Annotated in this window: 110 protein-coding genes and 1 pseudogene (2 of these 111 running past the window's edge); 44 read left to right on the top strand and 67 right to left on the bottom strand. The window is 66.7% G+C overall.

The features are described from left to right. The 6 genes from WHH00_RS19490 to WHH00_RS19465 all read left to right on the top strand — a co-directional run. Positions 1-302, top strand: partial view of an aldo/keto reductase family protein gene (locus WHH00_RS19490; RefSeq protein ID WP_231457168.1) — the end only. It extends 703 nt beyond the left edge of the window; 302 of the gene's 1005 nt are visible here — the last part of the coding sequence; its start codon lies off the left edge, out of view; it ends in the stop codon at positions 300-302. A 7-nt stretch (positions 303-309) separates the two neighbouring features. After that, positions 310-1182 (top strand): SDR family oxidoreductase, encoded by an 873-nt coding sequence (locus tag WHH00_RS19485; protein ID WP_406635394.1) that lies wholly within the window; start codon positions 310-312, stop codon positions 1180-1182. Between the two features lie 87 nt (positions 1183-1269). After that, complete coding sequence (locus WHH00_RS19480) at positions 1270-2454, top strand: IS30 family transposase (RefSeq protein ID WP_374152828.1); 1185 nt, start codon at positions 1270-1272, stop codon at positions 2452-2454. A 157-nt stretch (positions 2455-2611) separates the two neighbouring features. Further along, positions 2612-3739 carry a sulfite oxidase gene (locus tag WHH00_RS19475; RefSeq protein ID WP_406635392.1) on the top strand — a complete coding sequence of 376 codons (1128 nt, stop codon included), beginning with the start codon at positions 2612-2614 and terminating at the stop codon, positions 3737-3739. A 65-nt stretch (positions 3740-3804) separates the two neighbouring features. Beyond that, a complete protein-coding gene (locus WHH00_RS19470) occupies positions 3805-4188 on the top strand; it encodes an RNA-binding S4 domain-containing protein (protein ID WP_231457165.1) in 384 nt (127 codons plus the stop codon). A gap of 26 nt (positions 4189-4214) precedes the next feature. Further along, positions 4215-5648, top strand: coding sequence for an amidohydrolase family protein (locus WHH00_RS19465; RefSeq protein WP_406638705.1), 1434 nt, complete (start codon positions 4215-4217; stop codon positions 5646-5648). 7 nt (positions 5649-5655) lie between these two features. On the opposite strand, the gene WHH00_RS19460 is transcribed toward WHH00_RS19465, so the two are convergent. Continuing rightward, positions 5656-6162 (bottom strand): hypothetical protein, encoded by a 507-nt coding sequence (locus WHH00_RS19460; protein WP_406635390.1) that lies wholly within the window; start codon positions 6160-6162, stop codon positions 5656-5658. 143 nt (positions 6163-6305) lie between these two features. On the opposite strand from WHH00_RS19460, the gene WHH00_RS19455 reads away from it, so the two are divergent. Together WHH00_RS19455 and WHH00_RS19450 are read left to right on the top strand one after the other, a co-directional pair. Then, positions 6306-6923, top strand: coding sequence for a uracil-DNA glycosylase (locus WHH00_RS19455; protein ID WP_350003647.1), 618 nt, complete (start codon positions 6306-6308; stop codon positions 6921-6923). Positions 6924-6938: 15 nt separating this feature from the next. Further along, complete coding sequence (locus tag WHH00_RS19450) at positions 6939-7868, top strand: hypothetical protein (protein ID WP_406635388.1); 930 nt, start codon at positions 6939-6941, stop codon at positions 7866-7868. A gap of 24 nt (positions 7869-7892) precedes the next feature. Here the strand turns inward: WHH00_RS19450 and WHH00_RS19445 are convergent, their stop codons facing one another. The 3 genes from WHH00_RS19445 to WHH00_RS19435 form a co-directional block, all read right to left on the bottom strand. Next, entirely contained in the window at positions 7893-9143 is a 1251-nt protein-coding gene (locus WHH00_RS19445) for a type II toxin-antitoxin system HipA family toxin (protein ID WP_406635386.1), read from the bottom strand. Further along, positions 9140-9406, bottom strand: coding sequence for a helix-turn-helix transcriptional regulator (locus WHH00_RS19440; RefSeq protein ID WP_406635384.1), 267 nt, complete (start codon positions 9404-9406; stop codon positions 9140-9142). Before WHH00_RS19440 ends, WHH00_RS19445 begins: the two co-directional genes overlap by 4 nt. 186 nt (positions 9407-9592) lie before the next feature. Next, complete coding sequence (locus tag WHH00_RS19435; protein WP_406635382.1) at positions 9593-10186, bottom strand: class I SAM-dependent methyltransferase; 594 nt, start codon at positions 10184-10186, stop codon at positions 9593-9595. Between the two features lie 84 nt (positions 10187-10270). Here WHH00_RS19435 and WHH00_RS19430 point away from each other — a divergent pair, with 84 nt between their 5' ends. From WHH00_RS19430 to WHH00_RS19415, 4 genes are read left to right on the top strand one after another with little or no spacing between them, the layout of a single operon-like run. After that, positions 10271-10972: a FadR/GntR family transcriptional regulator gene (locus WHH00_RS19430; protein ID WP_350003642.1), complete on the top strand. Its 702-nt coding sequence runs from the start codon at positions 10271-10273 to the stop codon at positions 10970-10972. 22 nt (positions 10973-10994) lie between these two features. After that, the gene (locus WHH00_RS19425; RefSeq protein ID WP_406635380.1) at positions 10995-12035 is read left to right on the top strand and encodes an asparaginase; all 1041 of its coding nucleotides are present in this window, start codon (positions 10995-10997) and stop codon (positions 12033-12035) included. Between the two features lie 6 nt (positions 12036-12041). Beyond that, positions 12042-13475: an aspartate ammonia-lyase gene (locus WHH00_RS19420; RefSeq protein WP_406635378.1), complete on the top strand. Its 1434-nt coding sequence runs from the start codon at positions 12042-12044 to the stop codon at positions 13473-13475. A 32-nt stretch (positions 13476-13507) separates the two neighbouring features. Next, a complete protein-coding gene (locus WHH00_RS19415) occupies positions 13508-15022 on the top strand; it encodes an amino acid permease (RefSeq protein ID WP_406635376.1) in 1515 nt (504 codons plus the stop codon). Positions 15023-15112: 90 nt separating this feature from the next. On the opposite strand, the gene ggt is transcribed toward WHH00_RS19415, so the two are convergent. Beyond that, a complete protein-coding gene (gene ggt, locus WHH00_RS19410) occupies positions 15113-16969 on the bottom strand; it encodes a gamma-glutamyltransferase (RefSeq protein WP_406635374.1) in 1857 nt (618 codons plus the stop codon). Positions 16970-17134: 165 nt separating this feature from the next. On the opposite strand from ggt, the gene WHH00_RS19405 reads away from it, so the two are divergent. The 3 genes from WHH00_RS19405 (at position 17135) to WHH00_RS19395 (ending at position 20843) form a co-directional block, all read left to right on the top strand. Then, on the top strand, positions 17135-18082 hold the full coding sequence (locus tag WHH00_RS19405) for an L-lactate dehydrogenase (RefSeq protein WP_350003638.1): 948 nt from the start codon (positions 17135-17137) through the stop codon (positions 18080-18082). Between the two features lie 139 nt (positions 18083-18221). Then, complete coding sequence (locus tag WHH00_RS19400; protein ID WP_406635372.1) at positions 18222-19538, top strand: ATP-binding protein; 1317 nt, start codon at positions 18222-18224, stop codon at positions 19536-19538. A 45-nt stretch (positions 19539-19583) separates the two neighbouring features. After that, positions 19584-20843, top strand: a complete 1260-nt coding sequence (locus WHH00_RS19395; protein ID WP_406635370.1) for a low temperature requirement protein A — start codon at positions 19584-19586, stop codon at positions 20841-20843. Here the strand turns inward: WHH00_RS19395 and WHH00_RS19390 are convergent. Both WHH00_RS19390 and gluQRS read right to left on the bottom strand, forming a co-directional pair. After that, entirely contained in the window at positions 20821-21498 is a 678-nt protein-coding gene (locus tag WHH00_RS19390; protein WP_406635368.1) for an HD domain-containing protein, read from the bottom strand. The two genes, WHH00_RS19395 and WHH00_RS19390, sit on opposite strands and share 23 nt — an antisense overlap. A 9-nt stretch (positions 21499-21507) precedes the next feature. Further along, a complete protein-coding gene (gluQRS, locus tag WHH00_RS19385) occupies positions 21508-22389 on the bottom strand; it encodes a tRNA glutamyl-Q(34) synthetase GluQRS (RefSeq protein WP_406635366.1) in 882 nt (293 codons plus the stop codon). A 340-nt stretch (positions 22390-22729) separates the two neighbouring features. Here gluQRS and WHH00_RS19380 point away from each other — a divergent pair, with 340 nt between their 5' ends. Then, positions 22730-23188 (top strand): Lrp/AsnC family transcriptional regulator, encoded by a 459-nt coding sequence (locus WHH00_RS19380; RefSeq protein WP_406638703.1) that lies wholly within the window; start codon positions 22730-22732, stop codon positions 23186-23188. A gap of 3 nt (positions 23189-23191) precedes the next feature. Here WHH00_RS19380 and WHH00_RS19375 read toward each other — a convergent pair whose 3' ends face one another. After that, positions 23192-23647, bottom strand: a complete 456-nt coding sequence (locus tag WHH00_RS19375; RefSeq protein WP_231456079.1) for an Lrp/AsnC family transcriptional regulator — start codon at positions 23645-23647, stop codon at positions 23192-23194. 105 nt (positions 23648-23752) lie between these two features. On the opposite strand from WHH00_RS19375, the gene WHH00_RS19370 reads away from it, so the two are divergent. Further along, the gene (locus tag WHH00_RS19370; protein ID WP_231456080.1) at positions 23753-24406 is read left to right on the top strand and encodes a LysE family translocator; all 654 of its coding nucleotides are present in this window, start codon (positions 23753-23755) and stop codon (positions 24404-24406) included. A gap of 6 nt (positions 24407-24412) precedes the next feature. On the opposite strand, the gene WHH00_RS19365 is transcribed toward WHH00_RS19370, so the two are convergent. From WHH00_RS19365 to WHH00_RS19340, 6 genes are all read right to left on the bottom strand, one after another. Continuing rightward, entirely contained in the window at positions 24413-25390 is a 978-nt protein-coding gene (locus tag WHH00_RS19365; RefSeq protein ID WP_406635364.1) for a hypothetical protein, read from the bottom strand. A 71-nt stretch (positions 25391-25461) separates the two neighbouring features. Next, on the bottom strand, positions 25462-25836 hold the full coding sequence (locus WHH00_RS19360; RefSeq protein WP_406635362.1) for a nuclear transport factor 2 family protein: 375 nt from the start codon (positions 25834-25836) through the stop codon (positions 25462-25464). 42 nt (positions 25837-25878) lie between these two features. Further along, positions 25879-26382, bottom strand: a complete 504-nt coding sequence (locus WHH00_RS19355) for a DUF456 domain-containing protein (protein WP_406635360.1) — start codon at positions 26380-26382, stop codon at positions 25879-25881. Between the two features lie 99 nt (positions 26383-26481). Beyond that, positions 26482-27681 carry an NADP-dependent malic enzyme gene (locus WHH00_RS19350; protein WP_406635358.1) on the bottom strand — a complete coding sequence of 400 codons (1200 nt, stop codon included), beginning with the start codon at positions 27679-27681 and terminating at the stop codon, positions 26482-26484. A 279-nt stretch (positions 27682-27960) separates the two neighbouring features. After that, the gene (locus tag WHH00_RS19345; RefSeq protein WP_406635356.1) at positions 27961-28569 is read right to left on the bottom strand and encodes a TetR/AcrR family transcriptional regulator; all 609 of its coding nucleotides are present in this window, start codon (positions 28567-28569) and stop codon (positions 27961-27963) included. A 139-nt stretch (positions 28570-28708) separates the two neighbouring features. Continuing rightward, positions 28709-30013: an MFS transporter gene (locus WHH00_RS19340; RefSeq protein WP_406635353.1), complete on the bottom strand. Its 1305-nt coding sequence runs from the start codon at positions 30011-30013 to the stop codon at positions 28709-28711. A 122-nt stretch (positions 30014-30135) separates the two neighbouring features. Here WHH00_RS19340 and rraA point away from each other — a divergent pair, with 122 nt between their 5' ends. The 3 genes from rraA (at position 30136) to WHH00_RS19325 (ending at position 34045) form a co-directional block, all read left to right on the top strand. Next, positions 30136-30636 carry a ribonuclease E activity regulator RraA gene (gene rraA / locus WHH00_RS19335; protein ID WP_406635351.1) on the top strand — a complete coding sequence of 167 codons (501 nt, stop codon included), beginning with the start codon at positions 30136-30138 and terminating at the stop codon, positions 30634-30636. Between the two features lie 106 nt (positions 30637-30742). Continuing rightward, positions 30743-32395 carry an MDR family MFS transporter gene (locus WHH00_RS19330; protein WP_406635349.1) on the top strand — a complete coding sequence of 551 codons (1653 nt, stop codon included), beginning with the start codon at positions 30743-30745 and terminating at the stop codon, positions 32393-32395. Positions 32396-32608: 213 nt separating this feature from the next. Beyond that, positions 32609-34045, top strand: coding sequence for a sugar porter family MFS transporter (locus tag WHH00_RS19325; protein WP_406635347.1), 1437 nt, complete (start codon positions 32609-32611; stop codon positions 34043-34045). A 135-nt stretch (positions 34046-34180) separates the two neighbouring features. On the opposite strand, the gene WHH00_RS19320 is transcribed toward WHH00_RS19325, so the two are convergent. Further along, entirely contained in the window at positions 34181-34672 is a 492-nt protein-coding gene (locus WHH00_RS19320) for an N-acetyltransferase family protein (RefSeq protein ID WP_406638701.1), read from the bottom strand. A gap of 153 nt (positions 34673-34825) precedes the next feature. On the opposite strand from WHH00_RS19320, the gene WHH00_RS19315 reads away from it, so the two are divergent. After that, positions 34826-35110: a hypothetical protein gene (locus WHH00_RS19315; RefSeq protein WP_406635345.1), complete on the top strand. Its 285-nt coding sequence runs from the start codon at positions 34826-34828 to the stop codon at positions 35108-35110. Here WHH00_RS19315 and WHH00_RS19310 read toward each other — a convergent pair. The 4 genes from WHH00_RS19310 to WHH00_RS19295 all read right to left on the bottom strand — a co-directional run bounded on the left by WHH00_RS19310 (position 35098) and on the right by WHH00_RS19295 (position 39510). Then, a complete protein-coding gene (locus WHH00_RS19310) occupies positions 35098-35280 on the bottom strand; it encodes a hypothetical protein (RefSeq protein WP_406635343.1) in 183 nt (60 codons plus the stop codon). The genes WHH00_RS19315 and WHH00_RS19310 overlap by 13 nt on opposite strands. Positions 35281-35413: 133 nt before the next feature. Then, positions 35414-36577: a mannitol-1-phosphate 5-dehydrogenase gene (locus WHH00_RS19305; RefSeq protein ID WP_406635341.1), complete on the bottom strand. Its 1164-nt coding sequence runs from the start codon at positions 36575-36577 to the stop codon at positions 35414-35416. Continuing rightward, entirely contained in the window at positions 36577-38703 is a 2127-nt protein-coding gene (locus WHH00_RS19300) for a PTS mannitol transporter subunit IICBA (RefSeq protein WP_406635339.1), read from the bottom strand. Before WHH00_RS19300 ends, WHH00_RS19305 begins: the two co-directional genes overlap by 1 nt. A 78-nt stretch (positions 38704-38781) precedes the next feature. Continuing rightward, complete coding sequence (locus tag WHH00_RS19295; RefSeq protein ID WP_406635337.1) at positions 38782-39510, bottom strand: TetR/AcrR family transcriptional regulator; 729 nt, start codon at positions 39508-39510, stop codon at positions 38782-38784. A gap of 161 nt (positions 39511-39671) precedes the next feature. Between WHH00_RS19295 and ptsP the strand changes: the two genes are divergently transcribed. Beyond that, complete coding sequence (gene ptsP, locus WHH00_RS19290) at positions 39672-41357, top strand: phosphoenolpyruvate--protein phosphotransferase (protein ID WP_231456098.1); 1686 nt, start codon at positions 39672-39674, stop codon at positions 41355-41357. A 33-nt stretch (positions 41358-41390) separates the two neighbouring features. Here the strand turns inward: ptsP and WHH00_RS19285 are convergent, their stop codons facing one another. Next, positions 41391-42173, bottom strand: coding sequence for an alpha/beta fold hydrolase (locus WHH00_RS19285; RefSeq protein ID WP_406635335.1), 783 nt, complete (start codon positions 42171-42173; stop codon positions 41391-41393). A gap of 49 nt (positions 42174-42222) precedes the next feature. Between WHH00_RS19285 and WHH00_RS19280 the strand changes: the two genes are divergently transcribed. Then, positions 42223-42630, top strand: a complete 408-nt coding sequence (locus WHH00_RS19280; RefSeq protein ID WP_406635333.1) for a helix-turn-helix domain-containing protein — start codon at positions 42223-42225, stop codon at positions 42628-42630. 10 nt (positions 42631-42640) lie between these two features. On the opposite strand, the gene WHH00_RS19275 is transcribed toward WHH00_RS19280, so the two are convergent. Continuing rightward, positions 42641-43861, bottom strand: coding sequence for a PucR family transcriptional regulator (locus tag WHH00_RS19275; RefSeq protein WP_406635331.1), 1221 nt, complete (start codon positions 43859-43861; stop codon positions 42641-42643). 233 nt (positions 43862-44094) lie between these two features. On the opposite strand from WHH00_RS19275, the gene ald reads away from it, so the two are divergent. Further along, positions 44095-45213, top strand: a complete 1119-nt coding sequence (ald, locus tag WHH00_RS19270) for an alanine dehydrogenase (RefSeq protein ID WP_406638699.1) — start codon at positions 44095-44097, stop codon at positions 45211-45213. Between the two features lie 104 nt (positions 45214-45317). On the opposite strand, the gene WHH00_RS19265 is transcribed toward ald, so the two are convergent. The 6 genes and pseudogenes from WHH00_RS19265 to WHH00_RS19240 form a co-directional block, all read right to left on the bottom strand. Next, positions 45318-46391, bottom strand: coding sequence for a Gfo/Idh/MocA family oxidoreductase (locus tag WHH00_RS19265; RefSeq protein WP_406635329.1), 1074 nt, complete (start codon positions 46389-46391; stop codon positions 45318-45320). Between the two features lie 198 nt (positions 46392-46589). After that, positions 46590-48293 carry an ABC transporter family substrate-binding protein gene (locus tag WHH00_RS19260; protein WP_406635327.1) on the bottom strand — a complete coding sequence of 568 codons (1704 nt, stop codon included), beginning with the start codon at positions 48291-48293 and terminating at the stop codon, positions 46590-46592. A 52-nt stretch (positions 48294-48345) separates the two neighbouring features. Further along, complete coding sequence (locus WHH00_RS19255; protein WP_406635325.1) at positions 48346-50583, bottom strand: dipeptide ABC transporter ATP-binding protein; 2238 nt, start codon at positions 50581-50583, stop codon at positions 48346-48348. Then, positions 50580-51566 carry an ABC transporter permease gene (locus tag WHH00_RS19250; RefSeq protein ID WP_406635323.1) on the bottom strand — a complete coding sequence of 329 codons (987 nt, stop codon included), beginning with the start codon at positions 51564-51566 and terminating at the stop codon, positions 50580-50582. The genes WHH00_RS19255 and WHH00_RS19250 overlap by 4 nt, the downstream gene beginning before the upstream one ends. Positions 51567-51568: 2 nt before the next feature. Then, positions 51569-52552, bottom strand: coding sequence for an ABC transporter permease (locus WHH00_RS19245; protein WP_190612978.1), 984 nt, complete (start codon positions 52550-52552; stop codon positions 51569-51571). 360 nt (positions 52553-52912) lie between these two features. Next, a pseudogene (locus WHH00_RS19240) lies at positions 52913-53521 on the bottom strand (TetR/AcrR family transcriptional regulator). Between the two features lie 126 nt (positions 53522-53647). Between WHH00_RS19240 and WHH00_RS19235 the strand changes: the two are divergent. The 6 genes from WHH00_RS19235 (at position 53648) to WHH00_RS19210 (ending at position 58935) form a co-directional block, all read left to right on the top strand. Beyond that, positions 53648-54205 (top strand): NAD(P)H-dependent oxidoreductase, encoded by a 558-nt coding sequence (locus WHH00_RS19235; RefSeq protein ID WP_231456108.1) that lies wholly within the window; start codon positions 53648-53650, stop codon positions 54203-54205. A gap of 134 nt (positions 54206-54339) precedes the next feature. Beyond that, a complete protein-coding gene (gene ligD, locus WHH00_RS19230) occupies positions 54340-55584 on the top strand; it encodes a non-homologous end-joining DNA ligase (protein WP_406635320.1) in 1245 nt (414 codons plus the stop codon). Between the two features lie 150 nt (positions 55585-55734). Next, entirely contained in the window at positions 55735-56592 is an 858-nt protein-coding gene (locus WHH00_RS19225; protein ID WP_406635318.1) for a hypothetical protein, read from the top strand. A gap of 91 nt (positions 56593-56683) precedes the next feature. Continuing rightward, positions 56684-57976, top strand: coding sequence for a PLP-dependent aminotransferase family protein (locus WHH00_RS19220; RefSeq protein ID WP_406635316.1), 1293 nt, complete (start codon positions 56684-56686; stop codon positions 57974-57976). A 44-nt stretch (positions 57977-58020) separates the two neighbouring features. Continuing rightward, positions 58021-58449, top strand: coding sequence for a universal stress protein (locus tag WHH00_RS19215; protein ID WP_406635314.1), 429 nt, complete (start codon positions 58021-58023; stop codon positions 58447-58449). Between the two features lie 150 nt (positions 58450-58599). Continuing rightward, positions 58600-58935 (top strand): hypothetical protein, encoded by a 336-nt coding sequence (locus tag WHH00_RS19210; RefSeq protein WP_406635312.1) that lies wholly within the window; start codon positions 58600-58602, stop codon positions 58933-58935. 6 nt (positions 58936-58941) lie between these two features. Here the strand turns inward: WHH00_RS19210 and WHH00_RS19205 are convergent, their stop codons facing one another. From WHH00_RS19205 to WHH00_RS19175, 7 genes are all read right to left on the bottom strand, one after another. Next, on the bottom strand, positions 58942-59559 hold the full coding sequence (locus WHH00_RS19205; RefSeq protein WP_406638697.1) for a phosphatase PAP2 family protein: 618 nt from the start codon (positions 59557-59559) through the stop codon (positions 58942-58944). 9 nt (positions 59560-59568) lie between these two features. Continuing rightward, positions 59569-61056: a 2-oxo acid dehydrogenase subunit E2 gene (locus tag WHH00_RS19200; RefSeq protein ID WP_406635310.1), complete on the bottom strand. Its 1488-nt coding sequence runs from the start codon at positions 61054-61056 to the stop codon at positions 59569-59571. A gap of 21 nt (positions 61057-61077) precedes the next feature. Continuing rightward, on the bottom strand, positions 61078-62058 hold the full coding sequence (locus WHH00_RS19195) for an alpha-ketoacid dehydrogenase subunit beta (RefSeq protein ID WP_406635308.1): 981 nt from the start codon (positions 62056-62058) through the stop codon (positions 61078-61080). Further along, complete coding sequence (pdhA, locus tag WHH00_RS19190; RefSeq protein WP_406635306.1) at positions 62058-63287, bottom strand: pyruvate dehydrogenase (acetyl-transferring) E1 component subunit alpha; 1230 nt, start codon at positions 63285-63287, stop codon at positions 62058-62060. The genes WHH00_RS19195 and pdhA overlap by 1 nt, the downstream gene beginning before the upstream one ends. A 150-nt stretch (positions 63288-63437) precedes the next feature. Continuing rightward, entirely contained in the window at positions 63438-64556 is a 1119-nt protein-coding gene (locus WHH00_RS19185) for a histidinol-phosphate transaminase (RefSeq protein ID WP_406635304.1), read from the bottom strand. Positions 64557-64610: 54 nt separating this feature from the next. Next, complete coding sequence (locus WHH00_RS19180) at positions 64611-66503, bottom strand: pectinesterase family protein (RefSeq protein ID WP_406635302.1); 1893 nt, start codon at positions 66501-66503, stop codon at positions 64611-64613. Continuing rightward, the gene (locus WHH00_RS19175; protein ID WP_406635300.1) at positions 66503-67876 is read right to left on the bottom strand and encodes a polysaccharide lyase family 1 protein; all 1374 of its coding nucleotides are present in this window, start codon (positions 67874-67876) and stop codon (positions 66503-66505) included. The genes WHH00_RS19180 and WHH00_RS19175 overlap by 1 nt, the downstream gene beginning before the upstream one ends. Positions 67877-68133: 257 nt before the next feature. Here WHH00_RS19175 and WHH00_RS19170 point away from each other — a divergent pair, with 257 nt between their 5' ends. Next, the gene (locus tag WHH00_RS19170; protein ID WP_406635298.1) at positions 68134-68559 is read left to right on the top strand and encodes a phage holin family protein; all 426 of its coding nucleotides are present in this window, start codon (positions 68134-68136) and stop codon (positions 68557-68559) included. A gap of 8 nt (positions 68560-68567) precedes the next feature. On the opposite strand, the gene WHH00_RS19165 is transcribed toward WHH00_RS19170, so the two are convergent. Together WHH00_RS19165 and WHH00_RS19160 are read right to left on the bottom strand one after the other, a co-directional pair. After that, positions 68568-69938 (bottom strand): hypothetical protein, encoded by a 1371-nt coding sequence (locus tag WHH00_RS19165; RefSeq protein ID WP_406635296.1) that lies wholly within the window; start codon positions 69936-69938, stop codon positions 68568-68570. Between the two features lie 2 nt (positions 69939-69940). Next, positions 69941-70243, bottom strand: a complete 303-nt coding sequence (locus WHH00_RS19160) for a hypothetical protein (protein WP_406635294.1) — start codon at positions 70241-70243, stop codon at positions 69941-69943. 245 nt (positions 70244-70488) lie between these two features. Between WHH00_RS19160 and purB the strand changes: the two genes are divergently transcribed. Both purB and WHH00_RS19150 read left to right on the top strand, forming a co-directional pair. Next, complete coding sequence (purB, locus tag WHH00_RS19155; RefSeq protein ID WP_406635292.1) at positions 70489-71931, top strand: adenylosuccinate lyase; 1443 nt, start codon at positions 70489-70491, stop codon at positions 71929-71931. 140 nt (positions 71932-72071) lie between these two features. Further along, entirely contained in the window at positions 72072-72749 is a 678-nt protein-coding gene (locus WHH00_RS19150) for a histidine phosphatase family protein (RefSeq protein ID WP_406635290.1), read from the top strand. Here the strand turns inward: WHH00_RS19150 and WHH00_RS19145 are convergent. The 3 genes from WHH00_RS19145 to WHH00_RS19135 all read right to left on the bottom strand — a co-directional run bounded on the left by WHH00_RS19145 (position 72746) and on the right by WHH00_RS19135 (position 74574). Then, on the bottom strand, positions 72746-73672 hold the full coding sequence (locus tag WHH00_RS19145; protein ID WP_406635288.1) for a serine/threonine-protein kinase: 927 nt from the start codon (positions 73670-73672) through the stop codon (positions 72746-72748). The genes WHH00_RS19150 and WHH00_RS19145 overlap by 4 nt on opposite strands. Continuing rightward, a complete protein-coding gene (locus tag WHH00_RS19140) occupies positions 73669-73992 on the bottom strand; it encodes a hypothetical protein (RefSeq protein ID WP_406635286.1) in 324 nt (107 codons plus the stop codon). The genes WHH00_RS19145 and WHH00_RS19140 overlap by 4 nt, the downstream gene beginning before the upstream one ends. Positions 73993-74061: 69 nt before the next feature. Further along, on the bottom strand, positions 74062-74574 hold the full coding sequence (locus WHH00_RS19135; RefSeq protein ID WP_400516631.1) for a MarR family winged helix-turn-helix transcriptional regulator: 513 nt from the start codon (positions 74572-74574) through the stop codon (positions 74062-74064). Between the two features lie 155 nt (positions 74575-74729). Here WHH00_RS19135 and WHH00_RS19130 point away from each other — a divergent pair, with 155 nt between their 5' ends. From WHH00_RS19130 to WHH00_RS19110, 5 genes are all read left to right on the top strand, one after another. Then, the gene (locus tag WHH00_RS19130) at positions 74730-75233 is read left to right on the top strand and encodes a GNAT family N-acetyltransferase (RefSeq protein ID WP_406635283.1); all 504 of its coding nucleotides are present in this window, start codon (positions 74730-74732) and stop codon (positions 75231-75233) included. 69 nt (positions 75234-75302) lie between these two features. Further along, positions 75303-75740 carry an acyl-CoA thioesterase gene (locus WHH00_RS19125; RefSeq protein WP_400516634.1) on the top strand — a complete coding sequence of 146 codons (438 nt, stop codon included), beginning with the start codon at positions 75303-75305 and terminating at the stop codon, positions 75738-75740. A gap of 192 nt (positions 75741-75932) precedes the next feature. Further along, entirely contained in the window at positions 75933-77009 is a 1077-nt protein-coding gene (locus WHH00_RS19120; RefSeq protein ID WP_406635281.1) for an extracellular solute-binding protein, read from the top strand. 56 nt (positions 77010-77065) lie between these two features. Next, a complete protein-coding gene (locus tag WHH00_RS19115; RefSeq protein ID WP_406635279.1) occupies positions 77066-78133 on the top strand; it encodes an ABC transporter ATP-binding protein in 1068 nt (355 codons plus the stop codon). Further along, entirely contained in the window at positions 78130-79950 is a 1821-nt protein-coding gene (locus WHH00_RS19110; protein ID WP_406635276.1) for an ABC transporter permease, read from the top strand. Before WHH00_RS19115 ends, WHH00_RS19110 begins: the two co-directional genes overlap by 4 nt. Here WHH00_RS19110 and WHH00_RS19105 read toward each other — a convergent pair whose 3' ends face one another. Beyond that, positions 79951-81006, bottom strand: coding sequence for an FAD-dependent monooxygenase (locus tag WHH00_RS19105; RefSeq protein WP_406635274.1), 1056 nt, complete (start codon positions 81004-81006; stop codon positions 79951-79953). A gap of 56 nt (positions 81007-81062) precedes the next feature. Here WHH00_RS19105 and WHH00_RS19100 point away from each other — a divergent pair, with 56 nt between their 5' ends. Continuing rightward, entirely contained in the window at positions 81063-81602 is a 540-nt protein-coding gene (locus WHH00_RS19100) for a TetR/AcrR family transcriptional regulator (RefSeq protein ID WP_406635272.1), read from the top strand. A gap of 94 nt (positions 81603-81696) precedes the next feature. Here WHH00_RS19100 and WHH00_RS19095 read toward each other — a convergent pair whose 3' ends face one another. The 3 genes from WHH00_RS19095 to WHH00_RS19085 all read right to left on the bottom strand — a co-directional run bounded on the left by WHH00_RS19095 (position 81697) and on the right by WHH00_RS19085 (position 84887). Further along, positions 81697-82884, bottom strand: a complete 1188-nt coding sequence (locus WHH00_RS19095) for a 4-hydroxybenzoate 3-monooxygenase (protein WP_406635270.1) — start codon at positions 82882-82884, stop codon at positions 81697-81699. A gap of 123 nt (positions 82885-83007) precedes the next feature. Next, entirely contained in the window at positions 83008-83751 is a 744-nt protein-coding gene (locus WHH00_RS19090) for an IclR family transcriptional regulator (protein WP_406635268.1), read from the bottom strand. A 56-nt stretch (positions 83752-83807) separates the two neighbouring features. Next, the gene (locus WHH00_RS19085) at positions 83808-84887 is read right to left on the bottom strand and encodes an FUSC family protein (protein ID WP_406638695.1); all 1080 of its coding nucleotides are present in this window, start codon (positions 84885-84887) and stop codon (positions 83808-83810) included. A gap of 164 nt (positions 84888-85051) precedes the next feature. On the opposite strand from WHH00_RS19085, the gene WHH00_RS19080 reads away from it, so the two are divergent. Next, complete coding sequence (locus WHH00_RS19080) at positions 85052-85891, top strand: amino acid-binding protein (RefSeq protein WP_406635266.1); 840 nt, start codon at positions 85052-85054, stop codon at positions 85889-85891. A 59-nt stretch (positions 85892-85950) separates the two neighbouring features. Here the strand turns inward: WHH00_RS19080 and WHH00_RS19075 are convergent, their stop codons facing one another. From WHH00_RS19075 to WHH00_RS18995, 17 genes are all read right to left on the bottom strand, one after another. Further along, on the bottom strand, positions 85951-86871 hold the full coding sequence (locus tag WHH00_RS19075) for a diacylglycerol/lipid kinase family protein (protein ID WP_406635264.1): 921 nt from the start codon (positions 86869-86871) through the stop codon (positions 85951-85953). A 105-nt stretch (positions 86872-86976) separates the two neighbouring features. Next, positions 86977-88350, bottom strand: coding sequence for an NAD(P)(+) transhydrogenase (Re/Si-specific) subunit beta (locus WHH00_RS19070; protein WP_406635262.1), 1374 nt, complete (start codon positions 88348-88350; stop codon positions 86977-86979). Further along, positions 88347-88664 carry an NAD(P) transhydrogenase subunit alpha gene (locus WHH00_RS19065; RefSeq protein ID WP_231457821.1) on the bottom strand — a complete coding sequence of 106 codons (318 nt, stop codon included), beginning with the start codon at positions 88662-88664 and terminating at the stop codon, positions 88347-88349. The genes WHH00_RS19070 and WHH00_RS19065 overlap by 4 nt, the downstream gene beginning before the upstream one ends. Beyond that, positions 88664-89833, bottom strand: coding sequence for a Re/Si-specific NAD(P)(+) transhydrogenase subunit alpha (locus WHH00_RS19060; RefSeq protein ID WP_406635260.1), 1170 nt, complete (start codon positions 89831-89833; stop codon positions 88664-88666). Before WHH00_RS19060 ends, WHH00_RS19065 begins: the two co-directional genes overlap by 1 nt. 175 nt (positions 89834-90008) lie before the next feature. After that, a complete protein-coding gene (locus tag WHH00_RS19055; RefSeq protein ID WP_406635258.1) occupies positions 90009-90341 on the bottom strand; it encodes an MmcQ/YjbR family DNA-binding protein in 333 nt (110 codons plus the stop codon). 125 nt (positions 90342-90466) lie between these two features. Next, positions 90467-91270 (bottom strand): IclR family transcriptional regulator C-terminal domain-containing protein, encoded by an 804-nt coding sequence (locus WHH00_RS19050; RefSeq protein ID WP_406635256.1) that lies wholly within the window; start codon positions 91268-91270, stop codon positions 90467-90469. Between the two features lie 22 nt (positions 91271-91292). Continuing rightward, positions 91293-91970 (bottom strand): 3-oxoacid CoA-transferase subunit B, encoded by a 678-nt coding sequence (locus tag WHH00_RS19045; RefSeq protein WP_406635254.1) that lies wholly within the window; start codon positions 91968-91970, stop codon positions 91293-91295. A gap of 1 nt (position 91971) precedes the next feature. Beyond that, the gene (locus WHH00_RS19040; RefSeq protein WP_406635252.1) at positions 91972-92661 is read right to left on the bottom strand and encodes a 3-oxoacid CoA-transferase subunit A; all 690 of its coding nucleotides are present in this window, start codon (positions 92659-92661) and stop codon (positions 91972-91974) included. Between the two features lie 3 nt (positions 92662-92664). Beyond that, a complete protein-coding gene (locus WHH00_RS19035) occupies positions 92665-93864 on the bottom strand; it encodes a thiolase family protein (RefSeq protein ID WP_406635250.1) in 1200 nt (399 codons plus the stop codon). 86 nt (positions 93865-93950) lie between these two features. Continuing rightward, positions 93951-94421, bottom strand: a complete 471-nt coding sequence (gene pcaC / locus WHH00_RS19030) for a 4-carboxymuconolactone decarboxylase (RefSeq protein ID WP_406635248.1) — start codon at positions 94419-94421, stop codon at positions 93951-93953. Next, complete coding sequence (locus WHH00_RS19025) at positions 94418-95236, bottom strand: alpha/beta fold hydrolase (protein ID WP_406635246.1); 819 nt, start codon at positions 95234-95236, stop codon at positions 94418-94420. Before WHH00_RS19025 ends, pcaC begins: the two co-directional genes overlap by 4 nt. After that, positions 95229-96719 (bottom strand): lyase family protein, encoded by a 1491-nt coding sequence (locus tag WHH00_RS19020; protein WP_406635244.1) that lies wholly within the window; start codon positions 96717-96719, stop codon positions 95229-95231. Before WHH00_RS19020 ends, WHH00_RS19025 begins: the two co-directional genes overlap by 8 nt. Beyond that, positions 96716-97288 carry a protocatechuate 3,4-dioxygenase subunit alpha gene (gene pcaG / locus WHH00_RS19015; protein WP_406635242.1) on the bottom strand — a complete coding sequence of 191 codons (573 nt, stop codon included), beginning with the start codon at positions 97286-97288 and terminating at the stop codon, positions 96716-96718. Before pcaG ends, WHH00_RS19020 begins: the two co-directional genes overlap by 4 nt. Before the next feature lie 4 nt (positions 97289-97292). Then, positions 97293-98180 (bottom strand): protocatechuate 3,4-dioxygenase subunit beta, encoded by an 888-nt coding sequence (gene pcaH, locus WHH00_RS19010; protein ID WP_406635240.1) that lies wholly within the window; start codon positions 98178-98180, stop codon positions 97293-97295. A gap of 53 nt (positions 98181-98233) precedes the next feature. Next, a complete protein-coding gene (locus tag WHH00_RS19005; protein WP_406635238.1) occupies positions 98234-100147 on the bottom strand; it encodes a bifunctional sugar phosphate isomerase/epimerase/4-hydroxyphenylpyruvate dioxygenase family protein in 1914 nt (637 codons plus the stop codon). After that, a complete protein-coding gene (locus WHH00_RS19000) occupies positions 100147-101028 on the bottom strand; it encodes a shikimate dehydrogenase (protein WP_406635236.1) in 882 nt (293 codons plus the stop codon). The genes WHH00_RS19005 and WHH00_RS19000 overlap by 1 nt, the downstream gene beginning before the upstream one ends. Positions 101029-101162: 134 nt before the next feature. Continuing rightward, positions 101163-101987: an IclR family transcriptional regulator gene (locus WHH00_RS18995; protein ID WP_406635234.1), complete on the bottom strand. Its 825-nt coding sequence runs from the start codon at positions 101985-101987 to the stop codon at positions 101163-101165. A gap of 231 nt (positions 101988-102218) precedes the next feature. Between WHH00_RS18995 and WHH00_RS18990 the strand changes: the two genes are divergently transcribed. Next, positions 102219-103538 (top strand): MFS transporter, encoded by a 1320-nt coding sequence (locus WHH00_RS18990; RefSeq protein ID WP_406635232.1) that lies wholly within the window; start codon positions 102219-102221, stop codon positions 103536-103538. Between the two features lie 121 nt (positions 103539-103659). On the opposite strand, the gene WHH00_RS18985 is transcribed toward WHH00_RS18990, so the two are convergent. Both WHH00_RS18985 and WHH00_RS18980 read right to left on the bottom strand, forming a co-directional pair. Further along, positions 103660-104736: an ATP-dependent DNA ligase gene (locus WHH00_RS18985; protein WP_406635230.1), complete on the bottom strand. Its 1077-nt coding sequence runs from the start codon at positions 104734-104736 to the stop codon at positions 103660-103662. Positions 104737-104791: 55 nt separating this feature from the next. Further along, a complete protein-coding gene (locus WHH00_RS18980; RefSeq protein WP_406635228.1) occupies positions 104792-105721 on the bottom strand; it encodes an AEC family transporter in 930 nt (309 codons plus the stop codon). A 140-nt stretch (positions 105722-105861) separates the two neighbouring features. Between WHH00_RS18980 and WHH00_RS18975 the strand changes: the two genes are divergently transcribed. Together WHH00_RS18975 and WHH00_RS18970 are read left to right on the top strand one after the other, a co-directional pair. After that, on the top strand, positions 105862-106854 hold the full coding sequence (locus WHH00_RS18975; protein ID WP_406635226.1) for a TIGR03885 family FMN-dependent LLM class oxidoreductase: 993 nt from the start codon (positions 105862-105864) through the stop codon (positions 106852-106854). Further along, positions 106851-108545 carry an alpha-amylase family protein gene (locus WHH00_RS18970; protein ID WP_406635225.1) on the top strand — a complete coding sequence of 565 codons (1695 nt, stop codon included), beginning with the start codon at positions 106851-106853 and terminating at the stop codon, positions 108543-108545. Before WHH00_RS18975 ends, WHH00_RS18970 begins: the two co-directional genes overlap by 4 nt. A gap of 32 nt (positions 108546-108577) precedes the next feature. On the opposite strand, the gene WHH00_RS18965 is transcribed toward WHH00_RS18970, so the two are convergent. Then, positions 108578-109093 carry a flavin reductase family protein gene (locus WHH00_RS18965; protein WP_406635223.1) on the bottom strand — a complete coding sequence of 172 codons (516 nt, stop codon included), beginning with the start codon at positions 109091-109093 and terminating at the stop codon, positions 108578-108580. A 254-nt stretch (positions 109094-109347) separates the two neighbouring features. Here WHH00_RS18965 and WHH00_RS18960 point away from each other — a divergent pair, with 254 nt between their 5' ends. After that, positions 109348-109848: an SRPBCC family protein gene (locus WHH00_RS18960; RefSeq protein WP_406635221.1), complete on the top strand. Its 501-nt coding sequence runs from the start codon at positions 109348-109350 to the stop codon at positions 109846-109848. Positions 109849-109978: 130 nt separating this feature from the next. Here WHH00_RS18960 and WHH00_RS18955 read toward each other — a convergent pair whose 3' ends face one another. The 4 genes in view from WHH00_RS18955 to WHH00_RS18940 are tightly spaced (at most 44 nt apart) and all read right to left on the bottom strand, a layout consistent with a single transcriptional unit that may run on beyond the window. Beyond that, positions 109979-111331 (bottom strand): LLM class flavin-dependent oxidoreductase, encoded by a 1353-nt coding sequence (locus tag WHH00_RS18955; RefSeq protein WP_406635219.1) that lies wholly within the window; start codon positions 111329-111331, stop codon positions 109979-109981. Then, the gene (locus tag WHH00_RS18950) at positions 111328-112296 is read right to left on the bottom strand and encodes a TauD/TfdA dioxygenase family protein (RefSeq protein ID WP_406635217.1); all 969 of its coding nucleotides are present in this window, start codon (positions 112294-112296) and stop codon (positions 111328-111330) included. Before WHH00_RS18950 ends, WHH00_RS18955 begins: the two co-directional genes overlap by 4 nt. A 44-nt stretch (positions 112297-112340) precedes the next feature. Beyond that, a complete protein-coding gene (locus WHH00_RS18945; protein ID WP_066272539.1) occupies positions 112341-113222 on the bottom strand; it encodes an ABC transporter permease in 882 nt (293 codons plus the stop codon). Continuing rightward, positions 113222-113242, bottom strand: the 3' portion of a protein-coding gene (locus WHH00_RS18940; protein WP_406635215.1) for an ABC transporter ATP-binding protein. The gene runs 864 nt beyond the window's last position; 21 of the gene's 885 nt are visible here — the last part of the coding sequence; its start codon lies off the right edge, out of view; its stop codon occupies positions 113222-113224. The genes WHH00_RS18945 and WHH00_RS18940 overlap by 1 nt, the downstream gene beginning before the upstream one ends.

The raw sequence follows: 113242 nt of genomic DNA, 5'->3' as shown, positions 1-113242 counted from the left end.
GCGCGAAGATGATCGAGCGCTGGATGCGTGACGACGTCCTGGCCGGCGTGCAGGAACTCAAGCCCGTCGCCGAGGAAGCCGGCCTGTCCATGCCGCAGCTGGCCGTGGCCTGGGTGCTGCAGAACCCGAACGTTGCCTCGGCCATCGTCGGCGCCTCGCGGCCTGAGCAGATCGCGGACAGCGTGGCGGCGGCAGGGGTGAAGCTTGAACCGGAGGTCCTGAAGAAGATCGACGACGCCATCGGATCGCTGGCTGAGCGGGACCCCGCCCAGACCAAGTCACCGGCCGCGCGGGAAGCATAGGGCGGCCGTGACTTCCGCAGCGGAACTGCCTGCTGACGTCCTTGCCCTCGGCGTCACGGGTTCCACCGGCGGGCTGGGCGGGATGGTGGCGCGGCAACTCGCTGAACTGGGTTCCGCCCAGCGGCTGCTGGTCCGCGATCCTGCCCGCGCGCCCGTGCTGGACGGCGCCACGCCGGCCGTGTGCAGCTACGAGGATTCCGCGGCTGCCCGGCAGGCGCTGGACGGCGTGAAAGTACTGTTCATGGTGTCCGCCTCGGAAACGCAGGACCGGGTGCAGCAGCATACGGCCTTCGTTGATGCTGCGGCAGGCGCCGGGGTGCAGCACGTGGTGTACACGTCCTTATACGGCGCGGCGCCCGATGCCACCTTCACCCTGGCCCGGGACCATTACGCCACCGAGGAGCACATCCGGGCGTCCGGCATGGACTTCACGTTCCTGCGGGACAACTTCTACCTGGATTTCCTGCCGCTCCTGGCCGGGGAGGACGGCGTGATCCGCGGACCGGCCGGCGATGGCATCTTCTCAGGGGTGGCACGCGAGGACATCGCCCGCTGTGCGGTGGCCGTCCTGCGGGACCCCGCCATCCACAAGGGCGCTACCTACAGCCTGACCGGCCCGGAGGAGCTAACCCTGGCGCAGGCCGCGGGCATCATCACCGAGAGCACCGGCCGCACCATCACGTACCAGCCGGAGACGGTGGAGGAGGCGTACGCTTCGCGGGCCTCCTACGGCGCCCCGCCCTGGCAGGTGGACGCGTGGGTCAGCACGTATACAGCCATCGCGTCCGGTGAGATGGCGGGGATATCGCCGGATGTCCACGGGCTCACCGGCGAGGACCCCATCAGCCTGCGCGAGTTCCTCTCCCGCCCGGTCCTGTAGATCCCCAGAGTTTTTGTCCAGATATGCCGACTTCCGGGGCGGCAGATTCATATGGTGGTTGCAACGCTCTGATTGATGGAGCGTTTGATGCCGAAGTTGTTTCCTGTCCATGTTCGTGATGATTTTCTTGATTTGGTGTGCTCCGGCGCGTCCGTCAGTGAGGCTGCACGGCGTGTCGGAGCCTCGCGCGGGACCGGGAAGAAGTGGTGGGCCGAGTCTGGTCAGATGACGCTGAGCATCTCGGCCCATGGCGGCCTGGCAGATCCTGCCCCGTCCGTGGAGGTCTCCTGCGGGCGGGCACTAAGCGAAGCCGAGAGGGGGATGATTCAGATGGGCCGGCAAGCCGGGATGAGCTACGCGAAGATCGGTGCGGCCATCGGACGGGACAAGTCCGTCATCTGGCGGGAGGTCAACCGCAACTGTGACGCCGAGGGCAGGTACAACGCTAAAGTCGCGCACACCAGAGCCCATCAGGCACGCCGCCGGCCCAAGCCCTTCAAGCTCATCGAGGACGAGGATTTGTGCCGGCTGATCGCGGTGTGGATGGACGATGGGTGGAGCCCTAAGCTGATCTCGTCGATGCTGGCGTTTTACTTTGCCGGTGACCAGACTATGCAGGTGAGCCACGAGACGATCTACCAGGCCCTATACGTCCAAACCCGCGGAAGCCTGCGGAAAGACCTGGCCGAAAACCTCAGCCTGAAACGTAAACAACGCATCCCCCACACCGCCGACCGGCTCAAGAGCAGCCCCTACAAGGAGGCGTTCAAGATCAGCGAACGCCCCGCCGAGGTCCAGGACCGGGCAGTCCCCGGGCACTGGGAAGGTGACTTGATCATCGGTTCTGACGGGACCGCGATCGGCACTCTCGTGGAGCGCTCAACCCGGTTCACGATCCTGCTGCACCTGCCCGGGGACCACACCGCCGAAACCGTCGCCGCCGCGATGATCCGGGAAATGGCGAACCTCCCGGAGCACCTGCGCCGCTCGATCACCTGGGACCGCGGCACAGAACTCGCCGGCTACGCGAAGATCCAGACCGCGCTGGAAACCACGCTCTATTTCTGCGACCCGCACTCGCCCTGGCAGCGCGGCACCAATGAAAACACCAACCGGCTCCTGCGGTTCTGGTTCGAAAAAGGCTCCGACCTCTCGGCCCATACCCCTGAGGACCTCAACCGCATCGCGGCAAAGCTCAACCGCCGCCCCCGACCGACCCTCAACCTCGACACCCCAGCCAACCGGCTAAACCAGCTGCTGCAAGCGGCCTAACCACCCCGCGTTGCTCCCACCACTTGACATTGCCGGCCTCCAAGTGCGCATATCTGGACAAAAACTCCAATTGGGTGGGGCGTTGACGGGGCTTCGGGGCTGGCGTAGACCTGTGGAAAGGGAACGTCCCAGCCGTCCAAGCAGGAGTGGCACCACCATGAAACAGACCTTCACCAGCCAGCAGTCCACCGGTCCGGCCGCAGCGGCGAACATTCCGGCTCCGCCCGCGGCCGGGCCCACCACCGGCCCGATCACCCGGGAGGAACTCCAACTGGGGGCCCGCAACCACTCCATGCCGCTGGAGGCCCTCCGCCGGGACATCACTCCCCCGGGGCTGCATTACGTCCTGACCCACTTCGACATCCCGGACATTGACGAGTCCTCCTGGCACCTGCGGATCAGCGGCGCGGTGGACATGGCCATGGAGCTGACCATGGCCGCCCTGCACAAGGACCCCGTCATCACAGTTCCCGTCACCCTGGAGTGTGCCGGGAATGGACGGTCGCTCCTGGACCCGCGGCCGGTCAGCCAGCCGTGGCTCCTGGAAGGCGTGGGCACCGCCCACTGGACAGGCGTCCCACTGGCCTACCTCCTGGGCAAGGCGGGCGTCCACCCGCACGCCGTTGAAGTGGTGTTCACCGGGGTGGACGAGGGCGTCCAGGGCGGCGTCCCCCACCGCTACGCACGCAGCCTGCCGATCCATGAGGCGCTGCGTCCCGACGTCGTCCTTGCCTACGCCATGAACGGCAGCGAACTGCCGCCCCAGCATGGCTTCCCGCTGCGGCTGGTGGTGCCAGGCTGGTACGGCATGGCCAGCGTGAAATGGCTGGAATCCATCGAGGTGGTCACCACGCCGTTCAAGGGCTTCCAGCAGGAGGTTGCCTACCGCTACCAGGCTTCAGAGGACGACGCCGGCACTCCGGTATCGCGGATCAGGGTGCGTTCGCTGATGGTTCCGCCGGGCATCCCGGACTTCCTTACCCGCCAGCGGATGCTGAAACCGGGTCCGGTGCTGCTGCAGGGCAGGGCCTGGTCCGGCGAAGGGGCGGTCACGTCCGTGGAGGTAGGCATTGATGGTGCCTGGCTGCCTGCCCAGCTCGAAAAGCCCGCCGGCGGATACGCGTGGCGGAAGTGGACCATGCCCTGGGTGGCGGATCCGGGCGAGCATGTGCTGTCCTGCCGGGCCACGGACGCAACCGGAGCCACCCAGCCCCTGGAACAGAACTGGAACTACCAGGGGATGGGCAACAACGTGGCGCAGCGGGTGAGCGTGACGGTCGGGTAGCTGAGCTGAGCTGGCTGGAACGCAGCCCGGTCCGGGTAAAGGCCGGGCTATACTCGGTGCCAGCCATGACCAGCCTTCCTTCCTCCCCCGCCAGTGTCCGCATCGACGCATGGCTGTGGGCCGTCCGTGCCTACAAGACCCGCTCCGCGGCGACGGCCGCCTGCCGTGCGGGCCACATCCGGCTTAACGGCAGCCCGGCCAAGGCGTCAGCCACGCTGGTCACCGGCGATACCGTAACCGTCCGGATGTCCGGTTACGAACGCATCCTGGAAGTGCGCCGGCTGATCAACAAGCGCGTGGGGGCTGAGCCGGCCTCGCACTGTTTCACCGACCACACGCCGCCGCGCCCGGTTGCCCCAGCGCTCGGCCTGCCGCAGCGCGACCGGGGAGCCGGCCGGCCCACCAAGAAGGACCGCCGCGAGATGGAACGGCTGCGCGGTCCGGCGTGACAGACCTGGTCCTCGCAGACGTGCGGATGCCGGGGGACGCCGCACTGTCCAGCGTGCACATCAGCGCCGGGCGCGTAAGCCGGCTCGCGGCGGGTGTTGGGTCCCCGGGTGCCGCGCGCGTCCTCGACGCCGGCGGGCGCTGGCTGATTCCCGGGCTGTGGGACGAGCACGTGCACATGACCCAGTGGGCGCTGCATGCGAACCGCATTGATCTCTCCGGCGCCGTCAGCGCCCAGGACGCTGCCGCCGTCGTACGTTCCTCAATGTCCGGCGCCGATCCTGCGGTGACCGCCGTTGGCGTCGGGTTCCGTGACGCGCTGTGGGCGGATACGCCCTCCTTAGCGCTGCTGGATTCCGCAACCGGCAGCCAGCCCGCCGCGCTGGTCAGCCACGACTTGCACAGCGTGTGGCTCAACTCCGCTGCGGCCCGGCGTTATGAGGTGCGGGTGGACGCCTCCGGGCTGCTGCGCGAGGACCCGGCCTTTGCCCTGACCCGGGAGCTGGGCCGCCTGCCGGACGCCGTCGTGGATACCTGGGTGGCCGGGGCAGCCACGGCGGCTGCTGCCCGCGGGGTGGTGGGCGTGGTGGATTTCGAGATGACCTGGAACCGCGACCCGTGGCTTCGGCGCATTGCCGGTGGTTTCGATGCCCTCCGCGTGGACGCCGGCGTCTACCCTGCCGACCTTGAGCGCGCCGTGGCGGCTGGCATGCGGACGGAGCAGGTGGTCGACGGCGCCAAGGGACTGCTGCGGGTGGGACCCCTTAAGGTGCTCATTGATGGGGCGTTGAATACACGCACCGCCTATTGCGTGGATCCCTACCCCTTTGGCGGGCATGGGCTCCTGACCGTGGAGCCGGAGGAGCTGCTGGCGCTGCTGGAAAGGGCAAGGGATACCGGATTTCTCCCCGCCGTCCACGCGATTGGGGACGCGGCAAACCAGGTGGCCCTTGACGCTTTTGAGCGCGCGGGTATTGGCGGGCGGATCGAGCACGCCCAGTTTGTGCGCCGTGAGGATTTGGCGCGTTTTGGCTCGTTGGGCGTGCTGGCCAGTGTCCAGCCTGTCCATGCGCTGGATGACCGTGATGCGGCAGAAACCAACTGGCCCGGACGGACTGACCGCGCTTTCCCGCTGCGCTCCCTGCTCGACGCGGGGGCCTCGCTGCTGCTGGGCTCGGATGCCCCGGTGGCGCCGCTCAATCCTTGGGCTGCCATGGCGGCGGCCACCGTCCGGGCGCGCAATGACGGGCGCGGGCCGTGGCATCCCAAGGAAGCCATCACGCGCGGGCAGGCACTCCTGGCCTCAACCCGGGGGCGTATGCGGGTCCGGGAGGGGGATCCTGCTGACCTGGTTCTCCTGGACGCCGATCCTTTGGCTGCGCCGGACGGGGTGTTTGCTGCGATGCCGGTGGCCGCAACGCTGGTTGCTGGGCGTTTTACGTACGACGCCGGCTTGGCCTAGGCCTGGCTCACCCCTTGGTGCGCGCCCTCACGAGATTGGCGAAGGGGAGCTTACCGTGTTCTTCAACGAAGGCTGTGTGGTAGTCAGCTTCCGCCTTGCCGAGGTGTTCGGCGGGCAGTTCCTTCCAGGCGATGAGTAGCTTTTCGGCGTCGGCGAGCTGCCAGACCAGGCGGCCGTCCCAGTGTCCCGGCGGCTTCCCCTGTCCGAAGTCCTGGAACTCCTGGACCTGCCGGCGGAGGCCGCGGTTGCCTTTGCTGCCCGGGCCTGCCTTGCCCAGGTAGAGGACGACGGCGGTGTCCACCCATTCGGCGGCGAGGGCGGGTTCGGGCAGCGACGGGTCCTTCTTCTTGAAGACGCCGGCGGTGCTTTTCCTGAGGAAGCGGGGCTGGAAACCTTCCGGCGCCAGGACGGCGAAGACACCGGTTCCCTGCGGAACCCGCATGACCTCAAGCGAGCCGATGGGACGGAAGCCGGCGAAACCATCGGCTTTCAGGCCCTTTTTGGTGAACTGCATTCCCTTATTCAACAGCACGCGTGACAGCTCAAGCCGGGTCCATCAGAAGGGAGAGAGAACTTCACCTGCCCACCCATTAGCGCGGAAGCGTAGAGTGGCCTAAGACGCCTGATTCTGGACGCCTTGCTGCTGAGGGAGAAATCGTGACGATTGATTGGGACGAGAAAAAGGCCCTGCTACAGGAACCGAACATTGCGAAGGTAACCCAGCTTTGCGATGAACTGATGGAAAAGAAGCCAGGGTCTGTCGTCCCTTACATCGACCCTGTGCACGACGAGGACGAGTGCCGGATCGTCAGCCTGCAGGTCAGCCCCGGCAAGGGCACCGAATCCGGCTTTGTCTCGCACAACAACGACGATGAGGCCGCCCGCCGGGCCACCCAGATTTACGAGTTGGCAGAACTTGATCCCCGCTACGTCATGCCCTGGCACGCCTATCCCTGGGTCCGCGACGCGGATATGCCCTCAGCCCTGAATGTGCAGGAGAAAACCGACGGCCTCCGCCCGTTCCGGCAGTTCCTGAAGATCAACTCGAGGGTCTCGGCCGTCATCGCCCACGGCACCGACGCCTCCACTTTCCTCACCCTTTTCGAGAAGACCTATCACCAGTCCCTGAAGAACAGCGGCATCAAGGTCTACAAAGCCACAGCGCTGGGAGGGCGCGCCTTCGCCGTCTCGGAAGCAAAGCAGGAAGAGCTCCTGGCCAAAAACGTGGACATCTACAAGGACGCCATGCAACGGGCAGGGATCCAGCACCTCTAATATTCCCCTCAAGGCATGGATGTCTCCGCCTGGCTGCTCGAGTCCGATCCGGCCCTCCGCTGGCAGGTCCTGCGAGACCTCGTCGGAGCGCCGCCTGAACAAGTGCGTGCCGAACGGGAACTCGTTGCCACCCACGGCTGGGGCACCCGCCTGCTTGCGCTGCAAGGAGCAGACGGACAATGGGACGGCGGCACCTACTGGCCTGACCACGACGACGACCCCCACGGCCAGCCATGGACCGCAACCACCTACACCCTTCTGCTCCTGCGTGATTTCGGCTTGAACCCCGCCAGCCGGGAAGCTCGACGGGCGGTCAGCCTGGTCAGGGAGAAGAGCCGTTGGGAGGAGGGCAACCAGCCCTTCTTCGAGGGCGAAACCGAGCCCTGCATCAACGGCATGGTGGTGGGGCTTGGCGCCTACTTCGGGGAGAACGTCGACACCGTGGTGGAGCGGCTGGTCAGTGAACAGCTTCCCGACGGCGGATGGAACTGCGAAGCAGGGCACGGATCCACGCGCTCTTCATTCCACACCACTATCTGCGTGCTGGAAGGGCTGCTTCAGCACGAACACGCCACCGGCGGGACCGGCGCGTCCCGGGCGGCCCGGCACCGCGGCGAGGAATACCTGCTTGATCGAAGGCTGCACCGGCGCAAAAGCACAGGCTCCGAGGTGGATCCCCGATGGCTGCAGTTCTCCTACCCAACCCGCTGGTTCTACGACGTGCTCCGGGGGCTGGACTACTTCCGTGCCGCCGGAGGCACACCGGATGAACGGCTGGGAGAAGCCGCAGAGGTGGTCCGCTCCAGGCAGCAGCCGGACGGCGCGTGGCTGCTGGAGAACACCCACCCCGGCAAGGTGCACTTCACGCTGGAGGACGGCGACGGGCAACCCAGCCGGTGGAACACCCTCCGCGCACTGCGGGCGCTGAGGTGGTACGAGGGGTGATTGACGGGGCGTGCAGCACCAGGCCTACCCCTCAAGCAGCCGCCGTCGATGCTTGAGTTCTTTGACCCAGGCCCTGGTGACCATATCCGGAAACGGGGAGCCGCCGTCGTCGAAGTTCTGTGCCGGGTGTCCGTTCAGTCCCCGGAAGGCGGACCCGGACTCCAGGTCCGCAAGCAGCGGGCCGGCCGCTTTCAGGGCAATCTCCACCACCTGGGCTGCGGCACGCACCGTCAACCCGAGCCCGGTGGCCCAGCCGAGGAAGTGACGGCGCGAGACACCGGTGCGCTTGCCGTTGATGGACAAGGCAAGGGTCTTGTCCCCGTAGACCACCGTGGAGGGGAGGTCGTAGACCGGTGCAATGGTCCACTCGCCCGAAGGCTGCTGGACCATTGAGACGTTCTTGGCGTGCAGGTCCCCGTTGCCGGCCAGCCATGCATAGGCGCACTGGATGGCCAGGTTCCTCAGGGCAGGAAGGGGCGCAGCGCAGTGGTCTGCCAGCGCATGGCAGACCTGGCCGTAGCCCACGTTGTACTTGTCCGCCGGATAGAGCTTCAGCACCTGCGCCCCGTCCTCGACCGCCAGCCGCTGCACACCGCCCGGCTGGCCCGCCGGTCCGGGGACCCGGTCGAAGCGCTCAACCAGCAACCCTGGCCTTCCGGCGACGTCCCGGATCAACCTGACTTTGCTTAGGGGGATCCTTAACTTGGAGGCGTAACGGAACATCACCAGCTCGTTCTCCACCACATGCGGAAATTCGGGCGCGTTGAGTTTGAGGATGAACTGCCGCCCGGTACCGGTCACCGGAACCGAGATCATGCCGGCGGACAGCTTGTCCTGCACGCCTGCCAAGGCTACGGGGTCGATCAGGTCGGGGTCCCCCAGCAGCTGGTCGAAGTCCACCGGCTTCTTCGGATCGAGCCGGACCGCATGGTCATCCGGGTCCAACGGCTCCCCGTGGCCCACGATCTGCACGTCGCCCACGGGATTCGCACCGGCTGCGATGAGCAGGGACAGGTCGTCATCAGCGCTGGTCTTGATGGAGCGCCGCAGCGCATTCAGGCGGCGGCCCTCAGGCAGGAGACCGGTGAAATAGGGCGGGGCGGCACCGGCCGCGGACAGCACCGGTTCGCTGCTGAGCGGCAGGGAAGTCGCGACGGCGGGCGCGCCAGTTTGGAGGTAGGCGGGCAGGTAGCTGAAGCGGGTACCGCCGTCATGCCTTTCCAGCCGCGCTGCAAGGACACCCGCCTTATAGATGTCCGCAATGCGGTGCCTCATTGTTCAGCGCTGTTTTCAGCCGGCGGCCCGGCCAGCGCGCGGGCAGCCGGGCTGGTCCGGGCGGCGATCTTCAGTTCCAGGCCCAGGGTTTCAAGGACGGCGACCAGGGAATCCAGCTGGACGCTCGGCTTTCCCTGCTCGACGAAGCGGACAAAGCGCTCGGAGACGCCGGCAAGCTGGGCGAGGTCGTGCTGTGTCAGCCGGAGGACTGCGCGGCGGGAGCGCACTTCTCCCGCCAGCATCGCTGCAAAGCTGTGGGTCATGGCACTCCGATAGGTACGATCGTTCCGTTCTAGCCGATACCGCAAGCTTATAGCCTGTTGTGATCAACTACCAGAGGAAGATCGGTACGAACATGCCGATCAGGGGATCGATCTTCCCATGGACGCAAAGCCATATCGAACGGGCCTTAGGGCACCCATGCGCGCCCAAAGGGGCGAAGCGCTTTGCTAGGCCGTACTGACAACAACATAGCGCTCGTCCGTGATCTCGCGGCCCCACAATGCGGGGTCCGTCAGCATTGCCAGGGTGGCATTCTTATGGTGGGAGCGGACCAGTTCGAGGCAGCGGTCCGCGGGAATTCCCGCGCCGGTTCCCCACAGCCCTTCCACCAGAATCATGGTGCCCGACGCCCGCAGCAGTCGGGTCCACCGGGCCAGCGCGGCGTCAGGATCCGGGAGGGCCCACAACACATGGCGGGCAAGGACAACGTCAACCGAGCCATGCGCACGCGGTGGCGCCGACGCATCGCCCACCACGAAGTCAGCGGACACGCCCGCATCCGCCAGCTTGGTCCGCGCCCTGGCCACCATCTGCTCGGACAGGTCCACACCCCAGACCTGATGCCCGGCCTCGCCCAGCAGAAGAGAAAGGCTGCCGGTCCCACAGCCAAGATCCGCCACGTCGCATCCCGGCACAGGCATCAGCGGCAGCAGCAAGTCCTCCCATGCCTGCCGGACGGCAGGGTCAGCTAAACCGTGGTCCGCTTCAACATCGAAGTTCCCAGCCTGGCTGTCCCAGTATCTGCGCACGGCATCAGTCATGCCGCACAGTCTGGCACACCGCTTTCCGCACTTCCGGAAGCGGCCGATGTTGACACCACGTGTGACCCCTGCCATATTTAAAGCGTGAACCTGTCAGACAGCCGGACAGCAGGACAGCCTGCACCCCTTGCCCGGCTCAGCGCTGCCGAAGCAGTTTTCAACGCGATCCGGCAGGACATCGAGTCCGGAGCTGTTCCGGTAGGCAGCAAGCTCAGCTCCGAGGCCACCCTCTCCCAGCAGTACGGTGTAAGCCGCTCGGTGATTCGTGAGGCCCTCCGCTCCTGCACGGCCCTGGGCCTGACCGTGACCAAAACGGGCAAAGGCACCTTCGTCATGGCGGACAAGGTGGCCAACGACCTCACCCTCGGCCAGTACTCAGCGCGGGACCTCACGGAAGCCCGGCCGCACATCGAGGTGCCCGCTGCCGGCCTGGCCGCGGAGCGGCGCAGCGACGAAGAACTGGAAACACTCCGCCACCTCGTGGCCGCCATGCGCACCGAAACCGACCCCGAGTCCTGGGTTGCCCTGGACTCCAGCTTCCACGCAGCCATCGCCCGCGCCAGCGGGAACAGGGTGTTCGCCAGCGTTGTGGCAGACATCCGTGATGCCCTGGCCCACCAGTCCGAAACCCTGAACATGGTGGCGGACAGGCAGCACGCCTCGGATGCCGAACACCAGGACATCCTGGCAGCCATCGAGGCAGGCTCCGCCGGGGACGCACGCGCCGCGATGGCCCACCACCTGCATGCCGTGGGCCTGGCCCTCGAATCCATTCTTAGTAAATAGCCCAACCCCAGCCAAGGAATCCATGCTGTCCCCTGCCCTTTCACCTGCCCTCAGTGCTGCCGCCCTCCCGCAGCACACCCCCCTGGTCGCCGCCACCCGCGACGGACTGGTGGAAAGCGTCCACTACGGGTCAGCCATCGCGCTGGAAGCTGACGGCACCACAGCGGCAGCGGCGGGCGATCCGCTTGCACCGTTCTACCCCCGGTCCTCGCTCAAGCCGCTGCAGGCCGTCGCCATGGTCCGCGCCGGACTCGAACTTCCCGCGGACCTCCTTGCCCTGGCTGCCGCAAGCCACTCCGGCAGCGCAAAGCACCGCCAGGGAGCCCTGCGGATCCTCGAGCAGCACGGCCTCAGTGTCAGCGATTTCGGCAACAGCAGGGACCTCCCCTACGGCCCGGCCGAGCGGGAGGAGTGGCTGCGGAACGGGGGCCGCGCCACCCAGCTCACGCAGAACTGCTCCGGCAAGCACGCCGCCATGGCCGCCACCTGCACCATCAACGGCTGGCCGGTCAAGGGCTACCTGGACCCTTCGCACCCGCTGCAGCGGCTCGTGGCCGCCACCGTCACCGAACTCACCGGCGAGGAACCCCGCGCCCTCAGCACAGACGGCTGCGGAACGCCCCTGTACGCCCTGACCCTGCCGGGCATGGCCCGCGCCTTCGGAACTATTGCCCGCGCCGCCGCGGACGACGACGGCAGTGCGGAAGCCGCCGTCGGCCTCGCCATGCAGCAGCACCCGGACATGGTGGCCGGGGCAGGCCGCGACGTCACCGAGCTGATGCGCCTGCTTCCGGGCGCGGTGGCGAAGGACGGCTTTGAAGGCGTCCAGCTGGTGGGCCTGGCGGACGGCCGCTCGGCAGCCGTAAAGATTTCCGACGGCGGCGACCGCGCCCGCATGCCTGCCACCCTCAAGCTGCTGGAGGCGCTGGGCCTGGACACCACCGGGCTCGCCGCCCTCGGAACCGCCCCCGTGGTGGGGGGCGGCCTCCAGGTGGGCCTCCTGCAGGCCACCGATTTCCTGAGCCAACCTTCCCTGTCCCCACCCGTCAACGAAGCCCCGTAAGGACACATGACCATCATCGATACCCCCGCCTCCGCGAACGCACCTTCGCACACCCGCTCCGAGCACGACCTGCTCGGGGACCGCGACGTCCCCGCCGGCGCCTACTGGGGCGTGCACACGCTCCGGGCCGTGGAGAACTTCCCCATCACCGGCCAGAAGCTCTCGTCCAACATGCACCTGGTGCGCGGCCTCGCTGCGGTCAAACTGGCTGCCGCCCGCACCAACCGCGAACTGGGCCTGCTGGATGCCGAGCGCTCGGACGCCATTGAGCAGGCCTGCCAGGACGTGCTCGACGGCAAGCTGGCCGACCAGTTCGTGGTGGACGTCATCCAGGGCGGTGCCGGGACGTCGTCGAATATGAACGCCAACGAGGTCATTGCCAACCGCGCCCTCGAAATCCTGGGCCACCCCAAGGGCGACTACGCCCGCCTGCACCCCAACGACCATGTGAACCTCAGCCAGTCCACCAACGACGTCTACCCCACCGCGGTGAAGCTCGGCACCATTTTCGCCGCGCGGGAACTGCTGGACGCACTGGCTGAACTGGAAGAGGCCTGCGCCTCCAAGGCGCTGGAATTCCGCACGGTAGTGAAGATGGGCCGCACCCAGCTGCAGGACGCGGTGCCCATGACCCTGGGCCAGGAGTTCGGCAGCTATGCCATCACCATCGGCGAGGACCGGCTGCGCCTGGCCGAAGCCGAACTTCTCATCCACGAAATCAACCTCGGCGCCACCGCCATCGGTACCGGCCTGAATGCACCCGCGGGCTACGCAGAAGCTGCCTGCCGGCACCTCGCCGAAGTGACCGGCCTGCCGCTGGTGACCGCGCCGGACCTGATCGAAGCCACCCAGGACGTCGGGGCTTTCGTGCACCTGTCAGGCGTGCTCAAGCGCGTGGCCGTTAAGCTCTCCAAGATCTGCAACGACCTCCGCCTGCTCTCGTCCGGGCCGCGCGCCGGCTTCGGCGAGATCAACCTGCCGGCCGTCCAGTCCGGCTCATCCATCATGCCCGGCAAGATCAACCCGGTGATCCCGGAAGTGGTCAGCCAGGTGGCCTACGAGGTCATCGGCAACGACGTCACCATCACCATGGCCGCCGAAGCCGGACAGCTGCAGCTGAACGCGTTCGAGCCGGTCATCGTCCACAGCCTCCACAAGAGCATCTCCCACCTGGAAGCCGCCTGCCGCACCCTTACGGCGCGCTGCATCCGGGGCATCACCGCGAACACCGAGCACCTTCGCCGCACGGTGGAGCAGTCAATCGGCCTGGTCACAGCCCTCAATCCCCATTTGGGCTACGCCACCGCCACCGCCATCGCCAAGGAAGCCCTGGCAACCGGCAAGGGTGTGGCCGAACTCGTCCTGGAACACGGACTCCTCACCAACACCCAGCTTCAGGAACTCCTCAGCCCTGAGCGCCTCGCCAACCTGAGCAAGTAATCCCCATGCCAACGGATACCCCAAGGACCCCCATGTCGAATTCCCCGCTCCCGGACCACGTTATTGATGGTGGTCATGCCCATGCTTCTGAATCGGCGCTGCATGCCGAGGACAAGGGCTACCACAAGAATTTGAAGCCCCGGCAGATCCAGATGATCGCGATCGGCGGCGCGATCGGTACCGGCCTGTTCCTGGGCGCCGGCGGCCGCCTCAACGCAGCGGGCCCGTCCCTGGTCATCGCCTACGCCGTGTGCGGGTTCTTCGCCTTCCTCATCCTCCGGGCCCTGGGCGAACTGGTCCTCCACCGGCCCTCCTCGGGCTCGTTCGTCTCCTACGCCCGCGAATTCTTCGGCGAAAAAGCCGCGTTCGTCTCCGGCTGGTTCTACTGGATCAACTGGGCCACCACCACCATCGTGGACATCACCGCCGCCGCCCTCTACATGAACTTCTTCGGCAACTACATCCCCTGGATGGCGGCGGTCCCGCAATGGGCCTGGGCCCTGACCGCACTCGTCGTCGTCCTGGCGCTGAACCTGGTCTCGGTGAAGGTCTTCGGCGAAATGGAATTCTGGTTCGCCCTGATCAAAGTCGCAGCCCTGGTCATCTTCCTCATCGTGGGCACCTACTTCGTCATCTTCGGCACCCCCGTGGACGGCCAGCAGGTCGGCCTGAGCCTGCTCGCGGACAACGGCGGGATCTTCCCGAACGGCCTGCTGCCCATGATCATCCTCATGCAGGGCGTCCTGTTCGCCTACGCCTCCATCGAACTCGTCGGCACCGCCGCCGGCGAAACCGAAAACCCCGAAAAAATCATGCCCAAGGCCATCAACTCCGTGGTCTTCCGCATCGCCGTGTTCTACGTCGGCTCCGTCATCCTCCTGGCCCTGCTGCTGCCCTACACCTCCTACGAAAAAGGCGTCAGCCCCTTCGTGACCTTCTTCGGCTCCATCGGCATCCAGGGCGTGGACGTCATCATGAACCTCGTCGTCCTCACCGCAGCCCTGTCCTCCCTTAACGCCGGGCTCTACTCCACCGGCCGGATCCTGCGGTCCATGTCCGTCAACGGTTCCGCCCCCAAGTTCGCCTCCCGCATGAACAAAGCCGGCGTCCCCTACGGCGGGATCGCCATCACCGCCGGCGTCTCACTCCTCGGCGTCCCCCTGAACTACCTCGTCCCGGCCCAAGCCTTCGAGATTGTCCTGAACGTCGCCTCCGTCGGCATCATCATGACCTGGGCAACCATCGTCCTGTGCCAAATCCAACTCCACCGCTGGGCCAACAAAGGCTGGCTCGAACGCCCCTCCTTCCGCATGATCGGCGCCCCCTACACCGGCTACCTCTCCCTCCTCTTCCTCGCCGGCGTCCTGATCATGGTCTTCATCGAATCCCCCCTCACCATGCTCGTCACCGCCATCGCCTCAATCCTGATGGTGTTCGGCTGGTACGCCTGCCGGGCCCGCATCCGCGAAATCGCCGAGGCCCGCGAAGGCTTCACCGGAATCTCCCCGGTGGTGGCCAACCCACCCGCGGCCACCTTCAAGAAGTAACCACTCCTTAACGCCCGACGGCGGCACCCCAGGTTCCTGAATCATGGAACCTGCGGTGCCGCCGTCGTGGTTTACGCCGGGTTTACCGTGTCACTCGCGTGGCTCATGTGAGGGTTTGACCACGATCGCCGAGCCCCCGCCGCGGCGCGTCGGCTCGGCCACGGCGGTGGCTTTCTTTCCGTCGTCGCTGAACTCGATGGCCGTCGCTGCACCGATCTCCGCCGCAGAGGTGAACGCGTCACCCGCCGGCACGAGCTTGTGGCCGTACTGCGTGTCCAGGGTGGGGAAGGCCTCGATAAACGCCGGCTCAGCGGTTACGTTCGCGGTGTTCCGCTGGGACGCGCGCGGGGCGGCGAGCGCCTCCTCGATGGTCATGCCGAGGTCGATGCGGTTGATCAGCGTCTGCAGCACCGTGGTGATGATGGTGGAGCCGCCCGGAGAGCCAAGGGCCAGGAACGGCTCGTCATCTTTTAGCACGATGGTGGGTGACATGGACGACCGCGGCCGCTTGCCGGGCTGGATGCGGTTGGGATCGGTGTCGCTGAACACGGGGGAAAAATCGGTGAGCTCGTTGTTCAGGATGAACCCCCGGTCCGGCACAACAATGCCAGACCCGCCGGTCTGCTCGATGGTAAGGGTATATTCCACCACGTTGCCCCACTTGTCCGAAACGGTCAGGTTGGTGGTGTTAATGTTCTCCGTGTCCTTCTCATCGGCGAGTGCTGCAGGCTCAAGGTCACAGACGCCGTTGTAGTCCGCAGCGTCACCTGCCGCCACCGGCTTCATCGCTGCCTTTAGCGGGTCGATTTCACAGGCCCGCTCCTTGCCGAATACCGGATCCAGGAGTTTCTTGGTGGGAACCTTGACGAAGGCAGGGTCCCCCACGTACTTGCCGCGGTCGGCGAACGCGAGCGCAGTCGCCTCGAGATAGTGGTGCAGGACGGCAGGCTGGTCCTCCTTCAGCCCGGGAAGGTCGAACTCTTCCAGGATGTTCAGCGCCTCACCCACGGTGGTGCCGCCGCTGCTGGAGGGCGCCATGCCGTAGACGTCGTAGCCGCGGTAGTTCACGTGCGTGGGTTCCTGGTCCAGCGCCTCGTAGTCGTCAAGGTCCTCGGTGGTCATCACGCCCGCGGGGCCGGGCAACGCATCCGGTCCGGGTGCTGAAGGAGCATTCCGGACTGTCCGTACGATGTCCTCGGCCAGCTTGCCCTCGTAGAAGGCGTCCATGCCGTGACGGGCCAGGAGCTTGTACGTATCGGCCAGGTCCGGGTTCTTGAAGATTGTCCCGACGGCGGGAGGGGCGCCTTCGGGCAGGAAAAGCTCCCTTGTTGCCTCGAACGGAGCAAAGCGTTCCTTGTTGTCCTCGGTTTGCTGGCGGAACGTCTCGTCCACCGTAAACCCGGCGGTTGCCACCGTTATGGCGGGTTTCAGGACATCGTCAAGGCTGAGCCGTCCCCAGCGCTCCAGCGCCCGTTCCCACGTGGCCGGCGTGCCGGGAACACCCACGGAGATTCCGCTGGTGGCCTGCTTCTTGAACGCATAAGGCTTGCCGTCTTGCGGATTGATGAACGCCGTCCGCGGCATTGCGTCGGGTGCAGTCTCGCGGCCGTCGATCGTGCTGACTTCCTCCGTCTCTGCGTCGTAGTACACAAAGTAGCCGCCGCCCCCGATCCCGGCGCTGTACGGCTCGGTCACGCCAAGGGTTGCGGCCGCAGCCACGGCGGCGTCCACGGCGTTACCTCCCCTGCGCAGGATTTTGATGGCTGCCTCGGAGGCGTCCAGGTCCACGGTGCTGACGGCACCGCCGTAACCCGTGGCTACAGGGGCTTTCTTGGTCTTATCGGCCTGCCCTGAATCGGCAGATGCCGGACTGGTCAATGCACAGGTGGTCACGCTCATCGCCAGCGCTGCAGTGACCGCAGCGAGCCGGCGTCCCAGATATGGCATGGTTGCTCCTGAAGGGGGTGCGGGTGAGGTGGATCACACGCTACTCCTCCCGTAATGGACACTCAACGCTCCCGCCTACCCTTGCTGCCTCGGTAGCATGAAGCCACTGCCGGCAGTTGCACCACCAACACGGTCCCCGTTCGGGCCGGGGAAACGAGGTACCCCATGTCAGGATCCAAACTTGCGGTTGTGGGAGCCGGGAGCGTGGGAACATCCCTTGCCTACGCCGCCCTGATCCGCGGTTCGGCCAGCAACATCGCCCTGTTCGATGTCAATGCCGCCAAGGCTGAAGCCGAAGTGCTGGATCTCGCCCACGGCACCCAGTTCGCTGCCGCCGCCGCGTCCATGACCGGCGGCGGCGACATCGCCGCGACGGAGGGCGCCGACGTCGTGGTCATCACGGCCGGAGCCAAGCAGGCGCCCGGCCAGACCAGACTGGACCTCGCCGGCACCAATGTGCGGATCCTGGAAGAACTCATGCCCCGGCTCCTCAAGCACTCCCCCGACGCTGTCTACGTCCTGGTCACCAACCCCTGCGACGTCCTCACCGTGGCGGCACAGAAAATTTCGGGACTCCCGGCGGGGCGCATCTTTTCCTCCGGCACGGTCCTGGACACCTCCCGGCTGCGCTGGCTGCTGGCCCGCCGGGCGGGAGTGGCCGTCCCCAGCGTCCACGCCAGCATTGTGGGCGAGCACGGGGACACCGAGTTCCCGGTATGGTCCACCGCCACCATTGGCCCCATCCCGGTCCGCGATTGGATGGTGGACGGGGAGCGCGTCTTCACCCCCGAGTACCTGGCCGAGACGGCACGCGAAGTGACGCAGGCGGCGTACAAAGTCATCGCCGGCAAGGGCGCAACCAACTACGCGATCGGCCTCTCCGGCGCGCGCATCGTGGAGGCCCTGCTCCGTGATGACAAGGCGGTGCTGCCTGTGTCCACGGTGCTGGACGGGCAGCACGGTATCTCCGGGGTGGCCCTGTCCCTGCCGAGCGTTGTGGGGCGGGGCGGCGTCCACACCGTCCTGGAGATGCCCATGGACGACGGCGAACTGGCGGCCCTGCAGCATTCCGCCGACACCCTGCGGCACTCGCTGGACACCCTGGGCGTCTGACCGCCTTCGCCGGTCCGTGGGCCGGCCGTCATGCAACGCCCCCGCAACCCCCGGTCCGCGGCGGGTCGCATATGCTCGGCACAGCGCTGCACACCGCTGCTTTACCAGTTCAACGACGAACCACCACAGGAGTAGACCCATGACCAACTGGCGCATCAGGGATTTCCATTCGGCGGACCTGGACGGGATCCTGCACCTCTGGGAAAGCCTCAAGGCGAGCAACGTGGAACCCGTCTATGCCCTCTCCGAGGTCCTGGCTTCCTGCGAGAAGGACCATGCCGTGGTGGCGGTGCAGGGCGAACAGGTGGTGGGGGCCGCCGTCGGACGCGCCGCCCATGACCAGGGCTGGATTGTCTTCCTGGCCACGCTGCCCGAATACCGCGGCAGGGGGATCGGCACCTCGCTGCTCGCCGCCGTCGAGAACCGGATGGCGCCCCACGGGCTCAACAAGCTCTCCGCCCTTATGCCGGAATCCGAAACGCGGGTGGAGGCGTTCCTCAGCCGCGGTTTCGCGCTGAAGAAGAACCTCCGCTACTTCGAACGCACCATCCCCGTCCAGCGGCAGGAACTCGGTGCGCTCGGCCAGCTCGGCGGACGCGTCCTGGCCCGGGACCTCTGGGAAAACGTGGCCGGCATGCGCAAGGAAAAGGAACTGCTGGAACGCCGCCTGGTCCTTCCCCTTGCCGAAGCAGACCTCGCCGACGAGTTCGGCGTGGTCCCGCCGCGCGCCGTGGTCCTCTTCGGCCCGCCCGGCACCGGCAAGACCACCTTCGCCAAGGCCATCGCGTCCCGGCTGGAATGGCCGTTCGTGGAGGTCTTCCCCTCCCGGCTCGCCGCTAATCCGCAGGGCCTGGCCGGCGCGCTCCGGGAGACGTTCCTGGAGATCGCCGAGCTTGAGCACGCGGTGGTGTTCATCGATGAGGTGGAGGAGATCGCCTCCCAGCGCTCTGGTGAGCCGCCGTCCCCCTTGCAGGGCGTCACCAACGAGCTGCTCAAGATCATCCCCGCCTTCCGCGAGCAGCCGGGCCGCCTGCTGGTCTGCGCCACGAACTTCATCCGCGCCCTGGACTCGGCCTTCCTGCGCCATGGCAGGTTCGACTACGTCATCCCCATCGGCCTGCCGGACCGGCAGGCCCGCGAAGCCATGTGGCAGCGTTTCATCCCCGCGCCCGTGGTGGACTCGGTGGACGTGGAGCTGCTGGTGGAACGCACCGAGGGCTTCTCCCCGGCGGACATTGAGTACGCCGCGCGCAGTGCGTCGCAGCGTGCGCTGGAGAAAGCAGTGTACGACGACGGCGGGCTCGCTTCCGGCGGCAGCCTTTCCGTCCGGGAGGCGGTGCGGAAGGGTCCATCAACCCAGGACTACCTGGACGCCATCGGGGACACCCGGACCACGGTCAGCGCCGAAGCGCACCAGGAGTTCCTGGAGGACATCGACGCCCTGGGCCGCGTTTAGGACACAAGTTCCGGGGCGGGAACGGCGGGGCGTAATCTTTGACCCATGTCCTCCAATCCCCTCCGCCATGCCATGGCGCGCATGGGCGGCCGGGACCCGCACGAGACGCACCGGGCCGCCACTCCCCTTGAACTCTTCTTCGACCTGACCTTCGTCATCGCCTTTGGGGTTGCCGGCAGCCAGTTCGCCCATGAAATCGCGGCAGCCCATGTGGTCGCCGGGCTGCTGGGCTTCTCCTTCGCGATGTTCGCAGTGATCTGGGCCTGGATCAACTTCACGTGGTTCGCCAGCGCCTATGACACGGACGACTGGATCTTCCGCGTGGTCACCATGATCCAGATCGTGGGCGTCCTGATCCTGGCCATGGGGATCGAGCCCATGTTCCATTCGCTGGTGGAGGGCGAGCATGTGGACAACGCGGTGATGGTGGGCGGCTACGTGATCATGCGGCTGGCCCTGGTGTCCCAGTGGCTCAGGGCTGCCCGGCAGGACCCGGCCCGCCGCGAAACGTGCCTGCGCTACGCGCGATACCTCGCGCTGGTGCAGCTGGGGTGGATTGCGGTAGCCGTGATCGAGGCTGACGTTCCCACAACGCTGCTGATGATTGCGCCGCTGATCGTCCTGGAGATGTCCACCCCGTTCGCCGCCGAGCGGAAGACCCGGACCCCGTGGCATGCGCACCACATCGCCGAACGCTACGGCCTGCTGGCCATCATCGCCCTGGGTGAATGCCTGATCGGCGCCATCGAGACACTTCGGGCCATCGTGGCCAACCATGGCTGGAGCGTTGATGCGGCGCTGGTCGGTTTTGGCGGGACAGCGCTGGCGTTTGCCATGTGGTGGATCTACTTCATGCTGCCGGCCGGACGCGCCCTGCACCTGCGCCGGAACCGGTCCTTCCTCTTCGGCTACGGCCACATCCCCATCTTCGCCGCCATTGCCGCCACCGGCGCAGGCCTGCATGTCGCGGCCTACTACATTGACCATGAAGCCCATATCAGCGGCGCTGCCGCCGTGGCCAGCATTGCCATTCCGGTGGCGCTGTTCAAAGGCTCGGTGACGTGGCTGTACAGCATCATGGTGGGCCCGGACCGCACGGTGATCACGGTTGCCGGCGGTGTGCTGGCTGCGATGGGTGCTTCAGTCGGCCTGGCGGCGGCAGGCGTTTCGGTGCCCGTCTGCCTGCTGGTCATTGTGCTGGCACTCGGCGCCTCGATCGTGATCGACGAACGCCGGGGGTCCGGCCGGCTGCATCTTGCCCTTCAAAAGCTGGAAGCAGGAACTACCGGTCCCCGGGCGACTTAGCGCCGGAAGCCTCATTTCCCGCGGCGTCTGGATCCTGCACAGGCTCCGGGCCGGCGTCACCGTAGGACAGGTTCTCGTAATCCGTGGTGTCCTCCTCGTCCAGGCGGTCATCCAGTTCTTCCAGCAGCCACGGATTCACGCGGGCGAGGATCTTCCGGATCTCCTCGACCTCCACTGCGGCGTACAGCACGGGACGGGCATCCCGGTACTTGGTGACGGGCGGCCTGTCCGGCCACTTTTCCGCCAGGGCCCGGACGCGCTCCGGCAGCGAGTTGTGCGCGTTGTCCGCGATTTTGACCAGGGCGGCATCGTGGTGTTCGGCGATCTCGCGGATCCCTGCCTGGTAGTCGTCCGGGTTGCTGTGCAACCGGGTGGTGACCCGTTCAATGATTTCCACGGCCCGCTCAGATACGCCCATGTCCAGCAGGGCCTGCCTGGTCATGGGGGTGTCCTCGGCGATGTCATGCAGGTAGCCGGCGATGCGGATGTCGTCGTCGAAGTCGGCCAGCGCGTCCCCCACCGCGAGAACGTGGTCCTTGTACGGCCTCTTCAGTTTGTCCTTCTGGCGGTTGTGGGCCACCTCGGCGAGGACCTTCGCTGTTTCTACGGTGAATGTGGGTGCCGGGGTCTGCTCCGCAGCATGCTGGTCTGACATGCCCTAAGCCTACGGGCCGCTCCAGACCCAGGGCTTCCGCGGCAGGGAGTTCGGATCGAAAGCAGCCAAAGCTTTAGCGAGCGGTCCTGCCGGCAGCCCCAGCGATTCCAGTAGCCTGTCCCGCACGGCAGCGGGCGGAGTTCCGGCGTCGGCGAGGTCCTGCAGGGTTACTGCCCCGTCGCGCTTTGCAAGCCGGGCGCCGTCGTTGTTTACCACCAGGGGAACATGCTCATATTCCGGAGAAGGAATATTAAGCAGGGACGCCAGGTAGGCCTGCCTCGGGGTGGAGGAAAGAAGGTCGTCGCCGCGCACCACCTGGTCGATGCCCTGTTCTGCGTCGTCCACCACCACTGCGAGGTTGTAGGCGGTCACGCCGTCATTGCGGCGCAGCACGAAATCGTCCACCACGCCGGTGAACTCCCCGTGCAGGAGGTCCCGCACGGTGTACTCGGCGGCGCCGGCGCGAAGCCGGATGGCAGCCGGCCTGGTTGAGCGCTTGAACTCCAGCTCAGCGGGATCGAGGTTCCGGCACGTTCCCGGGTACGCACCCTGCGGCGCGTGGGGAGCCGAGGGCGCCTCCTGGATTTCCCGGCGGGTACAGAAGCACTCGTAGGTGAGGCCGGCCGCCTCCAGCCGTGAGATCGCTTCGGCGTACAGCGGGCCGCGGGCAGTCTGGCGCACCACGCCGCCGTCCCAGGTGACCCCTACAGCCTGCAGGTCCCGCAGCTGCCCGGCCTCCGAGCCGGCGCGGGCCCGGTCAAGGTCCTCCACGCGGAGCAGGAACCTGCGCCCGGTGGAACGGGCGAACAGCCAGGCCAGGATTGCCGTGCGCAGATTTCCTACATGCAGTTCCCCGGAAGGGCTGGGGGCGAAGCGGCCGGCGGACGTCATGGTTCAACACTAGGCGCGGGACGCGGTGCCCGGGGACAACACAAGGACCCCTCAGCTACCGATGACTTCGGAGATCCGACGCCGGTAGTTCAGGGGCCCTTGCCGTGTTTACAGAAAGACCATGGTGTGAACAAGAGTCATTCAGGGCAGCCTCCTTGCGGGAAGCGGTGTCCAGTGTCCGGGTGGTGTGCCGGCAGCCTGTGAGCCTGCGGGGATCAGCGGTAGCTTTGCCCTCATTGCCAACATTTCACCAGCATCCGTACAGTTGGTGCAACAGGCGCGGCCGCCGTTGAACAGTCTGACCACTCACGGCCGCGCAGAGGGACAGGAAGTGATCAGATTGCAGGAACTGGACTCCACCGACAAGCGGATACTGGGGGCCCTGGATGAGGATCCCCGGGTTTCCATCATGGTGCTGGCCCAGCGGCTGGGCCTGGCCCGCGGCACGGTCCAGTCGCGGCTGGAGCGCATGACGGCCTCGGGCGCCCTCCGCCCCAACAGCAGCAGGGTGCTTCCCGCCGCGCTGGGACGGGGAGTAGCCGCTTCCGTGAGCGCGGAGCTGGACCAGAGCCACCTCAACGAGGCCATTGCAGCGCTCCGGGACATTCCGGAAGTCCTTGAATGCCACGCTCCCGCCGGTGATACGGACCTGCTGATCCGCGTGGTGGCCACCAGCCCGGACGACCTCTACCGGGTGTCGGAGGAGATCAGGCTCTGCCCGGGGATAGTGCGGACGTCCACCAGCATGTTCCTGCGTGAAGTCATTCCGTACCGCACCACAGGGCTGCTTAAGGACTGACCCTTAAACCGGAGGGCCCGCGTTGGACTTCAGGTTCTTCATCACCAGCGTGGACGTGAGCCGCTCCACGCCGGGCAGAGACGTGAGCACTGCGTCGTAGAAGCGCTGGTACGCGGGCAGGTCCTCCGCGATGACCTTCAGCAGATAGTCGGGGGAACCGAAGAGCCGCTGCGCCTCCACAATGTTGGGATTGTCCGCCACGCGGTTCTCGAAGATCTCCATGGTTGCCTGGTCCACCTGGCGGAGCGTGACAAAAACAATAGCTTCGAATCCCAAGCCAACGGCGGAGGGGTCGATGTCCGCCTTGTAACCCCGGATGACGCCCGACCGTTCCAAGTCACGGAGCCGGCGGTGGCAGGGCGCAACCGTGAGGCCCACCTTTGCAGCGAGCGCCGTGGCCGTCATGCGGCCGTCCTCTTTCAGGTGACGCAAGATGTTTCTGTCAATATGGTCGATCACGCAAGAATCATACCGCCCGCGCTGCTTTGTCAGCGAAAAGGGAAAGCACTTCCGCGGCCAAAGTATCTAGTGTTTCTCCTGTTGGACCGCACCGCAGGAGAAACGATGAACCCCGAGCTTTTTATGGCCTTTGTGCTGGTGGCCGCCGCCCTTGCCTGCACCCCCGGGGTGGACTGGGCGTACTCCATTGCTGCCGGCCTCAGGCAGCGCAGCTTTGTGCCGGCCGTGGCGGGGCTCTGTGGCGGATACGTCCTTCACACGGTCCTCCTGGTGGCGGGGCTGGCCGCGGTCCTGACGGGTGCGCCCGGGGTCCTGGGCTGGATCACCCTGGCCGGCGCCGCGTACCTGATGTGGCTTGGCGTCAGCACCCTCCGCTCGTGGCGGGCAGCAAGCTTCACGGCCGACGGCGGCAGCGGGGGCGGCACGGGGCTCCGCACCTTCCTTCAGGGGATGGGAACCAGCGGCATCAATCCCAAGGGCCTGCTGTTCTACGTGGCGCTCGTTCCCCAGTTCGTCAGCGCGGACGCGTCCCTGCCGGTCCCGGTGCAGTCAGGCCTGCTGGGCATGACGTTCGTGCTGCTCGCGGGGCTGGTGTACACCGCCGTCGCCCTGCTGTCCCGCACCCTGCTGCAGACCCGGCCGGGCGCAGCCCGGACGGTGACGCTGGCCAGCGGAATCATCATGGTGGTCCTGGCGCTGGTGCTCCTTGCCGAGCAGCTGCTGCCGGTCCTCATGGCTAACACGGGCGCCGCCGGGTAGGCCGTCCTAGTCGCCGCCGAGCTTCTGCCAGTCCTGTTCCCAGATCCGGCGCATCTCCTCGTCCTTGCGGATGGGCACCGGCGCGGCAATCTCCCGCTGCGGCACGGGGTCCTCGCGCCGCCGCCCCCAGTCCCGCGGATTGAGCGACCTCCGGCTGGAGTCAAGCAGCAGCAGTGCCCGGTCGGTGAGGGCGTCGTTGCGCAGCGTCATGTGGGTTTTGCGCCGGCGCAGCACCTCGGTGAGGGTCTGGTTCGCGGCCTCCAGCCGCCCCTCCCGCCGCAGGGCCCGGGCCCGTACCAGCAGCAGCGCGGCGGAGAGGTCGTCCGCGTTGAGCAGCCCGTCGGTCCAGTCGATCACTGTCCGGCTCCTGCCCAGGGTCAGGGCCAGGGAACAGCGCACCAGGGCCATGGGGAGCGACGGCGGCAGCCCCGAGAGGGCGTCCAGCGCAGCTTCCGTGCGCCCCGTCTCCCGCAGCGAGTGCGCCAGTGCCAGGAACACCGATTCCTCGCTGAACAGGACCGGGATTTCCACCCGCTCCGCCAGCTCGATCCGGGTAACGATCCGCGTGAGGTAGGTCGAAGAGTAGCGGTTGGCCTCGTCCTCGTTCCTTGTGGTGAGGCCGCGTTGGAGAAGCTCTGATGCGCGCAGGTAGCCGCCCTGCTTGTAGACCAGCAGTCCGGACATGAGGTAGCAGAGACCAGCCCAGCCGGGATAGGCCCGTGCGAGCGTGATCAGCTGCTCCGGCTGGCGGCTGGTGAACACGGCGTCGTGCACAGCCTTGGCCGGCTTGGGCATCATGCGCTTTAGGCGGGGGATCTCACCGTCCACCGAGAGCAGCGAGGGGTGGCGCCCGCCGAGCACGCCGGTGAGCAGTTCGCCTACTCCCCCGGCAAGATCATGGACGGGGGTGCGCAGCTGCGGCGGGCCGAACGGTGTGAGGTCGCGGCTGTCCCAATAGATCGGTGCAGTGTCCCCGGCGGTCATCTTTCCATGCTAACCGTGCACAGCCGCCCACGCCGAGGCCCGCGGCTTCCGGCCCGACAGTACAGACAGGCTTAGGCCCGCTCCATGAACCATTCGGTGAATGCGGCGGCGCGGCCTTCATCGTCGAACCGGATGACCCACAGGTTGTCGTAGGAGGGCCTCCCGGCGGAGTAGGTGGTCACGCCCTGCACGAAGGCGGTGTCACCGTCCGCGCCGAGGAGCTGCCACGAAAAGGTCCAGTCTCCCGGTTCGTCCCGGGCCGCAAGCCAGCGGTCCACGATGCCGTCCCGGCCCAGCCACGGGTCCGGATCGCCCGGCCGCGTCTCGTACCGCGCGTCCTCCGTAAAGAGGTCCCGGATATCGCCGGGCAGATTGCTGGCCCAGGCCGCCTGGTATTTCTCCATCCAGGCGTGCACGTGGTCCCGGGCTGAACGTTGGTCCGTCATGCTGCCGTTCTACGCCCTGCGGCGTCCAGGCCGCAAGCTCTTTCAGCCGTTGGCGGCGGCCACCCAGACGCCGATCACCCAGGTGCTGGCGGCGAGGCAGGCCAGGCCGAACTCGGCAAGCATGCCCAGCCCGGTGGCTTTGAGGGCGGCCCAGCTGGAAGTTGTTGCGGAGCCGATGTTCCGGGTGCGCAGGAATTCGCTCAGCAGCAGGCCCGCGGCAAAACCCACAAAAAGCCCCACCACGGGAATGATGAACATGCCCACCACGCCCGCCACCAGGGCAACGGCGATGCTTCGGCTCGGAATGGAGTGCTCCTTGAGCTTCCGGCCCGTGAGGACAGCGCTGGCGGCCATGCCCGCCACCACAAACACCATGGCCACCGCGAACACCACCCAGCCCGCAATGCCGGCCCCGCCCCAGATGGCCCAGGCGAGCAGGCCCGCACCGATCAGGATGCTGCCGGGGAGGACCGGAATCACGGTGCCGGCCACGCCCACAAGGATTGCCAGGCCGCACAGGATGGTCACCACGGTTTCCGAGTTCATGGGTCCCAGTCTATGGTTGGCGCCCGGTTAACCCCCGACGGCGGCGCCTCCCGCGCAGGGGAGGCACCGCCGTCGTGCGTTCCTTTGGGGGAACGGGCGCTACTCGGCTTCCACGGCGGCCGCGACTGCCGCCGTCACGGCAGGGGCAACCCGCGGATCCAGGGGGCTGGGCACAATGTAGTCCGCCGAGAGGTCCTCCGCCGCAAGATCGGCGATGGCGTAGGCTGCCGCGAGCTTCATTGCCGGGGTGATGCGGCGGGCGCCGGCGTCCAGGGCGCCGCGGAAGATCCCCGGGAAGGCCAGGACGTTGTTGATCTGGTTGGGGAAGTCGCTGCGGCCGGTGGCCACAACGGCGGCGTACTTCACGGCGACCTCGGGGAGCACTTCAGGATCCGGGTTGGAGAGCGCGAAGACGATGGCATCCTGGTTCATGAGCTTCAGGTGCTCCTCGTCCAGCTTGGAGGAGGAAACGCCGATGAACACGTCGGCTCCGGCGAGGGCCTCGGCGGGGCCGCCTTCCAGGCCGCGCGGGTTGCTGCGGCCGGCGATGTCTGCCTTCTTGCTGGCGGTGTCCGCGGCAAGGTCTTTGCGGGCGCTGTTGATGACGCCGCGGGAGTCCAGCAGGACGACGTCGGTGATGCCGGCGGCCAGCAGGATTTCGGCGACGGCGATGCCGGCCGCTCCCGCGCCGGAAACCACCACACGGAGGCTTTCCAGGCCGCGGCCGGTTACCTTGGCGGCGTTGGTCAGCGCGGCGAGGGCAACGACGGCGGTGCCGTGCTGGTCATCGTGCATGACGGGGCAGTCCAGCGCCTCGATGAGCTTCTCCTCCAGCTCGAAGCAGCGGGGCGCGGAGATGTCCTCCAGGTTGACGGCGCCGAAACTGGGGCGCAGGCGGACCAGGGTCTCCACGATCTCGTCCACGTCCGTTGTGTTGAGGACCAGGGGGATCGAGTCGAGGTCGCCGAAGGTCTTGAACAGGGCGGACTTGCCCTCCATGACGGGGAGCGAGGCGCTGGCTCCGATGTTGCCGAGGCCCAGGACGGCTGTCCCGTCACTGACCACGACCACAAGCCGCTGGGCCCAGGTGAGCGTACGCGCGAGTTCGGGCTTGGCGTGGATGGCGCGGCTGACCTCGGCCACTCCCGGGGTATAGGCGATGGACAGGTCCCGCTTGTTGGAGAGAGGAACGGTGCTGGCAATGGAAAGCTTGCCGCCCTGGTGGGCGTCGAAGATCTCGGCTTCGCTCAGGGCGGTGGCTGCGGAATTGTCGGTTGCTGCAAGTGCGTCAATGGACACGTCGTTGTCTCCTGGTGCTGGCCGTGGGCGCACGGCTCGTGGGGCATGAGCCGTTGGCTCGGCGGTGGCTAGGGTGCGGCAGGATACCCAGGGGTGGCGGGCCCGTGGAAGCTGGGGGGATTGGTCCCCGCTGCTCCGTTTGGACAATCGTAGGGCCCGCCGAAGCGGGCTCCAGGCGACTTGACACCAATAAACGGCTGCCTAAGCGTTTTATCGCGGCAGTATGTGGCCCACGTCACGGCATTATGGCTGATTTAAGGCTGAATTGGTCTAGACCTGTTACGCGCTTTGGTGAAGTGTGTAGCCTGGCTCACGGGCCGGCGCGAGACGGTCGCACGCCTTTTTGAGGTCCTCTTCCGCCTCAAAGAGGGACAGCCGGCGGTTGCGGACAGAGTGGACCAGACCAGTGATGGCCAGCAGCAGCACGCGTGCGGCTGTGGCATCGCCGGAAGCCGCGGCAACCGCTCTTTCACTCAGCGCGTCGATGTCACGCAGGAGTGCGGTGGTATCCCGCTCCGGGAGGTAGACACCGCGGCTAAGGCACTGCTCCACCGCGGGTTGCATCACCCGCATATGGAAGATCTCCATCACCACATTGCTGAGGGCCCTGCTGCGGAAGCGCGCCGCCGTGGCCCGTCCGGTTCCCTGCAGCTCCTCCAGCTGATGGCGGTAGAGCGCGAGCATCAGGTGCGCCGGGGAGGGAAAGTACCGGTAGAGGGTACCCAGCGGCACGTCCGCCTTGGCCGCCACTTCAGCCATGTCCACAGAATCCAGGCCCTTGCGCGCAAACCCACCTGCAGCTTCCAGGATCTTGGTATAGCGGTGTCTCTGGCGCGGTGTGGAAGGCCTCGGGGCCATGGGCGGATGGTCTGAAATGGTGTCTGGCATCAGCATTTCCGGGGTTGTGTTCCTATGGTGCGGCAGCCACGGTCATCCCCTGCCGGACCGCCGGCAAATCCGGTTCAACTATACGGCACGGCAGTGTGCCGTAATTAGTCAGCGGCCTTAGTTCCGGGCCCGCGGCAGGTCAGCGGACGCTCTTGATTTTCACCACAAAGACGGCACCCAGCAGGCCGATGACTGCTGCCGTAACGAACAGGGAGCGGTAGCCTCCCCATGATGTGACAGCAACCAGGGCCAGCACCGGGGCCACCACCTGCGGTAGGGAATTGGCCACGTTGATGATGCCCATGTCCTTGCCGCGGTCCGATGCGAGGGGCAGGACCTGCGTCAGGAGGGCGAAGTCCACCGCCAGGTACGCCCCGAACCCGATCCCCAGAATTGCAGCGCCCGCCAGGGCTGCAGGCCACACGGGGAAGAGCGCCAGGATCAGGGCCGCCATGGCGATGATGGCCGAGGAGCCGATGACGAACGGCTTGCGCCTGCCAACCCTGTCGCTCCAGGGACCGGCCACCACGGCCGTGATCATCACCATCAGCGTGTAGGTGCCGGTGAGCACCAAATAGCCAGCTGGCGGGTTCTCATGCTTCAGGATGTCCCGGAGGAAGAAAAGCAGGTAGACAATGCTCAGCTGGTTGCCTACGTTGACCAGGAAGCGCGTAAGCCAAGCCCAGGCGAAGTCCGGGTAATGCCGCGGGCTGATCCAGAATCCCCGAAGGAACACCCCAAGGCGGAAACGCGGCAGAACGCCCTTGGGGAGCACTGGATCATCGCTGTGGAAGAGGTATGGCAGCACAGACAGGAGAAGGGCGGCGGCGCAGAGCCAATAGCCCACCATGAAGTTGCCGGAAACCACTGCGCCGAAGACAGCGCCGAAGAGGATACCCAGCGTCTGGCCCATGGCTGCCAGTCCGCCCACCTTTCCGCGTTGAGGCACAGGCACCCTGTCCGGGACGGCGGCGGTGATGGCAGCGTAGGCAGCGTTGGCCCCCAACTGGACCAGGCACCAGAACAGCACCATGAGGGCCACCGTGGCCGCTCCGGACATGGCCAGCAGGGCCGCCGTTGCCAGCACCGCACCCGCCAGTATCCAGGGCGAACGGCGGCCAAAGCGGGACGTGGTGCGGTCCGAGAGGGCGCCGAAGAGCGGGTTTGCCACCAGTGATACCGCGGCTCCGCACGCGGTGGCGAGGGACAGGATGGCTTCTTTGTTCGCTTCATCGAAGCTGATGGCCTGCAGCCCGATGAAGATTTGGATTGGGCCGAAGAACGCGGCGTTGATGCCCACGTTCACCAGGACCAGCCCGGTCACCCACCGTGCGGTGACCTTCCGCGTTGGTTCGGCGAGTGCCGCCGTCGCACCGCCCTGCAGACTGGCCCCGTGGCCCTGGCGTGCGGGGTCAAGGGGTGCGGGCGTATCGGACAGACTCATGATGTGTTCCCCCGGCTGCGGCTAAATGGCGACGGAGTCAGACTATCGTGGGCGGTACCGCCCCGCCGGGTATGACGGCGGCGGCGGCTACCAGAACGGCCACGAGCATCGAGGAGAACACCATGAGCGCAGCGTCAACGCCGGCGGAGGGCACCGCCGCCGTTAACACGGCGGACCTGTACGACGAACGCGGAGACGAACTGGCGTCCATATCGCTGCAGTTCCAGTCCCTGGGCGGCCGCTCCCACTTCAGCGGACAGGCACGTACCATCCGCTGCTTCCAGGACAACGCCCTGGTGAAGTCCACGCTGGCCACGCCCGGCAACGGCAAGGTCCTGGTGGTGGACGGCGGCGGCTCCCTGGGCACGGCCCTGATGGGGGACATGATCGCGGAGAGCGCAGTGGCAAACGGCTGGGCCGGCGTCGTTATCAACGGGGCGATCCGCGACCGCGAGGCAATCGCCGCCCTGGACCTCGGCGTGAAGGCCTTGGGCAGCAACCCCCGCAAGAGCGCCAAGGCCGGCGCCGGTGAGGTGGATGTGGATGTGGAGATCGACGGCGTGGCCATCCGTCCCGGGTGCATGATCTGGTGCGACCCGGACGGGATCCTCGTAGAGCGGTAGCGCCGGGCCGGAAAAAGTTTCTCCAGGGGAGGAATAGGACCGGGCATACGATAGTTACTGAAAGCAACTATCATTGCGTGATCCCTTTCCTTCCCCTGGAGTACCCATGCCCACCGCACCTGCCGCGCGCGCCGCCGGAGAAACCCTGACACAGCGCCAGATTGTCACCGTGATGGTGGGCCTGATGCTGGGCATGTTCCTGGCATCGCTGGACCAGACCATTGTGTCCACATCCATTTACACCATCGCCAACGACCTGGACGGGCTCTCGCTCCAGGCCTGGGCAACCACTGCCTACCTCATCACCTCCACGGTCAGCACACCGCTGTACGGCAAGCTGAGCGACATCTTCGGCCGCCGCCCGCTGTACCTGACCGCCATCGTGATCTTCCTGGCGGGCTCCCTGTACGCAGGGTCGGTGCACTCCATGACCGAACTGGCGCTGGCCCGCGGTGTCCAGGGGCTCGGGGCCGGCGGCCTGCTGGCGCTCGCGCTGACCATCATCGGCGACATCGTCTCGCTCAAGGACCGGGCGAAGTACCAGGGCTACTTCATGTCCGTGTTCGGCATCTCCTCCGTTCTGGGCCCCGTGGTGGGCGGCGCGTTCGCCGGTTCCGCCAACATCCTCGGTTTTGAGGGCTGGCGCTGGGTGTTCTTCATCAACCTGCCCATCGGTCTGGCCGCGCTCGCCGTGGTGTTCCTGTTCCTGCACCTGCCGGCCAAGCACGTGAAGCAGAAGATCGACTACTTCGGCGCCGCGGCCATCACGCTGGCCATCGTTCCGCTGCTGCTGGTGGCGGAGCAGGGCCGCAGCTGGGGCTGGACGTCCTTCAACTCTTTCCTCTGCTACGGCCTGGGCGTGGCGGGCATCGCCTGGTTCCTGCTGGCCGAGAAGCGGGCCGGCGATTACGCCCTCATTCCCCTGCGACTCTTCCGGAACGCGACCTTCGGCCTGTCCTCGCTGCTGAACTTCATCATCGGCATCGGCATGTTCGGTGCCATCGCCATGCTCCCGCTGTACCTGCAGCTGGTAAAGGGCCTCACGCCCACGGAAGCGGGCCTAATGATGATCACCTTCACCATAGGCATCCTCAGCGGCTCCATCACGGCAGGCCGCACCATCTCGGCGTCCGGCACGTACCGGATCTTCCCCATCATGGGCACGGCCATCCTCACCGCCGCCGCCACCGCCATGGGTCTGTCCCTGAGCGTGGACACCGGCCTTTGGGTTCCCGGCGTGATCGCGGTGTTCTTCGGAATGGGCCTGGGTTTCTGCATGCAGCCGCTCACCCTGGCCATGCAGGTGTCCGTGCCGCGCCGGGACATGGGCGTGGGCACCTCCTCCGCCGCGTTCTTCCGCTCCATGGGCGGCGCCGTAGGCACGGCCGTGTTCATCTCCATGCTGTTCAGCCTGGCCGCCACCCGGATTGCCGACACCATGAAGGCCGCGATGGGAAGTGCGGAGTACCAGGCAGTCCTGCAGGACCCGGCGGTGGCAACGGACCCCGCCAACGCCAAGCTGTACGAGTTCTTCCAGGACGGCGCGACCAACGATTCCCTCAATGACACCAGCTGGCTCCACACCGCCAACAGCACCCTGACGCGCCCCATCACGGAGGGCTTCGCCTACGCCATCGATGCCGTCATGCTCACCGCGGCCGTGCTCACCGGCATCGCGTTCCTGATCAGTTTCGCCCTGCCCAACAAGAAGCTCACGGATCCCAAGGCGGCCTCCCAGGAGACGGTGCCGGCCCACTGAGCCGGCCCGCCCCGCCCCGCAGGACGACGACGGCGGCCCGCCCCGCCGTCGTCGTCCCCTGTTTGCGGACAAGCGGCCCCGTATCCGGCGCCCGACTGGAACGGCGCCCCGTGGCATGGAACACTGTGTAACGCGTGTGCGCCGGCCCAGGGCCGGTTCCGCAGCCGACGACGTCCGCACCGCATCCACCAAAACCCAGACCTAGGGAGACCCATGCCCACTGCACAGGAGCAGACAACCGCCCAAATACCGCAGCGGGTGATCTGGCTGGCGCTCGCGGGCGCGGTGGGCGGATTCCTGTTTGGCTTTGACTCGTCGGTGGTCAACGGCGCCGTGGACGCCATGAAGGACGAGTTCGCGCTGTCAGAGGCCGTAACCGGCTTCGCGGTGGCCGTCGCGCTGCTTGGCTGCGCTGCGGGCGCCTACCTCGCAGGCAAAGTGGCAGACCACTATGGGCGCATCCCCGCCATGAAGCTGGGCGCGCTGCTCTTCCTGGTGAGCGCCCTGGGCACGGGCTTCGCCTTCGGCGTCTGGGACCTGGTCTTCTGGCGCCTGGTGGGCGGCCTGGGGATCGGCCTCGCCTCGGTCATCGCCCCGGCCTACATTTCCGAGATTTCGCCGCGGCACGTCCGCGGCCGGCTGGCCTCGCTTCAGCAGCTGGCCATCACCACGGGTATCTTTGCGGCGCTGCTTTCAGACGCGCTCCTGGCAACCGGCGCCGGCGGCGCCGGCCAGGCCTACTGGCTGGGGATCGAGGCCTGGCGCTGGATGTTCCTGGCCGGAGCCCTGCCCGCGGTCGTGTACGGCTGGATCGCCTTCACCCTTCCCGAGTCCCCGCGCTTCCTGGTGTTCCAGGGCAAGGAAGACGAAGCCCGGAAGGTCTTCGATTCCATCGTCCCCGCCGGAGAAACGGACCGGCACATCCGCGAGATCCGGGACGCCATCGAAGAGGACAAGCTGGCCGGCCAAAAAGGCTCCGTGCGCGGCAAGACGTTCGGCCTGCAGGCAGTGGTGTGGGTGGGCATCACTCTGTCCGTCCTGCAGCAGTTCGTGGGCATCAACGTGATCTTCTACTACTCCACCACCCTCTGGAAGGCCGTGGGCTTCCAGGAGAAGGACTCGCTCACCATCTCCGTGGCCACGTCCGTCACCAACATCCTGGTCACGCTGGTGGCGATTGCCCTGGTGGACCGCATCGGCCGCCGACCCATCCTGCTGGCCGGTTCCGTGGGCATGGCGGTGTCCCTGGGCGCCATGGCCCTGGCCTTCTCCACAGCCGTGGGTTCCGGTGAGGAGATTTCCCTGCCCGGCGCGTGGGGTCCGGTGGCGCTGGTGGCGGCCAACGTCTTTGTGGTCAGCTTCGGCGCCTCGTGGGGTCCGCTGGTGTGGGTCCTGCTGGGTGAGATCTTCCCGCCCCGGATCCGCGCCCGCGCCCTGGGACTGGCCGCGGCGGCCCAGTGGGTGGCGAACTTCGTGATTACGCTCAGCTTCCCCGTGATGGCCGCCGGCTCGCTGCCGCTGACCTACGCCATGTACGCCCTGTTTGCCGCGGCCTCCTTCTTCTTCGTGATGTTCAAGGTCCCCGAAACCAACGGGATGTCCCTGGAGCAGGCCGAAACGCTGTTCGTGCGCAAGGGCTCCGCCGCGTAGGGTAACGCTCTTTCACCTACTGCCGGATTTCCCCGGACGCTCTTTCACTTAATGCCGGAAAACCGTAAACCCTCCTTCACTTTTTCATGTGCGGGAGGGTTTACGCGTTCCCGGGCACGGGGCGCCGCCGGGCCATCAGAGCGGAAGCTTCATGCCTTCATGGTCTGCCGCGAAGCCGAGCCGCTGATAGAAGCGGTGCGCCGCAGTCCGCGATTTGTGGGTGGTCAGCTGCATCAGTGTGCAGCCGCGGCGGCGGGACTCCTCGATGGCCCACTGCATCATGCGTCCGCCAATGCCCTGGCCCCGGACGCCGGCCGCCACCCGCACTCCCTCGACCTGCGAGCGCCACGCACCCTGCCGCGAGATGCCGGGCAGGAAACTGATCTGGAAGGTAGCCACCACAGGACCGCCAACTGCCCCTTGCGGCGCCAACTCCCCCACGACGAGCAAGTGGCGGGGGTCGGCGTCGATCGCTTCAAAGGCGCGCTCGTAGGGTTCCATATCCCCTTGGCGCTCCCGCCCGGCACCCATGGAATCATCCGCGAGGAGCCGCACGATGGCAGGCAGGTCCCCGCGCACGGCGGGACGGAGCCGGAAAGTCCCGCCGTCGACGTCGGCCGTCAGCAAAAAGGGCGGGGCACCTGGGTTGCGGATCACCCCTCCAGCATTCCACGGCCGGCTGCCACGGGCCGGGAGCGTGGATTCCTTGTGATCCGCCGCGCCCCATGCTGGGCTGGGGGACCAGCGTTGGAATGCATGGCCTAATTGGGGAGGTCCGTGATGGATCAGACAACAGCGTCAGGCTTGCCGGGGAAAACCCTGCGGGCAGGAATCATCGTTGGAGTGGTTGGCGCGTTCGCGGTCATCCTCGCACCCCAGATACTGCAGACGCTGCAGCTGGGTCCGTCCTACTCGCAGGCTGTGGCCGCGGCCCTCAGCGTGGCGTTCCAGCTGGTCACGCTGTTCTTCCTGCCGTTGTCCGCGGCGCTGATAGCCGCCTCCCTGGTGATGCGGTACCTGGCCTCAGTGCTCACCGGGGATGCGGCGCACGGTCAGGCGAAGTAGACGCCGATCCGGTTGCCGTCGATGTCCTCGATGCGGATGTCGATGTCGTAGACGTCGCGGAGCATGGCCTGCTGCATGATCTGGCGGGGGCTGCCCTGGTGCACCAGCCGCCCGCCCTTCATCGCCAGGATGGTGTCCGAGTAGCAGGACGAGGGGCAGTATTCCTTCACCAGTGGGGGACATCACAAGGCACGACGCCGGCACTTGGGTGAGTGCCGGCGTCGTGATTGCAGGAGGGTTGGGGGGAAAACCGCATCAACTGCGAGAGCGTTGCCGAAAAAGCCGCATCAACTGCGGGAGCGTTTAGGCCGGGGCTTTGGCCGCCTCCGCCTGCCGCTCCTCCACCAGGGTTGCCACCGCGTTGAACAGCGGGTGTTCCGGTTCCAGCCCGGTGATGCGGGCGGTGGCGTCCGCGGGGCTGGAGGAAGCCAGGATCCCGGCCAGATCGGTTGCCTCGGCGTCCGCCGGATCGGTGAAGCGCAGGGCCGCTGCGATGGCGCCCAGGAGCGCCTCCGGCACAATGCCCCGCTCCGCCAGCTCGGCGGCCGGCCCGATGAACCGCTCATGCCGGCTCAGCTTCCGCAGCGGCGCGCGGCCCACCCGGTTCACTGTGTCAGGCAGGTACGGGTTGGAGAACCGGACCAGGATCTTCTGGACATAGGCCTCCTGTTCGTCGTTGCTGAAACCGTGCTTGGTGACCAGCAGCTGCTTGGTCTCCTCCAGCACCGCCCGAACGTCCTCGGCCACGTCCTGGTCTGCCATGGCCTCGGAGATCTTCTCCAGGCCCGCCTCGAACCCGAAGTAGGCCGCAGACGCATGGCCGGTATTTACCGTGAACAGCTTCCGCTCGATGTACGGCGAGAGGTCGTCAACGAACGTGGCACCCGGGATGACCGGTTCCGCCCCCGCAAAGGCGGTGCGGTCGATGACCCATTCGTAGAACGTCTCCACGGTGACGTCCAGGCCCTGCCCGGGCTCCTGGTTGGGCACGATCCGGTCCACGGCGGTGTTGGCGAACACGGCTTTCCCGTCCAGCGCACTGGCGGCAGCCCCCGGCTGGGAGGCCACCTCCTTGGCCAGGATGTCCGTAGCATTGATGGCGTTCTCGCAGGCCATGACCTGCAGCGGGGCCAGGTTCGTGTCCCTCGCCGCAATGCCCTTGGCGATGGCAGGGGCAACGAACCTCAGGATGTGGGGCCCCACGGCGGTGGTGACGATGTCCGCCGCCGCGATCTCTGCGATGAGCTCCTCTTCCTGGGTGGTGGAGTTCAGCGCCCGGAAGTTGTTGACCGTCCGGACCGCAGGGTTCTCCCCCACCTCGTGCACGGCGTAGCTGTCCGCCGCTGCCAGGCGGGCGATGAGGTCCTCGGCCACGTCGGCGAACACCACCTCGTACCCGGCGTCGTGCAGGAGCAGTCCCACAAAGCCACGGCCGATGTTCCCGGCCCCGAAATGAACAGCCTTCACTATGAGTTGACCTTTCCGAAGAGTTCCAGGACTTCATCCACCGAGGTGGCTGCTTCCAGCCGGGCAACCTGCTCCTTGCTGGTGAAGACCTTGGCGATGGAGGACAGGATGTGCAGGTGCTCGTTGTTGACCCCTGCAACGCCCACCACGAACTTGACCTGCTTGCCGTTCCAGTCGATCCCCTGGGGGTAGCGGATCACGGATACCGCGGACTTCCGGATGTGGTCCTTGGCGGCATTTGTTCCGTGCGGGATGGCCAGGAAGCTGCCCATGTACGTGGACACCGATTCCTCGCGCTCGTGCATCGCGGCAATGTAGCCCTCGTCCACGGCGCCGCGGGCCAGCAACAGCCTGCCGGCCTCGTCGATTGCGGCGTCCCGGGTTGTGGCTGAGCCGTCCAGCACCACGCTTTCACGCGCCAGGATTTCCGGTGCACCGGCCGTGCCCTGCGTACCGGCCGTGCCGGCGGCGGGAGCCGCGTCAGTGGGGGCGTCGGCCGCGTGGGCGCCATAGGTGGCGGCGGCACCGGCGGAAGCTCCTGCTGCAGCTGCCGTTCCCGGGCCAGCGGCGGATGCGCCGCCGGGCGTTCCCGCACCGGCGTCCGGACCTTCCGTTGCCACAGCACCCTCGGTGTTGCTCTCCCTGACCAGATCCACGATTTCGTCGTAGCGGGGGCTGCTCATGAAGTTGTCAACGGAGTAGTGGACGGCACTGGACGTTGCGGGCTTGGCCCGTTCCGTCAGGTCCTGGTGGGTGATGACCACGTCGTAGTCGTCGCGAAGGTTGGCGATGGCCGCGTTGGTGACCTTGACGTCCGGGAACCCGGCAGCCTTGATCTTGTTGCGCAGCACAGAGGCGCCCATGGCGCTGGAGCCCATGCCGGCGTCGCACGCGAACACGATGTTGCGGACCGGTCCGGCCAGGACGGCCACACCACCCGCAGCCGCTCCGGCACCTGCACCCGCACCCGTCAGGGTGGAGGAGACGGAGCTCTTCTTGCCCTTCATCTGCTCCATCCTGGAGGTGGCAGCACTCAAGTCGCCCTCATCGCTGTGCTTGGTGGTCTTCATGATGATGGAAGCCACCAGGAAGGAGGCGGCCGTGGCCAGCAGGACCGCGAGAATCACTCCGAGGTAGCTGTCCCGGGAGGTCTGGGCGAGCACGGCGAAGATGGAACCTGGGGCGGCCGGCGCTACCAGGCCCGAACCGGTGATGGCCAGGGTGGCGATGCCCGTCATGCCGCCGGCGATGGCTGCAAGGATCAGCAGCGGACGCATCAGCACATACGGGAAGTAGATCTCGTGGATACCGCCCAGGAAGTGGATGATGGCGGCACCGGGTGCGGACGCCTTGGCTGCGCCGCGGCCAAAGAACATGTAGGCAAGCAGGATGCCCAGGCCGGGGCCCGGATTTGCCTCAAGCAGGAACAGGATGGACTTGCCCTGCTCCAATGACTGCTGGACGCCCAAGGGGGTGAGCACGCCGTGGTTGATGGCGTTATTCAGGAAGAGCACCTTGGCCGGCTCGATGAAGATGCTGGTGAGCGGCAGCAGGCCGTTGTCCACCAGGAACTGGACCACCCTGCCGGCACCCTCGCTGAAAGCCGTAACCACCGGGGCAATGCCGTAGAAACCGAGCAGTGCCAGCAGCGCTCCCCAGATGCCCGCCGAAAAGTTGTTGATGAGCATCTCGAACCCGGGCCGGATCTTGCCGTCCCAGATGGAGTCGATCTTCTTCATGGTCCAGCCGCCCAGCGGGCCCATGATCATGGCACCGATGAACATGGGGATGCCGGCACCCACAATCACGCCCATGGTGCCGATGGCACCTACAACGCCGCCCCGGACGTCATAAACCATCCGGCCGCCGGTGTAGGCGATCAGGAGCGGCAGGAGGTAGGTGATCATCGGGCCTACCAGGCCAGTGTTTGCCACGCCGTCCGTCTCGCCGAAGCCGCCCAGCTGCGGAACGGGCAGCCAGCCCTTCTCGATAAACAACGCGGTAATGAGTCCCCAGGCAATAAAGGCGCCGATGTTTGGCATGATCATGCCGGACAGGAACGTCCCGAACTTTTGGACGTGCACGCGCGCGCTGGTGCGGGGTTTTGCAACTGTCTCTGTTGCCATGTGATTTCCTAACCGTCATTCCTGCGGCTTCGCAGGATGGTCCGATACTTACGACGACGTTCTGCCGGAATTGCGGGTTCAGCCCGCCGGGCTGGTGGAGATGCGGTGGAGCCATTCAAGGAAAAGCTTGAGTTCCGAGCTTGAAAGCTGGTCAGAGTGCGAGGCCTGAAGTGCGGCGTTCAGGGCGATCGCTGCCACCACTACCGAGGATTTCCCGGCACCGCCCGTGGCCGCGCCGCTGGCGGGCTCGGCGGACACCGCAAAGATCATGGCATCCCGGGTCATGGTGGACAATTCGAGGTTCCGTTCGGAGGCGGGCTCCGCAATCAGCATCAGCGTCACGCCCACGTTGGCCGCCAGGATGGACCTGGCCGCTTCCCGGGGCTGGACGTTCAGCTGGCCCGCCGCCGCTGCCTTGTTCAACATCTCCTCCATCAGCGCCTCGGCATCTGCGACGATTGCCGGGCGGCTTTCCGGGCGGATGTTGCCGAACATCACCAGGTACAGCTCCGGCTGGTTAAGCCCGAACTGGACGTGGTTGTCCCACATTCTCCGGACATCCTCGAGCGGCTGTCCGGAGGGGGCGAAATCCCTTTCGCCCGCAACATACTCTTCAAACCCTGCGGCGACGACGGCGTCGAACAGACCTTCCTTGTCACCGAAGTGGTGGTACAGCGTGGGGGCTGTAACCCCCGCCAGCTGGGTGATCTGGCGGGTGGAGACGGGAGCTCCCCCGGAGTTTGCCAGCAATTCCGCGGCAGCACGAAGCAGGCGCATTTTGGGGGGAAGCTGGCCATCCAAACTCATAACCGCTACCCTAGCACCTATAGCATTGCTATATGAACTGAATCACATACAATTTTTTCAGGCACGTTTCCCGCCTCCGGACGCAGCAGTCTTCCGGCGGAACGGCATGGCGCCGGACATATCGGGCGGGCCTGGCAACCGGCAGAGAATGAGGACCTTCAGTGCAGAACTTCCCAGGAGTAGGCGTCAGCCCAGGCCGCGTCATCGGCACCGTCCGGCAGATGCCCAAGCCCATCAGCGAACCTCCTGCCGGCGAGCAACTGGCACCCGGCACCACCGCTGAGGAAGCAACTGCAGCCCTGAAGGCAGCATCCCAGGCGGTGCACGATGAGCTGAAGGCACGTGCCGCCCACGCCACTGGTGACGGCAAGGCCGTGCTGGAAGCCACCGCACTGATGGCCAAGGACACCATGCTGATCAAGGGCGCGGCCAAGCTGGTTGCCCGCGGAACCTCTGCGGAACGTGCCATCTGGGAGTCCGGCTCCTCGGTGTCCGAGATGCTCCACAACCTGGGCGGCTACATGGCCGAACGCGCCACCGACGTCCTGGACGTCCGCGCCCGGATCGTCGCCGAACTGCGGGGCGTGCCCGCCCCCGGGATCCCTTCGTCCAGCACCCCGTTCGTCCTGGTGGCCGAGGACCTGGCCCCGGCGGACACCGCCACCCTGGACCCCAACAAGGTGCTGGCACTGGTCACGGCCGGCGGAGGCCCGCAGTCCCACACCGCCATCATCGCCCGGTCCCTGGGCCTTCCCGCCGTTGTTGCCGCGGTGGGCGTCGACGAGCTCCCGGACGGCACCGAAGTCTACGTGGACGGCGCCGCCGGCAGCATCACCTCCGAACCCGACGAGTCCCTGCGCGCAGCAGCGGAAGCGTGGGCTGCCACGGCGTCACTGCTGGCTGAGTTCAGCGGAACGGGCTCGACGGCGGACGGCCACCTGGTGCCGTTGCTCGCCAACGTGGGCGGCGGCAAGGACGCCGAGGCGGCCGCGAAGCTGGGCGCCCAGGGTGTGGGCCTGTTCCGTACCGAGTTCTGCTTCCTTGAACGGGACACCGAGCCCAGCGTTGAAGAGCAGGCTCTTGCCTACAAGAAGGTCTTTGATGCCTTCCCGGGCAAGAAAGTGGTCCTGCGGACGCTCGATGCCGGCGCCGACAAGCCGCTCCCGTTCCTCACGGACTCCACCGAACCCAATCCGGCGTTGGGCGTCCGCGGCTACCGCACCGACTTCACCACCCCCGGCGTCCTGGACCGCCAGCTGGAAGCCATCGCGCTGGCGGAAAAGCAGTCCGAAGCAGACGTCTGGGTCATGGCGCCCATGATCTCCACCGCCGAAGAAGCCGCACGCTTTGCCTCCATGTGCGCGGACGCCGGCATCAAGACGCCCGGGGTCATGGTGGAGGTCCCGTCCGCCGCCCTTACGGCCGAAGCAATCCTGCGCGAAGTGGGCTTCGCGAGCCTCGGCACCAACGACCTCACCCAGTACGCCATGGCCGCAGACCGCCAGCTCGGCCCGCTGGCCAACCTCAACACCCCGTGGCAGCCGGCCGTCCTGCGCCTCGTTGGACTGACAGTCGAAGGCTCCCGTGCGGAGGGGAACAACAAACCCGTGGGCGTCTGTGGCGAGGCGGCTGCGGACCCGGCCCTCGCCGTCGTCCTTACCGGCCTGGGCGTCAGCACCTTGTCCATGACGGCCCGCTCCCTGGCTGCCGTGGCCGCAGTGCTGAAGACCGTTACGCTCGAGGAAGCCCAGCAGCTGGCCAAGCTCGCCCTGTCCGCTCCCAGTGCCACGGAAGCGCGGGCCTGGGTTCGGGAGAAGCTGCCGGTCCTGGACGAACTCGGACTCTAGGGGCGCGGGCCGGCTGGTCCGGGCCTGCCCCTCCTAGGCGGTGACGCCGAAGCCATCCAGGGCACGGACCCAGCTGCTGATGGCCTCGGCGGCCGCACCCGGGGCGGTGTGCTGCAGGACGTGGCCCTGACCCGGGATTTCGGCCATGGTGCCCTGCCGGGCGGCAGCAGCAAGGTGTTGGCACCAGGGGCCCCGCGCGATGGGGTCCCTGGCGCCGCGAAGGACAAGGACGGACTGGCTCACTGCAGCCACCCTTTCCTCCATGGGGTAGTCCATCATCACGGGCAGCTCGGTGAGGTACCAGCGCGGGCCGGCCCTGAAGTAGTCGCTGAACACGAGGGCGTTTGAAGTCGGGCTTTCCCTGAACAGTGCATCACGCGTGAGCGCCAGCGCCTGCCGGGTGACGGTCTTCCTGGGGGAATCCACCACGGGCCCCATCAGCACCGCGCCCGCCACCCGGCCAGGTTCCTGGAGCGCCAGTTCCACGGCGGTCTGCGCCCCCATGGAGTGCCCCACCACCACATAGCTGGAAACCCCGGCCTCCGCCAGAACAGTACCCGCGAACGCCGCGAAGTCAGCGATCTGCAGTTGGCGCGGAGGCCTTGAGGCCTTTCCGAAGCCCGGGAGGTCGAACGTGTAAACGTCCGCTTCCTTGGCCAGTTCAAGATGCAGCCGGGCCAGGTACCGGTGGGACACACCAATGCCGTGCAAAAGGACGTAGGCGGGCCTGGGCGGAGACCCTGCGGGCATTACCGAGGCATAAAGCTTGCCCCGGAGTCCGCCCGCCTCGACGTCCCGGCCGCCACTAAGTTCCATCAGCCGAGCATACCGCCCGGGCCGCGGCGGCCGCCGGTAGGCTGGGTGCATGGCACTGATAGCTCCCCGGATCACCGGCCCGCTCCCGTCGGAGGATGCTGAGAAGCTGGGCCGGGCACTGGCCGGCAGCGACGACATCACGGTGTTCGTGGACGGCACCGTCCACAGGCTGCCGCCCCAGGCGAGGGACGCCGTCGTGGATCTCCTGCACCGGTTCAGCCGGGGTGAAGCGGTGACCGTCAGCAGTGTGGAGGACATGCTCACCACGTCCAAGGCAGCAGAGCTGGCCGGCATCTCCCACACGTACCTCCGTAACATGACGGACCGCGGCGAGATCCCGGTGGAGTACCGCGGAACCCACCGCCGGATACCGCGGGCCGCCATCATGGCCTGGCTGGAGGGGCAGAAAAAAGGCGAGCTTCGCGAGGTGGGGACGGATCCCGGGGCGGGCGCGTAGATCCGCTGCGTCAGATCCTTGGCCGGCCCGCCCAGCGGCGCATCTTCAGCGCGGCGTGGAGCTCCAACCGGGGCATCCCCTTGAGCGGGTCCACGCCAAGCAGCTGCCGGATCCGGCCCAGCCTGTTGTAGATGCTGCTGCGGTGCAGGTGGAGTTTGGTGGCCACGTCCTGGACGGAGCCGTCATTGTCGTAGAGGAGTTCCAGGACCGGCAGAAGCTCCCCGTTGCGGTCGTGGTCCTCGAGCATCCGGAAGTAGACCGAACCCGAGTCAGCCCAGGCGCTGGCGCCTCCCCCTGCGGACGCGAGGAGCTGGTACACGCCGGTGGCCCGGCAGTCAACGAGTTCGCCGAGCTGGGGGTCCACGGCTGCGGCCTGGGCCGCCACCTTCGACTGCCGGTAAGCCGCGGCCAGCTCCCGCGGCCGGCCGAAGCCCTCACTGAGCCCCAGGATAATGCGGTGGACCGGACGGCCGGAGCGCTTGGCGAGCTCCAGCTGGTAGTGCACCAGCACCTGGGCGTGGTTGGCCCTTCCGGACAACTCACGGAACAGGACCACGGCATGCGTCTCCGTGCCGGCGCTGAACAGTGCTGAATCCACGCCGATGGTGGCCTGCAGCGCGGCCGACCTGTGGATCAGGGTGGACGCAATGGGGTCCGATCCCCCGGACCAGCCGTCAGCATCAAGCACCGTAACCACCTGCCAGGGACCGCGGCCCTGGATCTCCTTCCAGCCCGCGACGGCGGCCACCGCATTGGCTTCACCGGCGCAGGCGGCAAGGAACTCCCGCTCGCGCCCGCGCCGGAACTCCGACTCCGCTGTATTCGAGTCGAGCAGGAGCCCTGACAGCATCTCGACCTCATGGTTGACGGCCGGCAACTGCGTGAGGATCGCCGTCGGACTCTCATCTGCCGAGTCCTGCTGCACCCAGAGGTAGCCCACCCGGAACCCGCGCACCATCAACGGAACACAGACGCGGCCCAGCATGCCCAGGTCCTGGTTGGCGGGAACCACCACCGGCCGCACCGCTGTGGCAATGCCGTGCGAGAGCTGCCAGGCACTGACATCCGCCGGGACTTTCTTGCTCAGCAGGAAGTTCACCCGGACCCGGTCCGCGTGGGACTGGTTGGAGCTGTAGGCAAGCAGCACGCCGTCCAGGTCCTCAAGCGACAGACCGCGGCCCAGCTTCTGCGCCACCTGCTCGACCAGTTGTTCCACACCCTGCTGCTGCATGCGCCAACATTACTGCCCGGACGTCCCCGGTAACGAACGGACACCAGGCGACACCTGCCGCCTCGAGGCTCGACAATCGTCGAGCCTGGAAGGCTTCGATCCTTGGAATGGCGCGGATTACGGTTTGCCAGCTATCGCCGTTCCTGTCAGCTGGCTCACAACCGGATTTATCGTTGAGGTACGAAATCCTTCCGCACTTTCCGGCTGACCAGGCCGAGAACATGGAGCCCACGATGATCATCGGCGTCCCCAAAGAAATCAAGAACAACGAGTTCCGGGTGGCCATCACCGCCGCCGGTGTCCACGAGTTCCGCAGCAACGGCCACACCGTGCTGGTGGAGCGCGGCGCGGGCCTGGGCTCCGGCATCACCGATGAGGAATACGCCATCGCCGGCGCCGAGATCGTCAACGAGGCCGACGACGTCTGGGCACGTGCCGACATGGTCATGAAGGTCAAGGAGCCGGTCAAGGCCGAGTACCACCGGTTCCGCAAGGGACTGATCCTCTTCACCTACCTCCACCTTGCGGCCGAGCCCGAGCTCACCCGCGAGCTCATCAACTCCGGCGTCACCGCCATCGCCTACGAGACCGTCCAGGAGGGCCGCACCCTTCCGCTGCTGGCCCCCATGTCAGAGGTTGCGGGCCGGCTCTCCGTGCAGGTTGGCGCGTCCTCGCTCATGGCGCCCGCAGGCGGAAAGGGCGTCCTGCTGGGCGGCGTTCCCGGCGTCCGTCCGGCCAAGGTAGTTGTGCTCGGCGCCGGCGTGGCAGGCACCAACGCCGCAGCCATGGCCCTCGGCCTGGGCGCCGACGTCACCATTTTGGACATCAACATCAACCGGCTGCGCGAACTGGACGCCCAGTACCAGGGCCGGCTCAAGACGGTCGCGTCCAACAAGTACGAGATCGAAAAGTCCGTGGTGGACGCGGACCTGGTGATCGGCTCCGTCCTCATCCCCGGCGCCAAGGCCCCCAAGCTGGTCACCAACGACCTCGTGGCCCGTATGAAGCCGGGCTCAGTCCTGGTGGACATCGCCGTGGACCAAGGCGGCTGCTTCGAGGACACCCACCCCACCACCCACCAGGAACCCACGTACAAGGTTCACAACACCATCTTCTACTGCGTGGCCAACATGCCCGGCGCCGTGCCGAACACCTCCACCTACGCGCTGACCAACGTCACGCTGCGGCACGCGGTGTCCCTGGCCAACCTGGGTGTCAGGGCAGCCTTCGACCGTGACGCCGCCCTCGCAGCCGGCCTCAACATCGCCGCCGGCCACGTGGCGCACCACTCCGTGTCCGAGGCCCACAATCTGCCCCTCGTAGCGGATTGGCACGAACTGGTTTCGGCGTAGGTCTTACTTGTCCAGCTGCGCTGGGCGACACACATCCTCTGCGTGCTGGCTCCTTCGTCGCCTCTGACGCACGCTGCCGGATGTCTGTCGCCCAGCGTTGCCGTTTAAGACCTGCCGCTCGCCAGTTCCCGTGCTTTTTCAATGATTCTTAGAGACTCGACGGCGTCTGCTGGGTCTACTGGAAGCGGCAGGTGTGACGCCGTGCCGCCGTCCAGGATCTTGTCTGCCAGGAGCCGGTAGAACTCGGGGTAGGCGCCGCGTTCGGTGGGCAGGGCGTCCAGGTGCCCATCGCGGCCCAGGAGCCCGGCCCACTCCGGCGCCTCCTGGCCGTAGTCCGCGTCCAAGGGGCTGCCGCCCGCGGCGATGTACGGTTCCTGCGGGTCCACCCCGTGCTTGGTGAATCCGCCCACGGAACCCAAAACACGGAACCGTGGGGCCTGCTGCGCGCAGAGCATGTTCATGGTGAGGTGGCTGATCACTCCGGACTCATGCCGGAGGACCAGGAAAACGTCGTCGTCCGCCCGTTCGTCCGAACGGCGGGCCTTCAGTTCCGCGTGGACCACTGCGGCCGGTCCGAAGAGCTGGAGGGCCTGGTCGATCAGGTGGCTGCCGAGGTCGAACAGCGTTCCGCCACCCTCGGCCGCGGTGGCGCGGGCCTTCCAGGCCTTGGCGATGGCGGGTGACCACCGCTCGAAGCGCGATTCAAACCGGGCCACCCGCCCCAGGGCATCAGCCTCCAGGAGCTTCCGCAGGGTCAGGAAGTCCCCGTCCCAGCGGCGGTTCTGGAACACCGTCAGTACCCTGCCCAGTTGGCGTGCCAGCGCGATGAGTTCCTGGCCCTGCCCGCTGGTCACGGCGAAGGGTTTGTCCACCACCACATCAAGGCCTGCTTCCAGGGCTGCCTTTGCCAGCGGGTAGTGGGTGGCGGGCGGGGTCCCCAGCACCACCAGGTCCACGTCACCGGCATGCTCGAGGACTGCCTTGCCGTCCGGCACGGTCATCACGCCCTGGTACTGAGCGGCCGCGGCGGCCTCCCTCGCGGCGTTGGACGTGGCAATCATGCTGAGCGAGAAGCGCGGGTCCGCAGCTATCAGGGGGGCGTGGAACACGCTTCCGGACAGCCCAAAACCCACGACGGCGGTGCGGATGGTGCGCGGGGTCGCTGCAGTTCCGGTCATAGTGGCTAGGCTACTCCTCCACATCGGTGAGAGATGGTTACGGAAAATGCCGCATCAAATGGGAGAGCGTCCTGGAAAATGCCGCATCAAATGGGAGAGCGTGTGGGACGGCGAAGGCCGGCAGGCCCTGGATGTTCCAGGAGCTGCCGGCCCTGCCGCGCTGCTGCTATTCAGTTGTGCCCCGCGGGGCAGGTGGGGTTACTTCTTTTCCCAGCCGAGGGTGGTCCAGTCCGGAACCTGGGACAGGCTGCGGAACAGGGACGGGCCGTAGTTGGCCAGTCCGGTGCGGACGAAGGAGATCTGCGGGCCGTTCATGACCACACCCATGGAGAAGTACTTCGCCATGTGCTCCTTCTCCACTTCCATGGCCGCCTTGTTGCGCTCGGCGTTGTCCTCGATGGACGCCAGGTCGGCGATCTTCTTGTCCAGTTCGGCGTCGCCCAGCTGGTTCTCGTTGGTCTTGGAGTCGTAGTACTGCTTGACGGCTTCAGTTGCGTCCGCACCCACGGTGTAGCCGGAGACGCTCATGTCGAACTCACGTGCACCGAGGACCTTGCCGAAGTCGGCCGAAGCGCGCTGGTCAATGCCCACGTCCATGCCGCCGGCCTGGAGCTGCTGCTGCAGGGTCTGGGTGAAGGCGAGGGTGGTGGGATCGTCGCCGAAGTTGCTGATCTTGAAGGCTGCGGGCTTGCCGTCCTTCTCCATGATGCCGTTTGCGTTCTCGGTGTAGCCGGCGTCCGTCAGTACCTTCTTGGCGGCCTCCGGACCGGTTTCCTTTACGGGGTAGTTGTCCTGGTAGTACTCCGAGAACGGCAGAAGCATCATGGAACCGGAGCTGGGCTCTTCCCAGTTCAGGCCGTTGAAGCGCACCTTGCGGAGGGCTTCACGGTCAACCGCGGCGAAGATGGCCTCGCGGACGGCAACATCGGTGATGCGCTGGGCGTTGAGGTTCATGCCGCCGGCGAACAGGCGCTGGCCGCGGCGGACCTCTGAGTTGCTGGTGCCCTCAAGCTGCTTGTACAGGGAGATGGTGTTGGCGGACATGGCGTCGATCTCGCCGTTCTTGAAGGCAGCGATCTGGGCGCTGGTCTCCAGCTGACGGAAGACGACGCTCTCCAGCACCGGCTTGTTGCCCCACCACTTCTCGTTGGGAACCAGGGATACCGTCTTGGCGGCAGTGTCGTACTGGTCCAGCTTGAAGGGCCCGGCCATCCATTCGGGGTGCATGTCGCCGTTGAACCCCTCGTTGAAGATTTCAGGAGAGTTGACGGCGGGGTGGATGAGGCCCGTGAAGAGGGAATCCAGCGGGTAGACCGGCTGGGTCGTCTTGACCACCACTTCCTTGTCGTTGCTGCCGGCTTCCACGGATTCAACGAACTCGTAGTTGCCGGAGCTGACGATGTCGTAGCCTGCGTCCGGGCTCTTGAGGATGTTCCAGGTGTTCTGGAAGGCCTTGACGTCGATCGGGGTGCCGTCGTTGTAGGTTGCCTTCTCGTTGACCTTGATGGTGATGGTCTGCTTGCCGTCCTGCACTTCGTTTTCCACAGACTCGCAGAAGTCCTTGTTCGGGGTCACTTCGCCGTCGAACGCAATGTCCCAGCAGCCCCAGGTTCCCGCCTGGTCGATGGGACGGTGCAGCGCGGTGTTGTCTGCGCTGTTGCCGTTGTTGGAGAAGCCATTGAAGTCCGGGCCGATGTTGCCCAGCGGAAGGGTGACCTTGCCGCCCTGTTCAAGATCGGCTGCCGGCTTCTCGTTGATGCTGATGAGTTTGGACAGGTCGCTGCCTGCCTCCTGGCCCTTGGCCGTTTCCGGGCCGGTGGACCCGCCACCGCCGCCGCAGGCCGTCAGCGCCAGAGCTGCGGTGATGGCCGCCGCTCCGCCGATCCTGTTCAGATTCCTCATGGTGTTCCCTTCGTTGGTGCGAGTGGTGGTGCTTGTGATGGGTCGAAGAAACCTAGGGCGCATGGTGGTCCGCCGATTCGTGGACTACCAGCATGTCCTCGTCCAGTTCTCCGTCAGGGAAGAAGCAGGCGAAGCGTTGGTCCAGGGCGGGCAGGAAATCTGCCGCCAGGGTTTGGGCCGCCGGGGACGGTGCTACATGCTCCAGCGGCGGTTCGAAGGTCAGGCACTTTTCCTGCTTCGCCGCCGGCAACGCTGCGAAAACAGGGCAGCGGGTGGCGAAATTGCATCCCTTGGGGGCATCAAGCGGGGAGGGCAGGTCACCCTGGAGGATGATGCGTTCCCGCGTGCGCTCCAGCTGGGGGTCCGGCACGGGGATGGCGGAGAGCAGGGCCCGGGTGTAGGGGTGGCGGGGGTTGTCGAACACCCGGTCCACTTCGCCGATTTCCACGATCTTCCCCAGGTACATCACGGCCACCCGGTTGGAGATGTGCCGGACCACGGAAAGATCGTGCGCCACCAGCAGGTAGCTGAGGCCCAGTTCGGCGCGCAGCTTGTCCAGGAGGTTGATGACTCCGGCCTGCACGGAGACGTCCAGGGCCGAGACAGGCTCGTCCAGGACCACCAGTTTCGGGTTGACGGCCAGAGCGCGGGCTATGCCAATGCGCTGGCGCTGCCCGCCGGAGAACTGGTTGGGGAAGCGGTTGACGTGGTCAGGCTGCAGGCCCACCAGCTTCATCAGTTCCATGATGCGCTTTTTGGTGTCGGCCTTGTTCATGCCCGCGTTCTGGAGCGGTTCGGCGAGGACCTCAAACACGGTGAACCGGGGATCAAGAGCGCCGGTGGGGTCCTGGAACACCATTTGGAGCTCCCGGCGCATCGCGCTCCTGGTCTTGGCGTCGGCGGCCTGCTTGTTGCTGATGCCGCCGATCACCACCTCGCCGTCCTGGTCCTTGTGGAACTCCATGATTTCCAGCAGGGTGGTGGTCTTGCCTGAGCCCGATTCCCCCACGATGGAGAAGCATTCCCCTTCGCGGATATCGAAACTCACTCCGTCCACGGCTTTGACGGTCCCGATGCGGCGCTTCAGCAGTGCGCCCTTCGTGAGCGGGAAGTGCTTGCGGACGTCCTTCAGCTGCAGGACGGCGGAGCGTTCCTCCCTAGGGATGGCGTCGAAGCGGGATACCGGTACCGGCGGTGCGGCGAACACGTCATGGACATCCACGTTGCCGCCCAGCGAACCGGATTTAATGCAGGCGGCGCGGTGGGCGGACGGCCCCGGAACAGGTGCGAGCGCCGGTTCACCCTCCAGGCAGGCGTCCGTAACGAGGGGGCAGCGGGGCGCGAACGAGCAGCCGGTGGGCGTGTGGACCAGGTTGGGCGGCATGCCCTCGATGGGCACCAGCGAGGACTTCTCCGCAACATCGACGCGCGGAACGGCTCCGAGCAGGCCCATGGTGTACGGCATCCGCGGGTTGTAGTAGATGTCATCCACCGCCCCGGTCTCCACCGGCCTGCCGGCGTACATCACCACGATGTCGTCCGCCATGCCCGCCACAACGCCGAGGTCGTGGGTGATCATCACGACGGCGGCTCCGGTCTCCTCCTGCGCCGTATGCAGCACCTCCAGCACCTGCGCCTGGATGGTGACGTCCAGCGCCGTCGTCGGCTCATCTGCGATGAGGACCCGCGGATTGTTGGCGATCGCAATGGCGATCATCACGCGCTGGCGCATGCCGCCGGAAAACTCGTGCGGGAAGGCCCTGAGCCGTTCCCTGGGGCTGGGGATGCCCACCATGGCAAGAAGTTCGACGGCGCGGGCTTCTTTCGCCTGCTTGCTCATGCCGGGGTTGTGGATAGTCAGTGCTTCGATGATCTGGTTGCCCACGGTATAAACAGGCGTCAGCGAGGACAGCGGGTCCTGGAAGACCATGGCCAGCTCATTGCCGCGGTACCCGCACATGGCCTCGTCGCTCAGGCCCAGCAGTTCCTTGCCCTTGAGCCGTACGGAGCCGGTGACCTCCGCCGTGGAGGGCAGGAGGCCCATGATGGCAAGGGTGGTCACCGATTTGCCCGAGCCGGACTCCCCCACGATGCCGAGCGTTTTTCCGGGCATGAGGTCGAAGTCGACGCCCCGGACCGCGTGAACCACACCGTTTTCTGTGTTGAAGCGTACGTTCAGGTCCCGGACGGAAAGGATTGCATCCGCGGGGGCGTGAAGGCCCGCAACGTGCAGCCGTTCCACTGCTGACTGCGGCTGTTCCACCGGTCCGGCGGCAATTTCGCTGCTCATGAGGCATTCCCCTTCACGCGGGTTTTCAGGGCGCGTTTTTTGGCGCTGCCGGAGGAGCTTGAGCTTGGATCGAAGGCGTCACGCAGTCCGTCGTTCATCATGGCCAGTGATCCGGTGAGCAGGAACATTACGGTCAGCGGCACCCAGAACATCCAGGGGAACGTCTGCACCTGGGAGGTGGCTCCGCCGATCAGCACGCCGAGGCTCACATCCGGAACCTTGATGCCGATGCCGATGAAGGAGAAGGCAACTTCCGCGAGGATGGCACCGGTGACGCCCCGGGTGATGTCCAGGACCAGCAGCGACCCGATGTTGGGCACCAGGTGGCGCCACACGATCCTGCGGGCCGGAACACCCATGTACTGTGCGGCCTTGACGAAGTCACGCTGCATCAGGGACATGGAGAGGGACCGGATGAGCCGCGCTGTTCCCATCCAGCTGAAGACGAGCAGCACAATGATCAGCAGCAGCCAGGACGGCAGGTCCCGCCGGAGCCCTTCACCTCCGCCGCTGGTGGCCACGGCCACGACCAGCAGGGCCGGCATCATGATGAGCGCCTCAAGGATGAAGAGCATCACCTTGTCCACCTTGCCGCCGAAGTAGGCCATGGTGCACCCGTAGACGGCGGCAACGAGGACTGACACCAGCCCGACGATCAGTCCGATCAGGATGGAAATGCGGGTGCCCTCCACGGTCATTGCGTAGAGGTCGATCCCGGCCTGGGTGGTGCCCAGGTAGTGTTCGGCCGAGGGCGGCATTCCAATGTTGAAGGGGTCGATGGTCTGCTTGTCCCACTGGGTGAAGTACCCGCCCACGAAGGAGAAAACGGTCAGGGCGAGGAAGATGGCAAGCCCTGCGACGGCTGTCTTGTTCCGCATGAAGCGGCGGAAGATGATGGTGTTTTTGCCGATCACGACGTCGGCGCTCTCCAGGTGGGCGTCCTGGGCGACGGCGGCGGGGTCTACTGCATTGAGGTTGGTCACGGTTACTGCACCCGCACTCTCGGGTCAACAAGGGTGGTGGCGAAATCCGCCAGAATGGCTCCCAGGGCGAAGATCACGGAACCGTAGGCCAGCGTGGCCGTGGCGGCGTTGACGTCCTGGAGTGAGATGGCGTCGATGCTCCACGAACCCACGCCGGGCCAGGCGAAGATTTTCTCCGCGAAGAAACCGCCGGCGAAGATGGCCGGGATGGTGAAGGCGATGCTTTGGGCCACCGGTATGAACGAGACCCGCAGCGCGTGCCGCGAGATGGCCTGGTTTCGGGTGAGGCCCTTGGCGCGGGCGGTCCGGACGAAGTCGGCGTTGACGTTGTCCAGGAGGTACTGGCGCTGGGCAATCTGGTAGGACCCCCAGCCCACCAGTGTGATGGCCACAGTGGGGACGGCGTAGTGCGCCAGCATGTCGATGAACTGGGCCCAGCCCGGTTCCATCCCCGGGGTGGAAATGCCGGTGACAAAGAAGATGCGTTCGCCTACGGTCTCATTGATGTTGATGGCGCCCAGCTGCACCAGGAAGTAGGCAATGGGGGCCGGCACGATGTACGCAAGGTAGCTGTACGAGGTGATGACGCGGTCCTGGAACTTGTACTGCCGGGCGGCGGAATAGACGCCGAGGGCAACGCCGATCACCAGGGTCAGGATGATGGAAGCCAGGAAAAGGCGGGTGGAGATCCAGACGCGGTCCCCGAACTCCGCGTTGATGTAGGCGCCGTTGGGGCTGCGGCCCCAGTCCCAGCGCGTGAGAATGGCAGTAAGCCATTCGACATAGCGTTCCCAGGGGCTGAGGTCAGGGTCCAGGCCCTTCAGGCGCATCGAGTTTGCCACCTGCTCCGGGGTGGGACGGGGAATCCGTTCCTGTTCCAGCAGCGCGGGCTTGAGGGAACTGACCGCAAGGAAATATCCCGCTGACGTTGTCAGGAAGATCATGAAGACGTACGTGATGCCGCGCTTGGCGAGGTACCTGAGCATGCCGCAGCTACTTCTGGATCGTCGCCGCCGGCAGCTGGACGGTCAGACACCGCGTCATCCGCAGGCGGGCCAGGCTGTTGGGCAAATCAACAATCACGTGCTGGATCCTTCCGTTTTCCCCTGATCAGCGGGGGGTTGCGCCGCCTCACCGGGTCCTTGCCAGCGGGTAGCTGGCGTCCCGCAGCCTTTCAGGCTTAGTCCTTGTGGACTATGTCGCGGGTCACATTCCAGAGGAAACTATCACAAGCCGGAACCGAAAATGCGGGCCAATGCCCCGAAAGCTACCCGCCCGTATCAGATCGTTATGAATAGTTCTGTGAAGTTGGTGTGACTGGACACACATTCGGCCTGTGGCCTACTCTACGCGCCGCGGACCACCCGTGTGACAAGATCCCGCCAGGAAGCGGCAAGCCTGTCAGGCGCAATCCCGTGGACTTTGACAAGGCTTAACAGCCGCTCCGGATCGAGGGTGGCCGCCAGGGACCCGGCCATCAGCTAGGGGTCGGGCCCAAAGCCTTCTTCCCGCAGGAGGATCTCGATATGGCGGTGCCACAGGACGGCGGCGGGCGCTTCAAAGCGCCCGCGCGAGGCATGCTCGGCGGCCAGCACCAGGTCCCCGAACTCCATGACGTAGGAGATCCGCTCCGCCCCGAAGGCGATGAGGCGTTCCAGCCCGGGCGCGCCAGGACCCAGCGGTGGCGGCCCGAACATGAACCGGGACTGGAAATCAGCCTCGGACTCGCTCAGCAGCGTCAGCATCAGCCCTGCCCGGCTGCCGAACCGGCGGAAGACCGTGCCCTTGCCCACCCCGGCATGCTCGGCCAGCCGGTCCATGGTCAGGCCCTCCGCCCCGCAGTCAGCGATGAGCTCCCGGGCAGCAGCAAGGAGGCGTTCCCGGTTCCGTGCGGCGTCCCGGCGTTCTGCCGCCGTTCCCGCCGGCAGGCCCGGCCGCGGTGGGATGAAGCTCACATCCGACATTCCAGACCTCGGGAATAATAAGCGGACCGCAGTCCGTTTAGATGGGTGAAGGCACTAACAAGCCTCAGCTTAGACCGGCCCGCGGCCCTCCCGCGGACCCAGACCCCAGGAGTTCCCATGACCAAGAGCACCGTCCTTACCCTTGTAGGCAGCCTCCGCGCCGAGTCCACCAACCAGAAGCTGGCGGAAGCCATCCAGCTGAACGCGCCGGAGCAGGTTGACGTGGTGATCCACGGGAACCTTGGCAACATCCCGTTCTACAACGAGGACATCGACGTCGAGGGCCAGGTCCCCGAGGCAGCGGCCGCCCTGCGCGCTGCGGCCAATGAGGCAGACACGCTGCTGCTCGTCACTCCGGAGCACAACGGCACCGTTCCCGCCGCACTGAAGAACGCCATCGACTGGCTGTCCCGCCCGTTCGGCGCCGGCGCCCTCGCCGGCAAGCCCACCGCCGTCGTCGGCACCGCGTTCGGCCAGTACGGCGGGGTCTGGGCCCAGGACGAGGCCCGCAAGGCAGCAGGCATCGCCGGTGCGCAGATCCTCGAGGACGTCAAGCTCGCCGTGCCGGGATCCATGGTCCGCTTCGCCGAGGTTCACCCGAAAGACGACGCAGAGGTTGTGGAGCAGATCAAGGGTGTGTTCGACGCAATCACCGCATCACAGCCCGCGGCTTAGCCGCCGCCCCCGGTACCCGGCGCAGCCAACGCGCCGGGTACTGCTTTTTAAGCCCGCCCACCCTGCGGATCCAGCCGCCCGGCCGGCACAGTGGAACTCTGGCTGCTGCACCTGATCATTGCTACCGTGACCGCATGAGTCCCTCAAAGACCCCGGCCGAGATCCTCACCATCGCCGGAGCCGAGGTCCGCATCTCGAGTCCGGACAAGGTGCTGTTCCCCAAACCCGGGCTGACGAAGCTCGACCTGGTGAAGTATTACCTGGCGGTCGCGGACGGTGCACTCCGCGGCGCCGGGGGCCGGCCAATGGTCCTCAAGCGCTTCCCCAAGGGCATTGACGCCGAGCCGTTTTTCCAAAAGCGCGTGCCCGAAAACCACCCTGCCTACGTGGACACCGCCACCTTGCACTACGCGTCGGGGACGTCGGCGGAGGAAGCCGTCATCCGGGACGCCGCCGGCTTGGCATGGGTGGTGAACCTCGGCTGCCTTGACCTGAATCCCCACCCCGTGCGCGCGGAGGACCTGGAGCATCCCGACGAACTCCGGGTGGACCTCGATCCAATGCCGGGCGTGGACTGGTCCCAGATTGTGGACGCCGCCTTTGTGGCGCGGGACGTGCTCGGCGACGCCGGCCTGGTGGGATGGCCGAAGACCAGCGGCTCGCGGGGGCTTCACATCCTTGTGCGCATCGCACCGCGGTGGTCCTACCGGGACGTGCGGCTTGCCGCCGAGACTCTTGCCCGCGAGGTGGAGAACCGCGCGCCCGGCCTTGCCACCGCACGGTGGTGGAAGGAGGAACGGGGTGAGAGCGTGTTCGTGGACTTCAACCAGAACGCCAAGGACCGCACCGTGGCGTCCGCGTACTCGGTGCGGCCCTTGCCCGACGCCCGGGTTTCCACCCCCTTGACGTGGGACGAGGTCCGGACCGCCAGGCCGGACCAGTTCACGGTGCTCACAGTGCCCCGCCGCTTTGCGGACAAGGGTGACCCGCACGCCGGTATTGATGACGCGGCGGGCAGCCTTGACGGGCTCCTGGCACTGGCGGCGGAGCTCGGACCCGCCGAAAAGGCGCCGCGCAGCGGTGACGGCTCCGGCCGCCGGCAGTCGGTGATGCCGCTCATTGAAGTTGCCCGGACCAGGACCAGGCCCGAAGCGCAGGCCGCCCTCGACGAATGGAAGGCCCGGCACGCGGACCTTGTCCCCGCCCTGCATCCGGCCGATGTGCTGGTGGACGGGATGCGCGGATCGAGCTCCCTCTGGTACCGGGTGCGGGTGAACCTGCAGCACGTCCCCGAGCCGGAGCGTCCGCCGCAAGAGGAACTCATTGCCGACTACGACCCCTGGGCGGGCAGGGAGTGGCCGGGCAGGCCAGGGTCCTGACGGGTGTCCGGGGGGGAACTTGGCGCGGGCCCGGCAGGCGGCGCTCCCGTGATCAACTCTTGTCCCAACCGGTACCTTCCCGGCATTCCCGGGCCTGGCTGCCCGCCGTAACGTTAATCCACCAAACCGGACCGGGATGGCGGTGGAGGCATGCGGGCAGGGAGTGCAGGAAAACACAGGGCAGGGCTGCGGACGGCGGCAGCAGCCTTCCTGGCTCTTCCGCTGTGGCTCGGCGGATGCGTGGCAGAGGCGCCCCCGGAATCCACGCCAGCACCTGCGGCTCCGCTTGCCATCAGCAAAAGCACACCGGCCGTCCCGCGCCCCCTCACCCCCGACCCACAGCCGCAGGGCCCTGCCCGCACGGAGGCGGGTGCTCCCCCCGCCCGACCGCTGAACCAGGCATCTGCCGGACTCTCCGCCGCGGCCGGAGGGCCAAGCGCTTCGGTGGCAGGCACCTCCGCGCCAAGCACTCCGGATCCGGGCAGTGAGGATCCGGGCCGTGAGGATCCCGGCACCCCAGCACCCCCGGACATCGGCGATGCTGCGGCGCTGCGGCCTTCCGCCCGTCCCCTGCCCACCGGCAGCCCGGCCGCGGCGCCCGCGGTGACGGCCTACTACGTGCTCCTGGACGACGGCGGCCGGAACGGTGTGCGTTTCGGTTGCAACGACAGCCTGGTGGGCATACCCCACGAGAGTCCCACTGGCGGGGAGGCCCTTCCTGCCGCCGTAGGCGCGCTGCTGGACACCCCGGGAAGCGCTGCTGTGGGGACGCACGAACCGGAGCTTTACAACGCCCTTGCCGGTTCGCGCTTGAAGTTCCTCTCGGGAAGCTTCGACGGGACCACGGTCACGGTCTACCTTGCCGGCACCCTGCGCCCGGGTGGCGTCTGCGACCTCCCCCGGCTGGAAGCGCAACTGACGCAGACGGCCGTTGCGGCCGTGGGCGCCATCAGGGCGGAGATCTACGTCAATGGCCTCACCCTCACTGAAGTGCTGGGACTCGATTAGCCGCCCGGGTATGAAAGTGCCAATCCTAAACAGGAGCTTATTTAGAAACACCTGTTGCTTTTAGGGCAACTCATCGCTGTATCCTGTGGGTGTGAGCCACGAAACACTCGACGCCGCAGCAGGGACGCTGCCAGCAGAAGCAATTGATGCCATCGAGCGGGCGGCTACCTCCGCACACCGCCATGAAGAACTCTTCTCGGAGCGGGCCGCGAATATCCGCCAGTCGGCAGTGAGGGACGTCTTCGACATCTCCATGCGGCCCGGCCTCGTTTCGCTAGCCGGAGGAAGCCCCTACCTGCAGTCCCTCCCGCTGGACCGCCTGGCCGCCACGGCCGCGAAGATCATTGCGGAAGACGGCCTTACCGCCCTGCAGTACGGAAGCGGGCAGGGATCGGAGGAACTCCGCACCCAGATCTGCGAGGTGATGGCAGCAGAAGGAATCACGGACGCGCTGCCGCAGAATGTGGTCATCACCGCCGGCTCGCAGTCCGCCCAGGACGTGGCCACCAAGGTCTTCTGCAACCCCGGCGATGTGGTCCTGGTGGAGGACCCCACGTACGTGGGGGCACTCAACACCTTTGAGGCGTACCAGGTCCAGGTGGAAACTGTGGAAATGGACGCTGCAGGCCTGGTCCCGGAGCAGCTGGAGGCCCGGATTGCCGCCCTTCAGCTGGCCGGCAAGAACATCAAGTTCCTCTACACCATCCCCAACTTCAACAACCCCTCGGGCATCACCCTGGCGGCGGACCGGCGCCAGGAAATCGTGGACATATGCCGCAAGGCGAATATCCTGGTTGTGGAGGACAACCCGTACGGCCTGCTCCGCTTCAGCGGGGAACCCCTGGCGCCGCTGCGGGCCGCAAATCCGGACGATGTCATCTACATGGGGTCCTTCTCCAAGATCTTCGCCCCGGGCCTCAGGATCGGCTGGGCACTGGTCCCGGAACACCTCCAGCGCCGCTACTACCTGGCAGCCGAAGCCGTGACGCTCTGCCCGCCGGCCTTAAACCAGATGCTGGTCTCGGCCTACCTCCGCGACTATGACTGGAAGGGCCAGATCGAGACGTACCGCGTGCTTTACGCGGAGCGCTGCAAAGCGCTGCTGGCAGCCCTCGAGGAATACATGCCGGCTGGGACCACCTGGACACAGCCGGAAGGCGGCTTCTTCGTGTGGGTGACGCTCCCCGAAGGCGTGGACACCTATCCACTGCTGCGCAAGGCGATCGACGCCGGCGTTGTGTTCATCCCGGGAGCCGCCTTCACGCCGTCGGACGATCCGTCCAACAAGCTGCGCCTCGCTTTCAGCGCCGTGCCGCCGGAGGCCATTGCCGAAGGCGTACGCCGCCTGGCGCCGGTGCTTCAGCAAGCCATCGCCGCGCTGTAGCCTTGGCGTGACCAGCGCCATAGAAATCAAGCAAAGGAGCACACATGAGCGGAATCATCGTTGTAGGGGTGGACGGCAGCGCAACTGCCAAGAAGGCAGCCGAATCGGCCCGTGACCTCGCAGCAGCCCTTGGCTCCTCCCTCCACGTGGTGTCGGCCTTCGACAGCGACCGCACCGAGGTCTTCGGCAGCGGCAGCGACCGGTGGATCGTCTCCGACGCCGACGCAGCGGAGCATGTGGCGCGGACGGTTGCGGACTCGCTGGGCAGGGACATCAAGGTAACGTACTCTGCCGCCCGCGGCAGGCCGGCCGACGCCCTCATCAAGGAAGCCCTGAGGATGGACGCCCGGATCATCGTGGTGGGAAACCGCAGGATGCACGGCATCGGGCGCGTGCTTGGCAGCGTAGCCAACAGCGTGGCCCACAACGCGCCCTGCGACGTCTACATCGCCAATACCTACGACGCCGAATAGCAGAGTTTACGGACACCATGCGGACGGCGCGCCCCGCATGGTGTCCGTTCTCACGCCCAAAAGCGCCTGTCCGGCTTCAACCCGGCGATAAAATTGAAGAAGCCCCCAACGGTGCGGACACCCAGCTTCCACCACCATCAAGGGGCCCCATTGATTACCCTCCAGCGCCGCCAGCTTGCCGGCCACGACATCCTCCTCGCCCGCCATGGCAACCACATCTGCTCCATGCGCGTTGACCGGAGCAACGACCGCGTCGTGGCGTTGCTGGACGATGGCAGCGTGGACAGCGCCCCCAACCTGATCTCGCCAGGGATCAAACTCCCCGAGACCGTGGGCAGCGTGCTGCGCGAGGACTGGAAGCTCCTGACGGCCTGGGCCGGGATGGCAGCGGCCATGGCTGTCCTCATGACAGGCGCTGCCGTGGCCCTGGGTACCACCACGGATCCGGCCACACTTGAGATGCTTACCGCCTACACCGCCTACTGAGGCCGGCTAGGCCACCATCCGGCCCTGCAGGATCCACCAGATCCCGGCCATCACCACACCGCCGAACAGCGAACCGGCGATCACCTGGGCCACAGTGTGGGCGCGAAGCACCACCCTGGACCAGCCGACGGCGGGCACCAGGAGCAACAACGGAAGCCACGCCGGACCCAGCACGAGTACGCAGATCACTGCCGCGGAGGACATTGCCGCTGCGTGCCCGCTGATCTTCCAAAACGGGCTGACTCCCGCGAGCACCACGACGCCCGCCACCACGGCGAGGACCATCACCACCACGCTTTGCGGGGCACCTGCCGCCGCCAGCACCAGGAGTCCGGCCATGATGGAGGCCAGCGCCATCAGCAGCACCGGGGCGCGCTGCCGCCGGTCGCTGACGTGGTGGTCGGTGACCTTGCCCCGCCGCACCAGCACCAGCAGCAGCAACAGCGGAAGCACGCAGACAAACAGGGCCGCCAGCGCACCGTATCCCATGGTTCCCGGGAAACCGGGCTGCGATATGGGGCTGATTAGCAGCTGGATGGTGACCACCACCGGAGGCTGGAACACCTCCGTCAGCCACCGCGCGGTCCTGTTTTTCGTCCGGAGGGCGGTGCCGTTGATCGCCAGTGTCCTGTCCTAGTCGAGGAGGAGCGCAGGCTCCTCCAGGATGGCGGCGACGTCGGCCATGAAGCGGGCGGACAGGTCGCCGTCCACCACGCGGTGGTCAAAGGATCCGCCCAGGGTGGTGATCCAGCGCGGGATGACTTCCCCGTCGAGGACCCACGGCTTCTGCTTGATGGTTCCGAAGGCCACGATGGCAACCTCACCGGGGTTGATGATGGGTGTGCCGGTATCGATCCCGAGCGCTCCGATGTTGGTGATGGTAAGCGTGCCGCCCTGCATTTCGGCGGGCTTCGTCTTGCCGGACCGGGCCGTGACGGCGAGGTTGTTGAGCGCCAGTGCCAGTTCCTTCAGGGAAAGATCCTGGGCGTTCTTGATGTTGGGCACCATCAGCCCGCGCGGTGTGGCGGCCGCGATTCCCAGGTTCATGTAGTGCTTGACCTGGATCTCCGCGCCGTCCGTCCCGTCGGCATTGTCCACCCACGTGGCATTGACGCTGGGGTTCCGGGCGGCCGCCCAGATCACTGCCTTGGCCAGGATGAGCAGCGGGGAAACTTTGATGCCCTCGAAGTCCCGTGACGACTTGAGCCTCTTGACGAATTCCATGGTGCGGCTGGCGTCCACATCCACGAAGATGCTGACGTGCGGTGCCGCGAAGGCGGAATCCACCATGGCCTTTGCCGTGGCCTTCCGGACGCCCTTGACGGGAATCCGCTCGATGCGCTGGTCCTGCGGCTTGCCCGCCTTGCCCCAGAACCCGTCAGCCTTGTCCAGCTCCGCGTCCCGCTGGGCCTGGTAGCTCACCAGGTCCTCACGGGTCACTTCGCCGCGGGATCCCGTGGCCACCACGTCCGCCAGGTCGATGCCAAGGTCCCGGGCGATCTTGCGGACAGGGGGCTTCGCGAGGACCCGGTTGACCAGGCCGGTGATGGTGCCGCCCAGGGTGGGGCGGTTGTCGACGGCGGCGGCCGGGCTGGTTGCCTGGCCCGGCGACTGCGTCACTTCGGCCGGCGAATGGGGCTGGACGGGCTCCACTTCAGGAGCATTGGGCGACAGGGCGGAGGCGGGCGATGCCTTCCGCGGCCGCCGTTTGACGGCGTCGGCCTTGGGCCCGGAGCCCACAAGGGGCCCGCCGGCCAGGGCACTTTCCGTGGCCTGCGCACTGCCTGTTGTGCCGCCGTCGGACGCTGGAAGCTTGCCGTAGAGCGGCTGCGCGGGAGCCTCAGGCGCGCGGACATCCGCGGGGGTGGGGTCTCCGGACACGTCGTCGCTGACACTGATGATGGCGGTGCCGACGTCGATGGTCACCCCTTCCGGGACCAGCAGTTCAGTGACGGTCCCGGCGAACGGTGAGGGCAGCTCCACGAGGGACTTGGCCGTTTCGATCTCGCAGAGGACGTCGTTGATGGCGACGGCGTCGCCCGGCTTGACCTTCCAGGAGACGATTTCGGCCTCGGTGAGGCCTTCGCCGACGTCAGGCAGGTTGAACTTGTTGAGAGTCATGGTGTCCTCGGTTGGGAAGCCTCAGTAGGAAAGGGCGCGGTCCAGCGCCTCCAGGATGCGGTCGATGTCCGGAAGGTAGTCTTCCTCCACCTTGGCAACCGGATAGGGCATGTGGAAGCCACCCACCCGGATGACCGGCGCCTCAAGCGAGTGGAAGGCCCGTTCACTGATCCGGGCAGCGATCTCTCCGCCGATTCCGCCGAAGGTGGGCGCCTCATGGGCCACGACCAGCCGCCCGGTTTTCTGCACAGAGGCTGTGACGGTGTCGAAGTCCAGCGGGGAGATGGACCGCAGGTCGATCACCTCCACGCTCCGGCCGTCCTCCTCTGCCGCGTTGGCTGCCGCCAGCGCAACCGGCACCAGGGGGCCGTACGCCACAACGGTGGCGTCCGTTCCTTCGCGCAGGACATGGGCCTTGAAGGGATCCTCGGCCCGGCCCGGCGCGGCGGTGTCCACCTCGCCTTTGAGCCAGTAGCGGCGCTTGGGCTCGAAAATGATCACCGGGTCCTGGCATTCCACGGCCTGCTGAACCATCCAGTAGGCGTCATGGGCGTTGGAGGGGGTGATGATGCGCAGGCCGGCAGTGTGGGCGAACAGCGCCTCCGGGGATTCGGAGTGGTGCTCGACGGAACCGATGCCGCCGCCATAGGGGATGCGGATGACGACGGGGACGGTGAGGTTGCCGTTGCTGCGGGCGTGCATCTTCGCCAGCTGCGTGGTGATCTGGTTGAAGCCGGGGAAGACAAACCCGTCGAACTGGATTTCGCAGACCGGCCGGTACCCGCGCAGCGCGAGGCCAATGGCGGTCCCGATGATCCCCGATTCGGCCAGCGGCGTGTCCACCACGCGGTCGGGACCGAACTCGCCGATCAGGCCGTCCGTCACCCGGTAGACGCCGCCCAGCGGACCAATGTCCTCACCCATCAGCAGGGACTTTGGATTGCGGGCAAGTGTTTCACGCAGGCCTTCGTTGATGGCCTTGGCAATGGTCATGGTTGTCATCAGTGGCCTGCCTTTGCTGCGGGCTGTCCGGCATCGGCTGGCTGCTCCTCGCCCGCGAACCCTGCGGTGTATTCCTCGAACCATGCGAGCTCCTCCGCCACCAGGGGATGCGCTTCGGCGTAGGTGTTGGCGAAGGCGGAGCGGATGTCCGGGATCTCAAGGTCATGGGTGGTGCGGCGGACATACGCGGCGAGTTCATCGCCGTCGGCCTTCACCTTGGCGAAGAAAGCGTCGTCAGCCAGGCCTTCGGCGCGCAGGTATTTCTCCACCCGGGCCAGGGGGTCCTTCGCCCGCCACGCATCTTCCTCGGCGGACGGCCGGTACTTGGTGGGGTCGTCCGCGGTGGTGTGGGCGCCCACCCGGTAGGTGAAGGCTTCGATCAGGACCGGACCTTTGCCCTGGCGAGCGTGTTCGAGTGCCCATTCGGTGACGGCGTGGACGGCGATGACATCGTTGCCGTCCACCCTGATCCCCGGGAAGCCGTAGCCCTTGGCGCGGTTGGACAGCGGCACGCGGGTCTGGACGTTGGTGGGCACGGAGATGGCCCAGTGGTTGTTCTGGCAGAAGAACACCACGGGGGCGTTGTAGGAGGAGGCGAACACCATCGACTCGTGGACGTCACCCTCGGAGCTGGCACCGTCGCCGAAGTAGGCGATCACCGCGGCGTCCTCCCCGGCGCCCGGCGCTGCCAGCTTCTGGTCGCGCTGGATGCCCATGGCGTAGCCGACGGCGTGAAGCGTCTGGGCGGCCAGGACCAGGGTGTAGAGGTGGAAGTTCGTGTCCTTGGGGTTCCAGCCGCCGTTGGATACGCCGCGGAACTGCCGGAGGAGTTCGGCAAGGTCTACGTTGCGGGTGTACGCGACGCCGTGCTCGCGGTAGGTGGGGAAGATGTAGTCCTGCGGCCGGCTGGCCCTGCCGGAGCCGATCTGCGCGGCCTCCTGGCCGGTCAGCGGGACCCAGAGCGCTAACTGTCCCTGCCGCTGCAGGGCAGTAGCTTCCACGTCGAAGCGCCGGATGGCGGCCATGTCCGCATACAGGCCGCGAAGAACCTCCGGAGTGACTTTCCGGGCGTACTCGGTGAAGACGGGGTCGAAGCCAAGCTTTCCGTCCGGGCCCAGGAGCTGGACCATCTGCGCGGGGGGCTCGCCCATAACCGCTTCGGCATCAGCCTCACGCTGGTCGTCTACCGCTGTTCCGTCGAACTCGGTGGAAGGCAGATGTGTGCCCATACCGTCTCCTCGCTTGCCGCATGCGGATGCAGTGCAAATGTCGCTGGGATATATGCCTCAAGAGGAATAGATTCCCGGCACGGCATATATATTGCTTTACTGATCCTAACTTTATCTTCAGTAGGTAGGCGCCGGGCCACTTGTTAAGCGCTAGGAACCCCGTGGCGCGTTTGTATAGTTTGCACACAGCCGGAGGAATCTGGTGTTGGCCTCCACTTCGCCGATACTCACCCTGACCCCTTCGCCCGGGAACGCCCGGACTGACAATCCTTGGGCCCCCGCAAGCTCAGCAAATCCGGCGCTGTGCCCGCCCAGGTCCAGCCAGACGAAGTTTCCCTGCGCGTCAGGAACAGCCCAGCCGAGGTTCCGCAGTCCTGCGGTGACACGCTCGCGCTCATCCACCAGGCTTTGTACCCTTTCTACAACCTGGGGGTGGTTCCGCAGCGAAACAATCGCCGCCGCCTCGGCGATCTGCGACACGGCGAAGGGGGTGGCTGCCACCCTGATGTGCTGCGTCAGCGCGGGGTTGGACACGCTGTAGCCGACCCTGAGCCCTGCCAGGCCGTGCGCCTTCGAGAACGTCCGGAGCACCACCACGTTGGGGTATTTGCGGTACATGGCAATGCCGTCCACCGCGCCCTCGGCCCTGACGAACTCCTGGTATGCCTCATCAATCACCACCACCACGTGCGGGGGGACGCGCCTGATGAATTCCTCGGTTTCGGCTGTGCCCAGGGCGGGCCCGGTGGGATTGTTGGGTGTGCACAGGAGGACCATTTTGGTCCGGGCGGTCACGGCTTCCGCCATGGCACGCAGGTCATGCCGGCCATCGGCAGTCACGGGAATGCGCACGCTGCTGGCTCCGGAAAGGCCAACGCTGATGGGGTACGCCTCGAAGGACCGCCAGGCGTAGACCACCTCATCCGGCGTGCTGTCGTCGTTCCCGCCGGCAAAGGTGGCCAGCAGCTGGTTCAGTGCGCCCAGGCTGCCCGCACCGGTGACGATGTCCTCCGCGGGAACGCCAAGGAAGCCGGACAGCTCCGCACGCAGTTTGCTGCTGAGCGGATCAGGGTAGCGGTTGAAGTCGGTCTGGTGCGCTATGGCTTCGAGCACGGCGGGAAGCGGGGGCAACGGATTCTCGTTGGAGGACAGCTTGTAGCTGGCCATCCCGTCAACAGTGGCGGGGGGCTTACCGGCGGCGTAGCGGGGCAGGCTTGCCACCACGGGACGGGGCTGGACACCGCCTTTGAGGGTCTCAGAAGACGTCATGCAGACCAGCCTACTTCCCCGCCTGAAGGAGGGAAGCAGGCTGGTCCAGTGCAATCAGGCCTGGCTGCCGGACCCCGCTGCGGTGGTGTCCGCCCTGGTGCCCGCCAGCTGGGGCGCCCAGCCGTCAGCTCCGCGCAGGTAGGCGTCCACCGTGTACTCCCCGGCCACGGCCGGATCAAGCTGGGGCCGGGTGGGGGTTACCCGGGAGCCCGGACCATTGTTGTTGAGTTCGTGGAAGCGCGCCTCCTGCCAGGAGAATCCGCTCATATCCGTCCAGGGCGCGCTGGAGATGTGGGCGCCCAGCCAGGAGTCCCTGACAAGTACCTGCGCAATCGCGTCAGCATCTCCGCTGGGGTGCCAGGGGCGGCCCAGGTGCACAGTGCCGGCCGCGGCATCCGAGACGAACCGGCAGCCGGTGAACAGATAGCCGTGCTTGATCTGGATGTTGAGGCTGCCGGCCGACACGTATCCGTTGTTGCTTCCGGACCCCCGGTCCAGGGACCGGATCTCGCAGCTGGCGAAGACCGCCGTTCCCCGGCCGAAGATGAAATCCACGTCCCCTTCCACGTAGCAGCCGGTGAAGAAGAACCGTGACTGCATTCCGCGGGAAGGCGAATCAACCAGCAGGGTGTCCTGGTTGCCCAGGCAACGGACATTGCGGAGGACGGCTCGGTCGCCTGTCAGGAAGAGCGCCACGGCCTGCCGGTTCTTCATCTCCTGGTTGGCGGCTTCGTCGAAGTCGTTGCTGAACGTGAGGTTCGCGGCCGTGAAGTCCGGTCCGTCAATCCGCACGCTGGCGCTTCCGCCCGTGCCATAAGGGCCGGTTCCATCAGGTTTCGGAGTGCCGGAGGCGTTGTTGTAGACCAGCACAACGTCGTCCGCCTTCTCCCCCAGCCCAATAAAGGAGATCCTCGGCTTATTGGCCGGAACCCTGATGAGTTCCCGGTAGGTTCCGGGCGCGATGCGTATCTGGGTGCGCTGGGTGCTTCCGGCCGGGACGGCGTCCACGGCCGCCTGCACCGTCCGGAACACCGATCCTGACCCGACCTCCAGGACAACGGGCTTCTCAATGGGGCGTTCGCTGGGCCAGAAGATGCCGGCAAGGGCATCCAGTGGCGCGTCAACATGCTGGAAGTACCCCGGGGGTACTGCCTGCTGTGCCTGCAGGCCGGCAGCCACCAGCCTTGCCACGGCAAGGGCGCCTTCGGCCTGGAAGTGCGTGTTGTCCTCCACCCCTTCCGGATACTGCGGATATTGGCCGGGCTCCGCGTAAAGGAAGTGCGACTTTGTCCCTTCTGCACCAAGCTTCTGCCACAGGCCCTTGGAGGACGCGGTGAGGTCCACGAGGGGTGTTCCAAATGCTGCAGCGAGCTCGCGGACAGCCTGGGGGTAGGCGCCGTGCGAATCCTGGGCAACGCCGAGGGCGTTGAACCGGCGGCGCTCTACCGGAGTGACCAGCACGGCCGTCGCGCCGCGGCCAACAGCGGTGTCGATGTATTTCTGCAGGTATTCCTTGAACGTGGTCTGGGGGTCGGTGCCCCTGGCCGGATCCTGGACCTTTTCGTCGTTGTGCCCGAAGGAGATGAGCAGGTAATCCCCGGGCTGGAGCATGGCCGCAACCTCGTCCAGGAGGCCGGCGTCGGCGAAGCTCTTTGACGAAGCGCCGGACCACGCGTAGTCCACTACCTCGGCCTGCGGCCCCAGCAGCAGGGGGAGCGCCTGGCCCCAGCCTGCGCGGGGGCGTTCGGACTGCTGGTAGGCGGATGAGGTGGAGTCCCCCACCACGAAAATCACCGGATGGGTCCTGCCCTGCTGGGGCGAAGCGGCGGGGCGGACCGCGGCGTGTGAGCGCGCCGCGCCAGGTCCGGAGAGTCCTGCCGCGGCGGTTGCTGCTCCTGCTGCCACAGCGGCCAGGATGGAGCGGCGGCTGGGTTTGAGGCGGCGCATCAGTCAGCCTCCCCGGCCGTGAAAACGGGCCCGACGGCGTCCGCGAGGAGGGCGGGAATGGCTTGGGCCGCGTTCACCTGGGTCCGCAGCACCGGCGTCCAGCTGTCGTCGGAGCCCAGCTGCCGGTCCGCCGGAGCGGCCGCGTTGTACGCTGCCCGAAGATCGACGATTTTGCCGTTGACGGCGTTTCCGGTGGTGGCGATGACCTTCCCCTTGAAATACGCGATGAGCGAGGAGACGGGGATATCTGCCGGAATGGTGAAGGCGTTGGCTTCCGCGTACAGGTGTGATTCCACGCCTGCCCCGAAGGTGTATCCGTAAGGGACCTCGGAGTCGGCGGAGGTCCTGAAGTGGTTGTTGTAGACGTCCACCTGGCCGTACCGGACCCGGGGTGCGCGCTGGCCCACGTTCTGGAACACGTTGTGGTGGATCGTTACGCGCAGCTTTCCCACGTCACCCCTGGTGGCGGAGTCCGTGGATCCGATGAGCAGGAGCTTGTCGTGCTCGGAGAACCGGTTGTAGGACATGGTGACAAGGTCCGAGCCGTTGGTGACGTCAACAGCGCCGTCGTGCACCTGGTACGGCCGGCCGAAGTAGGTGGGCTGGGCGCTGTCCAGGTTGGGGGCGTCGGTGAAGTGGTTATGGTCAACCCAGACGCGGGTGGAGCCGTTGACGATCTGCAGCAGGTCATACTCGCTGTTCCAGTTGCCGGTGGCGCCATCGGTCGGGTCCCAGGCCGGGAAGCAGTCGGCAGCGTCCCGCACCGTGAGGTTCCGGAAAATCACGTTTTCTGCCCGGTTGATCCTCAGGGCTGCGCCGGTAATGCTGCTGTCCGGCCCGGCTCCCACGATGGTGGTGTTGCTGGGGATATCCCAACGGATGGTGGCTGCCTGTTGTGCCGCTGCTGCGCGCCGCGCAGTTTCCTGGGGCCCCTCGGGCTCCCTGGTTGTTCCATACCGGGCGGGATCGAAATCGTAGAGGTACTGGGTAAGGGAATAGCCTGTCCCGGCAGCATAGTCTTCGCAACTGACCGGAGAGCCGTTCGCGTCCACGTTGGCGGTGATATCCCCGTGGACCCGAATGATCTTCGGATCCGTGCCGCCACTTGCGAAGGCAGCCAGGAGTTCGGCTTTGCTGGAGACGTCGTACACGCGGTCAGCGCCGGCGGCGGACCCGCCCGTGGTGCCGGCACCCGCCGCCGCCCAGCCGTCGTTGCCCGGAAGCACCTGGCGTTCGAGCGGCTGCCGGGCGGTCTGGGCTGTTGGGTCCGCCTGTGGCGCGGGCGTTGCGAACGCCGGGACGGGTGCTGCCAGCAGCGAGACGGCAAGGGCCGCCACCACAGGCACAGGTGTGAGGGGCTTTTTGTGACGCATGATCTCTCTTCCTCCATTGGAATGAACCACGCTTCGGCACAGGCAACGGCCTGCGCGTCGGAAAGCGATTTCTCTACTATGAGAAACCGTTTTCCCAATGTCAAGGGTCCGGTCGAACTTTGACAAGAATCTTTGCCTGCGTGTCACACCGTGCCGCACGCGCATGACATCCTCCGAGTGCGATCGCCTGAAAAGCCGGACTCCGCGGCGCACGCTGCCTGCAGCCGGCTCTCAGGCAGGTGTGGAAGCATTGGTGCATGCGCTCCTTTATTGGCCGGGTCCTCATCAATGGGTTGGCCCTGTGGGTTGCCAGCTGGGTTCTTCCCGGACTGGACATCTCCACCTCGGCAACAACAGACGCGGTAGCCCAGACCGGCATTTCCCAAGGAACCGATGTGGCCGGAACTGCCCTGGCTTACGTGTTCATCGGCCTGATCTTCGGCTTGGTCAATGCGTTCATCCGCCCGCTGGTGAGCCTCCTGTCCCTGCCGATCACCATCCTCACGCTGGGCCTCTTCACGATCGTCATCAGCGCCGCGATGCTGTACCTGACCTCATGGATCAGCAGTTTCACGCCGGTGCACTTCACCATCGATTCGTTCTTCTGGACGGCCGTGCTCGCTGCCATCATCATCACCCTGATCTCGCTGGTGGCCGGCCGGATTACCGGAGTCCGCCGCTAGCAGGCCGGCTACCGCCCGCCGTGCCCGCGTTCCCGCCGACGGAGGTTGGCGGCATGAAGATCTGGTGCAGGCGCCGGCGTCCGTACCAGGGAAAACCTTGAGGCCGTTGCTGCGCCACCGGTACCCAGGACGGCGCCCAGCACCGCAGTGGATTGCACCAGTGAAGGATCGTCGCTTGCCGACACCAGCCGGGCCCCGTCCTGGTAGGTGGTAAGGGCGTGGCCGGTACCGAGGCCGCCCTCCCCTTCCACTGTCCTTGGGGCCTGGCCCATGGAGACCGTCACGCGGTCCTTTGTCTCCGGGTTCGGGGCGCCATCACTGCCGGGCACCCAGTCCGCCCTGTGCTCAAGGTGCAATGCCTGGACCCCGGGCAGGGGATTTATCCCAGCGACAGGTGAGCCGGCAGTCAGTACGTACCGCAGGTCATATTCCGAGAGAAGGCGGGGGTCCGCGGCCAGGTTCATCGCATGGATACCACCTTGGCTGTATCCCACGGCAACCACAGGGTCCCCCTGCCCGGCACCGGCGGCTTTCAACGCCTGCAGGACTGCCAAGTTCATTTCGTCGGAGTCATAGAACAGCGCCTCTCCCACCCCCACCTCGTCGAGGGGGTTTTCGCCGCCTGCGTCCAGCAATTCCGGCTGGGTGCCCGGAATGACAACCACAAAGGCTTTCTTTCCGGAATCGTGGACCCGGATGACTTCGATGAATCCCGGACCTCGGGCATCAATGAGCCGAATGCGTTCAAGCAGGCCAGCCGGAGAGGCGTCAAGGCTCACCGTGAGCGTCTCGTGGCGGTCCACAACCAAGGGACGGTTGAGCGCGCCCGCTTCATCCAGCATCTCCCACGGCCAGGGTTCCTTATCAATGCGCTTCTTCACTCCCGGGGCATCGAGCCCGAGGGACGCCACGAGTGTTTCCATCGTTCTCTCGTCAGCGGCGCCTGTGATGGACACGTTCACAAGAGCATTGCCGAGGTCTCCAATGCTCATCATCCCCAGAGACCGCTCGGCCGCTGCCACCGCCTCCGCCACCTCGTACTCCTGCCTGCACGCCCGGACCTGGCTGCTGATGCGCTGGAGTTCGGTCCGAACGGCATGGAGGCTCCGCCCGGACTCGCCCACCGCCTCCAGCGCCATGGTCCCGGTCCAGCGGGGCAGGTCCTGGAATGGGACAAGCTCGTCCCAGATCCGGCGGGCCTCGACCTCGATCGCCGCAAGCTTTCCCGCCAGGGCATCCACCTTTTCTGCACCTGCCGCCAGCTCCTCGAGCTGGAAGCTGATGCCACCCACACCGCCCCGGATTTCGAGGGGACCGTCCTGTGGCGGGCCCGTGACCCTGAGCGGGCCGCCGGCGCCGGAAGGTGTGGCCTCGGCCATCACTAGAACCTGCCGCCGTTGGAGCAGCCGGCAACCAGTGTCTCCCTGCTGTGCCGGTCCACGGCAGCTTTTGCTTCGGTCAGTAAGTCGAGGGAGCGCCGCAGGGCCGCCGCCTGCAGTGCCACGGTGTCCCGGTAGGCCCGCCCTGCCGGTGATTCCCACTGCAGCAGCTGGATGTCCCTGAAGCCTGCAAGCACCTCCTCTCCCCGAACCATGCAGGCCGCCACGCGGGCGGCCAACTGGTCCACCTGGGAAACGCGGTCCAGGTCGGCCCGCAGGTCCACCCCTGCCAGCTCACTGCCCACCCTCCCACCCCACTGATGCCCCGAACCGCGCCCAAAAGTCCCGTCCGCATCCCGCAGCTGGCCCTTCCATACAGCCCCACTTCCGTCATGCTCCGGCCAGGACACCCACCGCCTGGCCACTCTTCCTTTACCCGAACGCTACGAGAGGACCGCCCCGGACTGCAGGGCCGCCGTCGGCTATGTGGACAAGTAACGTGGATGGCCGCCGCTTAAGGGGCCGCGGGAGTTCGTGAAAGAATCAGCACATGCCTGAAACTGCCGCCACAGCTGACACCCGTACGCCCTCAGGACGCCTGGCCCTTGCCGCGTCCCCGGAAAAGATCGCGCTCGGCCCGCTGGACGGCCGCTACCAGTCAGCCGTCGCGCCCCTGGTGGACTACCTCTCCGAAGCGGCCCTCAACCGTGACCGCGTGGCCGTGGAAGTCGAATGGCTCATCCACCTCACCAGCAACAACGTCCTTCCGGGCGCCGGGCCGCTGACCGCCGCACAGCAGGACCAGCTCCGCGCCATCGTCACCGAATTCAACGCCGGCTCGGTGGCCGAACTGGCGGACATTGAAGCCGTCACGGTCCACGACGTCAAGGCCGTGGAGTACTACATCGGCCGCCGCCTGCCCGCCATCGGCATCGAAAACCTGACCGCCATGGTGCACTTCGGCTGCACCTCGGAGGACATCAACAACCTCTCGTACGCGCTCGGCGTCAAGGGCGCTGTGGAGGACGTGTGGCTGCCCGCCGCCCGCGCCCTGGTGACCCAGATCAGCAGGATGGCGGAGGACAACCGCGCCGTCCCCATGCTGTCGCGCACCCACGGCCAGCCCGCCACGCCCACCACCCTGGGCAAGGAACTTGCGGTCATCGCCCACCGCCTGACCCGGCAGCTGGACCGGATCGCCCGGACGGAGTACCTGGGCAAGATCAACGGCGCCACCGGCACCTACGCCGCCCACGTCGCTTCCGTTCCCGGCGCCGACTGGCAGCAGGTGGCCAAATCCTTCGTGGAGGGGCTGGGGCTGACCTGGAACCCGCTGACCACGCAGATCGAAAGCCACGACTGGCAGGCGGAACTGTACGCCGACGTCGCGCGGTTCAACCGCATCCTCCACAACGTCTGCACGGACATCTGGAGCTACATCTCCATCGGCTACTTCGCGCAGATCCCGGTGGCCGGCGCAACAGGATCCTCCACCATGCCGCACAAGGTCAACCCGATCCGCTTCGAGAACGCGGAAGCCAACCTGGAGATCTCCAACGGCCTGCTGGACACCCTCGGCGCCACCCTGGTGACGTCCCGCTGGCAGCGCGACCTGACCGACTCCTCCAGCCAGCGCAACATCGGCGTGGCGTTCGGCCACTCACTGCTGGCAATTTCGAACGTCGCCAAGGGCCTGGAGCGCCTGGACGTGGCTGAGGATGTGCTGGCCGGAGACCTGGACACCAACTGGGAAGTGCTGGGTGAGGCCATCCAGATGGTCATGCGCGCAGAGGCGATTGCCGGCGTCGAAGGCATGGAAAACCCCTACGAGCGCCTCAAGGACCTCACCCGCGGCCAGCGGGTGGACGCCGCCCGCATGCAAGAATTCGTGCAAAGCCTCGGCCTTTCACCTGAAGCCGAGGCCCGGCTGCTGGCGCTGACGCCCGGCAGGTACACCGGCATCGCGGACCAGCTGGTAAACCACCTTAAGTAGCTCCTGCTGCAATTCCGCGGACGGCACAGCAGCAAAGACAATACGGCAACAAAGTACGACGGCGGCGCCGGGCTCACAAAGGGTCCGGCGCCTTTTGTTGCGGGTCACCCGGCCGGGCCCGGGAGTGCGAAACTGGAAGCATGAAGTTGCTGCTCATCCGCCACGGACAAACCCCGGGCAACGTGCTCGGCCAGCTGGACACCGAGCACCCGGGGCCCGGCCTCACGGAACTCGGCGAACGCCAGGCAGAGGCGATGGCCCGCTCGCTGGCGAATGAGCCCATCGGCGCCCTCTACGCGTCCACGCTGGTTCGGACCCAAATAACGGCCGCGCCGCTCGGCCGGGTACACAGCCTGGAGGTCGAGGTGCTTGAGGGCCTGCACGAGATCGAAGCCGGGTCCCTGGAGAAACTGACGGACCAGGAGTCCCACAAGCGCTACATGGGAACGGTCTTCTCCTGGGCGGCGGGGGACCTGGACCGGAGGATGCCCGCCGGACCTGACGGCCATATTTTCTTCGACAGGTTTGACGCCGCCATCCGCCAGGTGGTGGAGCGGGCGCTCGACCAGCGGCATGAGGCGGCGGCTGTTGTGAGCCACGGCGCCGCCATTCGAACGTGGGCGGGACGCCGGGCGGAAGACGCGGATCACGAGTTTGCTGCCCGCCATGTGCTGGCCAATACCGGGATCGTGGCGCTGGAAGGCGACCCGGACCGCGGCTGGAAACTGCTCCACTGGGACGGAAGCCCGGTGGGTGGACTGGCTTTGGCTGATCCAACCGCGGAGGATCCCACCGGGCAGGACACCGCCCGGGCTTAGGTCAGCTGCCGGATCCGGCGGGCGGGAAACACAGCCATTCTGCGGCAAGGGGTGTCGGCTTCATCGACGGGTACGGGCATGAGCCGCGCGGCCATGCCCGCGGCCTCCGCCGCCGTCGGCCGTTCCGCGCTGTCCATGGCAGTCAGGGACCGGAGGAAGTCATGCCAGCCGGGCCCCAGGGAGTCCGGCACATGGGGGCTGCGAAGCGTTCTGGCCACGAGCGACTCGATGGCCGTCCCGGGAAACGCCTTGGATCCGGTGAGGAGCTCCAGGAGGACCAGCCCCATCGCATAGACGTCCCAGGAAGGACGGACGGGACCGCCCGAGGCCTGTTCCGGGCTCATGTAGTGCACGGTTCCTGAGGAGACACCTGGTTCGGCAGGTGAGCCGGCAGCCGCCACGATGCCGAAATCCACGATGCGCACCGGGCTGCGCCGCAGCCCGCTCAGCATCAGGTTGGCGGGTTTGATGTCGCGGTGGACCAGGTCTTCTCCATGGAGATGGGCCAGGGCTTCGAAGAGCCCCCGCGCCCAGCCGGCTATGACGTCCGGGTGGTGCCGGCCGGTCCGGGCGGCCTCCGAGAGGCTCGGGCCCAGGGCCAGCTCCTCCAGCAGGAACGGCCGCCCCGCCAGCGCCGTCCCGCCGGGAACAACGCCCAGTCCGATGAACCTGACAATTGAGGGGTGCCGGAGGGCTGCCAGCACCGCGGCCTCGTTGCTGATCCTCTCGAAGTGCTTCGCGGAATCGTCCACGGCCACCTTGACGGCAACATCCGGCCCGCCCTCAAGGTCGGCCGCCCGGAAAACCTGCGCCAGGGTGCCACGGCCCAGGAGGTCCTTGATCTGGTAGCGGCCTGCCACGACGGGTCCGCCGACGGCGGGAGCGGCAGGCAGGTGCCTGCGCCCCGGGGACGCGGTGCTCATGCGGAGAGGGCGGCGGAGTATGGCAGCGCGGCTTCAGCCTGGGAGGCGCGGGCGTACGGCGACCGGATCCAGGCGTCGAGCTGGAATCCGCAGCCGCAGCGCCATACGGGTGGAAGCTGCACAGGAGCGCCGTCCTCGGGTTCAAAGGAATAGCCGACGGCGGCCGGCCCCACCGCGGGAGTGACGAGGTCCATGGCGGCCCCGCAATGGAATGCCAGCCCGTTGCCTTTGCCCTCCGAAATCGAGGAGACGCTGGAGTCGGCGCGGTCGGCAGGCGACTCCAGAGGTAAAAGCTCAGTAAAGGTAACCAACACGCTCACGACTCCGGCTGTAAAAGTTTCGGGATTATTCGTAAGCATACATATTGCTAGCCAATCTAGCTAGTCAGGCTAGTTACTTTTTTCTTCAGCGTGCGATTTCTGGAGTGCTTCCGTCATCCGGGTCAGGAATTCCACCACAACCCGGGCTTCCTCGGCCGAGAGGCCTTCGGCGACCGCCATCATCTCCCGGTGCATGTTGCCAAGGGTCAGACGGACCTCCCGGTCGGACTCCACAGTGGGGACCACTACCACGGAGCGCCTGTCGGTGGGATGGGCCTCGCGGCGGACATGGCCACTGGCCACGAGCCTGTCGATAAGGGAAGTGGTTGAAGCGCTGGTGATGCCCAGGAACTGGCTGATGTCCTTCGGAACCACAGATTTTCCCGAAGCCTGGACGCGCAGCAGGTAGCGGAGGGCCAGGATGTCCGTCTCACCCATGCCCATGGAGTCACGGGTGGAGCGGCGCACCGCCGTTTCGGCCGTCCGGTAGTCGCGGAGGGACTTCAACACCGCGGCGCTGTAATCCAACTGACCGTCGGGCCCGTACCAATACCCGGACCCCTCATTACCCGTAGAACGCATGAAATCATATTAGACCAGCTGATAACTAGGCGGCCAAGTAAATTGCATAGGGTGCACCCCGATGCGTTATCCGGGTGCTTACCGGCAGGAAACACCGGCGTAACCGCCTCCTCCTAGCCTAGGTATGCATAAACCCTTCGGCGAAGCGAGGCAGAATGCAGACCAACCCGCGGTTGAACATCAGGCAGGTGCCCTGGTCAAACCCCGTAGGCGCCGATCTGCGGCGCGCCCAGCAGGCCGAACTCGACGCCCGCTTTGGCACCCCTGACCACGAACCCGGCCCACCGCCGTCGAGCGCGGACTGCGCCGTCTTCCTGGTGGCCTATGACAAAGGCTCGGGCCAGCCCGTGGGCTGCGGCGGCCTGCGGATGATCGACGCCACCACCGCAGAGATCAAGCGGCTGTACGTCATCCCGTACACCCGGGGCTCGGGCGTGGCCAGCTCCATCCTGGCGTCCCTCGAGGCTGAAGCGTTCAAGCTTGGGTACACCCGCATCAAGGCCGAAGCGGGATCCGCCCAGCCGGACGGCCGGAACTTTTATGAAAACTCGGGCTTCGAGGCCGTCCCCAACTTTGGCCCCTACATTGGGGTGGCGCACTCCTACTGCTACGCAAAAAGCATCAATGCCCGCAGCGCCGCCCAGACCGCCATGGCCTAGGCGCACCGGCAGCGCGGCGGACTGGCGTCACAGTGGGTGCGGCCGCAGCGCCTCGGCTAACCTCGGCCTATGGAAACCGCAGACATCACCTTCCGCACCCGCAAGTGGGTCCGGCCCGAGGACCTGAACGCCAACGGGACGCTGTTCGGCGGCAGCCTGCTGAAATGGATCGACGAGGAAGCCGCCATCTACGCGATCCTCCAGCTGGGCAACGGCCGCGCCGTCACCAAGTACATTTCGGAGATCAACTTCGTCAGCTCCGCGGTGCAGGGCGACCTGATCGAGATGGGGCTGACAGCCACGCGCTTCGGCCGGACCTCCCTGACCATGCGCGCCGAGGTCCGGAACATGATCACACGGCAGAGCATCCTCACCATCGAGGAAATCGTCTTCGTGAACCTGAGCCCCTCCGGCAGGCCGGAACCGCACGGCTACACCGAAATCACCTACGACCGGGACAGGATCCCCACCCACCACCTCACGGAGACACTCAGCGGCGACGCATAGTGGGCATGCGTAGCAAGGCCTGACGTTTCACCCCCTGTTTACCCGCCCGCCCCCGGCCGTTCCTTTGACTGGACCAGAGTAACCAGCCGGGCTGTTTATCGAATCGATAGCCATAACAGCCGTGAATTCTGCCTGCCCGGCGTTAGGCTTGCCGGACATGCTCCGATTCCAGTCCAGAAATGAGTCCAGATCGTGCGTACTTTGAAGACTTTGGTTGCCGCCGCCGTCGCCGTCACCCTTCTTGCCGGATGCGGCGGAGGTGAAGCATCGCCCGGGGCCTCGGGTGATGCCTCCTCAGCCCCGGCCGGCGGTTCCGGGGACACCCTGGTGGTTTACACCAACTCCAACGGTGAGGGCCGCGGGGAATGGTGGACCGCCAAGGCGGCCGAGGCCGGCTTCAAGATCGAGATCGTCGGCGCGGGCGGTGCGGATGCCACCAACAAGCTGATCGCGGAGAAGAACAACCCCATCGCCGACGTCGCTTTCGGGCTCAACAACATGTACTTCTCGCAGATCCAGGCCGAGGACGCCCTGGAGGCGTACGAACCCTCCTGGGCGGGACAGGTGGACAAGGAACTGGGCGACGGCCAGACGTACTGGCCGCTGGTCAAGCAGGCCATCCTCCTGGGCTACAACTCGGACAAGATCCCCGCGGACAAGGCGCCGCAGGACTGGACCGACCTGTGGACCAAGGACGAGTTCAAGGACCGCTACGAGCGGGTAACCGGCCTGGGCACAGCCACGGCACAGCTGGTCTTCGCCGGGATCCTCAGCCGCTACCAGGACGACTCCGGAGACCTTGGCGTCTCGGACGAAGGCTGGAAGCAGGTGGAGCAGTACTTCCAGAACGGCAGCCCCGCCGTTGCGAAGACCGATCTCTTTGCCCGGATCGCCTCCGGTGAAGTGGACATGGGCCAGATGCCGTCCTCGATCATCGCCGAACGCGAAAAGTCCTTCAACGTCAACGTGGAAACAGTGATCCCCTCTGTTGGCGTCCCGCTGGCCGTGGAACAGATCGCTCTGGTGAAGGGCACGGAGAAGAAGGAACAGGCGCAGAAGTTCATCGACTGGTTCGGCAGTGCCGAGGTCCAGGGCGAGTTTGCCAAGCAGTTCAACGCAATGCCGGTCAACAAGGAAGCCGAAGCCCAGGCCAATCCCGAGGTGGTGGACTTCTTCGCGGACCTCAAGCAGCAGGACATCGACTGGGACTTCGTGCAGGAGAACATGGGTGCCTGGGTGGAAAAGATCGAACTGGAGTACATGACGTAACCCGGCACGCTGCCGGCCCCGTCCACTATCCGTTTGCTTCATCAGACAGGCTTGCCATGATCCGCTTGGATAACATCGAAGTTTCCTTTGGTGATTTCACCGCCATCCCGAACCTTGACCTGCACGTGCTCCCGGGAGAGTTCTTCACCCTCCTGGGGCCTTCAGGCTGCGGGAAAACGACGGCGTTGCGCACCCTGGCCGGCTTCATCCAGCCTTCCTCGGGCACGGTGCAGGTTGACGGCAAGGACGTCACCCGGCTTCCCAGCGACAAGAGGCAGGTGGGCATGGTGTTCCAGAACTATGCCCTCTTCCCCAGCATGAGCGTGTGGGAAAACATCGCTTTCGGGCTGCGGGTCCGGAAGGAGAAACCCGCGGACAGCGACCGCCTGGTCCGGGACATTGCACGGCGGGTGGAGCTCAGTGACGAGCAGCTGTCCAAGAACGTCGCTGAGCTCTCCGGCGGGCAGCAGCAGCGCGTGGCGGTGGCGCGGGCCCTGGTGCTGCGGCCCAAGATCCTGCTGCTGGATGAGCCGCTGTCCAACCTGGACGCCAAGCTGCGCCACCAGCTGCGCCAGCAGCTCAAGGACCTGCAAAGCGAATTCGGGATCACCACGGTGTACGTCACCCATGACCAGGATGAGGCCCTGGCCATGAGCGACCGTGTAGCCGTGTTTAACAAGGGCGTGGTGGAGCAGGTGGGGACGCCGCAGGAGATTTACGACCATTCGGCCACCGAGTTCGTGTGCAACTTCATCGGGGACAGCTCGGCCCTGACCCCTGAATTCGTGGCCGAGCTGAACCGGCTCTCAGGGGCGGGGCTCAGCACGGACGCCAACTCCTACCTGCGGGTGGAAAAGGCGTCCCTGGCCCCCGCTCCTGAGGGAGGCGCCGCCGTCGGCCTTTCCGGCACCGTGGTGTCCCGCACCTATCACGGCCTGCACAGCCGCTACGTGGTCCGCAGCCATGGCGCGGACATCCGCCTGCTGGTGAAGGAGGAAGGCGGCGCCCACCACGACCCCGGCACGGAAACCACCGTGTACCTCCAGCCTGCGCATGTCCTGCAGTACCACCCGGACACAGGTGCCGCCCTTCGGCAGCGGGACCCGGCAGCAGTCCTGCCATGAGCGGCACGGCCGTTCGCACCATGGTCCGCTCGCCCTTCGTGCTGATCGTGGGGGCCGTCCTGACCTGGTTCATCGCTGCGTTCCTGGTCTGGCCCAACATCAACGTCCTGATGGCCACCTTCTTCCCGGACGGCAGCTTCTCGGGGCGCGCTGCGGAAAAGCTCTTCTCGTCCCAGCGCGCCATGAAAGCGCTGGGCAACAGTTTCCTGCTGGCGGTGGCCTTGTCCATCACGGTGAACCTGGTGGGTGTGTTCATTGTCCTGGTGACGCACTACTTCCGGATCCGCGGTTCCAGGATCCTTTTCCTGGGCTACGCGTCCACGTTCATATACGGCGGTATCGTCCTCGCTGCCGGATACAAGTTCATTTACGGGGACAAGGGAATCGTTACGTCCCTGCTGGTCAAGGTGTTTCCCGGCCTGGACCCGGCATGGTTCTCCGGATTCTTCGCCGTCCTGGTGGTGATGACGTTCGCCACCACCACCAACCACATGCTGTTCGTTGCCAATGCCCTCAAAGGCGTTGACTACCAGACCATCGAAGCGGCCCGGAACCTGGGGGCCTCCACGTGGACCATCCTGCGGCGCATCGTGCTGCCAATGCTCAAGCCCACCCTGTTCGCCGTCACCATCCTGTCCTTCCTGACCGGCCTGGGTGCCCTGAGCGCTCCCCAGGTGCTGGGCGGGCGGGACTTCCAGACCATCACCCCGATGATCCTGACGTTCACCAACAGCCCCACCTCGCGGGACCTGGCGGCGCTGCTGGCCGTGATCCTGGGCCTGGCCACCATCCTGATGCTCGCCGTGATGTCGCGCCTGGAAAAGGGCGGTACGTATTTCTCGGTGTCCAAGGTGTCCTCGGCGCTGCAGAAGCAGGACATCACCAACCCTGTGGCCAACGTGGTGGTCCACGCTGTGGCCTACCTGCTGTTTGCCGTGTACACGCTGCCGGTGGTGCTGATTGTGCTGTACTCATTCGCGGACGGCGCCGCCATCCAGACCGGCGAGCTGGCGTTTGGCAGCCTCACGCTGGAGAACTACGAGCGGGTCCTGACCCAGCAGTCCGGGCTGCGGCCGTTCATCGTGAGCGTGGTCTACAGCGCCCTGGCGGCACTGATCGCTGTGGGCGGGCTGCTGTTTGTGGCCAGGCTACTGCAGAAGTACAAGAACTGGGTGGCCTCAGTCTTCGAGTACCTGCTCCACATTCCCTGGATCCTGCCGTCCGCACTCCTGGCCCTGGGCCTCATCATCAGCTACGACCACCCCAACCCGCTGGTGGGCGGGGCGGTCCTCACCGGGACCACCGTGATCCTGCTGATCGCTTTCGTCACGGTCAAGATTCCCTTCACGCTGCGCATGCTCAAGGCGTCCTTCGCCTCGGTTAACTCCTCGCTGGAGGAGGCCGCGGCCATCATGGGTGCGAAGACCCTGTACGTGTTCCGGCGGATCCTGCTGCCTTTGGTGCTCCCCGCGGCCGCGGCGATTACGGCGCTGAATTTCAACAGCCTGCTGGACGACTACGACACGGCGATCTTCCTGGCCCACCCCCTGGTCCAGCCGCTGGGCCTGGTAATCAAGGCCAACACGGACGGCGCGGAGGGGGTTGACGGCGTGGCCAACACGTTCGTCTACACGGTGCTACTGATGGTCATCACCGGAGTGACCATGTATCTCGTCTACGGCCGCTCCAGCAGGGAAAGGTCCCGCAAGAAGCGGCTGCCGGCCGTTCCCCCCGCGTCCGCCGTCCCGGGCCCGGGGCTTCCCGGAACACCTGTTTCCGGAGAGGACGCCGCGCAGCCTGCAGCACCCGTCCGCTGATCAGCCCGCGGAACCGCTGACGACGGCGGCGCGGGCGTTCCGCCGTCGGGCCAGCTTGAGGAGGCCGTCACGCAACGGCTGGGCACCGTCCGCGAGGGCGACGCGCCCCATGGCAGAGGACGCCAGGCTGAGGGCGCGGGTCCTTGGCCGCCGCTGCCGGTCGTAGGCACGCAGTGCCTGGCCTTCGGGCAGCGTGTTGAGAAGGTCCGCCAGTGTTACGGCGTCCACCAGCGACTCGCAGGCGCCGCGCCCCAGGGTGGGCAGCATGGCGTGGGCAGCATCGCCGATGAGCACGGTCCGCCCGCGGACGTAGGAGCCAAGATGCGGGACGGTCCAGAGCCGCTGGACCAGGCATGCTTCGGGTGTGGCTGCGGCCAGCGTGCGGCGGATGGCGGGGGCGTGGCTGGAATAGCGCTCCCGGGCGTATTCCAGGGCTGACGATGCGTCAATCCCGTACGGGCCCATGCCGGACCGGTAGCTGGCCCACCAGAAGGATCCTCCCCGGGCGGCAGCCATGCCGAACAGGTCGCCGCGCCCCCAGTACTCGCCCACCTCGTCCTGGCTGACCGGAGCAGGCAGGGTCCCGCGGAGGGCGAGGTACGGGGTGAGGCGGGCTTCCGTTCCGGCGCCCCAGGCCTCCCGGCGGACTGCGCTGTGCACGCCGTCAGCACCGACCACCAGGCTCCCGTCGTCGGGACGTGACCGGACGTTGCGGGTTACCCGGCGGACTGTTCCCGGGACGGCCCCGTCCAGCAGCCGCAGCAGGTCCACCCTGGAAATTCCGAACATCTCCCCCGCGTTCATTGTGACCCAAGGCTCTCCCTGGGCGTTGCGGACCGACCCGCTGCCGAGTACCGGGCTGACCGCCCGCGCCTCGTCAAGGATTCCCAGCCGCGCCAGCGCGCGTTGGGCGTTAGGCCACATTCCCAGTGCGGTGCCCACGGCCGGCAGCTCGGGCCGCTTCTCGTACACCGTCACCTGGAACCGGCTGGAGTCCAGGGCGGAGGCCAGCGCCAGGCCGGCAATGCCGCCACCAACAATCGAAATTGTTTCCATGATGGTGATTTTACTACTTTTGTAGTGAACCGGAAGGGGTCAATTACACTGTGCCTATGCCTGACCGCCGGACCCAGCTCCTCGATGCCGCCCTGGCCGTTGTGGCGGACAAGGGCTTGAAGGGCCTCACCCACCGGGCTGTGGACGCCGCCGCCCAGGTGGCGGAAGGGACAACCTCTAACTACTTCCGCAGCCGCGCCGCCCTCGTGGAAGCGGTGCTGGACCGTTTGGAACACCTGGACGGCCAGCTGCTCCGTGACCAAGGCATGGCCGGACCGCCGCGCACAGTTGAGGAACTTGCGGGCCAACTGGCCGGAATGGTGCTGGCGCTGGCCGGCGAGCACGCCGGCCTCACCCGCGCCCGGCTGGCCCTCTCGCTGGACCGGCCCGAAGCGGTGACGGCAGGGCACTTCCGGCTGGTGGGCGGCCTGGTGCCGGCCCTCACCGCTTTAGGGGTTGCTGATGCGGCCGCCCGCGCACGGGACCTGGCAGATTACGGGGACGGCGTGCTGCTCCACCTGCTCACGGTCAGGCGCGACGAGCAGCCCGATGCCGCAGCCATCGCCGCCGCAGTCCGGCGGCTGCTCGCCCCCTAAGGCGCGTTTCCCGCCGTCGCACCTCCCGGAGTTTTTGTCCAGATATGCAGGGTGAGTGCCCTTTTACCCTGCATATCTGGACAAACTCTGCGTGTCAGGCCTGGCCCGGCCAGCCGGTGTAGGCCTCGGCGAGGTAGGCCATGCCGTGCCGTGAGGACACAACGGACTTCAGTTCGCCGAGCTGGCGGGCGCGGGAGAAGTCGTCCGCGTCGGCGGGCGTGTGCAGCATAGTGGTCATCCAGTAGGAGAACTGCTGCGCCTTCCACACCCGGGCCAGGGCGCGGTCGCTGAAGGAGTCCAGGAGGTGGTCCGAGCCTGAGTTGTAGTGGGTGTCCAGCCCCTCGAAGAGCATCTTGACGTCGTGGATGGCGAGGTTGAGGCCTTTGGCGCCGGTGGGCGGGACCGTGTGGGCGGCGTCGCCGGCGAGGAACAGGTTGCCGTGGCGCATGGGCGTATGAACGAAGCTGCGGAAGGGCAGGACCATCTTGTCGATGACCGGGCCCTCCTTGAGCTCAAAACCGTTGCCGTTGACCCTGCTGCGGAACTCCGCCCAGATCCGGTCGTCATCCCACTCGGCAACGTTCTCCTTGGGATCGCACTGAAAGTACATGCGCTGGACGGTTTCGGTCCGCTGGCTGATCAGGGCAAAACCGTTGGCGGAGTTGGCGTAGATCAGCTCGTCGGCGCTGCGCGGAGCCTCGGCCAGGATTCCGAACCAGGCAAACGGGTACTCGTGGAAGTACCACTTGCGGCTGGACTCGGGGATCTGGAAGCGGCAGTGGCTCCTGGACCCGTCGGCGCCCACCAGGAAGTCGGCCTGGATCTCGAACTCCGCCCCGTCCGCGTCCGTGAACCAGACCTTCGGCTTGCCTTCGAGGTCATGCACGGTGGTGTCCGTGACGCTGTAGCGCACGTCTCCGCCGTCGGCCTTCCTGCGGGCGGCGAGGTCCAGGAACACGTCCGTCTGCGGGTAAAGCCAGACCGATTCCCCCACGAGGTCCTTGAAGTCAACGCGGTGGCTCTCCCCGTTGAAGCGCAGTTCGATGCCGTCGTGCCGGTCGCCGTCGCGCAGCACCCGGTCCGAGACGCCGCTGTCCACGAGCATGTTGACGGTGCCGTGTTCGAGGATGCCCGCCCGGACGGTCTCCGAGATGTCCTTGTGGCTGCGGACTTCGATGACGGTGGACTCGATGCCGGCCTTGGCCAGCAGGTGGGACAGCATCAGGCCGGCAGGGCCTGCGCCCATGATGGCCACCTGGGTGGTGATGATGGTGCGGGGCATGGCGTTCTCGCTTCGTTGCGGGGCCGCTGCTGGGCGGCCGTGTGGTGCTTCTGCCAACAGTCTGCGCTTCGGCAGGTGAGCGGCGTTACATAGATTCCGTTCAACGGAAGAAGCGGGGCCAGCCTACGAGTCGTTCAGCCTGCGCGCGATGCCCCTGGCTGCTGTCTGCAGTGCAGGCACCAGTGCTTGCAGCCGCATCTCGCGCAGAGGGACCACGACGCCGAGCGAAGCCACCGCACGCTGGCGGGCGTCCAGCACGGGGACGGCGATCCCCCAGGTGTCCGGGTCCACCACGCCCTTCAGCTGGGCAAAACCCTGATGGAAGGTCTCGCTGAGCAGCACCCGGACAGCATCGGTGGTGACCTTTCCATCCGGGTCCGCGAACTGGTCAAGGTAATTGCCTTGCAGTTGCCTGTCCTGGTGGGCCATCAGTGCCAGCCCCGCGGACGAGGTATGGACGGGCATCCGGCCGGCCACCCTGGCCCGGTTGGCCACGGACCCCCGGCGGGACAGCCGTTCAACAAAAAGCGCGTCCCATCCGTCCAGCACGGCCAGGTTCACATTCTGGTTGAGCACCTGCTGGATGTCCTCCATGAACGGCATGGCGGCCTGCCGCAGGGCGAGGGTAGGGGCGGTGCGGTTCACCAGTTCCCAGAGCCGCAGGCCGGGGCGCACCAGGCCGCCGGGAGCGGCGTCCAGCAGGCCGTGGTCCGCAAGCTGCCGGACCAGCCGGTGGGCAGTGGTGAGGGGCAGGCCCGAGCGCTCCGCCAGCTCGGACAGCTGCAGGGCACTGACGTCTTCCGGGAAGGCGGAGAGCAGCCGGACAATCCGGTCCACCACCGAATCACCCGAGGCAGAATTCGCCACCGCACTCTCCGCTTCCGTTGAATGGGACCAGCCTACCTTCGCGGCAGCTGCGGCGGCTAAGGCACCTGGGCGGGGGCCGCCGTCGTCCGTCCGCGGAAACGGCGCCACGCGCCGGGGGCCAGGACCACAGCGATGCCGACAGCGGCGCCAATCACCGTTTCAATGATGCGGTCCCGGAGCAGGATGGCTGGGGAGGCGGGAACCACGAGGAGTGTGGACACCAGCGCCAGCGGCGTAACGAAGATCTGGGCCAGCAGGTACTGCCTGATGATGAACATTTCCGCGCCGAACTGGCACAGGGCCATAACCAGGACGGTCTGCCACGGCTGCAGGCCCAGCAGCAGGATGCCCGCCATCACGCCCAGCCCAAGCACGGTGCCGATGATCCTTTGCATTCCACGTCGGACCCGGTGGCGGGTGGTGTGGCCCACCAGCGGAACCACGGCGGCCACCATTGCCCAGTAGTTATGACCGAATCCGAGGCGGCTGCCGGCCCAGGTTGCCAGCGCGCCGGCCAGCCCGGCAGCCGCCAGGTAGCCCAGGCCTTCAAACACGGCGGCACGCTTCTCGTCGGGGGTGCGGCGGATGGGGCGCGGCCGGGCCCACGCTGTGCGGTGGCTGGGGAGGATCCGCGAGGAGAAACCGATCAGCAGGGAGAAGGCGGTGGTGAGGGCGGCCACCAGCATGCCCTCCCACAGCGGCGGCTGGTTGGGGATGGAGGCAATGGCCGCGAACGCAAAGATATGGAAGAGGGACCCGGCCGGGCGCAGGCGGAACCACGAGATAGCCACCGAACAGCCGCCTGCCACCAGCGTGGTGGCCAGGACCAGGAGCCACGTGGTCCCGGCGGGGTCCAGCTCCCAGGCTCCGCCGGCCCGGGCAGCGAGCGCTGCAAGGAAAATGACCAGCAGCATCAGCAGGCCGGCCCGCAACTGCAGTGCAAAGCGGGTCCCGTGGGGTTCGCCGCGGCCGTAGATGCCCGTGAAAGCCCCGAAGGAGGCGAAGATGGCAAGGTCCAGCCGGCCCAGCAGCACAAGCGTGAAGAGTGGCACGAAGACGCCCACCGCGCACCTCAGGGCCGGGTGGTGGTCCTTGTTGGCGGGGGCAATGCTGAACATCTCGGTGAGCATCTTCACGTGGAATAGGGCCTTCCTGCGGTCCAGGGCGTCCGGGTGGATCATTTTCTGGTTTAGACGGGCGGCCGCGCTGACGTTCCAGCAAAATCCTACGCCCGGCATGCTTCGCACGATCGGAACGGCCGGGCAACACCGCGGAAACAGCACCACGCGATCCTTGGACCATGAAGCCCGGTGCAAGCAAGACTCCCACGTCTGAACTGAGCTGCGAAGTGTGCGGCCTGATGCCCGAACCAACAAGGACCCGGCTGACCCTGGCCAACGTGGCCGTGATGCTGCCGATTGAACTCCTGGTCCACGCCCTGGTGGTGGACACGGAGCTCCCCTACCTGGCCAAGGTCCTTGTGCTGACCGTTACCGCCACCGTCCTGGTGATCTGGGTGGCTGAACCTTCCGCGGCGCGGGTGCTGCGGGGGTGGCTGCATGCGCCGGCCCTGCGGCACCGGCAGCGGCTTGCCGGAGCACCGGCGTTGTGGCGGGCGCGCACCGTCCTGCAGGATGAGCCGGGGGCGCTGCAGAAGATCACCAAGGCCCTGGCCCGCCTGGACACCAACATCCTGGGCATCCACGTCCATCCCGTTGCCGGCGGCGTGCTGGACGAGTTCGTCCTGTCCGCTCCAGGCGACGTGAGCGAGCACCAGCTCCTGGACGCGCTGCAGCTGGCGGGCGGCACACACTCCAATGCCTGGCCCACCACAGCCCTGGCGATGGCGGACGGGCAAACCAAAGCGTTGAGCCTGGCTGCGCGGATTGCTGATGCGCCGGATGAGCTTCCGCTGGCCGTGGCGGAGCTGCTGCATGCACGGATCCTCTCCCCTGCCGAGGCAGTTTTGGAGAGGTACGACGCCGGCACGCGGCTCAAGATCCCCACGGCCTGGCATGGCCCCATCACCTTTGTCCGGCCGGGTGAACCGTTCACGCCCGCGGAATCGGCCCGCGCCCACCGGCTCGCGGAGCTCGCCGAGATCCTGGCACACCGCCCCGCCGCGTCTCCGCCCAACTAGGTAGCGCTAAGTGTCGTTATGACCCACCAAAACGACACTTAGCGCTACTTACTTGAGAATTACATCCGGAGGGTCAGGGCGGACGGGTCCATGGTCATGACAACGTGCTTGCCCTGCCCTTCGTGGTCGCCGTCCAGCTGGTAGTCGTCGTTGTGCTCCAGGGTGATCTCCACGGTTTTGCCCTGGAAGTACTCAACAGCGGTGTCCTTGCTCCGGCCCTTGCCGATCATCCCCGCCACCACTGAAAGCCAGCCCAGCTTCCCGTGGTGGGGCGCCAGGACGGCAACGTCCAGCAGGCCGTCGTCCACCTTTGCCTCCGGGAAGATCTCCAGGCCGCCCTGGACCTTGCCGCAGTTGCCCACCATGACGCTGCGGACCCCGCGGTGGACCGCGGACTTTCCGTCGATCACGATGGTGGCCTTGACCGGCTTGCCGGGCAGGTTGCGGATGCCGGCGTCCACGTAGGCCAGCCAGCCCACTTTGTCCTTCAGTTCCTCGTTGGTGTCGGCCATGATGGTGGCGTCGTACCCCACGCCGGCCATGACCAGGAACAGCTGCTCCATGTCCGGGTCGCTGCGCCGGGCACGGACTACATCGATCTTCCGTTCCGTGCCGGTCAGGGCACCGGCCATGGCGCCGTCGTAGTCGGTGACATCCATGCCGAGGTTGCGGGCCAGGAGGTTGCCGGTTCCCAGGGGAAGCAGTCCCATGGGCACATCCCCGCCGGACAGCACTTCGGCGACGCACCGGACGGTCCCGTCGCCGCCGGCGGCGATGACGATGTCCGCCCCCTGCGCGAGTGCTTCCTTGGCCTGGCCAACACCAGGGTCCTCCTTGGTGGTCTCGAACCACAGCGGCTCGCCCCAGCCGTTTTCCACGCAGTGCTTTGCCACCAGGCCGCGCACGTCGATGTCCACCGGTTTGGCGGGATTGACGATGATTGCAGCGCGCTGGAGAGAGGTGGAGCTGTTGGCAGTCATGGTGTCCTCTGGTGGCAAGTGGAAAGGCTACGTCTGAGAGAAGACTAGCCTGCCCCGCGCGGGCCTCGAAGCAGGTTGGCAGGAGCTTCGCCACGAGGGGCGCGGCTACAGTGCCTTCACGGCGCCGAGCACCTGCGCCAGGGAGTCCTTGGCATCGCCGAACAGGAGCGACGTCTGCGGCTCGTACAGCAGGTCATTCTCGATCCCGGCGAACCCGGGCCGCATGGAACGCTTTAGGAAAACCACCTGCCGGGCATCCGCCACTTCCAGGATGGGCATGCCGTAGATGGGTGAGCCGGAGGACGTCTTGGCTGCCGGGTTCACGACGTCGTTCGCGCCCACCACCAGCGCCACATCCGCCGTTTTGAACTCGGGGTTGATCTCCCCCATTTCCTTGAGGGACTCGTACGGGACGTTGGCCTCGGCCAGCAGCACGTTCATGTGTCCGGGCATCCGGCCGGCCACGGGATGGATGGCGAAGTCCACCTCGATCCCGCGGCTTTCCAGTGCCAGCGCGAGCTCGGCCGCGGTGTGCTGGCCCTGGGCCACAGCCAGCCCATAGCCGGGAACAATGATGACGCGCTGCGCGTAGCCCAGAAGCACCGCAACGTCCTCCGCGCTGGAGGAACGGACGGGACGCTCGCTCACGGCGGTGGATCCCGCCGTCGAACCTCCCCGGAACGCTCCGAACAGGATGCCGGCCACTCTGCGGCCCATCGCAGCCGCCATGGCCCGGGTGAGGATAGTGCCCGAGGCGCCCACCAGGGTGCCGGCGACCACTAGGAGGACGTTGCCAAGCACCACGCCGGAGGCGGCGACGGCCAGGCCGGTGAAGGCGTTCAGGAGGGAGATGACGATGGGGACGTCGGCGCCACCCACTGGCAGGACCAGCAGGATGCCGGCCGCCAGGCCCAGGACCAGCAGCAGCACCGCGAGCGGAAGGGAACCGGTAAAAACGACGACGGCGGCGGCCGCCACAGCGGCGAGCAGCACCGCCGCCATCACCACGGGGAGCCCGCGGAACACCACCGGCCGCGTGGTCATCAGTTCCTGCAGCTTGGCGAACGTAACCCCCGAGCCTGCGAAGGACACGGCACCGACCAGGAGCGTGAACACGATGGCCAGCCGCACCCAGGGATCGCCTGCGTGGCTCAGTTCGAGAAGCGCCACGAGGGCAGCCGCTCCGCCGCCAACGCCGTTGAAGGCCGCAACCAGCTGCGGCATCTGCGTCATCTTCACGCCCCGGGCCACGGGCGCCGCCACCACCGTGCCTACGGCGATGGAACCAAGGATCCACGGGACGTTCTCCAGCTGCGCGGACAGGAACACCGTGACGACGCCGATCAACGCACCCAGCGCACCGATCAGGTTGCCGCGGCGGGCGGTCCGCGGGGAACTGAGCCCGCGCAGCGCCAGGATGAAGAAAACCGCGGCGACGAGGTACAGCAGTGACGTCCAGACCGGACTAAGGAGGCTCACTTGCTGTCCGCCTTCGTCGACGGGGTCCTGGCAACCTGTTTCCTGGCATGGAACATGTGCAGCATGCGGTCGGTCACCACGAAGCCGCCCACCAGGTTGGCGGTGGCAAGGACGACGGCGAGGAGCGCCACCGCGAGCACCCAGGGATCCGCTGCCTGGCCGGCCACAATGATGGCACCCACCAGGATGATGCCGTGGATGGCGTTGGCTCCGGACATCAGCGGCGTGTGCAGGGTGCTGGAGACCTTGGACACTACCTCGAAGCCGACGAAGACGGCCAGGACCGTGATGGTCAGCAGGCTCATTCCGTCCATCAGAGTGCTCCTTCCCGCGAGGTGGCGGCCCGCTCTGCAAGCAGGTCCGCCGTCGGCTGGTGCCGCACCGTGCCGTCGTGGGTGAGGCAGGCCCCGGCGATGACCTCGTCACTGAAGTCGGGGACCAGCGCACCGTCCCGGACCATCAGCACCAGCAGGTTGGCGACGTTCTTGGCGTACAGGCGGGAGGCGTCCGACGCCATGGCGGAGGGGGCGTCCTTCAGGCCGACCAGCGTAACGTGGCCGGAGCCGTCCGCAGTGGGGATGGGAACGTCCTGGCCAGGCACGGCGCCTTCCACGTTGCCGCCCGACTCGGCAGCGAGGTCGACAACCACCGAACCGGCCCGCATGCCCTGCACCATCTCCCGCGTGACCAGGAGCGGTGCGCGCCTGCCGGGGACGGCCGCCGTCGTAATCAGGACGTCGGCCTGGGCCACGTGCGGTGCCAGCAGCTGGCGTTGCCGGGTGCCGGCGTCGGAACTGAGCTGGCGGGCGTAGCCGCCGGCGGCCTCTGCCGTTTCGAGGTCCAGCCGGATGAAGGTGCCGCCCATGGAGGCTACCTCGTCCGCGGAGGCCGGGCGGATGTCATTGGCGAAGACCCGTGCGCCGAGGCGTTTCGCCGTGCCGATGGCCTGCAGACCCGCCACCCCCGCCCCCAGGACCAGGACCCGGGCGGGCGGGACGGTGCCGGCGGCGGTCATGTACAGCGGGAAGAACCTGGGCAGCCGGATGGCGGCTTCCAGGACGCAGCGGTACCCGGCCACGAGGGCCTGGGAGCTGAGGGCGTCCATGGACTGGGCCCGGGAGATGCGGGGCACGAGTTCCAGGGCGAAGGATGTGACGCCGGCGTCGGCGAGCGCCTGGACAGTTGGCAGTTCGGACGACGGCGAGGCGAGGCCCACGGAGACCGCGCCCCTTTTCAGGGACCGGGCGGTGTCAGGGTCGAGGGGCCGGACGTGGGCGAGGACGTCCAGCTGGGCGGGATCGAGCCCGGGGACAATATGTGCGCCCGCCTGGCTGTAGGCGAGGTCCGGGTACCCCGCCGCCGCTCCGGCATCTTCCTCAAGGAGTATCTGCACGCCGAGCGCCACCAGCTGCTTGACCGTTTCCGGTGTGGCGGCCACCCGCCGTTCACCCTCCCGGCGTTCCCGCGGTATGCCCAGTTTCACCCGCCGACTCCCCTCGCTGCATGAATGCGGGAGCGCCGCCCTGCTGGGCCGTCCCTGGTCCAGGTGGACCAGGGGGCTTCGCGGAGCGGCGCTGCTGCACGTAGTTGGCTTGAGTCTATGGCCCGCACCGCTGCCGCGGGAGTAGGGCGGCGAGCTTGGGTGGCAAACAGTTACCTTAGTATTCCCTTGGACGCCCGCGGCTGCCGAGTTCCCCACCCGCCAGCCGGTAGGAGTCCTGCAGGAGTTCCTCCAGCAGCTTCACGTCGATCCGGGCCAGCCGCACCAGCACCAGCCGGGGAGAGCGCTCATGGTGCGGGGTCCAGAAGAAGATGTCCGGCTCCGTTCCCGCCAACGCCTCGCGTTCTTCGGTCTTGACGGTGAGGACTCCGGGTTCCCAGATGCGGGCCAACAAGGTCTTGGCGAACCAGGCGGGCTGGCCCCAGCTCAGCCGCTCCGTGACGGCCGGCATGGCCAGGGCAAGGTTGCGGACGTCGGCTTCGGTGGCCATGAGCCACAGTCTGCCTGCCCGGCGGGCACCGGACAAGCGCCTTCGTGATGGAGTTTTTGTCCACTTATGCCGACTTCCGCGCCTCGGAAGCCTGCATATCTGGACAAAAACTCCGTGAGAGGCGCTTATCCCCGGGCGGTCAGGTCGGCGGAGACGAGTTTCGCCGTCGCCACGATTTCCTGGGCCACGGAGGCGAGGTAGGCGTCCGGATCGGGTTGCGCGGCCACGGACTGGGCCTGCAGCGACACGTTGACGGCCGCCACCATCTTCGACCCGTCGTATACCGGCGCGGCCACGGACATCAGGCCGAGCTCCAGCTCCTGGTCCAGAAGGCACCAGCCCTGCGCCCGGACTGTCTCCAGAACTGCCAGCAGGTCCTGGACGGTGCCCAGGGCGCGCGGAGTCAGCGGTTTGATCTCTGCCGCAGCCAGGTAGGCCTTGAGCTCGGCCGGCGCCAGCCCTGCGAGAAGGACGCGGCCCATGGACGTGGCGTATGCCGGGAAGCGGGTGCCCACGGTGATGCCGACAGTCATGATCCGGCGGGTGGTCACCCGGGCAATGTACGCGATGTCGGTTCCGTCGAGCACTGCGGCGGAGGTGGACTCCCCCAGCTTCAGGGACAGCTCCTCAAGGTGGGGCTGCGCCAGCTGCGGCAGCGACAGCCCGGACAGGTAGGCGTACCCCAGTTGGAGCACCTTGGCCGTCAACGCGAACGTCTTGCCGTCGGTGCGCACATAGCCCAGCTCCACCAGGGTGTGCAGGAAGCGCCGGGCAGTGGCGCGCGTCAGCCCGGTGCGGGCTGCCACCTCCGTCAGGGTCATCACCGGGTGGTCCGTATCGAAGGCACGGATGACGGCGAGCCCGCGGGCCAGGGACTGGACGTACTGGTCACTGGCCTGCGGGGCACCCGCTGATGCTGCGTCGGTCATGGTTACCAATCCTAGGGCCGGCTCAGGCCGCGGCGGCCGCCTTGAGCGGGACGGGAACCAGTTCCTGGAGCTCTTCGAGGGTGCAGCCGAAGGTTTCGCGGACGGTGATGCCGCCGGGGCCGGTGAGGAAGACGGCTTTGTCCGTGTAGACGCGGGTCACGCAGCCGACGCCGGTAAGCGGGTAGGTGCAGTCTTCCACGATCTTGGAAGCCCCTTCACGGGTGAGGAGGGTCATCATCACGAACACGTCCTTGGCGCCGGTGGCCAGGTCCATGGCGCCTCCGACGGCGGGAATCGCCCCGGGCGCCCCGGTGTGCCAGTTGGCGAGGTCGCCGGTGACTGATACCTGGAACGCGCCCAGCACGCAGATGTCCAGGTGCCCGCCGCGCATCATCGCGAAGGAGTCGGCGTGGTGGAAGTAGGACGCTCCGGGGAGTTCGGTGACGGGGATCTTGCCGGCGTTGATGAGGTCCTCGTCGATCTCATCACCCTTGGCTTCCGGGCCCATGCCCAGCATCCCGTTCTCCGTGTGGAGGGTGATGTCCTGGTCCTCGGTGAGGTAGTTGGACACGAGTGTGGGCTGGCCGATGCCGAGGTTCACGAACGAGCCCGGGGCGATGTCCCTGGCCACCAGGCGGGCGAGGTCGTCCCGGCTCAGCGGGGCATCGGAGGTTTTGATGCTTGATTCCATAACGCCCATGTCAGGCCACCTTCTCGCTCGAGCCGGCATCCGCGGGGACGCGGACCACAGTATTGACGTAAATCCCGGGAGTGACCACGTTTTCCGGGTCCAGCGCCCCGACAGGCACGATCTCCGAGACCTGGACGATGGTCTGCTTCGCGGCTGCGGCCATGATGGGCCCGAAGTTCCGGGCGGTCTTGCGGTACACGAGGTTGCCCTTCCCGTCGGCCTTGAGCGCCTTGATCAGGGCGACGTCGGCGTGGATGGGGGTCTCGAAGACCTGCCCGCGGCCGTCGATGATCCTGGTTTCCTTGCCCTCGGCGAGCATGGTCCCGTACCCGGTGGGGGTGAAGAACCCGCCGATTCCGGCGCCGGCGGCCCGGATGCGTTCGGCCAGGTTGCCCTGCGGGACGAGTTCCAGCTCGATCTGCCCCGCCTTGTACCTGGCGTCAAAATGCCAGGAATCGGACTGCCGCGGGAAGGAACAGATCATTTTCCGGACCCGGCCTTCCTTGATCAGCAGCGCCAGGCCCTGGTCGCCCTGGCCGGCGTTGTTGTTCACTACGGTGAGGTCCGTGGCGCCGCAGTCCAGCAGCGCATCGATCAGTTCGAACGGCTGCCCGGCGTTGCCGAACCCGCCGATCATCACGGTGGAACCGTCCTTGATGCCGGCCACGGCCTCGTTTACAGAGTCAACAAATGTCAGCATTGCCTAGCCCTTCACGCCAGTAGTTACGTTTTCGAGCACCACAGCCAGGCCCTGCCCGACGCCGATGCAGATCGCCGCGACGCCCCAGCGCTCCCCGGAGGCCTGCAGCGACCGGGCAAGGGTGCCCAGGATCCGGGTGCCGGACGCGCCCAGCGGGTGGCCCATGGCAATGGCGCCGCCGTGCCTGTTCACAATGGCGGGGTCGATGCCCCAGGCGTTAATGCAGGCCAGGGACTGCGCGGCAAAGGCTTCGTTAAGTTCGACGGCGCCCACCTGGTCCCAGCCGATGCCCGCCTTGGCGAGGGCCTTGTTCGCCGCCTCCACCGGGGCGAACCCGAAATACTGCGGATCGTTGCCGTGCGCACCACGCCCGGCGATGCGGGCCAGGGGCTCCAGCCCGAGCAGCCCCGCGGCACTTTCACCGCCCACCCAGGCCGCGGAGGCGCCGTCGGACAACGGCGACGCGTTCCCCGCCGTCACCGTCCCGTCCTCGGCCCGGAACACCGTCTTCAAGCCCGCAAGCTTCTCCGCCGAGGAACCGGCACGGATCCCCTCATCCCGCACCAGGTCCGTGCCCGGGACCGGGGCCACCAGGTTGTCGTAGAACCCCTCGTCCCACGCCGCGGCGGAGAGGTTGTGCGAATTCGCCGCGAACTCATCCTGCTGCTCGCGGGTCACTCCGTATTTCTCGCGGAGCCGTTCGGTGGCCTCACCCAGGGAAATCGTCCACTCCTTGGGCATGGCATTGTTCACCAGCCGCCAGCCCAGCGTGGTGGAGGCCAGGTTCAGGTCCCCGGCCGGGTAGGGCTTCTCCGTCTTCGGCAGCACCCACGGGGCCCGGGACATCGATTCCGCCCCGCCCACCAGCATCAACTCGGCGTCGCCGGCGTTGATCTGCCGCGAGGCGATAATCGCCGCGTCCAGCGAGGATCCGCACAACCGGTTCACCGTAGTCCCCGGAATCGAGACCGGCAGACCCGCCAGCAGCGTCCCCATCCGGGCGATATTCCGGTTCTCCTCGCCCGCGCCGTTGGCGTTGCCGAACACAACCTCATCAATCCGCTCCGGATCCAGGGCAGGCGCCCGCCTGACCGATTCCCTGATCACATGCGCGGCAAGGTCATCCGGACGGACCCCCGCAAGGCCGGAGCCGAACTTACCGAACGGGGTGCGCACGGCGTCGTACACAAAAGCCTGGTTCATAACTTTTCCTCTAATTCAGTGCGTGGTGTCCCAACTAGGTAGCAGTTGATGTCGTTTTAGGGCCTCATAACGACATCTGCTGCAACCTAGTTGGGCGGGGTGGGGGTTTCGTTGGTGGGTGCGGCGCTGTCCAGGTCCTTGAACACCTGCTGGGCGGTCTTGAAGGCGGTATTGGCCGAGGGCACTCCGCAGTAGATGGCGGTCTGCAGCAGGATCTCCTTGATCTCGTCCCTGCTGAGGCCGTTGGTGAGGGCAGCCCGGATGTGCATGGCCAGCTCCTCCCAGTGCCCGTGCGCCACCATCGCGGTGATGGTGACGGCGGAGCGCATCTGGCGGGTCAGGCCGGGGCGGGTCCAGATGCCTCCCCAGGCGATCCGGGTGATCATGTCCTGGAAGTCGTACGTGAACTCGTCCTTGGTGGCGTTGGCCCGGTCCACATGCGCGTCACCCAGGACTTCGCGCCGGACCTTCATGCCGCCGTCGTAAATGTCCTGGCTGGTGGCGGCCGGCTGGACGACGCCGTTGCGTTCGGGGTTCTTCCCCTCGCTGCCGCTCACTTGGCTGCTCCCCGCGATTCGGTCCAGGTGATGAGGCTGCGCATCAGCTCGGCCACGTGGGCGGGGGCTTCGGCAGGGGCAAGGTGTGCCACACCTTCCAGGGCGACAGCGGTGGCGGTTCCGCCACCGGCCGTGATCCCGGCCGCCACTTCTTCGGCGAACGACGGCGGCGCCACCCCGTCCAGCGCCCCGGCGATGACTTGGGTTGGCACCCGGATGCTGCCCAGGTCCTCCCGGACGTCGAAGGCCGCCAGCGCTTCACAGCAGAAGGCGTAGCTGAACCGGTCGGCGTCGCGCAGGGCATGCAGGAGCCTGCTGCTGAGCTCGGGCTCGCGTTCCATGAAACCAGGGGCGAACCAGCGTTCCGCGGAGCCCTGGATCATCACCGGGGTACCCTGGCTGCGGACCGTTTCCGCCCGTTCCAGCCACCCTTCGGGTGTGCCCAGCTTGGCGCCGCTGCACTGCACGGACAGGCTCTTGAGGCGCTCCCCGTGCTTGATGCCCAGCTGGAGGCCGGTGGCACCGCCCAGGGAAACGCCGGCGTAATGGAAGGCCTCCCCGGGGGCGATGGAATCCACGAGCTCCACGACCGCATCAGCCAGGGCGGCAACGTCGAAGGTCTCGGTGGCCGCGGGCGAGACGCCGTGGCCGGGCAGGTCCCAGGCCACAACATCGACGTCGTTTCCGAGCAGGGAAGCGGTCCGGTTCCACAGGATGGTGGAGGTGCCCAGGGATGGTCCAACCACCAGCAGTGGGTGGTCCCCCAGGGGCCGCTGGGGCGAGAGCAGGGCTGCTTTCAGGGCGGGTTTAGCCACGGGAGGCTCCGTTCGGATCAGTATCGGGACGTGCAGTGGGTGCCGCAAATTCCGGGAAGGCGGCCAGGATGCGGCGGGAAATGGCTACCGCCTCGCCCAGGTAGCTGGCGGGATTGAGGAGTTCTTCGAGGCGAAGGTCGGTAAGCACCCCGGGCGGCACGGCGCCGCGGAGCAGCTTGCGGTAGGTGGCCCCCTGCGCCCCGGCTGGTGCCTGCAGGGTCTGGTCCACGATGGCCTGCAACTGCTCCTTCCCGGTGAGGCCGTCCTTCTCCTCCAGCAGGGGCGACACCGCCGCACCCACTCCCTCGGCCAGGAGCAGCGGGCCGGCGAGGTCCAGGTTGCGGCGCATTGCGTCCGGGAAGGCCTGCAGGCCCTCGGCGAGCTCGCGGACGTGCCCGGCCGCCCCCAGCGCCAGGGCCAGGAGCTGCCGGAGGGCGGGCCACTCGGTGTGCCACGCAGCGTCCGGGCGCTCATCGTTGAAGTTGGCTGCGGCCAGGTGCAGCTGCGCGGCCAGCCCCGGCGCCTGCAGCGCAGCGCTGCGGACCAGGACGGACAGCACGGGGTTCTGCTTCTGCGGCATGGCAGAGGAGACGCCGCGGCCGGCGGCGCGCGGCTCGGCCAGCTCGCCGACCTCGGGCCTGCTCAGGAACAGGACGTCCGCGGCGATCTTTCCGAATGCGTCCAGCACGGCGGCGAGGGCGTTGCCCAGGGACGTGACCACCAGCCGGTTGGTGTGCCAGGGCGCTGCCGCCGGGGCCAGGCCCAGCTGGGATGCCAGGGCATCGGCCAGGCTGAAGGGGGTGGCCCGTGACCCGGAGGTAAGCACGGTTCCCGCAGCGAGCGTCCCTGCCGCACCGCCGAACTGGACCGGAAATGCCAGGCCTTGGAGCTGGCGTCCCGCGGCGGCGACGCCGTGGAACCACTGCGCAGCCCGCAGGCCGAACGTGAAGGGGAGGGAATGCTGGGTGAGGCTCCTGCCCACGCACAGCGTGTCCGCATGCTCTTCCGCCACACCGGCAAGCGCCGCCGTCGTGCGTTTCAGGTCGCCGAGCAACGCCTCGACGGTGTTGCGGGCCAGCAGCATCAGGGCAGTGTCCAGCACGTCCTGGCTGGTGAGGGAGGTGTGGACGGCCTTTCCGGCACCGATGCCGGCGCCGTCCAGCGCCTTGACGTTTTTCCGAAGGTCCGCCAGCAGCGGGATCACCGGGTTGCCGCCGCCCTGGGCGCGGCGGGCTATGCCTGCCACGCTGTACCTGCCGGGCTCGGCTGCTGCGGAGACGACGGCGGCGGAACCGGCGGGTGCCAGGTCCGCCTTCTCCAGCACCGCGGCCCAGGCGGATTCGACGGCGAGGATCGCCGCCAGCACAGCCTGGTCCCCGGTCAGCGCACCCACTAGGGGCGAGGCCGAGACGGGACTGAGCAGGCCGGCGCCGCCCGCTCCCCCGAACGTGCCCGGATCTCCCAGGCCGGCGGACCCGGTCACTGGAAGTCCAGGAAGACTGTCTCGCCCTCACCCTGGAGGCGGACGTCCCAGGTGAGGCCGCCGTCCGCGTCACGGCGGGCAATCAGCGTCCTGCGGCGCTCGGGATCCAGGGAGCTGAGCAGCGGGTCGTTGGCGAGCGCCTCCGTGTCCTCGGGCAGGTAGATGCGGGTGAAGAGCCTGTTGGTGAGCCCGCGGGCGAAGATGGCCACGGAGATAAAGGGGGCCGCCGCAGGTTTTCCAGGGACCGGCTTGGTGGGGCCCGGGTTCACGGTGGTGAAGGTGAAGACTCCGGAGTTGCCCACGGCGCCGCGGCCCCACCCGGTAAAGGTGTAGCCGTCACGGACCAGGGACCCGGTCTTCTGGACAATGTTGCCCTCGGCGTCGGGCTGCCAGATTTCCAGGATGGCGTCCGGGATGGTCTGGCCGGAGCCGTCGTACACAGTTCCCTGCAGGCGGATGGAGCCCGGCGAGCCGGGGGCGAGGAGTTCGTTGTCCTTCTCGAACGGCAGGGCGTAGCCGTAGAACGGTCCGACGGTCTGCCCCGGGGTGGGAACAAGTTTGGTGCTCATTTTCCTACTCGCCTGCCTCTTCGTTGCTGTCGCCTGCCGTACCGAACGCCTCGTTTTCCGTCCACGTCCGTTTGGGGCCGGTCAGGACAATGTCCCAGTTGTAGCCCAGGGCCCACTCGGGCTCGGTGAGGCTGTGGTCGTAGCTGGCCACCAGCCGGTCGCGGGCGTCCTGGTCCACGATGGTCTGGTAGATCGGGTCCAGCGGGAACAGCTGGTCGCCCGGGAAGTACATCTGGGTGATGATCCGCTGGGTGAACTCGGTTCCGAACAGGGAGAAGTGGATGTGCGCGGGGCGCCAGGCGTTCAGGTGGTTCTTCCACGGGTACGCGCCGGGCTTGATGGTGGTAAACCGGTAGGAGCCGTCCGGGCCGGTGATGCAGCGGCCGATCCCCGTGAAGTTCGGGTCGATCGGCGCCGGGTGCTGGTCGCGCTTGTGGATGTACCGGCCGGAGGAGTTGGCCTGCCAGATCTCTACCAGCTGGCCGGCAACGGGGCGGCCGTCACCGTCCAGGACCCGGCCTGCCACGATGATCCGCTCGCCCTGGGGCTCGCCGTTGTGCTGGATGGTGAGATCGGACTCGAGTGCGTGCACATCCTGGTGGCCGAAGGCCGGCGAGTACAGCTCGATGGTTTCCGGGTCCGCGTGGTGCAGGCTCTTGGTGGGGTGCCGCAGGATGCTGGAGCGGTAAGGCGGGTAGTCCAGCCGTGGCTGGGTCTCGGCGGGGGCACCCTCTTTAAGCGCCCGCGCATAGGCTTCGCCGAGGGCGTTGATCTCTGCACTGAGGTCATTCTGGGTTTCAATGGCGCGGTCCAGTGGCATGTGGGCGGCCTTCGGCTCGGCGGGCGGCACAGACTCGTCGGTATCAAGCTGAACATTGGTTTCTTCCGGCACGGCTGGCTCCTTTCTGTTTTCGTTTAATCGGTGGGTGGTGCTTTGCGGGCTGGTCAGGTCCGGTGCAGCGAGTCGTACTGGACCGCGTGCCGGACCGGGGCGTTGGGCGCCCCGTACCCGTCATAGCCGCCGCGGCGCTCCACCATTTCAAAGAACACACTGCCCACGGTGGCGGTGTAGAAGTGGAGGAATTCACCGCCGGCATCGCGGTCGTAGAGGAGGTTGAGCTCCTGCAGGGTGGCCAGGAAACCGGGTTCGAGGTCGAACCGGGCGTCCAGGTCCTCGTAGTAGTTCGCCGGGATCTGCAGGAACTCGAGTCCCCGGTCCCGGGCGGCGCGGGCGGTGGCCACAAGGTCCTCCACGGCGAACGCGATGTGCTCCTGATAGGTCTTGCGGACGGAGTGCGTGCCTTGTGAGGCGGCCTGCTGCACCGGCGCCAGGTTCAGCACCAGCCGCACCGCGCCGTCGGATGTCTGCATGACCTGCGAGCGCACCAGTCCACTGGGGCTGGGCACTTCGGCGAAGGGCTGCGGTTCCAGGGCCAGGGCGCTGGTGTAGAAAAGGACGGCTTCGTCGAAGTGCTGCCACGGCTGGGCCAGGTTGACGTGGTCGATGACCGCAGTGGCGCCCGGACCAGTGGACGGAGTGTGGTGCTCCAGGCCTTCCCCGAATTCACGGGCCTGTCCAAATTCAGCAGTCCAGGCCGCGGTGCCGTCCGGGCTGCCCTGGCACAGGAAGATTTCGGTGGAGTCCGGGGCGGAGATCCCCTGGAAGACTTCCTCGTCGGCCTGGACCTTGCGGGCCACCACCGGCGCCTTCAGCTGCTGGGCACGGGCGGAGGCAATCACGGGTGAATCGACGTCGAACCCCAGTGCGGCGATGGATGGCTCAGCGTGCGATGCCGCCTGCTCGTTGATGATCACGCGCGCCTGGCCCATGGTCCACAGCTGCACGTCCTTCGTGCGGTGCCTGCCCTCGGACGCGAAGCCCAGCTGCCCCAGGAGCTTCTCCAGCTGGGCGGGATCGTCCGCTTTGACCTCGGCGAAGTTGAAGCCAGCCGGTTCGCTCACCTTGGGCAGGGTGGCGAGTTCCATGGGATAACGACGGCGGGAGGCGGCCCTGCCGCCCGCTGCGGCTTCCGCGCTGCCCGCCAGCCATGTGGCGCTCTGTTCCTCCAGCCAGATGAGCGAGCGCATGGCGTCCACGGCAGTGCGGTCCACGTCCGACTGGCGGAAGACGTCGTTGAAGACCTCCAGGGAGACCGGCCCGGAATAGCCGGCCCGGACCACGTGACCCATGAACTTGGCCAGCTCGAACTGGCCCTCGCCCGGGAACACGCGGTAGTGCCGGCTCCAGGAGAGCACGTCCATGGAAAGCTTCGGTGCGTCCGCAACCTGGACAAAGAAGATCTTCTCCGGGTCGAGGGCCTCAACCGGCGCGGTGTCCCAGTCGCGGGACAGGATGTGAAAGGAGTCCAGGCAGGTGCCGAAGTTGGGGTGGTCCACCATCTCCACCAGGCGGTAGGCGTGCTCGTAGTCGTTGACGTACTTGCCCCACGCCAGGGCCTCGTAGGCAACCTTGACGCCGTGGTCCCCCGCCAGCCCCGCGAGCTCGGCCAGCTGCGCGGCCCGGAGGGCGTCGTCGTCGATGGTGGCTGTGGCAACGTTGGAGCAGACCAGGATGGTGTCCATGCCCAGGCGGGACATCAGCTTGAACTTCGCCTCCGCCCGCCGGAGGTTTGCCTTCAGCAGGTCCGGGGCAACGCCGTCGAAATCCCGGAACGGCTGGTACAGATCCAGCCCCAGGCCCAGGTCAGCGGCCATTTTGCGGATGTCCTCAGGGCTCAGCGGCGAGGTGACCAGGTCCTGTTCGAAGATCTCAATGCCGTCGAAGCCCGCGATGGCGCAGGCCTGCATCTTCTCCTTCAGGGTGCCGGAGAGGCATACCGTGGCGATTCCGGTGCGCATCAGGCAGCCACCTCCTCTGCCGCCACAAGCTCCAGGAAGTGGCTGCGCATGCGGTCCGGGTCCGCTTCGAGGCCGGTGAAGATGCGGAAGGCGTCGGCGGCCTGGCCCACGGCCATCCGCCCGCCGTCCAGCACTTCGCAGCCTTTGGCACGGGCCCCGCGGACCAGCTCGGTCTCAATGGGGCGGTAAACGATGTCCGCCACCCAGTGCCGGGCCGCCAGCAGGTCCAGGTCCAGCGGGACGCCGGGGTGGGCGGCCATGCCCACAGGGGTGCAATGCACCAGCCCGTCCGCCAGCGGCATCAGCTGCGGCAGCTCCGCCGTCGTGCGTGCCACAACGGTGCTGTCCGGGAAGAAGCCGGCCAGTTCAGCTGCCCTGGCGGCGCCGCGGGCGGCGTCCATGTCCACAAGGTCCAGGTGGCGGACACCGGCGGTGAGGAGGGCGTAGGCGACGGCGGAACCCGCCCCGCCGGCGCCCAGCTGGACCACGCGGTCCAGCCGTGCGCCCGGAAGTCCTGAGGAGAGGGCGGCGGCAAAGCCGGAAAAGTCGGTGTTGTGTCCGACGAACCGGCCGTCCTGGATCACTACAGTGTTCACGGCGCCCAGCCGGCGCGCGTCCGCGGAGACTTCATCCAGGTGCTGCAGGACCAGCTGCTTGCAGGGGTGGGTGATGTTCAAACCATTGAATCCGAGGTTCCTGGCGCTGCGCAGCAGGTCTCCCACGGACTCGCCGGGAAGGCCCAGCTCGGTGAGGTCGATGGGCCGGTAAAGGTAGCGCAGGCCCTGCACATCCCCTTCACGTTCGTGCATGGGCGGGGTGAGTGACGGCATTACACCATCGCCGACCAGTCCCACCAGGTAGGACTCAGTTCGATTACTCATCCGTGCAGCTCCTTTGGTACGGCGCCGGGGCCGCGTTGCGGGGAGTTCCGGTGCTGGAAATTACGATACAACAATTGTTCACACTTCGCACTTGCGTTCGCTATACGAACGTGCAGCGGCGGTGCGATGGAAATTCAGCGCTGCGGCAGCCTGGCCGAGAGTTCTGCGGCGGCCTCCTGAAGCAGGGGCACGAGCGCAACCAGCTCCTCCACGCTCAGTCGGAAGACCGGTACGGCGGTTGCCAGTGAGGCGAACGCGTGGCCCTGCGAATTGAACACGGGAACGGCGACAGCACGCATGCCCAGCTCGTTCTCCTGGTCCATCACCGCGTAGCCGCGACTGCGGACCTGCTCTATTTCGGCCCGGAAGGCGTCGCGGTCAGTGATCGAGAACTCGGTCAGCGGCTCGAGCTCAAGCTCTTCCACCAGCTTTTCCCGCTCCGAATCGTCCGCAAAAGCCACGAGCGCCTTGCCAACCGAGGTGGTGTGCAGCGCGCCGAGATGCCCCGGGTCGCTGGTGACCCGGAATGTCTTCGGCCCGTCCACCTTGTTGACAGTCAAATGGTGGTGGCCGTCGCGGACACTCAGGATGGTGGCCTCGCCGGTCTGCTCAGTGACGCGGCGCAGGACCGGCAGGGCCGCGCCGGCGAAGCCGTGATGGTTCGATACCCGCTGTCCCAGCTGGAAGATCCGCAGGCCCAGGTGGTACCGGCGGCCTTCCGGCTCGTAGTCCACAAAGCCGTCCCGGGTCAGCGACCCCAGCAGGCGGTAGGTGGTGCTGAACGGCAGCTCAGCCTTCCGGGAGATTTCCGCGGCACTGGCACCCCGCGGCTCGTCTCCCAGAAGAACCAGGAGGCCCAGGGCCTTGCCCACCATGTCGGTGCGGTCCGCCTTGCCTGCCCCGGCCGCTTTTACGTCAGCAGCTACGTCGTCGTCAGCTGTGGTTTGATTCACACTCATGCTTTGATGTTGCCACAATGTGAGAGCTATTTCTAGATGGTGATTATTTTCTTGACAGGTGACCGCACTCACAGTCACTATTGCTGTATCGCACAAGTAGCTCTCACAATGTGGCTACTCGTCCGGGTCTTCTATCGGACTCCAGCCGCAACGCGCCCCGCCCGCACCAAGGCAGCGGCGGCTGCGACCCCCAGATCCATCCGCGACAATGTCGTCACACAAAGGAACTCCATGAGCCAGACACTTCCGTCCGCCGGGACGGACACTGACACCCACGGCCGTACACCCAAGAAAGCAGCCGTCGCCAGCTTCCTGGGCAGCGCGGTCGAATACTACGACTTCTTCATTTTCGGCTCCGCCGCTGCACTGATCTTCCCAACGGTCTTCTTCCCGGATGCTGACGCAAACGCGGCCATTATGTCCTTCGCCACCTTCGGTTTCGCGTACGTGGCACGGCCCGTTGGCGCCGTCATCCTGGGCCACTTCGGCGACAGGGTGGGCCGAAGGAAGGTCCTGATGTTCACCCTCCTGCTGATGGGTGCTTCCACCTTCCTGATCGGCTGCCTTCCGGACTTCAACACCGTTGGCTGGTGGGCTCCAGCCCTGCTGGTGCTGGCCCGGCTCTGCCAGGGCCTTTCCGCCGCAGGCGAGCAGGCCGGCGCCTCCTCCATGACACTGGAACACGCCCCGGACAACCGCCGCTCCTTCTTCACCTCCTGGACCCTCACCGGCACCCAGGGCGGCCAGATCCTCGCCGCCCTCGTCTTCATCCCCGTCCTCGCCCTCCCGGACGAGATCAAGTACGGCATCGGCTGGCGCATCCCCTTCTGGCTCAGCGCCGTCGTGGTTGTTGTTGCGTTCATCATCCGCCGCACCCTGCACGAACCGCCGGCGTTCGAGGAAGCCCAGAAGTCCGCCCAGATCTCCAAGCTCCCGGTTGCCGACCTGCTCAAGGGCCACTGGCGCGACGTCCTCCGCGTGATCTGCTGCGCCTTCATCGCCGCCGTCTCCACCGTGTTCGGCACCCTGGCCATCAGCTACGCCAAGACCGTCGCCGGCGTGGACGGCACCACCACCCTGTGGCTCGTGGTCGGCGCCAACCTCGTGGCACTCGGCACCCAGCCGCTGTTCGGCATGCTCGCTGACAAGATCGGCCGCAAGCCCGTCTTCATCTACGGCGCCGTGGCCAGCGCCGCGCTGACTCCGGTGTTCCTGCTCAGCCTGGAATCCGGCAGCGTGCCGCTGATGTTCCTGGCCGCCATTGGCTTCTTCTCCTGCGGCTACGCAGCCTCCAACGCCGTCTGGCCGTCCTTCTACGCCGAAATGTTCAGCACCAAGGTCCGCTTCTCCGGCCTGGCCATCGGCACCCAGCTGGGCTTCCTGATGGCAGGGTTCGCGCCGGCCATCGTTGCGGCCATGGGTGGCATCAAGCCCGGCGGCTGGGTGCAGATCAGCATCTTCACCGCCGTCATCTGCGGCGTCGCGGCGATCTCGGCGCTGACGGCCAAGGAAACCTTCAAGGTTCCCACCACGCAGCTCGGCCTGAAGTAGCGGTCAGCCGGGCCGGAGGCACAATCCAGCCCGGTTTTGCAGCCGGAAAGCCCGCCATTCCCCGGGAATGGCGGGCTTTCCCCGTTGAAAACTGGGCTGCCTTGGCAGCGAGCGGCGAAGCCTACGGCCGGCCGGTCTCCAGTACCGACCCCAGGTCGAAGCTGACCGGCTCCTCCAGCTGGGCGTAGGTGCACGATTCCGGGTCCCGGTCCGGGCGCCAGCGGTTGAACTGGGCCGTGTGGCGGAACCGGTCCCCCTCCATGTGGTCGTACCGCACCTCCACCACCAGTTCCGGGCGGAGCGGCACGAAGGACAGGTCCTTGCCGGCGCTCCAGCGGCTGCCCTCGGCGTTGCGCGGCGTCCGTTCCCCCTCCTCCTGCTTGGCCCAGGCCCAGGGGTGGTCATCGAAATCGGTCACCAGCGGCTGGAGCTGTTCAAACAGTTCCTTGCGGCGCTTCATCGGGAAGGCACCGATGACGCCCACACTGGCCAGGCCGCCGTCGTCCTTGTACAGACCCAGCAGCAGCGAGCCAATGGCGTCCGGCCCGCTCTTGTGGAGGCGGTAGCCGGCCACCACGCAGTCGGCAGTGCGCTCGTGCTTGGTCTTGAACATCACGCGCTTGTCCGGTTCGTACCGGCCGTCCAGGCGCTTGGCCACGATCCCGTCCAGGCCGGCGCCCTCGAACTGCTCAAACCACTGTTCCGCCGTGTCCTTGTCCGTCGTGGCGGCGGTGAGGTGGACCGGCGCCTTGCTTCCCGCGAGCGCCTTTTCCAGCGCCGCCCGCCGCTCGGTGAAGGGCCGGCCGGTGTAGTCGTCGCCGCCCAGGGCCAGAAGGTCGAACGCCACGAAGGAGGCCGGCGTCTGGGAAGCGAGCAGCTTGACCCGGCTTGCCGCGGGGTGGATCCGCTGTTGCAGGGCATCGAAGTCGAGCCTGTCACCGGAGGAGCCCACCAGGATGATCTCGCCGTCCACCACGCAGCGCGCCGGCAGGTTTTCCTTCAACGCCTCAACAAGCTCGGGGAAGTAGCGGGTCATGGGTTTTTCGTTCCGGCTGCCGATCTCAAGCTCGTCGCCGTCGCGGAAGATGATGGACCGGAAGCCGTCCCACTTGGGCTCGTAGCTAAGCTCCCCGTCCGGGACGCCGCTGACGGCCTTGGCGAGCATGGGCGGGACAGGCGGCATCACGGGAAGTTCCATGCTGCCCATTCTTGCCCGGCGACGGGCTCCGGCGTAAGACCACCGCAAACAAGGTTCAGGTTCTGCCCGCCAGCAGCCACACAATGAGGATCAGCGACGGCGCCGCAGCCGCGGTGGACAGCAGGACGGTTTCCCTGGCCACCGCAATGCCCCGCCCGTACTTGCCGGCGAACAGGAACACGTTCTGCGCCGACGGCAGCGCCGCCATGAGCACCACGCCCAGGAGCATCGGCTGGTCCAGGTTGAAGACAAAGCGGCCGACGGCGTACGCCAGCGCCGGCATCACGGCGGACTTCAGCGCGGTGGCCGTCAGGATTTCCGCCGTGTGCCCGCCGCTTCGCAGCATCCGGGTGCCGTGCAGGGACATGCCGAAGGCCAGCAGCACCACCGGAACGGCTGCACCGCCCAGGAGGTTCAGGGGTGCCATCACAGGACCGGGCAGTTCCACCTTGAACGCGGCCAGGACCACGCCGAGCAGGGAGGCGATGATCATCGGGTTGCGGAAGGGCTGGGAGAGCAGCAGCCGGGGTGACACCCGGCCGGCCACGGAGAAGTCCAGCAGGGTGAGGACCAGGGGCGCGAACAGGAGCAGCTGGACCAGCAGGACCGGTGCCACCGGAGTGGCATCGCCCAGGGCGTACAGCGTGATGGGGATGCCGATGTTGTTGGCATTGACATAGGAACTGGCCATCGCGCCGATGGCGGTCTCGGCCAGGGGCCGCCGGAACCACAGCCGGCTGGCCAGCACGTACAGCAGCGCCGTTGCGGACGCCGTGACCAGGGCGAGCGGAACGTAGGCGGAAAAGACCACCGTAAGGTCCGATTCCAGGACCACCGTGAACAGCAGGACGGGGTTGGTGATGAAGAAGGCCGTACGGGTGAGCGCCGAGACCGTGGGCTCCCCGCCCAGCCCGCAGCGCGCGGCAATGTACCCCACAGCGATCACTGCGCCGATCACCGCAAGCCCCACCAGCACACCGCCCACGCGTGGTACTTCCTTCCAGCTCCGCCGCCTGCGCAGGAGTTCCGGGAAGCGCAGTAGTACAAGCCTAAAACTTATCGGACAAGTGGCGCCGCGCAGGCCAGCCCTCGACACGGCACCCTTCCGGACGGTAGAGGTTAACGATGGTTACCGTCGGCTTCCATGCCTCACACGAACAGATCAGTCCCGCCCAACTGCTCAAGGACGTCCAGCACGCGGAACGGGCAGGATTCGATGCCGCCATGTGCTCTGACCATATTGAGCCGTGGTCCGCCCGGCAGGGCCACTCCGGCTTCGCCTGGTCCTGGCTGGGGGCGGCGCTGGCCACCACCAGCCTGCGCTTCGGCGTGGTGACCGCACCGGGCCAGCGCTACCACCCCGCCATCATCGCCCACGCCTCCGCCACCCTGGCAAGCATGTTTCCGGACCGCTTCTGGATGGCGCCCGGCAGCGGCGAGAACATGAACGAGCACGTCACCGGCGATGCCTGGCCGCCCAAAGAGGTGCGGCAGCGCCGGCTTGAAGAGTGTGTGGAAGTGATCCGCCGGCTGCACCGGGGCGAGGAGGTGACCCACCACGGGCTTGTCACCGTGGAACAGGCCCGGATCTGGGACGTTCCGGATTCCCCGCCGCCGCTGATCGCCCCGGCCATCAGCGTGGAGACCGCCCGCCGTTCTGCCGCGTGGGCAGACGGCCTGGTAACCATCAACCAGCCCGCCGACAAGCTGAGGGACATGCTGGCGGCCTACCGGGACAACGGCGGCCGTGGCAAGGCTGTGCTGCAGGTGCACCTGTCCTGGGCTCCCCGTGAGCAGGACGCGGCAGCCATTGCCCTGGACCAGTGGCGCACCAACACCTTCGCCCCGCCGGTCCCCTGGGACCTCCCCACGGCCGGGCACTTCGACGGCGTCAGCGGCCATATCGGCGAGGAACAGGTCCGCACGGCGGTCAACGTCTCGGCAAGCCTGGAGCAGCACGCAGAGTGGCTGGCAGGCTACGCGGACCTGGGCTTCGATGAAATCTACCTCCACTTCGTGGGGCAGGAGCAGGCCCCCTTTATCGATGCGTTTGCCACGGACGTCCTTCCTCAGCTGCGCGGCTCGCGGGCCCAGGCACGGGCGCAGGCACCGGCATGAGGCTCGCCGAAACCTCGGACCTCTGGTGGAAGAACGCGGTGATCTACTGCCTGGACGTTGAGACCTTTTTTGACGACGACGGCGACGGCACCGGGGACTTCGCAGGGCTCACCCAGCGCGTGGACTACCTGGCGGCGCTGGGCGTGACCTGCATCTGGCTGATGCCGTTCTACCCCTCCCCGGACCGGGACGACGGGTACGACGTAACGGACTTCTTCACCGTGGACCCCCGGCTTGGCACCATGGGCGACCTGGTGGAGTTCATGCGGGCGGCCAGGGACCGGGGCATGCGGGTCATCGCCGACTTCGTGGTGAACCACACCTCGGACCAGCACCCCTGGTTCGTCGAGGCCCGCAAATCCAAGGACAGCAAGTACCGGGACTACTACGTCTGGCGCAGCGACACTCCCCCGGACACGTCCTCCGAGGTGGTGTTCCCGGGCGAAGAGGACTCGCTGTGGGAAAAGGATGACGCCACCGGGGAGTGGTACCTCCACATGTTCGCCAAGCACCAGCCGGACCTCAATGTCACCAATCCCGACGTGCGCAATGAGATCGCCAAGGCGATGGGGCTGTGGCTGGAACTGGGACTGGACGGCTTCCGCCTGGACGCAGTGCCCTTCTTCCTGGAGACCCGAGGGCAGCCCAAGGACGAAGCCGCCAAGCTGGATCCGCACGGCTTCCTCGCAGCGCTGCGCAGTTTCGTGAGCCGCCGCAACGGCAGCGCCGTGCTGCTGGGCGAAGTGAACTTGCCCTACAAGGAGCAGGTGGAGTACTTCGGTGGACCGGACGGCAATGAACTGAACATGCAGTTCGATTTCATGTCCATGCAGCACATCTACCTGTCGCTGGCCCGCCAGGACGCCCGCCCCCTGGCAGAGACGCTGAAGAGCCGGCCGCCCCTGCACCCCGACAACCAGTGGGCCATGTTCGTGCGCAACCATGACGAGCTGACCCTGGACAAGCTCAGCGACGGCGAGCGCGAAGAGGTCTTCGCAGCTTTCGGACCCCGGAAGAACATGCAGATCTACGGACGGGGGCTGCGCCGGAGGCTGCCGCCGATGCTGGACGGCGACCCCGAGCGACTCCGCATGGTCTATTCGCTGATGTTCGCCCTGCCCGGAACCCCGGTGCTGTTCTACGGTGAGGAAATCGGCATGGGCGAGGACCTCCGGCAAAAGAGCCGGGCAGCGGTGCGCACCCCCATGCAGTGGACCGACGAGAAGAACGGCGGATTTTCCACAGCCAGGGCCGCGGACCTGGTGGTACCGCTGGCGCGGGGGGATTACGGCCCGGAGCACGTCAACGCCGCGGCCGCCAAACGCGATCCGGACTCTCTGTTCAACTTCATGGTCACCCTGATCCGCCGCTACCGGGAGTCCCCAGAGCTTGGCTGGGGGGAATTCGCTGTCATTGAGCAGTCCGAGCCGGCGGTCTTTGCGCACACCTGCAGCACGGACACCGGCGCACTGGTGCTCCTGCACAACTTCGGCGAGGAGCCGGTGAAGGTCAGCGGCACATTGGCCCCCGAGGATGGGCCGCGCAACGCCTTCAGGGACGCCATCCTGCTGGACCTGTTCGACGGCGACAACATACCGCTGGAGCCCGACGGCGGTTTCACCGTTGAGCTGGAACGCTACGGCTACCGCTGGTACCGCCTCCACCGCAAAGGCGACCGGCTGTCGCCTTAGCTGCGCGTCGGAGCCGGGACGCTCCGGTCAGCTCATGCGACGCTCTCCAGAGTGCCCGGCCGGGAGCCGAGGCCTACGTAGGCACCCTTGAAGAAGACAAGGGGCTCTGCTCCAGCCCGGGCACTCAGGGCACGGACTGCGCCCACAACGATGGTGTGGTCGCCGCCGTCGTACTCCTGCTCAAGCTCGCAATCCACCCACGCCAGGGCCTGGTCCAGGACTGGGCTTCCAAGCGGCGACGGTGAGTGGCTGACTCCAGCGAACTTGTCCGTAGCGGAGCGCGCAAACTGGGCCGCCAGGTGCTGGTGTTCAGCAGGGAGGATGTTGACGGCGAACCGGCCCGCTGCCCGCAGCAGGGGCCAGGTGGTGGAGGTGCGCGCCGGGCTGAAGGACACCAGCGCCGGTTCCAGCGAAAGGGACGAAAACGACTGGCAGGTCATGCCGGCCGGTCCGGCCTCAGTTGAGGCGGTGATCACCGTCAGGCCCGTGGCGAAGTGCCCCATAATATGGCGCAGGCGCCGGGGACTGAGGTCATGTTGGTCCGTCATGGGTGTCCTTTCAAAGGGAGGGTGACCTCAATCAACCACCCCGGCATCCAGACCTCAACTTCGGCTGAAACCTGCCGACCCCTTGCGCAACGCGGGGCCGCCGGGCTTCATCCGGCGACCAGGAATGACCCCTGACCGGACCAAGTGTTACCCCTGGTTTCGTGCCGTGACGCAGGAGGACGGAAATCCCCCGTGCCATGCCCGGGCTGGCCTAGATTGCTAAAAAGCCCAGCACATTACAGGAGGTGTACCACGTGTCGTTGACTACGCAGCGGACTACTCACCGGCTTACCATCAAGGCCCCGGCGGACCTGGTCTTCACCGTACTGCGGGATTCCTCCCACTGGCCGTTCCTGGACGGGCTGACCGTCTACTCCGAACGGGTCAGCGGCGATGACGCCGACCATGAACTCCGCACGTCCATCGTGGCCAACGGTGCCCTGAACTCCAGCCGCTGCCACTGCCTCTTCGATGCGGCATCACACCGCGCCGAATTCCGGCAGGTCGGTTTGGAGCACCCCCTGTTGAGGCTCGGCGGGAGCTGGGTGATCCTCCGTGCGGACGGCAACTCGGAGGTGACCCTCACGCACGAGTTCGAGGTGGATGGGGCAGCAGCCGGGGACCTCCCGGAGCTGATGCACCGCACGATTGATGAATACAGCCGTCGCGAGCTGGAAGCGCTGCGCCTGAGTTCGGAGCGCCTGAGCCTGCTGGTGCAGCAGCACTCGGCAGGTGCCCACGCCAGCGAGGCCTAGCACGCGGCAGGCGGCGGCCGCGCACTGCAGGCGTCCGCCCGGTGCAGGGGCCCTCAGCGCCATGCTGTGCACAAAGGAAAGTGCCCCGCCATTGCTGGGTCAGCATTGGCGGGGCACCTTTTGGCCGGGACTACGCAGGCTGTAGCACCCGGTTGTGGGAGTTGGCCGGTATGGCCAGCCCGTAGTGGCCGCGCAGTGTGCGTCCCGTATATTCGCTCCGGAACAGGCCGCGGTCCTGCAGGATCGGGACCACCTGGTCCACAAAAATCTCCAACCCGGAGGGCAGCACCGGCGGCATGATGTTGAATCCGTCGGCCGCGCCCGACTGGAACCAGTCCTGGATGGCGTCAGCCACCTGCTCCGGGGTGCCGGCGAACGTCCGGTGCCCACGGCCGCCGCCCAGCCGGCCGATGAGCTGGCGCACCGTGAGGTGTTCACGGCGGGCGAGGTTCACGATCAGCGTGTACCGGCTTTTGGCACCCTCGATCTCGTCTTCCGAGGGGAGGTCTGCCGGAAGCCGGGCGTCCAGCTTCAGGGATTCAGGTGCCACCCGAAGCACGTTGGCGAGCTGCCGGCGGGCGTGTTCGGGCTGGATCAGTTCGTCCAGTTCCCGCTCCAGTTTCAGGGCCTCGGCCTCGGAGGCGGCGATGACGGGAACAATGCCCGGCAGGATCTTCAGGGATACCGGGTCCCGGCCAGCCGCCTTCGTCCGTCCCTTCAGGTCAGCGTAGAAGTCCTGCGCCACGGAGAGGGTCTGGTGGGCAGTGAAGACCGCCTCCGCGTACCGGGATGCGAACTCTTTGCCGTCCTCGGAGGAGCCGGCCTGGACAATGACCGGGCGGCCCTGGACGGACCTGGGGACATCCAGGGCGCCTTCCACCCGGAAATGCTTCCCCTCGTGGTTGGCCGCATGCACCCGGGAACTGTCTGCCCACACTCCGGCGCCCTTGTCCGCCACCACGGCGCCGTCTTCCCAGCTGTCCCAGAGTTTTTGCGCCACGTCCAGGAATTCCGCGGCCCGCTCATACCGCTGCGAGTGGACCGGCTGGCCGGCCAGTGAGAAGTTCCGGGCTGCAGCGTCGCCAGCTGTGGTCACGACGTTCCAGCCGGCCCTGCCCCCGCTGATGTGGTCCACCGAGGCGAAGCGCCGCGCCAGGTTGTACGGCTCGTTGTACGTGGTGGAAGCGGTGGCAATCAGTCCGATCCGCTCGGTGACGGCCGCTATGGCCGCGAGCAGGACGGTCGGTTCCAGGCTGGTGTACGGCCGTTGGGCCACGTTCCCATGCAGCACCGGTGAATCGGCGAAGAAGATCGAATCCAGCTTTCCGCGCTCCGCAACCTGGGCCAGCCGTTGGAAATGCTTCACGTCCGTGCTGGCGAAACTGTTGCTCTCCGGCAGCCGCCACGATGCCTCGTGGTGGCCGGTGCTCATCAGGAAAGCGTTCAGGTGCAGCTGCCGGGGTCCGCTTTCCGGCGCGCTCACTGGTTTGCCCCGGCTGCTGTGAAGGCCGGCGCCTGGGAGATTCCAGGCACGACGACGGTCTCGGAGTAGGCGGACGAGTCGCCCTTGATGGAGGTGCTGCTGCGGCCGTCCACTCCGCGGGGGACGTCGCCGGCGATGGTGACGCGGTTCAGCTGGCGGGGCTGGCCGTCGTAGTTGTCCGGCGCGTAGTGCTGGGTGATGCGGTTGTCGAACAGGACCAGCTGGTCCGGTTCCCAGTTCACCCGGACCACGTTCTCCGGCCTGGTCACGTACGCCTGCAGGAGGCGCAGGATGTCCTTGGATTCGGTGTTGGACAAGCCAACAATCCGGAGCCGCTGGGCGAACCCGCCAATAAAGAGCCCGCGCTCACCGGTCAGCGGATGGATACGGACGACGGGATGGGCCGATTCGAAGTGGATGCGCGTGAATTCCCTGCGCCGCTCGTCCGCGTTGGCATGCTCCAGGTTCTTCGGGACGGAGTAGTCGTAGTCGTTGGTGTGGATTGCCCAAAGGGTGTCGGCGAAATTCCGCAGTTCCTCAGGCAGGTCCTGGTAGGCGCCGGCCGAGGATGCGATCAGGGTTTCGCCGCCGTAAGCCGGCAGGGTGATGCTGCGCAGGGTGGAGGCCTGGGGCGGGTTGACGACGAACGTGACATCCGTGTGCCAGTTGTTGGCACTCCCGTTTTCGCTGTCCACCGGCAGGACGGCCGGTTTGCCGTCCACCGAGGCCACCGTGGGGTGGGCTTTGGTGAGCGGGCCGAAGTGGCTGGCGAATCGCACCTGGTCCTCGTCGGTGCCGATGTTGGCTTCCCGGAAGACGAGGGCTTTGTGGGTGTTCAGGGCGGCACGGATCTGCGCCACCGTGTCCGGCGGCAGGTCCCTGCTGAGGTCAAGGCCGCGGATTTCCGCGCCGATGCGGGCACTCAGCTTGGTGAACTGGAGTTTGGTTTCGGTGATGACGGTCATTGGATCTTCCTTTGCAGTTCAGTCGGACAGTTCAGTTGGGCAGTTCAGGATGTGGAGCCGACGGCGGTGCGCCAGCGGGAAAAGTGCCGTTCCAGGGCCACGAGCAGGGCGTTGACGGCGAGGCCCAGCACGGAGACGGTCAGGATGCCGGCGTACATGTCCGGGATCAGGAAGCTCATTTGCGAATTGACTATCAGGTAGCCGAGCCCGGCCTTGGCGCCCACCATTTCGGCGGCGATCAGGACCAGGATGGACGATGTCCCAGCCATCCTGATCCCTGTGAAGATCGTGGGGACCGCAGACGGCAGGATCACCTTCTGGAAGAGCCGGAAACTGTTCATCCCCAAGGATTTGGCGGCGCGGATGAGCAGTGGGTCCACGGTCCGGACGCCGGCGATGGTGTTCAGCAGGACCGGGAAGAAGGCGGCGTAGGCCACGATGGTGATCTTGGATTCCTCGCCGATGCCCAGCAGCAGGGTGAACACCGGCAGCAGTGCCAGGGTGGCCGTGTTCCGGAAAAGCTCCAGGAGCGGGTTCAGGAACGAATTCAGCCAGCCGTACCAGGCGATCAGGAGCCCCAGCACCACGGCCGTGACCACTGCAATCCCGAATCCGGATACCGAGCGGGTGAGGCTCGCCTGCAGATGGCTCTGCAGCTGCCCGGCTTCCACGAGCCTGGCACCGGCGGCGAGGACTTCGTGCAGCGGCGGCAGGAACACGCGGGTGGAGGGGCTGGCCAGATACAGCGGCCCCACTTCCCAGAGTGCCAGGAAAAGCACCACGGCAAGGGATTTCCAGCCCGCGCGGGCCGCCAGGTGTGCCACGTAGGAGAGCCTGCCCGCCTTCTGGCGTTCCGCCGCAGGCAGGGCTGGAGAGTGTTCGACGGCGGCAGGCGCCTCCGGGGGGCGGGTCAACACTGTACTCATCAGACTGCGCTCCTTTCGAG

The sequence above is a fragment of the Pseudarthrobacter quantipunctorum genome, from assembly GCF_045291495.1.
Lineage (GTDB): Bacteria > Actinomycetota > Actinomycetes > Actinomycetales > Micrococcaceae > Arthrobacter > Arthrobacter quantipunctorum.
Note: the sequence above shows the minus strand (reverse complement) of the source record. Positions and strands in the feature narration are given on the sequence as shown.

Bases quoted from the DNA above. Each gene is read 5' to 3' on its own strand.
- WHH00_RS19480 (WP_374152828.1), top strand. From the start codon at position 1,270: ATGCCGAAGTTGTTTCCTGTCCATGTTCGTGATGATTTTCTTGATTTG.
- WHH00_RS19475 (WP_406635392.1), top strand. From the start codon at position 2,612: ATGAAACAGACCTTCACCAGCCAGCAGTCCACCGGTCCGGCCGCAGCG.
- WHH00_RS19470 (WP_231457165.1), top strand. From the start codon at position 3,805: ATGACCAGCCTTCCTTCCTCCCCCGCCAGTGTCCGCATCGACGCATGG.
- WHH00_RS19465 (WP_406638705.1), top strand. From the start codon at position 4,215: ATGCCGGGGGACGCCGCACTGTCCAGCGTGCACATCAGCGCCGGGCGC.
- WHH00_RS19460 (WP_406635390.1), bottom strand. From the start codon at position 6,162: ATGCAGTTCACCAAAAAGGGCCTGAAAGCCGATGGTTTCGCCGGCTTC.
- WHH00_RS19450 (WP_406635388.1), top strand. From the start codon at position 6,939: ATGGATGTCTCCGCCTGGCTGCTCGAGTCCGATCCGGCCCTCCGCTGG.
- WHH00_RS19445 (WP_406635386.1), bottom strand. From the start codon at position 9,143: ATGAGGCACCGCATTGCGGACATCTATAAGGCGGGTGTCCTTGCAGCG.
- WHH00_RS19440 (WP_406635384.1), bottom strand. From the start codon at position 9,406: ATGACCCACAGCTTTGCAGCGATGCTGGCGGGAGAAGTGCGCTCCCGC.
- WHH00_RS19435 (WP_406635382.1), bottom strand. From the start codon at position 10,186: ATGACTGATGCCGTGCGCAGATACTGGGACAGCCAGGCTGGGAACTTC.
- WHH00_RS19425 (WP_406635380.1), top strand. From the start codon at position 10,995: ATGCTGTCCCCTGCCCTTTCACCTGCCCTCAGTGCTGCCGCCCTCCCG.
- WHH00_RS19420 (WP_406635378.1), top strand. From the start codon at position 12,042: ATGACCATCATCGATACCCCCGCCTCCGCGAACGCACCTTCGCACACC.
- WHH00_RS19415 (WP_406635376.1), top strand. From the start codon at position 13,508: ATGTCGAATTCCCCGCTCCCGGACCACGTTATTGATGGTGGTCATGCC.
- ggt (WP_406635374.1), bottom strand. From the start codon at position 16,969: ATGCCATATCTGGGACGCCGGCTCGCTGCGGTCACTGCAGCGCTGGCG.
- WHH00_RS19405 (WP_350003638.1), top strand. From the start codon at position 17,135: ATGTCAGGATCCAAACTTGCGGTTGTGGGAGCCGGGAGCGTGGGAACA.
- WHH00_RS19400 (WP_406635372.1), top strand. From the start codon at position 18,222: ATGACCAACTGGCGCATCAGGGATTTCCATTCGGCGGACCTGGACGGG.
- WHH00_RS19395 (WP_406635370.1), top strand. From the start codon at position 19,584: ATGTCCTCCAATCCCCTCCGCCATGCCATGGCGCGCATGGGCGGCCGG.
- WHH00_RS19390 (WP_406635368.1), bottom strand. From the start codon at position 21,498: ATGTCAGACCAGCATGCTGCGGAGCAGACCCCGGCACCCACATTCACC.
- gluQRS (WP_406635366.1), bottom strand. From the start codon at position 22,389: ATGACGTCCGCCGGCCGCTTCGCCCCCAGCCCTTCCGGGGAACTGCAT.
- WHH00_RS19370 (WP_231456080.1), top strand. From the start codon at position 23,753: ATGAACCCCGAGCTTTTTATGGCCTTTGTGCTGGTGGCCGCCGCCCTT.
- WHH00_RS19365 (WP_406635364.1), bottom strand. From the start codon at position 25,390: ATGACCGCCGGGGACACTGCACCGATCTATTGGGACAGCCGCGACCTC.
- WHH00_RS19360 (WP_406635362.1), bottom strand. From the start codon at position 25,836: ATGACGGACCAACGTTCAGCCCGGGACCACGTGCACGCCTGGATGGAG.
- WHH00_RS19355 (WP_406635360.1), bottom strand. From the start codon at position 26,382: ATGAACTCGGAAACCGTGGTGACCATCCTGTGCGGCCTGGCAATCCTT.
- WHH00_RS19345 (WP_406635356.1), bottom strand. From the start codon at position 28,569: ATGCCAGACACCATTTCAGACCATCCGCCCATGGCCCCGAGGCCTTCC.
- WHH00_RS19340 (WP_406635353.1), bottom strand. From the start codon at position 30,013: ATGAGTCTGTCCGATACGCCCGCACCCCTTGACCCCGCACGCCAGGGC.
- rraA (WP_406635351.1), top strand. From the start codon at position 30,136: ATGAGCGCAGCGTCAACGCCGGCGGAGGGCACCGCCGCCGTTAACACG.
- WHH00_RS19330 (WP_406635349.1), top strand. From the start codon at position 30,743: ATGCCCACCGCACCTGCCGCGCGCGCCGCCGGAGAAACCCTGACACAG.
- WHH00_RS19325 (WP_406635347.1), top strand. From the start codon at position 32,609: ATGCCCACTGCACAGGAGCAGACAACCGCCCAAATACCGCAGCGGGTG.
- WHH00_RS19315 (WP_406635345.1), top strand. From the start codon at position 34,826: ATGGATCAGACAACAGCGTCAGGCTTGCCGGGGAAAACCCTGCGGGCA.
- WHH00_RS19300 (WP_406635339.1), bottom strand. From the start codon at position 38,703: ATGGCAACAGAGACAGTTGCAAAACCCCGCACCAGCGCGCGCGTGCAC.
- WHH00_RS19295 (WP_406635337.1), bottom strand. From the start codon at position 39,510: ATGAGTTTGGATGGCCAGCTTCCCCCCAAAATGCGCCTGCTTCGTGCT.
- WHH00_RS19285 (WP_406635335.1), bottom strand. From the start codon at position 42,173: ATGGAACTTAGTGGCGGCCGGGACGTCGAGGCGGGCGGACTCCGGGGC.
- WHH00_RS19280 (WP_406635333.1), top strand. From the start codon at position 42,223: ATGGCACTGATAGCTCCCCGGATCACCGGCCCGCTCCCGTCGGAGGAT.
- WHH00_RS19275 (WP_406635331.1), bottom strand. From the start codon at position 43,861: ATGCAGCAGCAGGGTGTGGAACAACTGGTCGAGCAGGTGGCGCAGAAG.
- ald (WP_406638699.1), top strand. From the start codon at position 44,095: ATGATCATCGGCGTCCCCAAAGAAATCAAGAACAACGAGTTCCGGGTG.
- WHH00_RS19265 (WP_406635329.1), bottom strand. From the start codon at position 46,391: ATGACCGGAACTGCAGCGACCCCGCGCACCATCCGCACCGCCGTCGTG.
- WHH00_RS19260 (WP_406635327.1), bottom strand. From the start codon at position 48,293: ATGAGGAATCTGAACAGGATCGGCGGAGCGGCGGCCATCACCGCAGCT.
- WHH00_RS19255 (WP_406635325.1), bottom strand. From the start codon at position 50,583: ATGAGCAGCGAAATTGCCGCCGGACCGGTGGAACAGCCGCAGTCAGCA.
- WHH00_RS19245 (WP_190612978.1), bottom strand. From the start codon at position 52,552: ATGCTCAGGTACCTCGCCAAGCGCGGCATCACGTACGTCTTCATGATC.
- WHH00_RS19235 (WP_231456108.1), top strand. From the start codon at position 53,648: ATGACCAAGAGCACCGTCCTTACCCTTGTAGGCAGCCTCCGCGCCGAG.
- ligD (WP_406635320.1), top strand. From the start codon at position 54,340: ATGAGTCCCTCAAAGACCCCGGCCGAGATCCTCACCATCGCCGGAGCC.
- WHH00_RS19225 (WP_406635318.1), top strand. From the start codon at position 55,735: ATGCGGGCAGGGAGTGCAGGAAAACACAGGGCAGGGCTGCGGACGGCG.
- WHH00_RS19215 (WP_406635314.1), top strand. From the start codon at position 58,021: ATGAGCGGAATCATCGTTGTAGGGGTGGACGGCAGCGCAACTGCCAAG.
- WHH00_RS19200 (WP_406635310.1), bottom strand. From the start codon at position 61,056: ATGACTCTCAACAAGTTCAACCTGCCTGACGTCGGCGAAGGCCTCACC.
- WHH00_RS19195 (WP_406635308.1), bottom strand. From the start codon at position 62,058: ATGACAACCATGACCATTGCCAAGGCCATCAACGAAGGCCTGCGTGAA.
- pdhA (WP_406635306.1), bottom strand. From the start codon at position 63,287: ATGGGCACACATCTGCCTTCCACCGAGTTCGACGGAACAGCGGTAGAC.
- WHH00_RS19185 (WP_406635304.1), bottom strand. From the start codon at position 64,556: ATGACGTCTTCTGAGACCCTCAAAGGCGGTGTCCAGCCCCGTCCCGTG.
- WHH00_RS19180 (WP_406635302.1), bottom strand. From the start codon at position 66,503: ATGCGCCGCCTCAAACCCAGCCGCCGCTCCATCCTGGCCGCTGTGGCA.
- WHH00_RS19175 (WP_406635300.1), bottom strand. From the start codon at position 67,876: ATGCGTCACAAAAAGCCCCTCACACCTGTGCCTGTGGTGGCGGCCCTT.
- WHH00_RS19170 (WP_406635298.1), top strand. From the start codon at position 68,134: ATGCGCTCCTTTATTGGCCGGGTCCTCATCAATGGGTTGGCCCTGTGG.
- WHH00_RS19165 (WP_406635296.1), bottom strand. From the start codon at position 69,938: ATGGCCGAGGCCACACCTTCCGGCGCCGGCGGCCCGCTCAGGGTCACG.
- purB (WP_406635292.1), top strand. From the start codon at position 70,489: ATGCCTGAAACTGCCGCCACAGCTGACACCCGTACGCCCTCAGGACGC.
- WHH00_RS19150 (WP_406635290.1), top strand. From the start codon at position 72,072: ATGAAGTTGCTGCTCATCCGCCACGGACAAACCCCGGGCAACGTGCTC.
- WHH00_RS19145 (WP_406635288.1), bottom strand. From the start codon at position 73,672: ATGAGCACCGCGTCCCCGGGGCGCAGGCACCTGCCTGCCGCTCCCGCC.
- WHH00_RS19135 (WP_400516631.1), bottom strand. From the start codon at position 74,574: ATGCGTTCTACGGGTAATGAGGGGTCCGGGTATTGGTACGGGCCCGAC.
- WHH00_RS19130 (WP_406635283.1), top strand. From the start codon at position 74,730: ATGCAGACCAACCCGCGGTTGAACATCAGGCAGGTGCCCTGGTCAAAC.
- WHH00_RS19125 (WP_400516634.1), top strand. From the start codon at position 75,303: ATGGAAACCGCAGACATCACCTTCCGCACCCGCAAGTGGGTCCGGCCC.
- WHH00_RS19115 (WP_406635279.1), top strand. From the start codon at position 77,066: ATGATCCGCTTGGATAACATCGAAGTTTCCTTTGGTGATTTCACCGCC.
- WHH00_RS19110 (WP_406635276.1), top strand. From the start codon at position 78,130: ATGAGCGGCACGGCCGTTCGCACCATGGTCCGCTCGCCCTTCGTGCTG.
- WHH00_RS19105 (WP_406635274.1), bottom strand. From the start codon at position 81,006: ATGGAAACAATTTCGATTGTTGGTGGCGGCATTGCCGGCCTGGCGCTG.
- WHH00_RS19100 (WP_406635272.1), top strand. From the start codon at position 81,063: ATGCCTGACCGCCGGACCCAGCTCCTCGATGCCGCCCTGGCCGTTGTG.
- WHH00_RS19095 (WP_406635270.1), bottom strand. From the start codon at position 82,884: ATGCCCCGCACCATCATCACCACCCAGGTGGCCATCATGGGCGCAGGC.
- WHH00_RS19080 (WP_406635266.1), top strand. From the start codon at position 85,052: ATGAAGCCCGGTGCAAGCAAGACTCCCACGTCTGAACTGAGCTGCGAA.
- WHH00_RS19075 (WP_406635264.1), bottom strand. From the start codon at position 86,871: ATGACTGCCAACAGCTCCACCTCTCTCCAGCGCGCTGCAATCATCGTC.
- WHH00_RS19065 (WP_231457821.1), bottom strand. From the start codon at position 88,664: ATGGACGGAATGAGCCTGCTGACCATCACGGTCCTGGCCGTCTTCGTC.
- WHH00_RS19055 (WP_406635258.1), bottom strand. From the start codon at position 90,341: ATGGCCACCGAAGCCGACGTCCGCAACCTTGCCCTGGCCATGCCGGCC.
- WHH00_RS19050 (WP_406635256.1), bottom strand. From the start codon at position 91,270: ATGACCGACGCAGCATCAGCGGGTGCCCCGCAGGCCAGTGACCAGTAC.
- WHH00_RS19045 (WP_406635254.1), bottom strand. From the start codon at position 91,970: ATGGGCGTTATGGAATCAAGCATCAAAACCTCCGATGCCCCGCTGAGC.
- WHH00_RS19040 (WP_406635252.1), bottom strand. From the start codon at position 92,661: ATGCTGACATTTGTTGACTCTGTAAACGAGGCCGTGGCCGGCATCAAG.
- WHH00_RS19035 (WP_406635250.1), bottom strand. From the start codon at position 93,864: ATGAACCAGGCTTTTGTGTACGACGCCGTGCGCACCCCGTTCGGTAAG.
- pcaG (WP_406635242.1), bottom strand. From the start codon at position 97,288: ATGAGCACCAAACTTGTTCCCACCCCGGGGCAGACCGTCGGACCGTTC.
- WHH00_RS19005 (WP_406635238.1), bottom strand. From the start codon at position 100,147: ATGCGCACCGGAATCGCCACGGTATGCCTCTCCGGCACCCTGAAGGAG.
- WHH00_RS19000 (WP_406635236.1), bottom strand. From the start codon at position 101,028: ATGAGTAATCGAACTGAGTCCTACCTGGTGGGACTGGTCGGCGATGGT.
- WHH00_RS18995 (WP_406635234.1), bottom strand. From the start codon at position 101,987: ATGAGTGTGAATCAAACCACAGCTGACGACGACGTAGCTGCTGACGTA.
- WHH00_RS18990 (WP_406635232.1), top strand. From the start codon at position 102,219: ATGAGCCAGACACTTCCGTCCGCCGGGACGGACACTGACACCCACGGC.
- WHH00_RS18985 (WP_406635230.1), bottom strand. From the start codon at position 104,736: ATGGAACTTCCCGTGATGCCGCCTGTCCCGCCCATGCTCGCCAAGGCC.
- WHH00_RS18975 (WP_406635226.1), top strand. From the start codon at position 105,862: ATGGTTACCGTCGGCTTCCATGCCTCACACGAACAGATCAGTCCCGCC.
- WHH00_RS18970 (WP_406635225.1), top strand. From the start codon at position 106,851: ATGAGGCTCGCCGAAACCTCGGACCTCTGGTGGAAGAACGCGGTGATC.
- WHH00_RS18965 (WP_406635223.1), bottom strand. From the start codon at position 109,093: ATGACGGACCAACATGACCTCAGTCCCCGGCGCCTGCGCCATATTATG.
- WHH00_RS18950 (WP_406635217.1), bottom strand. From the start codon at position 112,296: ATGACCGTCATCACCGAAACCAAACTCCAGTTCACCAAGCTGAGTGCC.
- WHH00_RS18945 (WP_066272539.1), bottom strand. From the start codon at position 113,222: ATGAGTACAGTGTTGACCCGCCCCCCGGAGGCGCCTGCCGCCGTCGAA.